This window comes from Streptomyces sp. KL109B (genome assembly GCF_030766935.1).
Taxonomy (GTDB): domain Bacteria; phylum Actinomycetota; class Actinomycetes; order Streptomycetales; family Streptomycetaceae; genus Streptomyces.
In genome coordinates this window covers 1-111,309 of the sequence record NZ_JASERL010000018.1, presented here as the reverse complement: position 1 = coordinate 111,309, position 111,309 = coordinate 1, and the positions used below count along the sequence as shown (strand labels likewise).

Genomic DNA, 111,309 nt, shown 5'->3' with positions numbered 1-111,309 from the left:
GCACTCGATGAAGACCTTCGGAACCTTGGAAAGGTTGAGTCCTCCCAGGTCACTGCGGGTATCGAGGCCCGTTCCACCGCCGATGTAGTTCGACGGGGGCTGGCCCGTGGACCGCAGGTACAGGCCCGCGACGTGCTCCCCGAGGTCCCGCGAGGACTTCACGATCGACGTGGTGTCGGCGGCGCCCGCGCGCACGGATGCGGGAAGGATCACATGGAAGCCCCGGTTGCCCTCGCCCGACCCGTCGGCGTGGACGGAGACGACGGCGTCGGCCTTCGCCTTGTTGCCGATCTCGGCGCGCTCGTCGACGCACGGCCCCCAGGCGCGGTCGCCGTTCTGCGTCAATTGCACGGTGGCGCCCTGCTTTTCGAGGATCGTCCGCATGCGGCGCGCCACGTCCAGCGTGAACCGGGCCTCGGTGTAGCCCGCGTTCGTCGACGTACCGGTGGTGTCGCACTCCTTGCTGCCGTTGCCGACGTTCACGGAGCGGTTGATCTCGGTGGCGTGCTGGAAGTTGCCCGGGTTGTGGCCGGGGTCGATGACGACGACCTTGCCCTTGAGGGGTCCCGAGGCGGGGGCGGGGTTGGCGGGCGCCTTGCTGGACGGCGACTTGGGCGTGGACTTGGAGGGGGACGCCTTGTGCGGCGACTTGGACGACGACGTGGCGGGCGCCGGGCTCGACGCCTTCGCGTCCTGCGTCGGGGAGCCGCTCGCCGACTGCCCGTGCGCGGGCAGCGCCGTCGGCGGCTTGCTGTCTCCCGGCGCGCTCACCACCTGGTACACCAGCCATCCCGCCAGCGCCGTCGGCACCAGCGCGGCGAGGGCGACGAGCACGGGACGCCCGCCGAGGCGGCGCCGCGGCGCCTCGCCCCGGTCGTCCCAGCCGTCGGGATCGAAGCCATCGGGTTGCGGACCTACGTACGACACGTTGCTGACCCTAACCGTGCGCTCAGATCCCCGCGCCGGTTCGCCGCAGGACGCGCAGGGAGTCGCACTCAGAGACCTCGGTGAACGCGCCGGACGCGAGTGCCCGCTGGTACACGCGGTACGGCGCCTGCCCCGTCCACTCGTCGTGCTTCACCGGGAACACGTCGTGAATGAGCAGGTAGCCGCCGTCCGCGACGTGCGGCGCCCACCCCTCGTAGTCCGCGTTCGCGTGCTCGTCCGTGTGCCCGCCGTCGATGAAGACGAGCCCGAGCGGCCCGCCCCAGGCCTTGGCGACCTTCGGCGACTTGCCGACGAGCGCGACGACATGGTCCTCAAGGCCCGCCGCGTGCAGCGTGCGCCGGAAGGTGGGGAGCGTGTCCATGATCCCGAGGGCGGGGTCCACGGTCTCCGGGTCGTGGAAGTCCCAGCCGGGCTGCTGCTCCTCGCTGCCGCGGTGGTGGTCGACGGTGAGCGCCGTGACCCCGGCGGAGCGCGCGGCGTCGGCGAGGAGAATGGTGGAGCGGCCGCAGTACGTGCCGACTTCCAGGAGCGGCAGGCCGAGCGCCGCCGCCTCGACGGCGGCGGCGTACAGCGCGAGCCCTTCGCCCAGGGGCATGAACCCCTTGGCGTTCTCGAAGGCGGCGAGGACGTCGGCGGCGGGACGGGCGCTTGTGATGCTCATGCCGCCCATGCTGCCGTACGCGGCTGAGCGCCTGCTCAGCACCCTGCCCTCAGCAGTCCTGCCCTCACCATCCCTGCCCCCAGCATCCCTGCCCCCAGCATCCCTGCTCTCAGCAGCCCTGCCACAGCCGCGTCATGACCCGCACCCCGAACCGCAGCCCCTCCAGCGGCACCCGCTCGTCGACGCCGTGGAAGAGGCGCCCGTAGTCGAGGTCGGCCGGGAGCTTGAGGCCCTTCCCGGAGGGGCCGGAGGATCGCCTTGACGTGCTGCGGAAGGCGGCGCGACTCCTTGAGCAGCGCCTGACGCATCCGCCGCAGCGGACGCGGCGGGGACGTTCCTCGACCGCGACCAACTGACCTGTATTCACGCCCACTTGAACGGAGCCACCCGCACCATGAACCTTCTGCTGCTCTCCAACTCCACCCAGCACGGCCAGGGTTACCTGGAGCACGCCCTCGACACGGTCACCGGATTCCTCCCGCCGAACGCCCGCCTCGCGTTCGTGCCGTACGCGCTGGCCGACCACGACGCGTACACGGCGCGGGTGCGGGGTGCGCTTGAGGGGGCGGGGGTGGAGGTGCGTGGCGTGCACGAGGGCGACGATCCGCTGTCCCAACTGGCCGCCGCGGACGCGGTGTTCATCGGCGGCGGCAACTCCTTCCGGCTGCTGAGCGCGCTGTACCGGACGGGGCTGCGGGAGGCCGTGACGAAGGCGGTCCGGGGCGGCCTCCCGTACATGGGCGCCAGCGCGGGCACCAACATGGCCGCGCCCACCCTCCGTACGACCAACGACATGCCGATCGTGCAGCCGCCGTCCTTCGAGGCGCTCGGCCTGGTCCCGTTCCAGATCAACCCGCACTACCTGGACCCGGACCCGTCCTCCACCCACAAGGGCGAAACCCGCGAGCAGCGCCTCACGGAGTTCCTTGAGGAGAACGACGTACCGGTGCTCGGCCTGCGGGAGGGCTCGTGGCTGCGGGTCGCGGGGGCGCGTGCCGCTGTGGAGGGTGGGCGGGCGGCGCGGCTGTTCCGGCGGGGTGCCGAGCCGCAGGAGCTGGAGGTGGGTTCGGATGTGTCGGAACTTCTGGGCGCGGAGGCGCAGTTCGACATCGGCGGCTGACGCACTGTGACTCGTTACCGCAGCCATTTTGCGGTTCAGGGGCACAGTCCCACTATCCGAGGGGCGGCAGCGCCAGCCACTCCTGCCACGTGATGTCGCGGCCCAGGTACCGGGGTTGCGTGAACGGCCAGTCGGCGCCGATCCACTCCGGGACGAGCGCGTCGAGCGCACGCTCATCGGCTCCGCCGGACAGGTCGTCCACGACCCACCACGCGATGTCGGCGTCCGAGCCGGTGCGCTCCGGCGGGTCGATGTAGACGCAGCCCAGCAGCTTTGTCTCGGCCTCGTTCAACAGGGCGTAGTTGAAGGACTCGTGGGCCGCGATCTCCTTCTCGTGGCGCAGGAGGTCGGCGCGGTCCGCCTCGTACGTCATGGTCTCGGCGGGCCAGCCCCACGCCGGGCCGAAGATCTCCCAGAGGCGTTCGCGGGAGCCCATCACGGCGGGGTAGTCGATCGCGGTGTCCGCTTCCCGGATGGGCCTCAGGTGGAGGGCGGTTCCGGGTACGGGTACGTGGGTCGGGTGGGCGTAGTCGTGCGGCAGCCAGCTCATGGGCCGCGACATTAGCGGCGCGGCGCCGCCACCGCCTCTACAAATTCGCGGAACGCGCGTGGGGTGACCTGGAGGTGCCCGAGCGCCGGGTCCTTGGAGTCACGGATGGCGATGGTGCCGGTGGGGGTGCGGGTGGCGACTTCGAGGCAGTCGCCCCCCGTGTTGCCGCTGTAACTGGACTTACGCCACTGGGCGTTGGCCAATTCCCGGGTGCTGCCCATAACGGTCCTCCAGTACGCGTTCGATCAGTGCCGCCGAATCCTCCACGGAGAGCGCGGTGGCCTGCAAGCTAGCGTAGCGAAGGGTTGCTTCCCGAATGGTTTCCGGGTTGGCGGTCATGTGGCCCGAGCCCAAGTCCTCGGTGTAGACGAGGTCCGGGTCGTCGTCGAAGCGGAGCAGGTTGAACGAACCAGCCAGGCTTGCGTGTTCGCCCACCTCGAATGGAAGCACCTGAAGCTGGACCCACCGTTCACGCTGGACGTCCAACAGATGGTGCAGTTGCGTTCGCATCACCGCCCTCCCGCCCACCGGGCGGTGCAGCACAGCCTCGTCGAGGATCACCAGGCCCAGCGGCGGCTGCTCGCGCCGCAGGATGCGTTGGCGCTCCATCCGCGCTGCGAGCAACTCGTCCAACTTGGCCGGCCGACCCGTGGCCAAAACGGCCCGCGCGTACTCCTCCGTCTGCAAAAGCCCGTAGACGACCTGGCACTGAAACGTAGAGATGTACGTCGCCCGCGCCTCCATCTCCGCGTACGCCTGGAACCAGTGCGGCAACTGGCTGCGCAGCACCAACCCCACCAGCCCGGAAAAGAACCCGTCCGTGCCCAGCGCCGCGTCCACCCGCTCGCTGAAATCGCGGGTCGGAACCTTCTTCGCGCACTCGACTTGGCCGATGAGTGAACCCGTACAGAAGATGCAGCCGCCGAGCTGGCCCAGTCTCAGGCCCGCTTCCTCCCGTCGGCGACGCAGCTCGAACCCGTAGTAGTCGAGCGGAGAGGCGCTCGGGTCAAGGTCACGGCGGATGTTCGGCACGGGCGGTCACCCCAGATGTGCAACGCCTCGCGGCGTTTCGATCGCGACGTAGCCGAGAGTAATCGAATCGCTCCACGCTGGTGACATGAATCACGTAACTGACGCCTCGGAGCCGGGACTTGCCGAGTCCTACGGCTTCGGGCTCACCGTGGGTGAGCACAGCGCGCGGCACCTGCGCCGCATCCTGCGGATCCACCTCACCGTGTGGGAGCTGCCGGAGCTCGCCGACGACGCCGAACTCGCGCTGACGGAGCTGATCGCCAACGTCGTCCGCCACGTGCCGGGACGGCGCTGCACGGTGCGGATGATGCGGACGGCGGCCGACGGGGTGCGCGTCGAAGTCTCCGACGCGCACCCCGTGCCGCCCGTACCGCAGACGCCGCACGCGGGCGAACTCGCCGAGTCCGGCCGGGGCTTGGCCATAGTGGCCGCCCTGGTCACCCGGTGGGGCGTCGTACCGCACGACGCGCCCCGTACCGGGAAGACCGTCTGGTTCGAGTGCGTACGCGACTGAACCAGAGCTACCGCACCGACTCGGCCATCGCCTCCAACGCCAGATCCACCTGAACCGCACGGTTCTCGCCGTGGTGCGTCGCGGCGAGGGCGCGCGGCGCGTGGCCGGAGGCCGTCGTCGCGAGGACGTACGAGCCGCCCGTCGGGACGGTCAGGGCGTACTGGCCCGCCCCGTCCGTGAGGGCGGCGCCCGCCTGGCGGCCCCGGCGGTCGATCAGCGTCACCTTGGCGCGAGCCACCGGCGCACCCGCCGGGTCGAGGACGCGACCGTGGAACTGCGGGGACTGGGCGGCCAGAACCGTCTCCGCGCGCTCCAGCACCGCGTCCTCCTCGCTGCTCGCGCGCAGCTGCACCGTCGGCTTGCTGCGGCCCGGCAGGCCGACCGCCAGCAGGACGCCGACCGCGACGGCCGCCGTGGCGATGAGGAAGGAGACGCGGAAGCCGTGCATCGTCGGGATGGCGACGCCGCCGACGTTGTTCGCCGTGTTGGCCAGGACCATGCCGATGACCGCCGAGGACACCGACGTACCGATGGAGCGCATCAGGGTGTTGAGGCCGGTGGCCGCGCCCGTTTCGGAGGGGTCGACCGCGCCGATGATCAGGGCGGGGAGGGAGGAGTAGGCGAGGCCGATGCCCGCGCCTACGAGGACCGAGATGATGATGGTCTGCCAGGGGGCGCTCATCAGGCCGAGGCCCGCGCCGTAGCCGATCGCGATGATGAGCAGGCCAAGCAACAGCGTGAGCTTCGGGCCGAACTTGGCCGACAGGCGGGCGTACACCGGCGCCGTCAGCATCATCGTCAGGCCGAGCGGCGCCACGCACAGGCCCGCGACGACCATGGACTGGCCGAGGCCGTAGCCCGTCGCCTTCGGGAGCTGGAGGAGCTGGGGGAGGACCAGGGAGATCGCGTAGAAGGCGACACCCACCATGATCGAGGCGAGGTTCGTGAGCAGCACCGTGCGCCGGACCGTGGTGCGCAGGTCGACCAGCGGGGCCTTCATGCGCAGTTCCATCAGGCCCCAGGCGACGAGGACGACGAGCGCCGCGCCGAACATGCCGAGCGTCTTGCCGCTGCCCCAGCCCCAGTCGCTGCCCTTGGTGATGGGCAGGAGGAAGAGGATGAGGCCCGCGGTGAGGCCGATGGCGCCCGCGATGTCGAACGTGCCCTTGGCCCGCAGCGGGCTCTCCGGGACGAAGATCAGCGTGAGGGCCATGCCGATGACGCCGAGGCCCGCCGCGCCGAAGAACAGCGCGTGCCAGTCGGCGTTCTGGGCGACCAGGGCCGCGGCGGGCAGCGCGAGTCCGCCGCCGACGCCGATGGAGGAGGACATCAGGGCCATCGCCGAGCCGAGCTTCTCGCGCGGCAGCATGTCCCGCATCAGGCCGATGCCGAGCGGGATGGCGCCCATGGCGAAGCCCTGGAGCGCGCGGCCGACGATCATCACGAGGAGGTTGTCGGTGAAGCCGCAGATCAGCGAGCCGATGACCATGATGGCGAGGCTGGTGAGCAGCATGCGGCGCTTGCCCGCCAGGTCGCCGAGGCGGCCCATGATGGGGGTCGAGACGGCGCCCGCGAGGAGGGTCGCGGTCATGACCCAGGTGGCGTTCGAGGGCGCGGTGTTCAGCAGCTCGGGCAGGTCCTTGATCACCGGCACGAGCAGCGTCTGCATGACCGCCACGGTGATGCCGGCGAAGGCGAGGACGGGGACGACGCCGCCTGTCGGGCGGGCTTGAGTCGTCGGCTGGGACATGAAGGCAGGCCTCCGGAAGGCGGTCTAGTTCGGTCCGGTCCATTTCGGTCCGGTCTACTTCGGTCCGGTCCACGTACTGAGACGTGGCTCTTGCGACGGCGAACGCGCGCCGCCGGGGTCGGGGCGCGCGTTGTGCGGTCGTTGTGCGGTCTGTCTACGGGCAGGTTGTGTGTATGTCGAACCGGTTTGCTGGGGCGACTATTCCGACGGTCGTCGTACGAGGGTGATTCTTTACTTCTTCATTACGTCACCGGCCCCGCGTCCCCGTCGTCGACTCCCGCGCCCCCTGGGTGGTTGTTTCTGACTCGGTGTCAGATTTTCTCTTCCCGTCTACTGGAACGTGTTCTACCGTGCGCCGCATGGGGATCGCCATCACGCAGGAACAGCGGGAACTCGCGGACGCCGTGCGCGGTTGGATCGCGCGCGCCGTACCGCCCGACGAGGTGCGCAAGCTGCTCGACGCCCCGGCCGCCGCCGGTCACCGCCCCGGGTATTGGGACGGCGTCGCCGCGCAGGGGCTGCTCGGGGTGCACCTCCCCGAGTCGTACGGAGGTGGGGGCGGGACCCTCCTCGACCTCGCCGTCGTCGTGGAGGAGGCCGGGCGGGCGGCGCTGCCCGGGCCGTTCGTCGGCAGCGTGCTCGCGGCCGAGGTGTTGCGCCGCGCCGGACAGCGGGAGCTGGTGCGCGGGCTCGCCGAAGGGGAGCGGATCGGCGCCGTCGCGTTCGGGACCGGCGGGCTCAGCGCCGTCGCGGGGCCCGACGGGCTCGTGCTCGACGGCGCCGCGCCACCCGTCCTCACCGGAGCCGACGCCGATCTGCTGGTGCTCGCGGCGGAGAGCGCGGACGGCGTGGTGTGGTTCGCCGTCGACGCCGGGACGCCGGGGATCACCGTGCGCGTGCACGAGAGCGGCGATCCGACCCGGCCCACCGCAGAGGTCACGGCCGCAGGTGCCGTCGTGCCCGCCGACCGCGTGCTCGCCGTGGACGGCACCCTCGTGCGGGATCTGGCGGGGGTGCTGCTCGCCGCCGACGCCTGCGGGAATGCCGCGTGGGCGCTGCACGCCGCCGCCGAACACGCCAAGGTGCGCGAGCAGTTCGGGCGGCCCATCGGACAGTTCCAGGGCATCAAGCACCTGTGCGCGGACATGCTGGTGCGGGTCGAGCAGGCGGCGGCGCTGGTGTGGGACGCGGCGCGGGCGCTGGACGAGGACACCGCGGAGGATGTGCGCGGGCTCGTCGCCGGGCTCGCCGCGGGGGCCGCGCTGGACGCCGCGTACTCCTGCGCCAAGGACTGCGTCCAGGTCCTCGGCGGCATCGGCTTCACCTGGGAACACGACGCCCACCTGTACTTGCGGCGGGCTGTTGTCGCCCGGCAGCTCCTCGGTGCCGGTGACGCCCATCGGCTGCGTGCCGTGCGGCTCGCGGAGGGCGGGGTGCGGCGCGAGCTGCGGTTCGCGCTGCCCGCCGAGGCGGACGGGTACCGGGAGGCGGCCCGGAAGGTCATCGAGGGGGCGCGGGGGCTCGATCCGAAGGCCGCGCGGCGGGTGCTCGCGCCGACCGGGTACGCGGCGCCGCACCTGCCGGAGCCGTACGGGCTCGGCGCCGGACCAGTCCAACAGCTCGCGGTGCAGGAGGAGTTGAAGAAGGCCGGGGTGAAGGTCAGCGACCTCGGCATCGCCACCTGGGTGGCCCCCTCCCTCATCTCGTACGGCACCCAGGAGCAGCGCGACCGCTACCTCCCGGCCACCCTGCGCGGCGAGACACTGTGGTGCCAGCTGTTCTCGGAGCCGGGCGCCGGATCCGACCTCGCCAGCTTGCGTACGCGCGCGGAGCGGATGCCCGACGGGCGGTGGCGGATCAACGGGCAGAAGGTGTGGACGAGCGCCGCGCAATGGGCCGACCACGGGATTCTGCTCGCCCGCACCAACCCCGACGCCCCCAAGCACAAGGGGCTCACCTACTTCGTCGTCGACATGAAGAACACCGACGGCATCGACATCCGGCCGCTGCGCGAGATCACCGGGGACTCGCTGTTCAACGAGGTCTACTTCGATGATGTGGTGCTGCCCGCCGACGCCGTCGTCGGCGAGGTCGACGACGGCTGGCGGGTCGCCCGGCACACGCTCGGCAACGAACGCGTCCACATGGCCGACCAGTTGACCTTCGACACAGGGCTAGAGGCGCTGCTCGCGCGGGCCGGTGACCTGGACGGGGCGTACCGGGCGCGGATCGGGGCCCTCGCCGCCGAGGCGCACGCGCTGGGCTGCATCGGGCTGCGTACGACGACGCAGCAGGTCGCGGGCGTGGAGCCGGGCGCCGGGGCCTCGGTGCGGAAGCTGGTGCAGACACCGCATCAGCAGAAGGTCGCGGAGCTGGCCCTTGAGCTCCTCGGTCCGGCGGGTGCGCTGCGGGAGGGCCCGGGGGAGCGGGCCCTCCACGGTTTCCTGATGTCCCGCTGTCTGACGATCGCGGGCGGGACGACTCAGGTGCAGCTCAACGTCGTTGCCGAGCGGATTCTGGGTCTGCCGCGTGACTGACCGCGTCGGTCTCGTCGGCCTGCGGTTCCGGTGCCGGGGCGGCGTTCTTGCCGGGCACCGTCTTCACGAACTTCAGGCCCACCACGCACAGGATGATCCCGGCGAGGAAGACGATCTTCAGCGGCTTCGCCTGCTCGTCGCCGGTCACCATCGCGTACGTGACGGTGAGCGCGGCTCCGATACCGATCCACACCGCGTAGGCGACGCTGATCGGGATCTTCTTCATCGCGTAGGCGAGGCCCGACATCGAGATGACCAGGCCGATGAAGAAGACGATCGTCGGCCCCGTCTCCGAGAAGTTCTTGGAGTGCCCGAGCGCGGTGGCCCACACGGCCTCGAAGACGCCACTGAGGAGGAGAACAGCCCATGCCATGGTCAGCTCACCGCCTTCAGGCCCACGACGCAGCCGACCAGGCCGACGAGCAGCAGGCTCTTCGCGGGTGTGGCCTTCTCCTGGCCGCGCGCGATGGCGTAGACGGCGGTCAGTACGGCGCCGATGCCCACCCACACCGCGTACGAGGTGCCGGTCGGCAGCTCGTGCATGGCGTGGGCGAGGCCGGCCATGGAACCGGTCAGGGCGACGATGAAGATCACGGTGGGGACGGGGCGCTTCAGGCCGTGGGACGCGCCGAGCGCCGTGGCCCACACCGCCTCAAGGACTCCGGAGAGGATCAGGACAACCCAAGGCACGACGGACTCACCTTCCAAAGGCAGTCTTGTCGCTGAGCGGGTACTGCTCCCTCGTCCGCGGGCCCTTGATGAGGACCTGACTTTTGTATAGCAACTTTCGCGCAGATGGGCAAACAGCAGGTAAAGGGGCCGGTGGAGCCCGGAGAGGCGGCAGATGTGAAGGCGCACAAGGCGCACAAGGCGTACATAGTCGGCGTCGGCATGACCAAGTTCGAGAAGCCGGAGTCACGTGACTGGCAGTACTGGGACATGGTGAAGGAGGCGGGCACCGCGGCCCTCGCGGACGCCGGGGTCGCCTACGCGGACGTCCAGCAGGTCCCCGTCGGCTACTGCTTCCAGGCGTCGACGGCGGGCCAACGGGCCACGTACGAACTGGGGTTGACGGGCGTGCCCGTCTACAACGTCAACAACAACTGCGCGACCGGCTCGACCGCGCTGATGATGGCCCGGCAGTTCGTCGAGGGCGGGGCGAGCGACTGTGTGCTCGCGCTGGGCTTCGAGAAGATGCAGCGGGGCGCGCTCGGCGGGGGAGCGGACGCGGGCTCCGACTTCAAGACCTCCCCGGTCGCCCGGCACTACGGCGTCATGGCGGCCCGGCACGGCTTCGAGATGTCGCCGCCCACCGCGCAGATCTTCGGCGACGCGGCCCGCGAGCACATGGAGCAGTACGGCACGACCGAGGCGCAGCTCGCGGCGGTGGGCGCGAAGAACCACGGCCACTCGGTCAACAACCCGTACGCCCAGTTCCAGGACCCGTACACGGTCGACGAGATCCTCGCCGCCAAGACCATCCACATGCCGCTCACCAAGCTGCAGTGCTCGCCGACCTCGGACGGCGCGGCGGCGGCGGTCGTCGTCTCCGAACGCTTCGTGGAGGAACGGGGGTTGGGGGACAAGGCGATCGAGATCGCGGCCCAGTCCATGACCACGGACACGGAGGAGTCCTTCGCGTCCGGCTCGTGCATCGATGTGGTCGGGCAGCCGATGTCGCGGGAGGCGGGGCGGCAGGTCTTCGACGCCGCCGGGATCGGCATCGAGGGCGTGGACGTCGTCGAGCTGCACGACTGCTTCTCCATCAACGAACTCCTCACGTACGAGGCGCTCGGCATGTGCGGCGCGGGCGAGTCCGGCAAGCTCGTCGAGTCGGGCGCGACGACGTACGGCGGGAAGTGGGTCGTGAACCCGTCCGGCGGCCTGATCTCCAAGGGGCACCCGCTTGGCGCCACCGGCATCGCCCAAGTCGCCGAGCTGACCTGGCAGTTGAGGGGCGAGGCGGGGGCGCGGCAGGTGCCGGACGCGCGGGTCGGGCTCGCGCACAACATCGGGCTCGGGGGTGCGGCGGTGGTGACGATGTTGCGGCGGGGGTGAGGTTCGGGGGTCCGGGGGGCCTGGTCCTAGGTCCACGGACGTGCGGCGAAATCCGGATGTACGGGGTGCCGGGCGGCTGAGACCATGACACCCATGTCCCAGACTCCCCCTGCCGCCGACTCCGCCTCCGCGTCGGTCGAGGCATCCGACGACGCGATACGTTCCCGTGGCCGCGCGGCCGCCACCCCGCCCGCCTGGCTGGTGGTGGCCGTGGCCTGCGCCGGGCAGTTCCTCGTCGTCCTCGACGTGTCCGTGGTGAACGTGGCGCTGCCGTCGATGCGCACCGACCTCGGGCTCAGCGCGAGCGGTCTGCAGTGGGTGGTGAACGCGTACTCCATCGCCTTCGCCGGCTTCATGCTGCTCGGCGGCCGGGCCGGCGACCTCTTCGGCCGCAAGCGGATGTTCCTGGTCGGCCTCGGCCTCTTCACCCTCGCCTCGCTCGCGGGCGGGCTCGCGCAGGAGGGCTGGCAGCTGCTGGCGGCGCGGGCGGTGCAGGGACTGGGAGCGGCCGTCCTCGCCCCCTCCACCCTGACGATCCTCACGTCCGCCGTGCCCGAGGGGGCGGCGCGGGCGCGGGCCATCGCGACGTGGACCGCGGTGGGCGCGGGCGGCGGCGCGGCGGGCGGGCTCGTCGGCGGCGTCCTCACGGAGGGCCTGAACTGGCGCTGGGTGCTCCTCATCAACGTTCCGCTGGGCGCGGTCGTCCTCGCGGCGGCGGCGCGCTGGATCCGGGAGTCCCGTGCGGGCGGCGAGCGGCGGCTCGACCTGCCCGGCGCGGTGCTCGTGACGGCGGGCACGGCCGTCCTCGCGTACGGCATCGTGCAGACGGAGGCGCGGGGCTGGGGCGCGGCGGCGACGCTGGTGCCGCTGGCGGTCGGGGTGCTGCTGGTCGTGGCGTTCCTGGCGGTGGAGGCGCGTACGAGGCTACCGTTGATGCCGCTGGGACTGTTCAAGGTGCGGTCGGTGGCGGTGGCGAACGCGGCGATGTTCGTGTGCGGCATGGGCTCCTTCGCCATGTGGTTCTTCATGACGCTGTACGCCCAGAACGTGCTCGGCTACACGCCCGTCGAGGCCGGCCTCGCGCTGATCCCCAGCTCGCTCGCGGTGGTCTTCGGCTCGAAGTTCGCGCCGCGGCTGATGCCGAGGTACGGGGCGCGGAACGTGGCGGCGGTCGGGGTGCTGGTGACGGCTGCCGGGTTCCTGTGGCAGTCGACCATGACCGCGGACGGGGCGTACGTCACGACGATCATGTTGCCCGGGATCGTGATGATGGCGGGGGCCGGGTGTGCGATGACGCCGTTGGCGTCGCTGGCGACGTCGGGGGCGGCGCCGGGTGACGCGGGGCTCGTCTCCGGGTTGGTCAACACGTCCCGCACGCTGGGTGGTTCGCTGGGCCTCGCGATCCTCTCGACCGTCGCCACGAGCCGCTCCGCGGGGGGCGTGGATCCTGTTTCGCTGACCCGGGGGTATGCGGGGGCGTTCCTTGTGGGGGCGGGGATTTTGGTGGTGGCGGCGGTGGTGGTGCTGGTCGGTATGCGGAGGGTAGGCGCCGCCGCCGAGTAGCTTCCGCGGCACCGCGGTTCCGGCCTCGGGGCTCCGCCCCGGACCCCGCTGCTCAATCGCCGCAGGGGCTTGATCCACCCAGCCTCGCCGGCGTTTGAGGCGCGGGGTCCGGGGCGGAGCCCCGGGGGCGTAACGCCGTTACAGCCAGCCCCGTTCGGAGGCGACGCGCAACGCCTCCGTCCGGTTCCGCACCCCCGTTTTGCCGATGGCCGACGACAAGTAATTGCGTACGGTCGACTCCGAGAGGTGGAGCCGCCCGGCGATGTCGGAGACGGTCGCCCCGTCCGCCGCCGCCCGGAGGGCATCCGCCTCGCGCCCGGTGAGCGGACTCGGCCCCGCCGAAAGCGCTGCCGCCGCGAGCGCCGGGTCGACCACCGTCTCGCCCCGCAGCACCTTCCGGATCGACTCGGCGAGTTCCTCGACCGGCCCGTCCTTGACCAGGAACCCCGCCGCCCCCGCCTCCATCGCCCGCCGCAGATACCCGGGCCGCCCGAACGTGGTGAGGATCAGGACCCGGCAGTCCGGGACCTGATCGCGGAGCTCGGCCGCCGCGTCGAGCCCGCTGAGCCTCGGCAGCTCGATGTCGAGGAGCGCCACGTCGGGCCGGTGCGTGAGCGCCGCGTCGACGATGGTGTCGCCGGTCGCGACCTGGGCGACCACCTCAAGGTCGGATTCGAGGCCCAGCAGCAGCGCGAGCGCACCCCGCATCATGCCCTGGTCCTCCGCGAGCAGTACGCGGACGCTCTTGGCGGGGCGGTGGTCCTGCGGCATCTCGGTCACGGGGCAGAGATTACGGGGGCCGGGGCCTCGTCCGCCGTAGGCAGTTCCGCGCGGACCTCGAAGCCACCCTCCGGTCCCTCGCCCGCCACCAGCGAGCCACCCGCCGCCGCGAGCCGTTCGGTCAGGCCCTTGAGGCCGGTGCCGCCGACGCCGGGCGCGGGGCCCGCGCCGTCGTCCGTGATCCGGAGGCGGACCCGGTCCGCCGTGCCGTCGACGGCGATCGTGCAGGCGGTCGCCGCGCTGTGCCGGATCGTGTTCGTCACGGCCTCCCGTACGACCCACCCGAGCAGTGCCTCCGTCCGCGCCGACAGAGGCGGGCCCGACTGTCGTACGACGGGCTCCATGGCGGCAGCCGTGAGCGCCGAACGCGCCCGGTCCAGCTCCGTGGCGAGGCTGCCCTCGCGGTACCCGGTCACGGCCTCGCGGATCTCGGTGAGCGCCTGCCTGCCCACCGCCTCGATGTCACCGACCTGTTCGAGGGCCGCGTCGACATCCCGCCGCGCCAGCCGCCGCGCCGCCTCCGACTTCACCACGATCACCGACAGCGTGTGGCCGAGCAGATCGTGCAGGTCGCGGGAGAACCGCAGGCGTTCCTCGGCCACCGCGTTGCGCGCCAACTCCTCGCGGGCCGAACGCAGTTCACGTACCGTCTCGGTGAGCGACAGGATCGCCGCCGTCACCATCGTGGACAGGAACGTGCCGTAGCCGACGCTCGCCGCCGCCTCGCCGTCCTTCAGTCCCGTCAGCACCCCGCCGAGCACCGCGAGCCCGATGGCGATCTTCGCCAGGTGCGGTCCGCGCAGCACCGCCCCCGTCGCGAGTCCGAGCAGCGGGAAGAACGCCACCCAGCTGCCCCCGTAGACACCGGCCAGGCCGCAGGTCACCGCGGCCATCGCGAGCAGCGCGAGCCGGGTGGACAGCGCGGTGCGGGTGACCGGCACGAAGGCGCGGAACACCACATAGACGTAGAGGGAGTTGAAGGTCAGCAGGCCGATGCCGCCGATCCAGGGGTTCGGGGTCTCGCCCTGGACGAGGTTCGAGAACGCGCCGAGGCCGAGCAGCAGCCACGGCAGCAGCGTGTACCCGCTCACCCGCGCCCCGCCGATGCCGACGGTCGGCCAGTCGGAGCCGCCCGCACCGTCGCACGCCCGGAGGGCGGCCTTCGTCTTCGATGTCATGCCGGAAGCGTACGAAGGGGTGCCCGAGCGCGGGCAGATCCGCATGTCCCCGGATGACCAGTACAAATGTCACAGGGGTCGATCGAGCCCATCTGACGTTGCGTCAGAAAACTGGGTCGTGGCCCTTCCCAAGCCATCCCCGCTTGGCTATACATGGGGATCGCCGGAGGAATGGAACAGGTTCTAGAACCAGTCCGTGTACTTCCACGTACTGGTTCGTCTCCGGCCCGTGACGACCTCGGTGCGGCCGACGGTGCGGACGGTCGCACCGAGGTCTTGACCAGCATCCAGCATGAGGAGCGTTTGCCGCCTATGCCCATCGATGCCGCGAAGGCCGTAGCCGCCGAGCCGAGGTCCGCCGAGATCACGTGGGGCCACAAGGACGTCCAGCTCTACCACTTGGGGCTCGGCGCGGGGCTGCCCGCCACCGACCCCGACGAGCTGCGCTACACCCTGGAGTCGAAGCTGCACGTCCTGCCGAGCTTCGCGACCGTCGCGGGCGCCGGGATGGCCGTGGCCGGCGGGCTGTCCGCGCCGGGCATCGACGTGAACCTCGCGCACGTGCTGCACGGCGGCCAGACCATCGAGCTGCACCGGCCCATCCCGGTCGAGGGCAAGGCCACGTCCACCACCCGCGTCGCCGCCGTCTACGACAAGACGAAGGCCGCCGTGCTCGTGCTGAGGAGCGAAGTCGCGGACGCCGAGGGCCCGTTGTGGACCAGTGACTCGCAGATCTTCGTGCGGGGGGAGGGTGGGTTCGGGGGCGACCGCGGCCCCTCCGAGCGTCTCGACGTCCCCGACCGCGAGCCCGACCGCACCGTCGAGCGGCCCGTCCGCGAGGATCAGGCCCTCCTCTACCGCCTCTCCGGCGACTGGAACCCGCTGCACGCCGACCCGGAGTTCGCCAAGCTGGCCGGCTTCGACAAGCCGATCCTGCACGGCCTGTGCTCGTACGGGATGACGCTCAAGGCCGTCGCGGACACCGTCCTCGGCGGCGACGTCTCCCGCATCACCCGCTACCGCACCCGCTTCGCCGGGATCGTCTTCCCCGGCGAGACGCTGCGCGTACGCATGTGGGAGCAGCCGGGCCGGGTGCAGGTGACGGTCACGGCCGTGGAGCGCGAGGACGCGCAGGTGCTCGCGGACACCGTCGTCGAGCACAACTGACCCACGTACACGGCAGATTGAAGCGAAGGAGCCGCACGCCATGCGAGCAGCCGTACTGCACGAGATAGGCCAGGACAAACTCGAGGTACTGGACGACGTCGAGGCGGTCGGCTTCGGTCCGGGCAAGGTGCGGGTCCGGCTGCGGGCCACCGGCCTGTGCCACTCCGACGTCTCCGCGATGAACGGCGTGCTGCCGCAGCCCGCCCCGTTCATCCCCGGGCACGAGGGCGCGGGCGAGGTCGTCGAGGTCGGGGACGGCGTCACGAACCTCGCTCCCGGTCAGCGAGTCCTGATGTGTTGGCTGCCCGCTTGCGGCACCTGTCCCGCCTGCAAGCGCGGCCAGACCGAGCTCTGCCTCGCCGGATTCATGAACGCCGGCACCCCCAACTTCAAGCGCCCCGGCGGCGACGTCTTCGGCTTCGCCGGAACCGGCACCTTCACCGAAGAGGTCGTCGTCAACGCGGCCTGCGCCGTGCCGATCCCCGACGACGTGCCCTTCGACATCGCCGCGCTCATCGGCTGCGGCGTCACCACCGGGCTCGGCGCCGCCATCAACACCGCGGACGTCGCGGCGGGTTCGTCGGTCGCCGTCATCGGCTGCGGCGGCGTCGGCATCTCCGCGATCCAGGGCGCGCGGCTCAAGGGCGCGGCGGAGATCGTCGCCGTCGACCCGGTCGAGTCGCGGCGCGAGTCCGCCCTCAAGTTCGGTGCCACGAAGGCGATTTCCCCGGACGAGCTGGCCGACGCCAAGCAGAACATCACCGCGGGCGAGGGCTTCGACTACGTCTTCGAGGTCGTCGGCAAGTCCGCCACCGCGCGGACGGCGTACGAGACGACGCGGCGCGGCGGCACGATGTGCGTCGTCGGCGCGGGCGCCATGGACGACTTCCTCCAGCTCAACATGTTCGAGCTGTTCTTCGACGAGAAGAAGATCCTGCCGTCGATGTACGGGGGCGGGGATGTCCTGCAGTCCTACGAGCGGGCGATCGCGCTCTGGCGGGCGGGGCGGATCGACCTGGAGTCGCTGATCACGCACCGGGTGCCGCTCGCGGAGATCAACGAGGCGCTGGACCAGATGCGTACGGGCGTCGCGCTGCGGACCTGCATTGAGCTGTAAGCGCTGCAACGGCGTTGCGGCCCCGGGGCGCTGCCCCGGACCCCGCTGCTCAATCGCCGCAGGGGCTTGAGTCACCGAAAGGGAACCGAATCGTATGTCAACGCCGCTCAACGGCCTCACGGCCATCGTCACCGGCGCCGGGCGCGGCCTGGGCCGCGCCGAGGCGCTCGAACTCGCCCGCCTCGGCGCCAACGTCGTCGTCAACGACTTCGGCCAACCGGGCCGCGACGGCTCGGGCGAGGCCACCACAGGCCCCGCGCAGCAGGTCGTCGCCGAGATCGAGGCCGCCGGCGGAACCGCCACCGCGCACACCGGCGACGTCGCCGACCACCAACAGGCCCAGGAACTCGTCCAGTTGGCGATCGACACGTACGGCAAGCTGGACATCCTCGTCAACAACGCCGGGATCCTGCGCGACCGCATGATCTTCTCGATGACCGAGGACGAGTGGGACTCGGTCATCCACGTCCACCTCAAGGGCCACTACAACACCAGCCACTTCGCGGCCCGCCACTGGCGCGAGGCGTCGAAGGCGGCCGGTGGCCCGGTGTACGGGCGGATCATCAACACCTCGTCGGAGGCGTTCCTCGCGGGCTCGGCCGGGCAGCCCAACTACGCGGCCGCGAAGGGCGGAATCGTCGGGCTGACCACGTCCACGGCGCTCGCGCTCGCCAAGTACGGGGTGACCGCGAACGTCATCTGCCCGCGCGCCCGCACCCGTATGACGGAGGACGTCTTCGCCGGGTTCGCCGAGCCGGAGGAGGGGCTCGACCCGCTCGCGCCCGAGCACGTCGCCCCGCTCGTCGGCTACCTCGCCGCGCCCGCCGCGTCGAACGTCAACGGCCAACTGATCGTCGTGCACGGCGGCATGGTCGCCGTCGTCGACCGGCCGAGGGTGCAGGCGAAGTTCGACACGGCGAAGGAGGCGTTCACGTACGACGAGTTGGACGCGCTGCTCACGCCGCACTACAAAGACCGGCCCCCGAACGAGACGTTCGCGGCGTCGGAGGTGCTGGGCCTCAAGCACGGCTGACTCCATCGCGCGTACGACTGAGGGGCCCGGCGACTTCCGCCGGGCCCCTCAGTCGAACGTTTCCTCACGTCAAGTGTCGAGCGTGCGCGCTACGCCTCGTCGGCGCGCGCCCCACGGTGCCGCCCACGCGGCTTCGACTCCTGGTCGCCGCCCGTCATGGGCGGCGTGGACACCTCGCCGCGGTGCCGACCGGAGCCGGCCCGCACATGGTGCGCCGCCTCCGTGTCGACCTCGACATCCGTGCCGTTGCCTTCCGCCATCGGAACATTCACCCCGTAAACACGTACAAGATCCTTCAGTTACAGCCGGGCGAGTCTAACGGTCCGTGCCACGGCCACCGAGAGGCGCCTGCGCCAGCGGAACGGGGCGTGTCGCGGCGGGCTCCGGCGGCTCGGGTTCCCTCGGCTCGCGCTCCCGTGCGCGCGGCTCGGGAGCGGTCAGGGCCGCGAGGCCGCACGGCACGTCCTCGGTGACACAGGGCAGCGACAACACCCCGTCCCGCGAGAAGAATCCGCTGCCGTCCAGCCACCCGTCCGGCGCCGCGACCTGATGCAGCCTGCCCTCCATGGGCCGCCACAGGCCGAGCCACGGAGAGCCGCCCTCGGCGCCCGCCACGCGCAGCGCCACCGCGCAGTTCTCCGGCATCAGCGACTGGCCCGGCTGGATCGCGAAGGGCGTCACCTCGCAGTCCGCGAGCCGCAGCGACTCCGGGAAGCGGATCGGCAGCGTACTGCCCAACACGCCCCAGCCGAGCCGGGGTTCACCCGGCGTCGGGGCGTCCGAGCGGAGCAGGATGAGGCCGCTGTCGAGGTCGGCGAGGAGCAGCCGGTCCTCGCTGTCGTCCCCGATCTGGAGGAGTGGGGAGACCTCGCCGCCCCGGTCCAGATCCACCACGACCGCCTTCACGGGGCCGCCGCCGGGGGGCTCGCGGTCGAGCGCGAGGAGGCGGGACTCGCGGTCCAGCCACACCCCGCCCGAGCAGTGCCCCGGCACCTCGGCGAGCAGCTCGGGACCGGGGGCGCCGCCCACCACCTGCCACACGGCCGTCGACTCCGCGCCGGGCGCCAGCGCGTACGCGTACCGGCCGTCGGGAGCGGGCGGCAGGAGCGTGAGGGTCTCGCACTCCACGGTGCCGAGCGGCACCTCGCCGGTGTCCGGGCCCGTCGGGTACAGCAGCGAGAACAGGTGCCGCCCCGCCGTGCCGCGCTGGATCAGCACCCGGCCGTCGGTCAGCGGCAGCACCGCAGTGCCGGGCTCCTCCGGCTGGTTGCCGGGCAGCGGCACCGCGTACGGCTCCGGTCCGTGCAGGGTCCAGCGCTCGGGGAACCACGAGCCTTCGGCGGCGCCGTCGCGCGCCAGCCGCGCCGCGTACGACGCGTCCGCCGTGAGCACACATCCGGTGTGCGGGGGTCGTGGCCGCGCATCCGTCGTGGGTTCGGTGGCCAGGGCCGTCATGGGGATCAGTCACCTCCGCTTGTCCGGGCCGACGCTAGTTTTCGCACGTACCTCCGTGGCACCTGGCGCCCGCCGTTTCACACGAAAGGTGGGCCGTGCCCTGAATTGGCTGTGAACGGTGGGTCACGTGTGTTTACCTCCTCCCTCCGTGCGGAACGGGCCGGGCTTGGGGGTGCGGCGGGCAGCGCAGGTAACCTGTCTGCGTGCCCCGTCTGTCTGAAGTCACCGCCGCCCTCGAAGCCCTCTGGCCCCCGGCCCTCGCCGAGGGATGGGACGCGGTCGGCACGGTCGCCGGCGACCCGGACGCCGAGGTCGGCCGGGTGCTCTTCGCGGTCGACCCGGTCCAGGAGATCGTCGACGAGGCGGTGAAGCTCGGCGCGGACCTGCTGGTCACCCACCACCCGCTCTACCTGCGCGGTACGACGACGGTGGCGGCCTCCACCTTCAAGGGCCGCGTCGTCCACACGCTGATCAAGAACGACATCGCGCTGCACGTCGCGCACACCAACGCCGACAAGGCCGACCCCGGCGTCTCCGACGCGCTCGCGGGCGCCCTCGGCGTCCGGGTCGTACGCCCCCTGGTCCCGGACCCCACCGACCCGGCGGGCCGTCGCGGCCTCGGCCGGGTCTGCGAGCTTGAGCACCCGGTGACGCTGCGCGAGCTCGCGGGCCGCGCCGCCGACCGGCTGCCCGCCACCGCGCAGGGGATCCGCGTCGCGGGCGACCTCGACGCGACGGTGCGGACGGTCGCGGTCAGCGGCGGCTCCGGCGACAGCCTCTTCGACGACGTACGCGCCGCCGGTGTCGACGCCTTCCTCACCGCGGACCTGCGCCACCACCCGGTGAGCGAGGCCCGCGAAGCTGTTTCCGTTTCCCCTGTGCCTCTCGCGCTGCTCGACGCGGCGCACTGGGCCACCGAGTGGCCCTGGTGCGAGCTGGCCGCAGCCCAGCTCGACGAGATCTCCGACCGCGAGGGCTGGGACCTGCGGGTCCATGTCTCGAAGACGGTCACCGATCCCTGGACCGCCCACGCGGCGTCCAACACCCAGTCTGTTTCTACTTTTGGAGCCCCCAACTGAACGCCGCGCCCGCCGACCAGATCCGTCTTCTCGACGTCCAGGACCTGGACACCCGACTCCAGCAGCTCGCGCACAAGAAGAAGTCGCTGCCCGAGCACGCCGAGATCGACACGCTCACCAAGGACCTCACGCAGCTGCGCGACCTGCACGTCGCCGCGACGACCGAGGAGAGCGACTGCGCCCGCGAGCAGACCAAGGCCGAGCAGGACGTCGACCAGGTCCGCCAGCGCGCCGCCCGCGACCAGAAGCGCCTCGACTCCGGCGCGGTCACGTCCCCCAAGGACCTGGAGAACCTCCAGCGCGAGATCGCCTCGCTCGCCAAGCGGCAGGGTGACCTGGAGGACGTCGTCCTTGAGGTCATGGAGCGCCGCGAGTCCGCGCAGGAGCGCGCCGGTGAGCTGGCCGAGCGCCTGTCGTCGGTGCAGGCCAAGGTCGACGACGCGACGTCGCGCCGCGACGGGGCGGCTGCCGCCATCGACGCGGACGTGGCCTCGGTCACGAAGGAGCGCGAGGTCGTCGCGGGCTCCGTCCCGGCCGACCTGCTGAAGCTCTACGACAAGCTCCGCGAGCAGCAGGGCGGCGTCGGCGCGGCGAAGCTGTTCCAGCGCCGCTGCGAGGGCTGCCGCCTGGAGCTGAACATCACGGAGCTGAACGAGGTCCGCGCGGCCGCGGCCGACACCGTGGTGCGCTGCGAGAACTGCCGCCGAATCCTGGTCCGCACGTCCGAGTCGGGCCTGTAGCCACCGGCGCCCGCAAGGCCGGTCCGGCAAAATCAGCCCCTCCGGCGCTTGAGGAGCGGGGTCCGGGGCAGAGCCCCGCAACCGCAACGCCGGCGCGGCCCGCCGGAACGGCCCGGAAAGGAGAGCCGTGGCACCGCCAGACCTCGGATCCCCCTCGACGTTCGTGCTGCTCCGGCACGGCGAGACCGCCCTCACCCCCGAGAAGCGATTCTCGGGCAGCGGGGGCGCCGACCCCGAGCTGTCCGAGGCGGGCCGGGGGCAGGCCGCTGCCGCCGCCGCGGCGCTGTCCGCACACGGCGACATCGACGTGATCGTGACCTCACCACTCACCCGCTGCCGCGAAACCGCCGAAACCGTCGCCGCCCGCCTAGGCCTCGGCATCGAGGTCGACGAAGGGCTGCGCGAGACGCACTTCGGGGCGTGGGAAGGGCTCACGTTCAAGGAGGTCGGGGCGCGGTACCCGGACGACCTCAAGGCGTGGCTCGGCTCGTCCGACGCCGCACCCACCGGCGGCGGCGAGAGCTTCGCCGAGGTCGCCGAGCGGGTCGCCGAGACCCGCGACCGGCTGACCGCCGCCCACCGGGGGCGCACCGCGCTACTGGTCAGCCACGTGACACCGATCAAGACACTCGTACGGCTCGCGCTCGGCGCCCCGGCCGAGGCGATGTTCCGGATGGAACTCGCGGCGGCGTCCCTGACCACGGTCGCGTACTACGCGGACGGAAACGCGAGCGTGCGCTGCCTCAACGAGACAGCGCACCTGCTCCGTACGTAGCTCAGCTTCTCCGTACGCGGCTCAGCGCAGCGAAGCCGCCTCGCGGGCCAGGGCCTCGACCCGGTCCCAGTCCTTCGCCGCGATCGCGTCCGCCGGAAGCATCCAACTGCCGCCCACGCAGCCGACGTTCTTCAGCGCCAGGTAGCCGGGCGCGTTCGACGGCGAGACGCCGCCCGTCGGGCAGAAGCGGGCCTGCGGCAGCGGGCTCGCGAGCGCCTTCAGGTACGCGGCGCCGCCCGCGGCCTCCGCCGGGAAGAACTTCATCTCGCGCACGCCGCGCTCGATGAGCGCCACGACCTCGGACGTCGTCGAGACGCCCGGCAGGAACGGCACGCCCGACTCCTTCATCGCGTCGAGCAGCGCGTCCGTCCAGCCGGGGCTGACCAGGAAACGGGCCCCGGCCGCGACCGAGTCGGCGACGTTCGCGGGGGAGATGACCGTGCCCGCGCCGACGACGGCGTCCGGCACCTCGGCGGCTATCGCCCGGATCGCGTCGAGCGCGGCGGGCGTCCGCAGCGTCACCTCGATCGCGGGCAGGCCGCCCGCGACGAGCGCCCGCGCGAGCGGCACCGCGTCGGCGACGTCCTCCACGACGACGACGGGGACGACGGGAGCGAGATCCAGTACGGAGGCGGAGGAGGCCGAGGCGGCGGCAGTGGAGGTCATGGGGACATCCTGCCCCGCGTGCAGCAGCATGCGCAAAGGGCGTTGCGCATGCTGCAATACGATCTCGTGCGGGAGGTCAGTGGACCTCGTCCACCAGCACGTCCAGGCTCCACGCCTGCCCCGCCTTCTTCGGCTCCTCGACCTCCACGACGTACCCGAGCTCCCGCAGTACGTCGATCAGTTCGGCGGGTCCGGCGGGCGCCGCGCCCGCCATCAGCAGCGACCGTACGATCCGGCCCTTCGTCGCCTTGTTGAAGTGGGAGACGACCTTGCGGGTCGGCGCGTGCAGCACCCGGACCGTCGCCGTCCGCTCCGCGACCGTGCCGTCGGAGGGCTTCGGCTTCCAGGCGCTCGCGTACGCCGCCGAGCGCAGGTCGAGGACGAGCCCGTCCCCGGCCGCCGCCGGCATCACCTCGGCCATGGGCTTTCGCCAGTACGCGCCCAGCGCCCCGAGCCCCGGCAGCTTCACGCCCATCGAGCAGCGGTAGGAGGGGATCCGGTCCGCGATGCCGACCGCGCCCCACAGCCCGGAGAAGACGAGCAGCGAGCGCGCCGCCCGCTTCTTGGCGGCGGCGTCCAGCGAGCCCAGGTCCAGGGCGTCGTACAGGACACCCGTATAGATCTCACCGGCCGGACGCGCACCCGCCGTACGCAGCTCCGCGTTCTTGGCGACCTCGCCCCGCAGCCCTTCACTGAGCCCGAGCACCTCGCGCGCCTTCTCCTCGTCGGCGGCGCACAGCTCCACCAACTCGTCGAGCACGGCTGCCCGCGCCTCGGCGAGCCCCTGCAGCGCGAGCCCCTCCGGCTTCAGCGGAGCCCCGCGTCCGGAAGCGGCCTTACCCTCCGACGGCGGCAACAGCACAAGCACGGGGCACTCCTCAAACACGTACGGAAACACATACGGGAACACAGGTCGATCGGCGCCCCAGCCTACGGCGTGCCGACCCCGCCGCCCGCGCCTACGCTCGTGCCATGCCCCGCCGCCACCTCCGAGTGACCGGCGCGGCACGGGAGCCGCTCGGCGCCGTGCTGCGCGAACTGCGGACGACACTGGACGTGCCCGAGGAGTTCCCGGCCGACGTCCTCGCGGAAGCCGAACGCGTCGCCGCCGAACCGCCGCGGCTTCCCGACCGGGACGAGACGGCGGTCCCCTTCTTCACCATCGACCCGCCCACGTCGACCGACCTCGACCAGGCCATGCACCTGTCCCGGCGCCCCGGCGGCGGCTACCGCGTGCGGTACGCGATCGCCGACGTCGCCGCGTACGTCACCCCAGGCGGCGCCCTCGACGCCGAGGCGCACCGCCGCGTCACCACCCTCTACTTCCCCGACGAGAAGGTGCCGCTGCACCCGCCGGTGCTCAGCGAGGGCGCGGCCAGCCTGCTGCCCGACCAGACCTGCCCGGCCGTCCTGTGGACCATCGACCTGGACGCCGACGGGCGCGCCGAGCGGACCGACGTCGTCCGCGCCCTCGTCCGCAGCCGCGCCAAACTCGACTACGAGGGCGTACAGAAGGCCATCGACGCCGGAACCGCCGAGGAGTCGGTCGCGCTCCTCAAGGACATCGGAACGCTGCGCACGCAGCTGGAGGTCGAACGCGGCGGCATCTCGCTCGACGTGCCCGAGCAGGAGATCGTCGCGAGCGACACCGCGTACGAACTCGGCTACCGCGCCCCGCTGCCCGCCGACTCCTGGAACGCCCAGATCTCCCTGCTCACCGGCATGGCCGCCGCCGACCTGATGCTCGCCTCCGGCACCGGCATCCTGCGCACGCTCCCCACCGCTCCCGACGGCGCGGTCGGCCGCCTGCGCCGCACCGCGAAGGCCCTGCACATCGAGTGGCCGCACCACGTCCCGTACTCCGACCTCGTGCGCTCCCTCGACCCCCGCATCCCGCACCACGCGGCGTTCCTCCAGGAGTGCACGACGCTGCTGCGCGGCGCCGGCTACACCGCCTTCAGCGGCGGCGAACCCCCGGCCCTCGCCACGCACGCCGCCGTCGCCGCGCCGTACACGCACTGCACGGCCCCGCTGCGCCGCCTCGTCGACCGCTACGCGTCCGAGCTGTGCCTCGCCGCCCGCGCCGAACAGGCCCCGCCCGGCTGGGTGTTGGAGAAGCTGGACGTGCTGCCGAAGGAGATGGCGGACGGCACCCGGCGCGCCAACACCGTGGAGCGCGAGTGCGTCGACATCGTCGAGGCGGCGCTGCTCAGGCACCGGGTCGGCGAGCTCTTCGAGGCGGTGGTGGTGGACGTGAAGGAACGCGAACCGGCCGTCGGCACCGTGCAGTTGACCGAGCCCGCCGTCGTCGCCCGGATCGAGGGCGGCGCGTCCGCGCTGCCGTTGGGGGAGCGGCTGCGGGTCCGGCTCACCCGGGCCGACCCGGGCTCGGCGAAGGTGCTGTTCGCGCCCGCGTGAGGTGCAGCGCGCGGACGAGCGCGTCCGGATCCTCCGCGTGCAACCGCACCAGGTGAATGTCCTTCGGGCGCCCGAGGAAGGTGAAGTGCCGTACGGGAGCCGTGAGTTCGACGGTGATGCTGGTCTGGGACCCGATGTCGAGATTCAGCTCGCCCTCGCACGGCGTGTGCGTGTACCTGTTCTCGCGGCGCACCGCCGCGATCCGCTCCAGCGGTATCCGTACGTCGATGTGGGCGGCGCGGCGTACCCGCAGGGCGTCGTCGGTGACCACGTGCGGCCGGGTCACGGACGCGGCGTGCAGGCCGAGCACCATCAACACCGTGTAGACGTCGAGGAACAGGACGATGTGATGCAGCGTCGGCCAGTGGCGCAGCAGCGCCCACATCCCGAAGGACTCGACGACGCACACGAACGCGAACGAATACATCATCACGGCCTGCCCGCGTGCGTACGCGAAGGCCTCGGCCCCCGCCGGAACCCCGTGCCGCCGCCGCGCCACCCACCGCAACAGGCTCACGAACACCCGCGCCTCGTGCCCGGCGACCCGGCGCACCCAGGCGGTCACGGCGCACCGCCCTCGGCGGCCATCCGCATCGCGAGGCGGACGGCCTCGGCCTGGGCGGGGGAGAAGTCGGCGAGGAAGGTCTCCAGCAGGGTGTTCCCGTCCGCGAGCGCCTCACCGGTCGGCAGGTCGGGCGGTACGCACGCGGCCAGCGCCCGCGCCGCCCCGGCCACCCGCGGGTCGTCCGCCGGGGCGTCGGCGAGCGCGTCGAGCAGCGCGTACACCTCGCGGGCGGCCGCGAGGGTCTCAGGACCTGCGAGGGCGGGAAGCAGCGTCGACATCAGCCGCTCGCGGTCCTCGGGCGGCGCGGCCGTGTCGATGAGGGCGAGCACCTCACGGTCCTTCACGGCCATCGGCGAGTCGAACATCTCGTCCCCCAACTCACCGAAGAATTCGGCCAGTTCCGGAGACAACGGCCCGTCCGCGGGCAGCCGCCCCCGCTCGGCCTCGCCCAACAGCGCCCGCAGCCGCACCCGCCGCTCATGAAGGGCGGCCTCCTGCCGCGCCAGATCCGCGTCCAACTCGGCGAGCACCTCCACGAGCTCCCGCCCCGCGTCGTCCGCCAGCACGTCCCGCACCTCCGGCAGCCCGAGCCCCAACTCGGTCAGCCGCCGGACCCGGGCCAGCTCGACGGCGTGCCGCAGCCCGTACTCCCGGTACCCGTTGCTCAGCCGCTCGGGCTCCGGCAGCAGCCCCAGCTGGTGGTAGTGCCTGATGGCACGCGTGGTGACCCCGACGATCCGGGCCAGCTCTCCGATCCGCATGACCTCAGTAGAAACGTTGACGCTACGGAAGGGTCAAGCCGGGCCGTGCCACCCTTCGGCAGACGGCCGAGCCTTCGGGAGACGGCCGGGTCCGTCCGAACCGGCAGGTAGGATGGCCGCACGGCAGACGAGCCGGGCGGGCGGCCGCGTGGGATCCCTTCGGGGGTCTCCCGAGGAACGTCCGGGCTCCACAGGGCAAGGTGGTGGCTAACGGCCACCCGGGGTGACCCGCGGGACAGTGCCACAGAAAACAGACCGCCCGGCGCTCAGGCGCCGGGTAAGGGTGAAACGGTGGTGTAAGAGACCACCAGCGCCTGAGGCGACTCAGGCGGCTAGGTAAACCCCACCTGGAGCAAGGTCAAGAGGGACCGCCTCTTCGGAGACGGTCCTGCGCGGACGATCGAGGGCTGCCCGCCCGATGTTCGCGGGTAGACCGCACGAGGCCGGTGGCAACGCCGGCCCTAGATGGATGGCCGTCGCCCCGGTGTCCGCGAGGACACCGGGGAACAGAACCCGGCGTACAGCCCGACTCGTCTGCCCCTCTCCTCCGGTCTCCTTCGTTCAGAGTGCCGCGCCGTTCGTCGAGCGGAGCTGCTGACGGCGGTGGGCGCGCTTTTCCTGGCGGCGCTGCTTGCGCTTCTTCGGGTGCTCCTCGTCGTCCCCGTCGTCCGTGGGCTCATCGGCCTCGGTGGCGGCGGCCGTGCGTTCGGCGGGCTCCTCGCGTACCAGGGAGTCGTCGAGGAGGTCCTCGGGCGGGGCCGTGAGGGTGGCCGTCCAGTCGGCGGACTCGCGGGTCGTGCCGTTCACGGCGGGGCTCAGGCGGATGCGCAGGTCGTCGAGGGCCGCCGCGGGGACGCGGTAGGCGTAGGTCGCGGTGCGGGTGCGGCGGCGGCGCACCTCGGTGTTCAGGCCGGTGAGGATCTCCTGGTCGGCGTCGTACGAGCGGACCGCGCGAGCCTCGCCCGCCCACACCTGGACGCGGGCCGTGAGGTGCATCCGCGCCGCCGCCTTCGCGCGGCGCAGCGCGTCGGAGCGCTCCTTGGTGTGCTGCTCGACGGCCCGCGTGTGCGCGGCCTCGCTGGCGTTGCCCCTGCGCGGGGCGCGGCGCGGGTGCTCGGCGTGGTGCGCGCGCATGGCGCGGCGGACGCCCGGGGCCCTGTTCTTCACGCGGACCGTGAAGCGGACGTAGGCGTCGCCTTCCTCGTGGTCCCGGTCCAGGTAGGTGGGCGCGAAGGTCTCCAGGTCCTCGATGGTCATTTCGAGGCCGCTGTCGAAGGCGGTCCACTCGCCGACGCCCAGCTCTGTGGCGTCCTCGTCGGGTATGCCGGTGTCGGTCTCGGTGGTGTCGGGGTCGGTCGAGGGCATGTGGGGGTGCCTTTCGAGAGGGGATGGGTTATGTCCAGTATGCGAGTAATGGGCGTGTAAGCGGAGGGCGGGGAAAATTGGGTCTTCATTTAGCTGTCGCCTACAGCTAACGTCGGTGCGCATGAGTGAGCAGGGCGTCACGGGGGCCGCGAAAGCCCCCGCACCGGACGAAGCGATCGATCCCGTACAGCGGCTTGACCGGCTGCCCGTGGGGCCGTGGCACCGCCGACTGACCGCGATCGTCGGCGTAGGGGCCTTCTTCGACCTCTACGAGGTGTTCCTCGGCGGCGTGCTCGCCGCCGCGCTCGCCGAGTCCTGGCAGCTGTCCGGCACCGAGAAGTCGTGGCTGATCGCCTCCGGGTTCCTCGGCATGTTCGTCGGCGCCAATGTGCTGTCCGTGCTCGCCGACCGGTTCGGGCGGCGGAAGATGTTCCTGGTCAACCTGGGGCTCTACTCGCTGTTCTCGCTGGGCTGCGCCTTCGCCCAGGACGCCACCCAGCTCTCCGTGCTCCGCTTCCTCGCCGGGCTCGGACTCGGCGCCGAACTGGTCCTCGTCGACACGTACTTGGCCGAATTCCTGCCGCGCAAGGTGCGCGGCCGCTACATCGCCTGGGCCTACACCCTCGGCTTCGTCGGCGTGCCCGTCGCCGCGCTGCTCGGCGCGCGGCTCGTCGCCGAGCGGGAGCTGTTCGGGGTCGACGGATGGCGCTGGCTGCTCGTCGCGGGCGCGCTCGGCGCCGCGTTCATCCAACTCCTGCGAACCCGCCTCCCGGAGTCCCCGAGGTGGCTGGCCGCGAGGGGGAGGCAGGAAGAGGCCGAGGCAGTGGTGCGCGACATCGAGCACCGCCAAGCCTCGCCGGCGGTTGAGGCGCGGGGTCCGGGGCAGAGCCCCGAGACGTCAACCCCGGCACGGCCCGCCGAAGCGGCGGACGCCGGGAAGGTGCCGCTCGGGCGGATGTTCAAGGCCCCGTACGCCCGCCGCACCGTCATGTGGTGGATCTTCCAGGTGCTCCAGACCGTCGGCTACTACGGCTTCGGATCCCTCGCCCCCGTCGTCCTCCAGGCCAAGGGCCACACCGTCACCGAGTCCCTCTCGTACGCGGCCCTCAGCTACCTCGGCTACCCGGTCGGCTCGGCGCTCTCCGTGCCGCTGATCGACCGGATCGAGCGGCGCACGCTGATCATCCTGTCGGCGCTCGGCATCGCCGTGTGCGGCCTCGTCTTCGGGTTCGCCGACGCGTCCTGGCTGATCGTCGGCGCGGGCTTCCTGCTCACCGTGTGCAGCAACGTCTTCTCGAACGCGTTCCACGTCTACCAGACGGAGATCTTCCCCACCGGCATGCGCTCCAGCGCCATCGGCATCGCGTACTCGCTGTCCCGGCTGACCTCGGTCGTGCTGCCGTTCGTCGCGATCGACGTGCTCGAAGACCTGGGCGCGGACGCCGTGTTCATCGGCTCCGGCGTGCTGATGGTCGTGCTGTGCCTGAACGTACGGATCCTCGGGCCGCGCACGACGGGGCGGAGCCTGGAGTCGATCTAGGCACCCCCGGCGCGCCCCCGTCCCCGTAACGTCAGATCAGCGGCGGCCGGCCGAGCCGGGTCATCCGCCACACCGTCCGCCAGCGCATCGGGCGGCGCTCCCCGGCCGAGCGGCGCAGGCCCTCCTTGAAGCCGCCCGCCCAGGCGCGCAGGCCGCCGAGCGACCGCGTACGCAGCAGGGTGATGCCGGTCCACACCGCCAGGTACAGCGGGATCAGGGGGAGGGGGAGGCGGCGGCGGGCCAGCCACACCCGGTTGCGGGCGGTCATCCGGTAGTAGACGGCGTGCCGGGCCGGGGAGGTCTTCGGGTGCTGGAGCAGGAGGGACGGCTCGTAGAGGACCTTCCAGCCGGCGTCGAGCGCGCGCCATGCGAGGTCGGTCTCCTCGTGCGTGAAGAAGAAGTCGGCGGGCCAGTCGCCGGTCTCTTCGAGCATCTTCATCGAGAAGCCGTGGGCGCCGCCGAGGAACGCGGTCACGAGGCCGCGCTTCATCGGGTCCTTCGCGCGCAGCCGCGGCACGTGGCGGCGCTGCGTCTCGCCGGTCTCGTCGGCGATGCGGAAGCCGACGACGCCGAGCTTCGGGTCGGCGGCGTACAGGTTCTGGATCGTGGAGAACACGTCGGCGTCGACGAGCAGCCCGTCGTCGTCCAGCTCCACGGCCACGTCCACGTCGCCGAACTCGCGGAGGCGGGCGAGGGCGACGTTGCGGCCGCCGGGGCAGCCGAGGTTGTCGTCCAGCTCGACCGTCGTGACCTCGAAGGGGTAGCCGGAGTAGGCGGGCAGCGGAGTGCCGTTGCCGATCATGACCACGCGGGTCGGCACCGCGTCCTGCTTGGCCACCGATTCCAGGAGGGCCTCCACGTCCTTGGGGCGGTTGCCCATCGTGACGATGGCCACACCCAGGCGCGGGAGTTCGGTGCTTCGGTGCCTGTCAGTCATGGCGGCGATGGTAGCCGTTCACCTTGTGCGGCCTACCCGTGCGGGGTTGGGTGGACGGCTCCGTCGGCCTACGTCTCGGGGCTCTGCCCCGGACCCCGCTGCTCAATCGCCGCAGGGGCTTGGATGGTTACGCCTCGTCGTCCTTGCGTTTGTTGCGGGATGCCACGATCGCGAGGGCCGCCGCGCCCGCCCCCACCAGCGCCGCCGGCACCATCCAGTGGCGGTCGAGGCGGTGGCCGAGGGCGTGGTCGAGGGAGTAGCGGCCCGCGCCGGTCACCGCGAGGCCCGCCGAGACGAAGCCGAGGAACGCCGGGTACTCGTAGCCGCCGCCCTGCGCGAAGAAGCCGTTGGGGGCGTGCACGGCGGCCGCGCCCGCCATTGTTCCGGCGGCGGCCGCCCCGCCCACCGGAGTCGCGAGCCCGAGCGCGAGCAGCGCCCCGCCGCCCGCCTCGCCGAGCCCGGCGGCGATGGCGCTGGCCTTCGGCGGGTGGTAGCCCATGGCCTCCATACCGGCGGCGGTGCCGGACACCCCGCCGCCGCCGAACCAGCCGAGCAGCTTCTGCGCGCCGTGCGCGGCGAGGATCCCGCCGGTGCCGACGCGCAGCGCGAGCAGCCCCAGGTCGAGGCGTCCGGGGCAGGACGTGCGAGACGACGTAGACGTACGAAAACGTGAGCAGGTCATGACTTCACCGTCCGGTACTCGTCCGGCCCGCACGCGGTGCGCAGGCCCGTTCGAGTGACACTAGTGCAGTGGATCAAGTCCGCGCGCGGGGAGGGCCGGAGCCGTGGATCAGCCCCGCCCGATGTACGGCATGTTCGTCGCGAGGACCGTCGCGAACTGCACGTTCGCCTCCAGCGGCAGCTCCGCCATGTGCCGCACCGTGCGGCCCACGTCCGCGACGTCCATCACCGGCTCCGCCGCCAGCTCGCCGTTCGCCTGCGGGATGCCGCGCTGCATGACCTCGGTCATGTCGGTCGCCGCGTTGCCGATGTCGATCTGGCCGCAGGCGATCCGGTAGGGGCGGCCGTCCAGGGAGAGGGACTTGGTCAGGCCGGTCATGGCGTGCTTCGTCGTCGTGTACGCGATGGAGCGCGGGCGCGGCGCGTGCGCGGAGATGGAGCCGTTGTTGATGATGCGGCCGCCCTGCGGGTCCTGCTCCTTCATGTGCCGGAACGCCGCCTGGGCGCACAGGAACGCCCCGTTGAGGTTGATGTCGACGACCTGCCGCCACGCGTCGTAATCGAGGTCCTCGATGCCCACGCCGCCGGGGCCGAACGTGCCCGCGTTGTTGAAGAGCAGGTCGAGGCGGCCGAACCGGTCGGCCGTCGTCTCGAAGAGGGCCGTGACGTCCTCGGGGCGCGACACGTCCGCGCGCACCACGAGCGCGGCGGCGGCCTCCGGGGCGAGCGCCGCCGTCGCCTCAAGGGTCTCGGTGCGGCGGCCCGCGAGCGCCACCCGCCAGCCCGCGCCGAGGAGTTCGAGTGCGACGGCCCGGCCGATGCCGGAACCGGCGCCGGTGACGACGGCGGTGCGGGACGTGGCGTCCGTTTGCGAAGCGTTCATGAGGCCGCAGCGTACGGGTCGGGTGGCCATACGGAGATCATCGCTCCGCCATGTGGCTGTTGTGTACGCGACGACAGTGCGTCGTCCCGGGCCACTGCAATAACGCTTCATGCCTCACATACCGCAGCACTCCGCCGAACTCCGAGCCGTCGCCCAGCACTTGGGCCGCAGAAGATTCCTCACCGTGACCGGCGCCGCCGCCGCGCTCGCCTTCGCGACCAACCTGCCGACCGCGGGCGCCGCGGCCGCCGCCGAGCTCGACGCCCGGAAGATCACCAGCGACCCGTTCACGCTCGGCGTCGCCTCCGGTGACCCGCTGCCCGACTCCGTCCTGCTGTGGACGCGGCTCGCCCCGTCCCCGTACGAGACCGGCAGCGGTCTGCCCGCCGCCCGCGTCGACGTGCAGTGGGAGCTGGCGAGCGACGAGCGGTTCCGGCGTGTCGTCCGGCGCGGCACCACCACCGCGCACCCCGAGTACAACCACTCCGTGCACGTCGAGGTCGACAAGCTCGCCGCCGGGCGCGTGTACTACTACCGCTTCCGGGTGGGGAGTTGGGTGAGCGAGACGGGCCGTACCCGCACGGCGCCCGCCACCCACGCGCAGGCGGAAGCCCTCACCCTCGCCGCCGTGTCCTGCCAGGCGTACCACGACGGCTACTACACCGCGTACCAGCACCTCGCCGAGGACGACGTCGACGTCGTCTTCCACCTCGGGGACTATCTGTACGAGTACGCCGTCACGGCCGTCGGTGGCGCCCGCAACTACACCGACCGCGTCCTGCCCGGCGTCTTCAACCGGGAGACCATGACGCTGGACGACTACCGGCTGCGCTACGCCCTCTACAAGTCCGACGAGAACCTGCGCGCCGCGCACGCCGCGCACCCCTTCGTCGTCACCTGGGACGACCACGAGACCGAGAACAACTACGCGGGCGACACCGACGAGAACGGCGACCCGCCCGAGGAGTTCCTGCTGCGCCGCGCCGCCGCGTACCGCGCGTACTGGGAGAACCAGCCGCTGCGCCGCCCGCAGGTGCCGAGCGGCCCCGACATGAAGCTCTACCGGCGGCTGCACTGGGGCAGGCTCGCCCAGTTCGACATCCTCGACACCCGCCAGTACCGCACCGACCAGGCCAACGGCGACGGCTGGAAGACGCCGACGCCCGAGTCAGAGGCCGCCTCGCAGACGCTGCCCGGCTTCACGCAGGAGCGCTGGCTCACCGACGGCTGGCGGGACTCGCGGGCGCTGTGGAATGTCGTCCCGCAGCAGGTCACCTTCTCCCGCCGCAACAGTCCCACCGTCGGCAACACCACGCTGTCCATGGACTCCTGGGACGGCTACCCGGCCTCCCGCGAGCGGATCCTGAAGGGCGCCGACGCCGCCCGCGTCGAGAACCTGATGGTCCTCACCGGCGACGTCCACGTCTCGTACGCCATGGACATCAAGCGGGACGCCGACGACCAGGACTCGCGCACCGTCGGCACCGAGATCGTGACGACCTCGATCACCAGCGGCAAGGACGGCGCCGCCAAGCCGTCCAACTGGGCCGGATACCTCGCCCGCAACCCGCACATGAAGCACTACAACGGTCAACGCGGCTACGTGACCGTGGAGTTGGGGCAGGAAGCGGCCCGCGCCGACTTCAAGACGGTGCCCGCCGTGACCACGCCGGGCGCCGCCCTCAGCACGGCCGCGTCCTTCGTGACGGCCGTCGGGGAGCCGGGCCTCAAGCCCGCGTAACTCCGGTCACTACTCGCCGGGATAGCGGACGCCGACCCGTTCCCTGACGGTGTCGAGCGTCCGCATCACGGCGAGCGAACCCTCAAGGGGCACCAGCGGCGACTCCGTGTCGCCCGCCCGGATCCGCCGCATCACCTCGATCGCCTCGTGCCGCATCGAGTCGTGCGGACCGTCCTCGGGCGCCGTCACGAACTCCTCCGGGTCCCGGCCGTCCCGGTGCAGCACGAACCGCTCCGGGGCGAAGAAACCGGCCGGTACGTCGATCCGCCCGGCGGAGCCGGTGACCGAAGCGGTCACCCCCGTACCGGCGTTGATCGCGCAGTGCAGCAGCGCGCGGGCGCCGCCCTCCCACGAGAGCACCATCCCGGTCTGGAGGTCGACGCCCTCCTCCGAGAGCTGCGCCGACGCCAGCACACCGGACGGCTCCCCGAGCAGCAGCTGCGCGAACGACACCGGATACACCCCGAGGTCCAGCAGCGCGCCGCCGCCCTGCGCCGGATCCCGCAGCCGGTGCGCGGGCGGGAAGGGACCGGCAAGACCGAAGTCGGCCTGCACAGTGCGCACTTCACCGATCGCCCCGTCGTCGATCAGCGCCCTCATGCGCCGCACCAGCGGATGGCAGTACATCCACATGGCCTCCATCAGGAACAGGCCCCGCGAGCGCGCCAGCGTCACAAGCTCCGCCGCCTCCCGCGCGTTCAGCGCGAACGCCTTCTCGCACAGCACCGGGCGGCCCGCCTCCAGGCAGAGCCCGGCCGCCTCCCGGTGCGCGGCGTGCGGCGTCGCGACGTACACGACGTCCACGTCCTCGTCCGCCGCGAGCGCGGCCCAGTCGCCGTACGCCCGCTCGATCCCGAAGCGCTCCGCGAACGCCTTCGCCGAGGTCTCCCGGCGCGAGGCCACCGCCACCACCTCGGCGTCCGGCAGATCGAGCAGATCCGCCGTGAACGACGCGGCGATCCCGCCCGTCGCGAGAATTCCCCAGCGCACCCGCTCCACCACCGTGCCCCACCCATTCCTGATGTTGTTCCCGGTCACTCCGCCGAGCTGAGAGCATAGGGAATCGCACAGACGGCCGGGAGAGACGAAAGGGAACGAGGGGCAGCGGGATGAAGGACAGCGGATGTTCCACCGGGAACACCACGGGGGAGAGCGCGACCGGTGAGGACGTGACCGCCAGGGACGCGGCCCGCCGCGGAGCCCCAACTCCCGTACCCAAGGCGGCGGTCGGCGCCGGAGCCGGACTCCTCGTCACCTTCATCCTCGGCGGGCTCACCGCCGTACCGCCGCTGTCCATGGACATGTACCTCCCGGCGCTCCCGGAGGTCACCGGCTCCCTGCACTCCTCGGCGGCCACCGCCCAGCTCACCCTCACCGCGTGCCTGACCGGCATGGCGCTCGGGCAGCTCGTGGTCGGCCCGATGAGCGACAAGTGGGGCCGCCGCAGGCCGCTGATCGTCGGCCTGCTGATCTACATCGTCGCCACCGCGATCTGCGCCTTCGCGCCGAACGCCGCCCTCCTCATCGCCTTCCGGCTGCTCCAGGGCCTCGCGGGCTCGGCGGGCATCGTGATCGCGCGGGCGGTGGTCCGCGACCTGTACGACGGGGTCGCGATGGCCCGCTTCTTCTCGTCCCTGATGCTGATCTCCGGCATCGCCCCGATCGTCGCGCCGCTCATCGGCGGCCAGGTCCTGCGGTTCACCGACTGGCGCGGCGTCTTCGTCGTGCTCACCTTCATCGGCATCGCGCTCACCGCCGTCGTGTGGAAGTTCCTGCCGGAGACCCTCGCGCCCGAGCGGCGGCACGGCGGCGGCACGGTCGCCGCGCTGCGCACCATGCGCGGGCTCCTCGCCGACCGCGTCTTCCTCGGCTACACGCTCGTCGGCGGCTTCGCGTTCGCCGCGCTCTTCGCGTACGTGAGCGCCAGCCCCTTCGTCATCCAGGAGATCTACGGGGCGTCCCCGCAGACGTTCAGCCTCCTCTTCGGCCTCAACTCGATCGGCCTGATCGCGGTCGGCCAGCTCAACGGCAAGATCCTCGTCGGCCGCGTCAACCTCGACAAGGTGCTCGGCATCGGCCTCACCCTCGTCGTCCTCGCCGCCGGCTTCCTGCTCCTCGCCGCGACCGGTGTCTTCGGGAGCCCCGAGGAGCTCGGCCTCGCGCCCATCGCCACCGGCCTCTTCATCCTCATGGCGTCGATGGCCCTCACCACGCCCAACACCAACGCCCTCGCCCTCATGCGCACCCCGCACGCGGCGGGATCCGCCTCCGCGCTGCTCGGCACGGCCTCGTTCCTGATCGGCGCCATCGCATCCCCGCTCGTCGGCATCGCGGGCGAGCACACGGCCGTGCCGATGGCGCTCGTCCAGCTCGCCAGCGGACTCGTCGCGGCCCTCGCGTTCGTGACCCTGTGCCGCCCCTGGCGGCAGCGCAGGAGCAGCGAGGCGGCGGGGGAGGTGACCACACGCTGAACGCGCCAAGACTGCGCCACGGCACCCCCGAGCGGGCGGGCCTCGACGCCCGGCAGCTCGCCGGACTCGTCTCCGACGTGCGCCGGCTGCCCGAAGGGCCGACGCCCTGGTGCGCAGGGGCCGTGCTGCTCGCGGGCCGCGGCCCGGTGATCGCGGCGGAGGCGGCCTGCGGCTGGGCGGTGCGCTACGCGGCGTACGACGAGACGCAGGACACGGGCGTCGAGCTGCCGCCGGTCGCCCGCGTCCCCATGACGGCCAACACCCCCTTCGACCTCGCCTCCCTCACCAAACTCTGCACCTCGATCGCCGCCGTGCAGCAGATCGAGCGCGGCAGACTCGGCATCGACGCGAAGGTCGGCGCGTACGTTCCCGAGCTCACGGCCGCCGCCCGGCACGGCATCACGATCCGCGAACTCCTCACCCACACCTCGGGCCTGCGCCCCGAACTCCCGCTGTACGACGCCAAGGACGCGGCCTCCCGCACGGACCTGCTGCGCGCGGAGGAACCCTCCTCCCCGCCGGGCCAGTACCTCTACTCCGACCTGAACATGCTGCTCCTCCAGCAGGTCCTGGAACGCGTCACCGGCCGCCCCCTCGACGTCCTGGTCCGCGAGGGCATCACCCGCCCCCTCGGCATGACCGCCACGTCCTACGGGCCGCGCCCCGACGCCGCCGCCACCGAGGACCAGCGCCGCCCCTGGGGCAAGGCCGACCGGGGCATGCTGCGCGGCGAGGTGCACGACGAGAACGCGTGGGCGCTCGGCGGCGTGGCCGGGCACGCGGGCCTGTTCTCCACGGCGTACGACCTGGCGGTGCTCTGCCGGGCGCTGCTGAGCGGCGGCTCGTACGGCACGGCCCGCATCCTCGGCCCCGACTTCGTCGACCTGATGCTGGCGGCGCCGGGCCTCGGCTTCCGCGTCGACCAGCCGTGGTTCATGGGCGAGCTGGCGGGACGCGGCGCGGCGGGCCACACCGGGTTCACGGGGACGTCGCTGGTGATCGACCCGGCGACGGACACGTTCCTGGTGCTGCTCGCCAACACCGTGCACCCGCGGCGCCGGGGCCCCGACAACGCGCCGCGCGTGGCGGCGGGGACGCGGCTGGCGCGAGCCGTGATCTGAGCCCTCCGTAGAATCGTGGGGTGAACGCCCCGCTCCAGTCGCCCTCCGACACCCTCCGCTCCGCCCTCGCCGCACTCGTCGACGGCCTCCCGCCCACACAGGCGGCCAAGGCCGTCGACCGGCTGATCGCGAACTACCGGGGCACCACCCCGACCGACGCCCCGATCCTGCGCGAGCGGGCGGACGTCGTGGCGTACGCGGCGTACCGGATGCCGGCCACGTTCGCGGCGGTGCGCTCCTCGCTCGCCGCGCTCGACGACGCCGGCGTCCCGGAACCCGCCGGTCACCTGGACATCGGCGGAGGCACCGGCGCGGCGGTGTGGGCGGCGCGGGACGTGTGGGCGGGGGAGCGCCCCACCACGGTCCTCGACTGGTCGCAGCCCGCGCTCGACCTCGGGCGTGAACTGGCCGCCGCCGAACCGGAGTTGAAGCGTTCCGTACGCTGGGAGCGCGGCCGCGTCGGGGTGGCGGACGCCCCGGCCGCCGACCTCGTCACCGTCTCCTACGTCCTGAAGGAACTGACCGAGGCCGACCGTGCGACCGTCGTCGACGCCGCCGCGGAGGCCGCCGCCGCCACGGGCTCCGTGGTGATCATCGAACCCGGCACCCCGGACGGCTACGCCCGCGTCATCGAGGCCCGCGAACGCCTGATCGCGGCGGGCTTCCGGGTGGCCGCGCCCTGCCCGCACAGCGCGGCGTGCCCCATCGTGCCCGGCACGGACTGGTGCCACTTCTCGGCGCGGGTCGCCCGCTCGTCCCTGCACCGCCAGGTCAAGGGCGGCTCCCTGGCGTACGAGGACGAGAAGTTCTCCTACGTCGCGGCGAGTCGCTCCGCGGTGGATCCGGCGTCGGCCCGGGTCGTCCGCAAGCCTCAGCTCCGCAAGGGGCAGGTGTTGCTCGACCTCTGCGAGGCGGAGGGCCGTCTCCGCCGGGCCACGGTGACCAAGCGGCACGGTGCGGCGTACCGGGATGCCCGCAAGGTGGATTGGGGCGATGGGTGGCCCCACGGTGCCGGTAAATCAAGCCCCGCCGGCGATTGAGGAGCGGAGTCCGGGGCAGCGCCCCGAGGCACCAGCCCCGGGAGCCGTCTGCTCAATCGCCGCAGGGGCTTGGATTGCGGGAGCCGCCTGCTCAATCGCCGCAGGGGCTTACTGGGCCGCAGGGGCTTGATTTACCGGAGCTCAAGGGTGCAGCACTTCACGCTCCCGCCCCCCTTCAACAACTCGCCCAAATCCATCCCCACCGGCACGAACCCCCGCCCCCGCAACACCCCGAACAACCCCACCGCCCCCTGCGGCAACACCACATTCCGCCCGTCCGACACCGCGTTCAGGCCGAAGGCCACCGCATCCGCCTCGGAGGCGATCAACGCGTCGGGAAAGAGCTTCCGCAGCGCCGCCCGGCTCCCCGCCGAGAACGCCCCCGGGTAATACATGACGGCGTCGGCCTCGTCGTCGAGCACCGCCAGCGCCGTGTCCAGGTGGTAGAAGCGCGGGTCGACCAGATCGAGCCCGATCACCGGCCGCCCGAACCACTCCTGCGCCTCCCCGTGCGACAACGGCGAGGCCCTGAAGCCGCGCCCCGCGAGCACGTAGGACGCGGTGACGGCGAAGTCGCCCTCGCCCTCGTTGACGTGCACCGGCTCGTGCACTTCGGCGTAACCGTGCGCCCGGAACCACTCCAGGTGCGCGGCCGCCTCCCCCTCCCGCTCCGGGTGCGCGAACCTGGCGCCGAGCACCCGCCCGTCCACCACGGTCGCGCCGTTCGCCGCGAACACCATGTCCGGCAGTCCGGGGCGCGGGTCGAGCAGTTCGACGGTGTGGCCGAGCGCGCGGTAGCGGCCGACCAGGTCCTCCCACTGGGCGAGGGCGAGCGGGACGTCGACGGGTTTCGTCGGATCCATCCACGGGTTGATCGAGTACGTGACCTTGAAGTGCGTTGGTGGGCACATCAGGTACCGCCTGGGCCTTGAACTGGGCCTGGAACTGGGCAATGAGGGCTCCTCACGACCGCGTAGGTTGTTCGCTTGCGCCCATGGTGCGGTCAGGGTGGCCGTGGCGGCTGTGAACCGATCGGGTGGTTCGCGGAGCGGACGGTCGAGACGCGGCGTCTCGCCCCGCTGCTACATTCGACGCATGCCTGACTCCACCCGCCGCAGCGAACGTTCCCGCCGCGCGATCTACGACGCCGCCCTCGACCTCGTAGGAGAGATCGGATACCCGCGCACGACCATCGAGGGCATCGCCGCGCGGGCCGGTGTCGGCAAGCAGACGATCTACCGATGGTGGGGCTCGAAGGCCGAGGTCCTGATGGAGGCATTCATCGACCTCAACGAGCAGAACCAGGAAGCCGCCGCCGAGCACCACCCCGACGTCCCCCTCAACCCGGCCTCCCTCCCCGACAGCGGCGACCTGGAGGCCGACCTCAAGCTGGTGCTCCGCGCCACCGTCGATGAGCTGAACGACCCCCGCTTCGACGCCCCCGCCCGCGCGCTCGCCGCCGAGGGCGTCGCCAACCGGGAGTTCGCCCAGGAATTCGTCGGAAAGCTCCTCATGCCCGGACTCGACCTGTACGCGGCCCGGCTGCGCGACGCCCAGGGCGCGGGCGACGTCCGCGCCGACGTCGACCCCCTGATCGCCCGCGACCTGTTCTCCGGACCGCTCGCCCAGCGCTGGCTCCAGGAGACGGGCCCGCTCACCCACACGTACGCGGACCGGCTCGTCGAGTACGTCCTGTACGGCATCAGCGCCCGCCCGCGCGGCTAGAACCGCGGCTGGAACCCCGGCGAAAGCCCCCTCACGTACCCCGGATGTGGACTGTGGCCCCCCGGGGCGCAGGATGGTGGGACACTTTTGGTCCAAGGTTCATCTGGACTCGGCACGACGGCGATGGTGAGGGGATTGATGGGCGCGGAGCAGGGCCGCCGATTCGGCGGACAGCCTGAGCGGAAAACCGGGGGATTCGGCCTGGTCTCACGGTGGCTGAGGGCCGCGCGCGGCCCGAAGGACACCGGCACCACCGACGCGGACCGCGAGGGCCTGCTGCTCGCCGCCGCTGCCGCCGGCTTCCCGCTCGCCCCGGCCGCCTACCCCTCCGACTACCGGTGTTCCTGCAACCGCGTCGGCTGTCCGACCCCCGGCAGGCACCCCGTCTCCTTCGCCTGGCAGACGCAGTCCACGACGGACCGCGCGCAGATCGAGCGCTGGGCGAGACATCAGCCGCAGGCCAACTTCATCACCGCGACAGGCATGGTCCACGACGTCCTCGACGTTCCGGCGGAGGCCGGGCACGAGGCGCTGGAGCGGCTCCTCGCCGCCGGGATCGAGGTCGGCCCCGTCGCCGAGTCCGGCGGCGACCGGATGCTCTTCTTCACCGCGACGCGGGGGACGCCGGACCAGGAGGACGAGTGGTGGCCCTGCGAACTGGACTGCCATCCCGAGACCATGGACGAGCACCCCGGCATGCGGTGGCACTGCCGTGGGTCGTACGTGCTGGTGCCGCCGGCCAGGTTGCCGGGTGAGCGGTCGGTGTTCTGGGTGCGGGGTCCGGAGCATCCGCTCCCGGACCCGCTGACGCTGCTGGAGTCGCTGACGGACGCGTGTGCCCGCTACGTGGGCGCGGAGGAACCGGACTTCACATCCGCCTGGCCCTGATCAAGCCCCGCCGGCGTTTGAGGCGCGGGGCCCGGGGCAGAGCCCCGCAACCGCAACGACGGACGCCGTCACTTGCCCTCGGCCGACGTGATCCCCTCGACCCGCGACACCACGTTCACCTTCCCCGACGCCTTCGGCGGATCGACCGCCGCCTGCCCGGAAACGTACCCGTACGTCGCGGACTGCTTCGCCTCGCCGGTCATCAGCGCCTTCACGTCGGCCCCGATCGCGGGCAGGTTGCTCCCCGGGGAAGCGGTCAGCTTCTCGTAGCGGCGGGTGGAGAAGAAGACGAGGGCGCCGCCGTTCTGGGTGCGCAGCGCGACCGGCGCGTAGGCCCCGGAGGTCAGCGGCTCGTCGATGAACTGGATGGCGAGGCCGGGCCGCGAGGCCACCTTGTCGCGGGTCTCGCGCCAGCGCGTGGTGTGCGGACCCGGGGCGAACGCGTCGCCGCCGCTCTTGAGGTACTTGGTGTACTGCTCGCCCATGTCCTTCGGCCGCTGCGCGAGACCGGACGCGTCCGGGTCCACGGCCTCGCCCCAACCGTCCTTGTCCGTCTTGAACTTGGGGACCGTGCCGTCGCGCAGCAGCGACAGGTACGAGACCGCCCACGGCGCGTTCTCGGCGCTGCGCGAGAACACCATGACCCAGCGGTAGCCGTTGACCCGGTTGTTGTCCGAGTTCGTCACGAACCAGCGCGGCCAGCCCGCCTTCTTCGGCACGGTGATCTGCGTGTCGGTGAGCTTCAGCGGCGAGTGCTTCGGGTTGCCGCCCGGATTGAGCGCGCGGCCCGCCTTCAGCTTCGCCGCGTCGATCGCGCCGAGCGCCCCGCTGACGTGCTTGGCGTCGGCGTCGCTGTCGTACGTCTCGTCCGCCTTGTTGTAGGCGTCCACGAACGTGTCGACGGCGCGTGCCGCCTGCGCCTTCGTGGTCGTCGGGACGATCTCCAGCTCCCCGTGCACGGTCACACAGCCGCTCGCGGTGAGGGACAGTACGACCGCGGCCGCCGTCGCCGCGACGGGTCGGACGATCCTGTTCCTGGCCTCGCTCATGACGTTCGATTCACCTTCCGCTCCCCGGCCCCTTGCAGCCCCTTGCACGGGCCCGAACCCTACCGGGAAGAGGAGGCGCGCACTGCCGCGACCCTGCGGGAAAACAGTGCCGGAGGTGCGAAGAACAGGGCGAGGGTCGGGACAAGGTAGACGAACCAGACGGCGACCTGGAGGACGGTCGGGTCTGGCTGGAAGTTGAAGACGCCCTTGAGGAGCGTGCCGAGCCAGCCGTCGGGGGAGATCGTGGAACTGATGTCGAAGGCCAGGTCGTTCAGGCCGCCGATGAAGCCGGCCTCCTGGAGATCGTGGAAGCCGTACGCGAGGACGCCCGCCGCGACGACGACCAGCATGCCGCCGGTCCACGTGAAGAACTTCGCCAGGTTGATGCGGAGCGCGCCCCGGTAGAACAGCCAGCCGAGGACGACCGCAGTGGCGAGCCCGAGCAGCGCGCCGATCACCGGGTCCGTCGTGCCGTTGCTGGTGGCGTGCACCGCGGTCCACACGAACAGCGAGGTCTCCAGGCCCTCCCGGCCCACCGCCAGGAACGCGGTCACGACCAGCGCCACCGTGCCCATCCGCAGCGCGCTGTCCAGCTTGCCGTGCAGCTCCGCCTTCAAGTGCCGGGCGGTGCGCCGCATCCAGAACACCATCCACGTCACCAGGCCCACCGCCACGATCGACAGCGAACCGCCGAGCGCCTCCTGCGCCTGGAACGTCAGCTCCTGCGAGCCGAACTCAAGGCCCGCGCCGAAGCCGAGCGACAGGAGGATCGCGACCCCGACCCCGGCCCACACCGGCTTCAGCGCGTCGCGCCGCTCCGTCTTCACCAGATACGCGACGAGAATGCAGACGACGAGGCTGGCTTCGAGCCCTTCACGCAGCCCGATCAAATAGTTCGCGAACACGACCTGTCACGCCTCCTTCTGCTCGAAGAGGCCGCGGCCCCACCAGTCACTGCCGTCCCGCACCCCGGGCGGCACCGCGAACACCGCCGAACCGACGTGCTGGATGTACTCGCCCAGCGCGTCGGTCGCGAGGCTGCGCTGCACCGGGATGAACCCCTCGCGAACGTCCTTCTGGTACGCGAGGAAGAACAGGCCCGCGTCAAGGCGGCCGAGCCCGTCCGTGCCGTCGGTGAACGAATAACCGCGGCGCAGCAACGTAGCGCCGTGGTTGGAGTCCGGGTGCGCGAGCCGCACGTGCGCGGTCGGCTTCATCGCCTTCAGGAACGGCTCGTCGCGCTCCTTCGCCTTGCCGACGGGCGCGCCCTCGCCCTTGTCCCGGCCGAACACGTCCTCCTGCTCCTGAAGCGACGTACGGTCCCAGGTCTCGATGTTCATCCGGATCCGGCGGGCGACGAGATACGAGCCGCCCTTCATCCACCCGGCACCCGGGGCGTCCACCCACACGTGCTTGTCGAGGCGGCCGGTCTCGGTGCCCGCGATATTGCGGGTGCCGTCCTTGAAGCCCATGAGGTTACGAGGGGTCTGCGCGTCCGGCGTCGTCGACGACGTCTTGCCGAAGCCGAGCTGCGACCAGCGGATGGCGACCTTGCCCATGCCGATGCGGGCGAGGTTGCGGATGGCGTGCACGGCGACCTGCGGGTCGTCGGCGCAGGCCTGGACGCACAAGTCGCCGCCGCTGCGCGTCTTTTCGAGGTTCTCGCCGGGGAACTTCGGCAGGTCGACGAGGGCCTCGGGCCGCTTGCCCTCGATCCCGAGGGCCTTGCCGTGCTTCTCGAAGAGGGAGGGCCCGAAGCCGATCGTCAGCGTGAGCCGCGAGGGCTTGAGGCCGAGCGCCTCGCCGGTGTCGTCCGGCGGCGCCTCGACGAGCCCGCCGTACGCGCCCTCGCCGACGGCGTGCCCCTCGGTCATCCGCGCGGCGGCCTTCGTCCAGTCCTTCAGCAGTTGCACGAACTCGGCCCGGTCGTCCGTCTTCACGTCGAACGCCGCGAAGTGCAGCCGGTCCTGCACCGCCGTGGCGATCCCGGCCTGGTGCGCCCCGTGGAAGGGCACCGCGCCGCCGGTCTCCCCGGCGGGCCGCATGGTCGTATCGCCGTCCTCGCCGCCGGTCAGGGCGACGGCGCCGCCCGCCGCCACGGCACCGAGCGCGAGCCCGGCACCGCCGACGGTGAGCAGCGAACGACGGGAAGGGGAGGGGGAGTTGGTGACGTCTTCCGGTTCCGTCATGGCGGGCCTCCCGAACTACTTGACGACGGCCGCGGCCAGCTTCGAGAGCGGTTCCGCGAGCGCGTTGACGGCGTCGGACAGCTCCTTCTGCTCGGCCTTGCCGACCTTGTCGTAGGAGGTGAACTCGTAACCGCTCTTGTCCTCGCGGTACTTGTCGAGCAGCTCGTCCAGCGCGGCGAACTGCTTGTCGAGCTCCTTGGTGAGCGCGGCGTCGTTCTCCGCGGCGACCGGCTTGAGCAGCGCGTACGCCTTCTCGGCGCCCTCGACGTTGGCCTTGAAGTCGACGAGGTCGGTGTGCGAGTAGCGCTCCTCCTCGCCGGTGACCTTGCCGGTGGCGACCTCGTCGAGGAGTTCCTTGGCGCCGTTGGCCATGGAGGTGGGCGTGATCTCGGCCTTGCCGACGCGCCGCTGCCAGTCCGCGAGGTCCTTGTCCAACCGGTCGGCGAGCCCCTTCTCCTCCTTCCCGACCTTCTTGTCCTTCCACAGCGCCTTCTCCAGGCGGTGCCAGCCGGTCCACTTCTGGCCCTCTTCGAGGCCGTCGGCCCGCACGTCGACCTTCGGGTCGATGTCACCGAAGGACTCGGCGACCGGCTCGGTGCGCTCCCATCCGATACGGGAGGGGGCGTACGCCTTCTTGGCGGCGTCGAGGTCGCCGTCGCGCACGGCGTCCGTGAACGTCCTGACCTTCGGCAGCGTCTCGTCGGCCTGCGCCTGCGCGTACCCGCGGTAGGCGGCGACGGCCTTGTCCAGGCGCGGGTCGCGCTTCGCGGCCGCGGCCTTGCCGCCGGTGACCTTGACGTCCTGGCGGTGGCCCTTGCCCTTCATGCCGGGGATGCAGGCGATGCGGTAGTCGCCGCTCTTCACCTCGGCGGTGAGGCTGTGCTTGGTGCCGGGGCCGATGTTCTCGCGCTCGGAGACGATCCGGTCGTCCGGGAAGAGGATCTCCACCTCGGTGACCCGGGACCCCTTGTTCTCGACCGCCAACTCCACGTGTCCCGCCGGGAATCGGGTCTTGGAGACCTTGCAGCTGCTGTCGTCGGCGACCACCTTGACCGCACCTGAACCGGCGCTCTTGGCGTCGCTTTTCTCGGTGCAGCCCGTGACGGCGGTCAGGGCGGCCACCGCGGCGACAGCGGTGGACAGGGTGAGTCGGGCGGCTCGCATGCGGGCTCCAGGCACAGGTTCAACTAAGGCGGGCCTAACTTATATGAGGCTTACCTCAGTACCGCCCATGAAGAAGTCAGGGACCGGTCAAGGGCTGGTCAAGCGACGGAGTGCGCGTGGTTGACTTCCGGCATGAACGACTACGACGTGGTGCGCGTCTTCTGCGACCCCGCCGGCCGGCAGGGCAACGCGCTCGGCGTCGTCCGCGACGGCTCGCGCGTGCCGGACCAGGACGAACGACAGGCCCTCGCCACCGAGCTGGGCTTCAGCGAGACCGTCTTCGTCGACGACCCCGAGCGCGGCGCCATCGACATCTACACGCCGACCGCGCGGCTGCCCTTCGCCGGGCACCCGTGCGTGGGTGCGGCCTGGCTGCTCGACGTACCGGAACTCGTCGTGCCCGCGGGCGTCGTCGGGGCGCGCCAGGACGGCGAGTTCAGCTGGATCGAGGCGCGGGCGGAGTGGGCGCCGGGCCGCACGCTCCGGCAGTACGAGTCCGCGGCCGCGGTGGACGCGTTGCCGGTTCCTCCGGAGGGGGAGTGGGTCTACGCGTGGGCGTGGGAGGACGAGTCGGCGGGCCGCGTCCGCGCACGCGGCTTCCCCGGCCGCGGCGACGGCATCGTGGAGGACGAGGCGACAGGTGCGGCGGCGCTGACGCTGACCGCCCACCTCGACCGCGCCCTCAACATCCGCCAGGGCGCCGGCTCCCAAATCCTCACGGCCCCCCAACCGGACGGCCTGATCGAGGTCGGCGGCCGCGTACGCCTCACGGGCTGACCCCCGGGGCTCCGCCCCGGACCCCGCTGCTCAAACGCCGCAGGGGCTTGATTTACGGAACTCCTCGTCCAGGCCGCGGAACACCTCCGTGTTCAAGGCGAAGGCCCGCTTGCACTCGGCCACCACCCGCTGCCGCTCCGACTCGTCCACGGCGATGGTGTCCAGCAGCCCGCGGTAGTGCCGCTTGAACGCCGCGGGGTTGGGGACCCCCTCGAAAACGTAGAACCGCACCCCGTCCCCCTTGCGCGCGACCCCCCACGTCCTCTCCGCCTTGTCGCGAATGATCTGCCCACCCGACAGATCGCCGAGGTACCGCGTGTAGTGGTGCGCCACATACCCGCCCGGCCACGACGCCGCACACTCCTGGACCCGCGCCACGTACGCCGCCGTCTCCGGCAACGCGGACACCGTCTCCCGCCACCCCGCACCCCGCAGATGCGCGAGATCACGCTCCAACTCGGGCACGCGCAAAAGCTCCGGCCGCAGGAACGGCCCAGCCACCGGATCCTCAGCGAGCCGCCGCACGCCCGCACCGTCCTCAAGCGCCCGGTACACGAACCACAACTGCTCCGTGTACCGCGCGTACGCGTCCACCCCGAGACGCCCACCCAGCAGATCCGCCATGAACGTCGAGGTCTCCGCCTCCGTGTGCTGCTCGTGCGAGGCGGTACGGATCAGCGTGGAGAACGGGGTGTCCATCGGGCGTGCCTCCAGGTTTCCGACAAGCTGTCGGTAAAAGCGTACCCAGCGCCCCGATCAAGGGAACGTAAACCGAAAAAACCGAGGCCGAAGCGGGGAGGGACTACGGCAGCGTAAGAATCTCCGTGCCACTCTCCGTGACCACGAGCGTGTGCTCGAACTGCGCCGTCCGCTTGCGGTCCTTGGTGACGACGGTCCAGCCGTCCTCCCACATGTCGTACTCGTACGTACCGAGCGTGAGCATCGGCTCGATCGTGAACGTCATGCCGGTCTTGATCACCGTCGTCGCGTGCGGGGAGTCGTAGTGCGGGATGATCAGGCCGCTGTGGAAGGACGAGTTGATGCCGTGCCCGGTGAAGTCGCGCACGACGCCGTATCCGAAGCGCTTGGCGTACGACTCGATGACCCGGCCGATGATGTTGATCTGCCGCCCCGGCTTGACGGCCTTGATGGCGCGGTTGAGCGACTCACGGGTCCGCTCGACGAGCAGCCTCGACTCGTCGTCGACGTCTCCCACGAGATACGTGGCGTTGTTGTCCCCGTGCACGCCGCCGATGTACGCCGTCACATCGAGATTGATGATGTCGCCGTCGCGCAGCACCGTGGAGTCCGGGATTCCGTGACAGATGACCTCATTGACGCTCGTGCAGAGCGACTTCTGGAAGCCGCGGTAGCCGAGCGTGGACGGGTACGCGCCGTGGTCGCACATGTACTCGTGCGCGATGCGGTCCAGCTCGTCGGTGGTGACGCCCGGCGCGATCGCCTTCGCCGCCTCCTCCATCGCCCGCGCCGCGATCCCCCCGGCGACCCGCATCGCCTCGATGGTCTCCGGGGTCTGCACCTCGGGGCCCTTGTACGGGGTCGGCGCGGGCTTGCCGACGTACTCGGGGCGCCGGATGTTCCCGGGCACGGAGCGGATGGGGGAGATCTCCCCCGGAACGAGCAGGGTGGGCGACGCTTGCGACTGGCCAGACATGCCAGCGAGTGTAACGAGCGTGCGTGGGGGAGCATGGCGGAGAGGAGAGGAGCCGCCGTGGCGCTGTTCAAGAAGCGGACCGTAGGAAAGCCGGGCGAGTGGTACTACTGCCTGGAACACAAGAAGGTCGAAGAGGGCCCCGAGTGCCCCAACAAGGACCGTTTCGGCCCCTACGCCTCCCGCGAGGAGGCCCAGCACGCAATGGAAACGGCCCGCGAACGCAACCTGGAATGGGACACCGACCCCAAGTGGGGCCCCTCAAGCCCCTCCGGCGATTGAGGAGCGGGGTCCGGGGCAGAGCCCCGCGCGGGTAGCCGAAACCATCACCACCGAGCCGGCGGCGGCGCGGTCAAATGATCCGCAAGCCGCGACAACCGATCCCGCACCCCCCGCCGCCCCCGCGGAGCGGCCCCCGCATTCTCACCCGCCGCCGCACTCACCAAATGCTGCACCGTATCCAGATCAAGATCGGTGTCCCCAGGCACGCTCAACCCGTCGTGCGCCATCGCGCGCAACTCCCCACCGCCCTCCAACGCCAACACCGTCGCCCCCGCCCGCCGCGCGTCATGCACCCGCTCCAACAACGGCGCCCCCGCCTCGTCCGGCGCCACCACCAGCAACGTCTCACCCCGCCGCGCCGCCTCAAGGCGCCCGAGCCCGACGGCCAGGTGCGCCGGATCGTCGGGACGCGCCGCGTGCCGCACCAGCGTGGGCGCCAGCTCCGGCGTGCCGGACCACGCCGCCTCGTCGACCAGGTGGGCCGCCAGATGCCACGGCTCGTAGCTCGGCGTGCCCACGAGCAGCAGCCCACCCCCGTGCGCCGCCACCGACGACCGCAGTGCCCCGGCGAAACGACGCGTGGCGGCGGGCCACTCGGTCCCGGCGAGCACCTCGCGCAACAGTGCCACTCGTACGGCGTCCATGGGGCGCATGGTGCCTCAAGTGCCGTGCCGGTTCCCCTCGTTCACGGGAACACCGCCCGAACGAGATGAGGCGCGCGGGCAGCAGGCAACCGGAAGTTCACGAGAAGTTATCCGCGGCGGGCACCATGACGGCATGACGGCCATGCCCGCGACCTCCATCCCGTTCCGCGCCGGCGACTCCGGCTACGCCAGCTTCCGCATCCCCGCCGTCGTACGCGCAGCCGACGGCACCCTGCTCGCGTTCTGCGAGGGGCGGCGCGGTTCCAGCGAGGACTTCGGCGACATCGACATCGTGCTGCGCCGCTCCGCCGACGGCGGCCGCACCTGGGGCCCGCTCCAGGTCGCCGTCGCCAACGGGCGCGACCTCGCCGGTAATCCGGCCCCCGTCGTCCTCGCCTCGGGCCGCGTCCTGCTCGTCCACATCCGCAACGCCGCCGCCGCGACCGAGGACGCCATCCGGCGCGGCCGGGTCTCCGCCGCCGACGGACGCCGCGTGTGGATCACGCACAGCGACGACCACGGCGCCACCTGGGGCCCCTCCCGGGAGATCACCGCCACGACGAAGAAGCCGGGCTGGCGCTGGTACGCGACCACGCCCGGCCACGCCGTCCTGACCCGCGAGGGCCGGATCGTCGTCCCCGCCAACCACTCCCTGCCGCCGACCGGCACGGACACCGGCACCGAAGGCACGTACAACGGCGGCCACTGCCTGCTCAGCGACGACGACGGCGCGACCTGGCGGATCGGCTACGTCGACGACGGCACGACCGCCCCCGACAACTACATCAACGCGAACGAGACGACCTGCGCCCAACTCCCCGACGGTCGCCTCTACTTCAACACCCGCAACGACTCCCCGGCCCCCGGCGCCCGCGCCGACGCCCACTCGACCGACGGCGGCGAACACCTCGCCCAGCCCTTCCGCCCACAGGCCGGCCTCACCGGACCCGTCGTCGAGGGCAGCCTGCTGCACCTCGGAGAGCCCGACGTGCTGCTCTACTCGGGCCCCGCCGACCCCGGATTCCGCGCCCTGATGACGGTCCGCCGCAGCCTCGACGGCGGCGTGACCTGGCAGGACGCCCACACCGTCGACGGCAGGCCCGCCGCCTACTCCGACCTCGTACGCGCCGACGCCGACACCGTCGGCCTGCTCTACGAGACCGGGGACTTCACCGCGTACGGGACGATCACGTTCCGGCGGATCCCGGTAGCGGCTCTCACCAGCCCGTACGCCTGAGTAGGGTCGGCCGCATGACCTCTACCGAAAGCAGCCAGACCAGCAGCCAGGGCGGGCAGAGCGGCCAGAGCGGCCAGAAGGCGCCGGCCAAGGACCCCTGGGACCTGCCCGATGTCTCCGGTCTCGTCGTCGGCGTCCTCGGCGGAACCGGGCCGCAGGGCAAGGGCCTCGCCTACCGCCTCGCCCGCGCGGGCCAGAAGGTGATCCTCGGCTCCCGCGCCGCCGAGCGCGCGCGGACCGCCGCCGACGAACTCAACGCACAGGGCCTGGCCATCGAGGGCGCCGACAACGCCGAGTGCGCCCGCCGCAGCGACATCGTGATCGTCGCCGTGCCCTGGGACGGCCACGGCGCCACCCTCGAAGCCCTCCGCGAGGAGCTGCGCGGCAAGCTCGTCGTCGACTGCGTCAACCCGCTCGGCTTCGACAAGAAGGGCGCGTACGCCCTGAAGCCGGAGGAGGGCAGCGCCGCCGAACAGGCCGCCGCCCTGCTCCCGGACTCGCGGGTCGCGGCCGCCTTCCACCACCTGTCGGCCGTGCTGCTCTCCGACCCGGAGGTCGACGAGATCGACACCGACGTCATGGTCCTCGGCGAGGAGCGCGCCGACGTGGAGATTGTGCAGGCGCTCGCCGGACGCATCGCCGGCATGCGCGGTATCTTCTCGGGCCGGCTGCGCAACGCCCATCAGGTCGAGTCCCTCGTCGCCAACCTCATCTCCGTGAACCGCCGCTACAAGGCACACGCGGGGCTGCGCGTCACGGACGTATGACGGACGTATAGCCGCGTTCCGGCCGCGCCGGGGCATGGGGGACACTGGACGGCGAACACCGCCGCCTGTGTACGTGTACGTGTCCGTATTGGAGTCGACCCCCATGCCCCGCATCGCACTGTTCGCCCTCGTCGTCTGCCTCCTCGCGGTCGCGGCCGCCGTGGTCTCCTTCACTCAGGGCAGCTTCCTCGGGATCGTGTGGGTGCTGATCGCGGGCATCACGTCGAACATGACGTGGTTCTACGTACGCAAGGCGAAGGCGGAGAAGCAGGCGGCGCCTACTGCGTGAACACCGGGATCTCCGGGGTGCCCTGCCAGAAGCGGTAGAACTGCTGCCCCCAGTACGTGTCCCACTCGTGGACGCCGAGCGCGCCGAGCACCGCGTCGATCGCGTCGAAGAACCACTGGTTGACTCCCGGCAGCCACAGCACCGCGAACACGGCGAGGAGCCCGAACGGCGCGAACGGCTCCACCTGCCGCCTGATCTTGTACGAGAGCCAGGGCTCGATGACGCCGTACCCGTCCAGGCCCGGCACCGGCAGGAAGTTCAGGATCGCCGCCGACACCTGGAGCAGGGCGAGGAACGCGAGCGCGTAACGGAAGGTGTCCGGCACGCCGTCCAGCACGTCCAGCCAGAACGGCGCCGTGCAGACGACCGCGAACAGGACGTTCGTCAGCGGGCCCGCCGCCGAGATCAGGCTGTGCCGCCAGCGGCCCTTGATCCGCCCCCGCTCGATGAAGACGGCGCCGCCGGGCAGGCCGATCCCGCCCATGATCACGAATATGACCGGCAGCACGATGCTGAGCAGCGCGTGCGTGTACTTCAGCGGGTTCAGGGTCAGATAGCCCTTCGCCCCGATCGAGATGTCGCCGCTGTGCAGCGCCGTGCGCGCGTGCGCGTACTCGTGCAGACACAGCGACACGACCCAGGCGCCCGTCACGAACAGGAACACGGCGAAGCCCGGCTGGGACGCGAAGTCCGTCCACACCGCCCAGCCGGCCACCGCCGTGATCGCGGCGATGCCGAGGAAGACGGGGCTGATCCGGTTGTCGCCGCGGCGTGCGGTTGCGGTGGTCATGGGGTGGAGGCTCCCGGGCTGGGTGGTCGGTCGGACGGGGGAGGGGTGGTTGGTCCACCGAACGTACTCGCTGTTGCGCTGTCTGTGGGAAACGTGTCGCCGTACGGCGGGAGTTCCGGTCCAGGTGGGGGCGTGGAGAATGGGGCCGTGCGCTACCGCATCCTCGGCACCACGCAGGCAATCCGCGACGACGGCACGGCCGTCCCGGTCGGCGGGGCGCGGCTGCGTGCCCTGCTCACGGTGCTCGCGCTGCGGGCCGGGCGGGTGGTGCCCGCGGGGATCCTGGTCGACGAGGTGTGGGGCGAGGAGCCGCCGGCGGACGCGGTGGGGGCGTTGCAGGCGCTGGTCGGGCGGTTGCGCAGGGCCCTGGGCGCGGCGGCGATCTCCTCGGCCGAGGGTGGGTACCGGCTGGCCGCCTCCGCCGATGACGTCGATCTGTTCCGGTTCGAGCGGCTGACCGGGGACGGGGTGCGGGCGTTCGCGGACGGGGACGCGGCGAAGGCGCTCGACGTGCTCGACGAGGCGCTCGCGTTGTGGCGGGGGCCGGTGCTGGCGGATCTTCCGGACCGGGTGGGGGAGGTCGCGCGGTGGGACGCGCGGCACCTCGATGCGCGGCGTGCTCGCGGCGCCGCGTATGTGGCGCTCGGGCGGGCGGGGGAGGTGCTTCCCGAGTTGGCCGCGCTGTGTGAGGCGCATCCCTTGGACGAGCCGCTTCAGGTGTTGCGGTTGAGGGCGTTGCGCTCCGCGGGGCGGGGGGCGGAGGCGTTGGAGGCGTATGAGGAGGTTCGGCGGGGGTTGGCGGATGCGCTTGGGGTGGATCCGGGGGTGGAACTCCGTTCGGTGCACGAGGAGTTGTTGACGCCGACCGCTCCTACGCCACGGGGCTCCGCCCCGGACCCCGCGCCTCAAGCGCCGGCGGGGCTTGATGTGCCCACCCGTCCGCACACCTCTCGGGGCTCCGCCCCGGACCCCGCTGCTCAATCGCCGCAGGGGCTTGATGTGGCTCACCCTGTGGTCCCGGGGAATCTTCGGGCGCGGCTCACCTCTTTCGTGGGGCGCGACGACGACCTGAACGCCATCCGCGCCGAGCTGACCCACGTACGACTGGTGACACTCCTCGGGCCCGGCGGCGCCGGCAAGACGCGGCTGTCGCAGGAGGCCGCGGAGGGGGTCGGAGGGGTGCCGGACGGGGTGTGGCTCGCGGAGTTGGCGCCGGTGAGCGACCCGGCGGCCGTGCCGGAGGCGGTCGTGAGCGCGCTCGGGGCGCGGGAGACGGTGCTGCGCGGCGCCGGCGCGGAAGAGCTCCGCGTCGCCGGTGACCGGCAGGGCGACGACCCGCTCGTGCGGCTCGTGGAGCACTGCGAGGGGCGGAGGTTGGTGCTCGTTCTCGACAATTGCGAGCATGTTGTGGACGCTGCTGCCGCGCTGGCCGAGGACCTGCTCGCCCGCTGTCCCGGCGTCACCATCCTCGCCACGAGCCGCGAACCCCTCGGCGTACCAGGGGAGTTGCTGTATCCCGTGGAGCCGCTCCCGGAGCCGTACGCGCTGCGGCTGTTCGGGGAGCGGGGCGCTGCCGTGCGGCCCGGGTTCACCACGGACCAGGATCCGGAGGCCGTCGGCGAGATCTGCCGCCGCCTCGACGGACTGCCGCTCGCCATCGAACTCGCCGCCGCCCGGCTGCGGATGCTCACGCCCCGCCAGATCGCGGACCGCCTCGACGACCGGTTCCGGCTGCTCACCTCCGGCGCCCGCACCGCCCTGCCCCGCCAGCAGACGCTGCGCGCGGTCGTCGACTGGTCCTGGGACCTGCTCGACGAGCCCGAGCGCGCCACCCTCGCCCGGCTCTCCGTGTTCAGCGGCGGCTGCGACCTCCCGGCGGCGGAGGCCGTCTGCGGGCCGGACGCGCTCGACACCCTCGCCTCTCTCGTCGACAAGTCGCTCGTCGTCGCCGCCCCGGAGGGCGAGGAGGGCAGCGGCGGCATGCGCTGCCGGCTTCTCGAAACCGTTTCCGAGTACGCGGGCGACCGCCTCGACGAGTCCGGCGACCGCGCCGCCGCCGAGCGCGCCCACCTCACGTACTACCGCGAACTCGCCCGCACCACCGACCCGTTGCTCCGCGGCAGCGGTCAGCGCGCGGCCCTCGCCCGCATCGAGCGGGACTACGAGAACCTGCGCACGGCGCTGCGGCACGCCGTCGCCGCCCGCGACGAACAGGAGGCGTTCTGCCTCGTCCTCTCCCTGTCCTGGTTCTGGCAGATGCGCGACCTGCGCCTCGACGCCCGCACGTGGACGGGGGAGGCGGCGGCGCTCGGCCCGGACCCGTTCGACGGGCCCGGCAGCCCGGCCCCGCCCCTGCACCAGAGCTGCACCGACACCCCGCCCCCGCTGACCGGCGAGCTGTTCGAGGAGGCGCGCCGCCAGGTCCATCTGTGCCGGCTCGGCTACATGGACATGGAGATGGACCAATGGCAGACCGAGCGGGGGCAGGCGCGCCTCCGCTCCGTCATCGACACCTACCGCCCCGACCTCCCGCAGGCCTGCCGCCCGCCCGGCAACATCTGGTACTTCGCCGTCCTGATGACCGGCGACATGGACCGGCTGCAACGGCTCGCCGACCTGTCCGCCCGCACCTGCCGCGAGCTCGGCTACGACTGGGAGCTGGCCCTCGTACTCCAGATGCGGGCCAATGTCTTCGCCAACCGCACCGAGTGGGCGGAGTCCGGACTCGCGGACGCCGACGAGTCGTTGGCCCTGTTCAGCCGGCTCGGCGACGAGTGGGGGACCGCGGAGGCGCTGTCCGCGCGCGGCGAGGCGTACGAGAAGCTCGGCCGGTTCGAGGACGCCGCAGAGGACTACACGCGCGCCCGCGAGGTCGCCGTCAGCATGGGTGCCCACTCGCAGTCGGCGATCCTCCAGGTCCGGCTCGGGCAGGCGAGGATCGAGCAGGGGGCGGCCGAGGAGGGTGAGGCGCTGCTGTGGGACTCCCTGGAGGACGGGCGCAGGCACACCAACGAGTCCCGGCCCGCCGCCCGCCTCTTCCTCGTCTCGCACCTCGCCACGACCGGCCGCACCACCGAGGCGCGCGAGCAACTGGTGCTGTTGCGCGGGGAGTTCAAGGCGGCGCAGATCGGGTTCTTCCACGGCATGACCATCGGCATGGAGGCGATGATCGACGTCGTCGACGACCGCACCGAGGACGCCGTCCGGCTGGTGCGGGAGTGCCTGGAGATCGCGCGGGACCCGCTGTCCGCGCTCGTCATGCCGCAGCTCGTGTCGATCCACCTGTGCACCGCCGCGCGCGCCGTCGCCCAGCGCGGCGGGGCGGGCGACGCCGTGGCCGCCGCGCGGCTGCTCGGCGCCGCCGACGCGGCGACCCCCGAGGGCCACAAGCCGGCCCTCCTGGAACGTACGTGGCGGGCGGGCGGCGAGGTGGACGTGCGCGCGCTGCTCGACGGGGCGGCGTACGCGCGGGCATACACAGAGGGCGGTGGCCTCTCCTTGGAGGAGGCCACCGCCCTGCTGGACGACTGACGCGAACCGGCGGATCCGTGGGCGGCCCGGTCAGCTCTGCTTGGTGAACTTGCGGATCGCGACCGGCGCCATGATGGCGGTGATCAGCAGCGACCAGGCGACCGTCACCCACACGTCGTGGGCGGCCGGACCGCCGACCATCAGGCCGCGGCAGGCGTCCGCGAGCGTCGACATCGGGTTCCAGTCCGTGAAGGCCTGCAGCCAGCCCGGCATCGACTGCGTCGGCGCGAAGATCGACGAACCGAACTGCAGCGGCATCATCACCAGGAAGCCCATGGCCTGCACGGCCTGCGCCGTCTTCATCGTGACGCCGAGCGTCAGGAAGATCCACATGACGGAGGAGCCGAACAGCGCGGTCAGGCCGACCGAGGCGAGCAGACCTCCCCAGTTGGTGATGTCGAAGCCGACAAGCAGCGCGACGATCATCAGGATCGTGATGGCGACGAGCAGCCGCAGCAGTTCGACGGAGACCTTGGCCATGAGGACCGAACCGCGCCCGATGGGCAGCGTGCGGAAGCGGTCCATGATGCCCTTGTGGAAGTCCTCGTTGAAGCCGGTTCCCACGCCCTGCGCGATGTTCATGCTCATCATCGCGATCATGCCGGGGATCACGTACTGGACGTACGCGTCCTGGCCGCCGCCCATCGAGGCGCCGATGGAGCCGCCGAAGACGTACACGAACAGGAGCGTGAAGATGATCGGCATGAGCACCGCGTCCATCATCGACTCCGGGTCGTTGCGGATCCACAGCAGATTGCGGCGGACCAGCGCGCCCGTGTGCCGCAGATGGCCGCGCAGGCCGATCTTGGGGTCGGCCTCGACGGTGATCGTGGGGGCCGCGGTGGGGGAGAGGGTGGTGGCACTCATACGGCGGCCTCCTCGAACTCGGGCCGTGCGTCCTCCGGGGCGGAGGCCTTCTGGCCGGTGATGGACAGGAACACCTCGTCCAGGCTGGGCAGTTCGGAGCCGATCGAGGCGATCGTGATGCCGCGCGCGGTGACCGCGCCGACCACGGCGGTGAGCTGCTCGTCGCTGAGCACGGGGACCAGGACGGCCCCGGACTCGGTGTCCACGGTGGTGGTGGCGAGGCCCGTGAGCCCCATGTCGTCTATCGCGTGCGCCAGCGGGCGCAGCTCCAGCGGGTCGGCCGGGCGGATCCGCAGGGTGCGGCCGCCGACCTTCGCCTTCAGGTCCTCGATGCCGCCGGCGGCGATGACCTGGCCGCGGTCGATGACGGTGAGCTCGGAGGCCAGCTGCTCGGCCTCCTCCATGTACTGGGTGGTGAGGAGGACGGTGACGCCGTCCCGCACCATGCTCTGGACCTCCGCCCACACCTCGTTACGCGTACGGGGGTCGAGGCCGGTCGTCGGCTCGTCCAGGTAGAGGACGTGCGGGCGGCCGATCATCGACGCCGCGAGGTCGAGGCGGCGGCGCATGCCGCCGGAGTACGTCTTCGCGGGGCGGGAGGCGGCGTCGGTGAGGCTGAACCGCTCCAGGAGCCCGTCGGCGCGGGCCTTCGCCTCCTTGCGGGAGAGGTCGAGGAGCCTGCCGATCATGTACAGGTTCTCGCGGCCGGAGATCTTCTCGTCGACCGAGGCGTACTGGCCGGTGAGGCCGATCACGCGGCGGAGCTGGCGGGGCTGGTGCACGGCGTCGTAGCCGGCGACGATCGCCGTGCCGGAGTCCGGGGTGATCAGGGTGGACAGGCAGCGCACGAGGGTGGTCTTGCCGGCGCCGTTCGGGCCGAGCACGCCCATCACGGTGCCCTCGTGCACGTCCAGGTCCACGCCGTCCAGGGCTTTGGTCGCGCCGTAGTGCTTGACCAGTCCCCGCACGGACACGGCGACCGGGCGGTTGCCGTGCCCGCCGTTGTCGGGAGTCTTGTCGATTCGCGTCATGCCTACGAAGGTGCCATCCGGCACCGACAATCCACCGACAGCCGCCCTACAGGGGGCGGGGGCCGCCGACAGCGGGCCGACATCGCCTACGTCGCGGGGCTCTGCCCCGGACCCCGCTGCTCAATCGCCGCAGGGGCTTGATAGACCAAGCTCCTGCGGCGATCGAAAGGTGCGCACATCAAGCCCCGCCGGCGATTGAGGCGCGGGGTCCGGGGCGGAGCCCCGCGACGTGGGGGCGGCACGGCTCAGCGGACGGAGTGTTCCTCCTGGGGGAACGTTCCGCCGACGACGTCCTCCGCGAACGCCTGCGCCGCCTCCGACATGACCGACCTCAACTCCGCGTACTTCTTCACGAAGCGCGGCATCTTCCCGCCGGTCAGGCCCAGCGCGTCCGTCCAGACCAGGACCTGCGCGTCCGTCTCGGGCCCCGCCCCGATCCCCACCGTGGGGATGTGCAGCGCACGCGTGACCTCGGCCGCCAGCTCCGCCGGGACCAGTTCCAGGACGACCGCGAACGCGCCCGAGTCCTGCACCGCCTTCGCGTCCCGCAGCAACTGCTGGGCCGCCTCCTCGCCGCGCCCCTGCACCCGGTACCCCTGCGTGTGCACCGACTGCGGGGTCAGGCCGATGTGGGCCATGACGGGGATGCCGGCGTCGACGAGCAGCTTGATCTGCGCGTGCGAGCGCTCGCCGCCCTCCAGCTTCACCGCCCCGACCCCGGCCTCCTTCACCAGCCGCATCGCGGAGCGCAACGCCTGCGTCGGGCCCTCCTGGTAGGACCCGAAGGGGAGGTCGGCGACGATCAGGGCGCGGGACGTGCCGCGTACGACCGCGGCCGACAGCATCACCATCTGGTCGAGGGTGACCGGCACCGTCGTGTCGTATCCGAGGTGGCAGTTGCCCGCCGAGTCGCCGACCAGCATCACGGGGATGCCGGCCTCGTCGAAGACCGACGCCGTCATCGCGTCGTACGCCGTGAGCATGGGCCACTTCTCGCCCCGGTCCTTCGCGAGACCGATGTCCCGGACCGAGACCCGCCGCGTCCCCTTGCCCCCGTACAGCGCGGTGGGCCGGGATTCCTTCTGGGCAGCCGAAAGCTCTGTCTGTTGCGTCATCGCAACGGCTCCATTCATGTCGTCTCGAGGCGCCCTGACGGCGTCCCCGGATCGGTTCCATGGTGGCACCGCGTGCCGCACCCGCGCCAGGCCCCCTACGGATCCCGTGCCCCATCCACGTAAAGCCTCGGCAAGGCTTCGTATTCGATTTTCAATACGAGACGGTTCCGTATCGAAATGGGTCTAGGGTCGGCCGTATGACGACCACTCCTGCCGTCCCACAGGACCCTCGGCTCGACCGGATCCACCGCCGCCGATGGGTGATCCTCGGCGTGCTCATGCTGAGCCTGCTGATCGTCGTCCTCGACAACTCGATCCTGAACGTCGCGATCAAGACGATCTCCACCCCCGAACCCGTCGGGCTCGGCGCCTCGCAGAGCGAGCTCGAGTGGGCCATCAACGCGTACACGCTCGTCTTCGCGGGCCTGCTGTTCACGGCCGGGCTGCTCGGCGACCGGATCGGACGCAAGAAGGTACTGATCGGCGGGCTCGTCGTCTTCGGCATCGGCTCCGCCCTCGCCGCCGAGTCCGGTACGCCGGCCCAACTCGTCGCGTTCCGCGCGGTGATGGGCCTCGGCGCCGCCTTCGTCATGCCGGCCACGCTCGCCGTCCTGATGAACGTCTTCGAGCGCGACGAACAGCCGAAGGCCATCGGCATCTGGGCCGGCGGCGTCGGGCTCGCCATCGCCATCGGGCCGATCACCGGCGGGCTGCTCCTCGACCACTTCTGGTGGGGCTCGGTCTTCCTCGTCAACGTGCCGATCGTGATCATCGCCGTCGTGCTGATGCTCGCGCTCGTGCCGGACTCCAAGGACCCGAAGCCGGGACGGATCGACCTCGTCGGCGTCGCGCTGTCCATCGTCGGCCTCGTCCTGCTCGTCTACGGGATCATCAAGGGCGGCGACGAGGGCGACTTCACCGGCGCCAAGGTGCTGTCCACGATCGCCGCGGGCCTCGCCGTGCTCGTCGCCTTCGTGCTGTACGAGAAGCGCAGCGACCACCCGTCGTTCGACATGAACTACTTCAAGGACAAGGTGTTCTCGGCCGCCATGGCCGGCATCGCGCTCGTCTTCTTCGCGATGATGGGCGTCACGTTCTTCGCGTCGTTCTACATCCAGAGCGTGCGCGGCTACTCGCCGTTGCAGACCGGCGCGTTCCTGCTGCCGCTCGCCGCCGCCCAGTTGATCTTCGCGCCGCGGGCCCGGCTCGTCGTCGCGAGGCTGGGGGTGCGGGTCACCACGACCGGGGGTCTGGTGCTGCTCGCGGCCATGCTCGCCGCGTTCACGCTCCTCGACCAGGACACCCCGATCTGGATCATGGAGGTCATCTTCTTCTTCATGGGTACGGGGATGGCCCACGTCATGACGCCGACCAGCGTCGTCATCATGCAGTCGCTGCCGCGCGAGAAGGCGGGCTCGGCCTCCGCGCTCAGCAATACGTTCCGGCAGGTCGGCGGCGCGCTCGGGATCGCCGTGCTCGGCTCGGTGCTGGCCACCGCGTACAAGAACGGGATCGAGGACCAGCTCCTGCCGCTGCCCGCCGGGCTGCGGGACGCCGCGGGCGCGTCCATCGAGGCCACGCTCGGCGTCGCCGAGAAGCTCGGGCCGCGGGGCGAGGCGCTGGTGGCGGCGGCCAACGACTCCTTCGTGCACGCCATGCACATCACCGCGCTGTGCGGCGCGGGCGTCGCCGTGCTCAGCGCCGTCCTGACCGGGCTCTTCCTGCCGCGCAAGCCCAAGGATCCGCCCGCCGAGCAGAGCGGTGAACAGTCGGAGAAGGTCGGCGCGGGGCACTGAGCCGCCACTGAGCTGCGGGTTGAGACAATGCGCCGGGCCGGTCGTGAGTGGTGAAGGGCGGAGAGCGGTGGGCGTGGGCGAGGAACGGGGCGGTGCTCCCGTGCGGGGGCGACCCCGCAGTGAGGCCGTCGAGCAGGCGATCATCGAGGGCGTCATCCAGCTGCTCGAACAAGGTGTGCCGCTCACCGCGCTGTCCATCGAGCGCATCGCGCGTACGGCGGGTGTCGGCAAGGCCACGATCTACCGGCGGTGGAGCGGCAAGGAGGAGCTCTTCGTCGACGTCGTCGCCTCCATCGAGGAGCCGGATCCCGCGGATCTGCCGGGCACCTCGATGCGGGACGATCTCGTACGGCTGCTTGAGCACATGCGCAGGCGGGGGCTCAGCATGCGGACGTCGGCGCTGCTGCACAACGTCCTCGCCCAGATGAAGACGCTGCCGAGGCTCTGGGACGCGTACCAGGAAGTCGTCGTGGAGCCGCGGCGGCGGGTGACGCACGAGGTGGTGCGGCGTGGGGTCGCGGAGGGGGAGTTGCCGGCGGGGACGGATGTCGAGTTCGCGGCGGATCTGCTGACCGGGCCGATGTTGTTGCGGACCGTGATGCGGTCCGACGCTCCGCTGGCCGGGGATCTCGCCGAGCGCATCGTCGACACGGTCCTGGCGGGGTTGCGGGCCGCACCTTAAGCCCCTGCGGCGATTGAGCAGGCGGCTCCGTGGTTGCGGACTCGGGGCTCTGCCCCGGACCCCGCTGCTCAATCGCCGCAGGGGCTTAATTTGCCCACTCGCCGCCGAGGCGTGATTTGGTCGCCCGGCGTCGGGGCTTAAATCGTGCGGGTTTCGTCACAAGGCGGGGTTCCGGGGCGGTCACCCGGAACTCAAGGCGCCGCCGCACACGTCCCCCAGACCGTAGAGGAACGGAAAGCCGCTGCTCATCGCCTACTGTTTCGGGCGAGGGCAGCGGGCACGGCAGCAGTGAGGCGACGAGGGCATGGCGCAGGCGTACAACGGCGGCGACGGCAGCGGAACCGGGTCCACCGGACTGCGCGACCCCGGTTACTGGCGGCGCGGCATCGTCCTCGCGGTGCTCGCGATCCTGCTCGCGCTGGTCATGGTGCTGCACGCGCAGATCCCCAACACGATCGGCAACCTCGGCTCGCTGACCGAGACCTTCCTGCCGTGGCTGGGCGTCTTCATCCCGGTGCTGCTCGTCCTGGGCTTCGTACGGAAGTCGGCGACCGCGGTGATCGCGGTGCTGGCCCCGGCGATCGTCTGGTTCAACCTGTTCGGCGGGCTGCTCACCGACAAGACGGGCGACGGCGGCGAGCTGACCGTCGTCACGCACAACGTGAACGCCGAGAACGCCGACCCGGCCGGCACCGCGAAGGACCTCGCCGCGTCCGGCGCCCAGGTCATCGCCCTGGAGGAGGTCACGGGCCAGTCGCTGCCGACGTACCGGGACACGCTCGCGGACGCCTACCCGTACCACACGGTGCAGGGCACCGTCGGGCTGTGGAGCAAGTACCCGCTCTCGGACACCAGGGCCGTCGACATCAAGCTGGGCTGGAAGCGGGCGCTGCGCGCGACCGTCGCGACGCCCGAGGGCAAGGTCGCGGTGTACGCCGCGCACCTGCCGTCGGTGCGGGTGAAGCTCGACTCCGGGTTCACCGCGAGCCAGCGCGACGAGAGCGCGGACGCGCTCGGTGAGGCGATCGCCGACGAGCCGATCGACAAGGTCGTCCTCCTCGGCGACCTGAACGGCACGATGAACGACCGCGCCCTGAACGGCGTGACCTCGCAGATGCGCTCCACGCAGGGCGCCGCGGGTTCCGGTTTCGGGTTCAGCTGGCCGGCCGCGTTCCCGATGGCCCGCATCGACCAGATCATGGTCAAGGGCGTGGAACCGGTCTCCTCGTGGACGCTGCCGAAGACCGGGAGCGACCATCTGCCGATCGCGGCCCGCGTCGACCTCTGACGTTCGACCTCCGGCGTTCGACCTACGACGTTCATCGCGTGTCATACGGCTTTAACCTCATGGAATAGCGGACGCGGGAGCCTTTGTTCCGTACGTAAACTTACGTACTTACGCCGCCGTTACCGCTACCCGAAAGATGCTCCATGCCCCTCGCCCTGCTCGCGCTCGCCGTGGGCGCCTTCGGCATCGGCACGACCGAGTTCGTCATCATGGGCCTGCTGCCCAACGTCGCCGACGACCTCCACATATCGATCCCGACCGCCGGACACCTCGTCTCCGCGTACGCGCTCGGCGTCGTCATCGGCGCCCCGCTGCTCGCCGCGGTCACCGCGCGCATGCCGCGCCGCCGGGTGCTCATCGGCCTGATGGCCCTGTTCGTCGTCGGCAACGCGGTCTCGGCCGCGGCCCCCGACTACCACTCGCTCATGCTCGCCCGCTTCGTCAGCGGGCTGCCGCACGGGGCGTTCTTCGGCGTCGGCGCGGTCGTCGCGACCTCGCTCGTGGCCCCCGAGCGCAAGGCCCGCTCGGTGTCGATGATGTTCCTCGGCCTGACCATCGCCAACGTCGTCGGCGTGCCCGCCGCGACCGCGATGGGCCAGCAACTGGGCTGGCGCGCCACGTTCCTCGCGGTCAGCGCGATCGGGCTCGTCGCCATCGCGGCGCTGCTGGCCCTCGTCCCCGCGGACCACGGCCACGGCGAGACGGCCACCGGCCTGCGCGGCGAACTGCGGGCCCTGAAGTCGCTGCCCGTCTGGCTCGCGCTCGGTACGACGGTCGCCGGGTTCGGCGCGCTCTTCGCCGCGTACAGCTACATCACGCCGATGCTCACCGACGCGGCGGGCTACGCGGACGCCTCCGTGACCCTGCTCCTCGCGCTCTTCGGCCTCGGCGCCACCATCGGCAACCTCATGGGCGGCCGCCTCGCGGACCACTCCCTGCGCGGCACCCTCTTCGGTGGCCTGACCTCGCTCGTCGTGGTCCTGGCGGTCTTCCCGCTCCTGATGCGTACGGAGGTGAGCGCGGCGCTCGCCGTCTTCCTCCTCGGCATGGCGGCGTTCACGACCGGCTCCCCGCTCCAGCTCATCGTGATGGAGAAGGCCTCCGCGGCCCCCTCCCTCGCCTCCTCCGCCAACCAGGCCGCCTTCAACCTGGCCAACGCCGGCGGCGCCTGGATCGGCGGCCTCGCGCTCGCCGCGGGCTTCGGTGTGACGTCCCCGGCGGTCGCGGGCGCGGCGCTCGCGCTGCTCGGGCTCGGCGTCGCGGCGGTGGCGTACGCGGTGGACCGCGGCCGGGGTACGGCGGGGCCGGGACGCCTCGTGGCCTCGCACATTCCGGAGGCCGAGGAGGCTTCCGTACGTCACTGAGGGCGCGGCGGCGCCTCGTCGGCGCCGCCGCGGTCAGCGGTCGGCGGGGAGCGGTCAGCGGCGGTAGCCGAGCACCGTCATCATCCCCGCCTCCGAGTGGTACACGTTGTGGCAGTGGACCATCCACAGCCCCGGGTTGTCCGCGTCGAAGTCGGCCGTGAGCGTGCCGTTCGGCAGGACGATCGCCGTGTCCTTGCGGGGGCCGCCCGCCACGTTCGCCACGGAGAAGGTGTGGCCGTGCAGATGCACCGGGTGCCACATCGTCGTCGAGTTGGCGAAGACGAGGCGGACCCGCTCGCCCGCCCGCACCGGGTACCGCTCGTCCGGGTCGTACGGCTTCTTGTTGAAGGCCCAGTCGTACTTGGCCATTCCGCCGGTCAGTTGGAGCCTGATCGTCCGGTCCGGCTTACGGGACGACAGCGCCACCGAGTCGTCAGCCCGCAGCTTGTCCGCCGTGAGCAGCCGGCCGTTCAGCTCCTTGGGGCGGACCGAGGCACCCGGCGTCGCACCCGAACCCGTACGCAGCACCGCCATCCCCGACGCCTTCTTGCCCTCCGCGAGCGCCGTCAGCGGGAACACCCCGTCGCCCGCCGTCACCAGCACGTCGTACCGCTCGCCCATCCCGAGCAGCAACGCCTCCGTCTTCGCGTGCCGCACCGGGAAACCGTCCGTGTGCGTCACCGTCATCTCGTGGCCGCCGAGCGCGACGCGGAACGCCGTGTCGCCGCCCGCGTTGATGAACCGGATCCGGACGCGGTCGCCGGGGCGGGCCTTGAGGGACGAAGGGGCTGCGGGCGTACGGCCGTTGACCAGGTAGTACGGGTACTTCACGTCGCCCGCGTCGCCGCCGAGCAGATCGCTCCTGGCGCCCATCATCATCCGGGAGGGGCCACCGGGGGACTCGTCGGAGCGCATCGACATGCCCTCCATCCCCGGCATGTCGTGCCCGGAGTGACCGCCCCCGCCGGAGCCGCCCGAGCCACCGGAACCGCCGCCGTGGTCCATGCCCCCGTGGTCCATCCCCTTCCGCAGCTCCTTCAGCACCGCGTCAGGCGTCGAACCGTCCACCCCGTCGACCCAGTCGTCGAGGACGACCACCCACTCCTTGTCGTAGGAGAGCGGCTCCTTCGGGTCCTCCACGATCAGCGGCGCGTACAGGCCGCGGTCCTGCTGGGTGCCCGAGTGCGGGTGGAACCAGTACGTGCCGGGGTGCGCCACCTTGAAGCGGTACGTGAAGTCGGCGCCCGGCGCGATCGGCTTCTGGGTCAGGCCCGGTACGCCGTCCATGTCGTTGCGCAGCGCGAGGCCGTGCCAGTGCATGGACGTGGGTTCGGGGAGGTGATTGGCGAGGGTGAGGTCGAGGGTGTCGCCCGCCGTCACCCGGACCTCCTTGCCGGGCAGGTCGCCGCCGTACGACCAGGACTTGACGGTGCGGTCGCCCAGGTCGAGCCGGGTCGCGGCGGCCGTGAGGCGGACCTCGCGGGTCCGGCCGCCGGAGCCGCGCTTCTTCTCGGCGGCGGCGACCTCCTGGCCCGCCGGGTCGACGTAGCCGCCGGGCGCGGCTCCGGATCCGCCGTGTCCGCCGTGTCCGGCCGAACCGGAAGGCGAGCCGGAGGAGCAGGCGGCCAGGGTTCCCGTCCCGGCCACGGCGATCGCCGCGCCGAGCACGGTGCGGCGGGTGGTGGTGCGCGGAGTCTCCTTGCGCATGCGTGGGTACCTCGCTGTCGATGAGGGTGAAGTGGATTCAGGCGCGCGAAAGCGGGCGCAGGCCTAAATGCGCAGCACCGACAGTTGGGAGAGCAGTCTTCGTGGCGGGGGCGGGTTCGGCCGCTGGTCGAAGGAGAGGCCCCGGGCGCGCGGGCCCGGCGCGACCGCCGCGAGCAGCGGTCGCAGCACCACCGCCGTCAGCAGAACAAGCAGCGTGAACGAGCCGAGCACGGCCAGGCACACGTTCAGCGGGTCCATGCCGCCGTGGCCGGGGGAGTCGGAGTGGTGTTCGCGCGTGGCGGCGGGGGCGGCTTCGTGCGCGGCGGAGTGCGTCGCCGTCACGGTCGTCGGCGCGCCCGTGGACGGCTCGTGCCCCGAGGAATGCCCCGTCGGATGCCCCAACGTATGCATGCAGACGATCCCGAAGAGCAGCGCCGCGAACAGCAGCAGCCGCTGCCACCGCCCCGTGCCGCGCCGCGTCGTCACCATGCCCCGCACCTTACCCCCACCCCGTATCCCGCGAGGTGCGGCCTCCGCGTCCTGACCGGATCATGACTCCATGACAACTCCGGACGATCCCGGGCAGAACGTTCACGCCGTGCAGCATGCCGCGCAGGACGACGACGGCAATCGCCGTCAGTTCATCTCCTGGGTCACCCTCGGCCTGATGACCACGGCCTCCGTCGCCAGCCTGCGGCCCTCGCCGTCCATGGCGATCTACGGACTCGCCGCGATCTTCCTCTACCTGCTGCCCGCCGTCGTCTTCCTCCTCCCCACCGCGCTCGTCGGCGCCGAACTGGCCTCCGGCTGGACGGGCGGCATCTACCGCTGGGTGAGCGAGGCGCTCGGCAAGCCGCTCGGGTTCATCGCCGTGTGGTGCCAGTTCGCGATGACCATCGCGTACTACCCGAGCCTGCTCGCCTACGTGGCGTCCACCTTCGCGTACGTCATCCACCCGAGCCTCGCCGAGAACGGCCTGTACGTCGCGATCTGCATCGTCGTCCTGTACTGGGCCGGTGTGTACGTGAGTTCGCGCGGCACGAAGACCATCGCCGGGCTGTCCTCCCTCGGGCTCATCATCGGCACGCTCATCCCGGGCGTCGTGCTCGTCGTGCTCGGGCTCGTCTTCCTCGGGCAGGGCAATCCGTCGGCCGCGCCGATGGACGGGAGTCACTGGCTGCCGCCGTGGACGGGCCTCGCGAGCCTCGTCCTCATCGTCAACAACTTCCTGTCCTACGCGGGCATGGAGATGAACGGCGTGCACGTGTCCTCGCTGCGCAGCCCGCGCGCCGAGTACCCGCGCTCGGTCTTCCTCGCGACCGGCCTCGTACTCCTCATCTTCATCCTCCCGGCCCTCGCGATCAGCTGGGTCATGCCCGCGAAGGAGCTGAGCCTGACCGCCGGGCTCATGCAGGCGTTCCAGGCGTTCTTCGACCACTTCGGGGTCGGCTGGATGACGAAGATCGTCGGCGTGATGCTGGTGTGCGCGGCGCTCGGCGGCATGCTGACGTGGCTGGCCGGGCCCGCGAAGGGACTTGTGCTGCTGTCGCGGCAGGAGGGGTATCTGCCGCCGTTCCTGCAGAAGTTCAACAAGTACGGCGTGCCGCAGAACGTGATGGTCGCGCAGGGCGTGCTGACGACGCTCATCGGGGTGCTGTACGCGTTCAGCCACGACGTGTCGAGCCAGTACTGGATGTTCTCCGTCATCACGATCCAGATCTATCTGGTCGCGTATCTGCTGATGTTCGTGGCCGTCGTGCGGCTGCGGCGTACGCAGCCGGACGCGCCGCGCGGCTTCGTCGTCCCGGCCGTCAGCGCCGTCGCGGGCGTCGGCTTCGTGGCCTCGCTGCTGGCGCTCGTGATCGGCTTCGTGCCGCCGGACCAGTACGACACCGGGCCGCTGTGGCGCTATCTGCTGATCGTCGGCGGCGGGCTGCTCGTGCTCGGCATCGCGGCGCCCGTCGCGTTCCTCAAGTTCCGCAAGCCGAGCTGGATCCACCCCGAGTACCGGTAGCCGGTAGCCGGGGCGTCCGCGGGTCAGCGGCGGTACGAGTTCACGTAACCCGGAGCCGGCGAGCCGACCCCCGTCACGTCGTCGTAGCCCCTGACGGCCTTCAGGGAGGCGTCCTTGCCGAGGCTGCGCACCGACGTGAGCAGGCCCTCCGAGGAGTCGTAGCTGTTGGCGTAGTCGACGCGGACCACCGCGTGGTCCTCGCCGCCCGGCCGGTCGACGACGTCGTGGTACTTCGCCGAGCCGTACCGGTCGTAGATCGCCGGGTTCGCGAAGCCGAGCGCCTTGCCGCCGCCCGTCTGCTGCGCAAGCGCCTGCACGCCCGCGATCACCGGCGCGGCGAGCGAGGTGCCGCCGATGCGGTACTCGTCGTAGCCCTGCGAGCCGTCGGGCATGGTCTGCGTCTGGCCGACCAGGAAGCCGGTGTTCGGGTCGGCGATCGCGGCGATGTCCGGGACGACGCGGTTCGTGCCGCCGTTGGCGCCCGCCAGCGCGTCAGGGACGACGCCCTTCTGGTAGTCCGGCTGCGCGACCGTCCTGCTGGTGCCGCCGCCCGCGCCCGAGGTGTACGCGCCGGGGAAGTCGGTCCAACTCTTGCCGTCCGCCGCGAGGTTGGACTTCAGGGTGCCCCAGCCGGTCTCCCACTGGTACGTGTCGCCCTTGCCGACGGCGAGGGACGTACCGCCGACGGCCGTCACCCACGCCGAGTTGGCGGGCGTGTCGACCTGCTTCGTACCCGTCGACGCGACGTTGTCGCCGTTGTCGCCGGACGAGAAGTAGAAGCCGATGCCCTCGACGGCGCCCAGCTGGAACACCTGGTCGTAGGCGGCGGCCAGTTCGGGCGTCTGGTTGGCCTCGATGTCGCCCCAGGAGTTGGAGACGATGTCGGCCAGGTGGTTGTCGACGACCTTGCCGAGCGAGTCGAGCAGATCGTCGTCGTAGCAGGAGGCCCCGCCCACGTACGTGATGTCGGCGGCGGGCGCCATCGCGTGCACGGCCTCGACGTCGAGGGTCTCCTCGCCGTACCAGCCCGCCGCGTCGCACTCCTTGATCCTCGAGTACTTCTTCGGCAGCACCTGCTTCAACTGCCCGGTGCTGTACGGCGCGTCACCGTGCTTCTGCGCGTACGTCGCCGCGTCCTTGGCGATGGTCGGCGAGGCGTACGCGTCGGTGATCGCGACCTTGACCCCCTTGCCGGTCGCCTTCCCGGCGCCGTACGCGGCCCGCAGCTGCTTGCCGGTGTAGCCCTTCGGGGCGTACGGGGCCTTGCCGCCGTACGCGTCCGGGAGCGTCGTCGCGGTGTTCGAGCCGTAGTACGTGGAGAACGGTCCGGCGTTGCGGAACACGGCGCTCGGCGGCGGCAGTTGGGTCTTCTTCGTCGCCTTGTGCGGGGCGCTGTCCAGGCCGGTCACCGTGAGCACGGCGCCGTCGAGGGAGGCCGGGACGGAGGCGGTGCCGGACGGGGCGCGGTAGGTGTGGCCGCCCTTGGTGTAGTCGTGCAACTGGGTGCCGAAGGCCTTCTCGGCGGCGGCCACGTCGCCCGACACGGACAGATAGCGCGCGGTGGAGCCGGTCACGGTCAGGCCGGAGGACTTCAGCCAGGCCGTGACCTGGGCTATCTGCTCCTTCGTCGCGCCGAAGCGCTGGTGCGCCTCCTTGGCGCTCAGGTATTGCTTGTACTGCTCGGACGACGGATCGGACACGGCCTTCGCGTACTGGGCGAGGCCCTTGGCGTCCCGGCCCGCGAGGTAGACGCGCGCGGTGACCTTGCCGCCGTCCGCCGTGTCGCCCTTGTCGGCGGCGCCGGTTGCCCACAGCGGCCTGGTGCCGGAGAGGGTGTCGCGGGCGCTGGACTGGGCGTGCGCCGGGGCGGCGAGGGCGAGGGCGCCGGCGAGCAGCGGCAGGGTCGCCGCGAGGCTCAGGCCGGCACGGGTGCGGCGTGCGCCGCGATGGGATCTCATGTTGTAACCCCCCTGGATAGAGGTGCTGGAGATGCGGCGGTACGCATGTAGCGCACACGCAGCGAGAGCCCACTCTTGCCAACAACCGTTCACGCGGGGGAAATGGGTCGATCAAGAAGCCGTCAAGTCGGCTCAACTACGGTCAGGATCACCCGATTTGATCGCTCGGAGGGTCAGCTGACGGTCGCGCCGCGCTTCTTCAACATCCCCGTCATCAGCTCGATCTCGGACTCCTGCGACGCCACCATGCCGCGCGCGAGGCGCCGTTCGGCCGGTTCCGCGCACTGCCGCACACACCCCTCGGCCATGTGCACCCCGCCCTTGTGGTGCGCGATCATCAGCCGCAGATACCGCACCTCGGCGCCCCGCCCACTGTCCGAACGCAGGCGCTCCAGCTGCGCGTTGGTCGCCATCCCCGGCATCAGCGCGCCGTCCTCACCAGGCGGCGCGTCACCCATCCCCATCCACGCCATCGGCGGCTTCGCCGACACCTTCGGCAGCTCCCACAGGTCGAGCCAGCCGAGCAGCATGCCGCGCTGGTTGGCCTGGGTCTGCGCGATGTCGTACGCGAGGCGGCGCACCTCTTCGTCCTTCGTACGGTCGCGCACGATGAAGGACATCTCGACGGCCTGCTGGTGGTGCACCGACATGTCGCGCGCGAAACCGGCGTCCGCGGACTCGGCGCCAGGCACCTTCAGAGCGGGCTCGTCTCCGCCGGAGCCCGCGCACCCGGTGACGGCGCCGCCCGCGAGCAGCACCGCCATCAGCCGACCGGCGGTACGCCGCCTCACCCGCTCAGGCCACCCGTACAGGGGGCGCCCGGCTCGGGGGTCTGCTTGCCCTGCACGTACGTGGCGAAGAAGGAGTCGACGGCGGGGTCCTTCGCACTCTTCACGGTCCGCTGGTGCCCCCAGGCGCTGAGCATGATCGGATCCTTCTGCCCGGCCAGCGGGCTCATCAGCGAGTACGGCGTCTTCTTCACCTTGGCGGCCAGCGCCTTCACGTCCTTCTCGGCGGCCTTGTCGGTGTACGTCACCCAGACCGCGCCGTGCTCCAGGGCGTGCACCGCGTTCTCGTTCGGCAGGTCCTTGTCGTACACGTCGCCGTTGCAGTTCATCCAGACCTGGTTGTGGTTGCCGCCCACCGGGGGCGTCATCGCGTAGGCGACCTTCGAGGCGACGTGGTCGCGGCCGAGCTTCTCGCTCCAGGTGCCGACGCCGTTCTTGGCGTACTTGAAGTGGCCGGTGGCGGAGGGCTTGGCATCCGCCTTGTCGGAACCACCGGACCCACCGGCCCCGTCGTCCTTGGTCACCAGCCACACACCGCCGCCGACGAGGGCGGCCACGACGACCGCGCTCACCGCGACGACCGTGATCCGGCCCCGCCGCTCACGGGCCTGCTCGGCGCGGCGCATCTCTTGTATGCGGTCCCGGCGCGAGCTGCCGCTGGACCTGTTCCGGTCGGATCCCATGGCCGCTGATCGTAGTGCGGGAAACAGGGCTTTGGGAGGCGATCGCGCAGGCCTGGCCATGGCAGGCACTATGGCCCTGAGGGGGTCAACGGGCACTATGAACACAACACCGGCCGATCAAGGACGATCAAGGTCGGCAACGCGTCGGAAACGGGCGTGTGGTGGGATGTGACCACGTCCCCTGTTGAGTCATGGGTCGGCGTGGGCGCAGTAGGCCTGACCAGCAAGGATGGGTGGAAGCGAGAGATGGACAAGCAGCAGGAATTCGTGCTCCGCACCCTGGAGGAGCGCGACATCCGGTTCGTACGTCTGTGGTTCACGGACGTACTGGGCTTCCTGAAGTCGGTGGCGGTGGCCCCGGCCGAGCTGGAGCAGGCCTTCGACGAGGGCATCGGCTTCGACGGCTCCGCGATCGAGGGCTTCGCCCGCGTATACGAGTCCGACATGATCGCCAAGCCGGACCCGGGCACCTTCCAGGTCCTGCCGTGGCGCGCGGAGGCCCCCGGCACGGCGCGGATGTTCTGCGACATCCTGATGCCGGACGGCTCCCCGTCGTTCGCCGACCCCAGGTATGTGTTGAAGCGGGCGCTCGCCAAGACCTCCGACCTCGGCTTCACCTTCTACACCCACCCCGAGATCGAGTTCTTCCTCCTGAAGGAGAAGCCGCTCGACGGGTCGAAGCCGGTGCCGGCCGACAACTCCGGCTACTTCGACCACACCCCGCAGAACGTGGGCATGGACTTCCGCCGCCAGGCGATCACGATGCTCGAATCGATGGGCATCTCCGTCGAGTTCAGCCACCACGAGGGCGCTCCCGGCCAGCAGGAGATCGACCTCCGCTACGCGGACGCGCTCTCCACGGCGGACAACATCATGACGTTCCGCCTGGTCATGAAGCAGGTGGCGCTGGAGCAGGGGGTCAACGCGACCTTCATGCCGAAGCCCTTCTCGGAACACCCCGGCTCGGGCATGCACACGCACCTCTCCCTCTTCGAGGGCGACCGGAACGCGTTCTACGAGTCGGGCGCCGAGTACCAGCTCTCCAAGGTCGGCCGCTCCTTCATCGCGGGCCTGCTCCGGCACGCGGCGGAGATCTCGGCGGTGACGAATCAGTGGGTGAACTCCTACAAGCGCATCTGGGGCGGCTCCGAGCGCACGGCAGGCGCCGGCGGCGAGGCCCCGTCCTACATCTGCTGGGGCCACAACAACCGCTCGGCCCTCATCCGCGTCCCGATGTACAAGCCCGGCAAGACCGGCTCGGCCCGCGTCGAGGTCCGCTCCATCGACTCCGGCGCCAACCCGTACCTCACCTACGCCGTCCTCCTCGCGGCCGGCCTCAAGGGCATCGAAGAGGGCTACGAACTCCCCCCGGGCGCCGACGACGACGTCTGGGCCCTCTCCGACGCCGAACGCCGCGCCATGGGCATCGAACCCCTGCCCCAGAACCTCGGCGAGGCCATCGCGCTTATGGAGCGTTCGGAACTGGTCGCCGAGACGCTCGGCGAGCACGTCTACGACTTCTTCCTCCGGAACAAGAAGCAGGAGTGGGAGGAGTACCGCAGCGAGGTCACGGCGTTCGAGCTGCGGAAGAATCTGCCGGTGCTGTAGGCACAAGGCAGAGGGTTTTTCGCTCGCTTCGCCGAGAGGGCCCACGGTCGCCGACCGTGGGCCCTCTCGGCTGTCTGGCTACGGCTGGGCCGTGCGCCGGGCGCAGGTGATCCGGGAGAACAGCCGGTGTTCGACCTTGTTCCGTTCACTTGTCGCTGGCGTGAAGTGGCAGACCGTGATCGGTAGGCCCATCTCGCGGGCGAGGGTGGCACACCATCGGCGGATCGAGTCCACCGCGAAGGCGGCGGTGTTGCGGTCGGTGCCGACGTTGACCCAGCCGCCGTCCTCGCCGAGGTCGTAGATCCCGTACGGGGTAATCATGTCGGCGTCGGCCGGGCGGCGTGATCGTCGATCTGGACCGGGACACTCTTGGGCCCCCAGGCACGGGCGGCGCGCTGGTAATTTCCGATCGCTTCCTTCTTCTTCGCGTCGACGCTGATCACCGGCTCGCCGTCGGCGAGGAAGCGTTCGGCGGTGGCCTGGATGTGTCGGAACTGCACGTCCCGGTCGGTCCTGGACCGGTCCCCAGTGGATGACGTGTATGCCGTTCCCGGGCCACATGTCGATCAGTTACCGCCCCACAGCAAACGCTCGGGAACCCACCGCCCGCAGGACACGGTCCCGGCGAGTGCTGGCCCGACGAACGCCTGCGCAGATCGGCAGCTCCGAGTGACTGACTTCGCGCGATGAGCACCAGATCGCACAGGTCCCGGAATCGCGTGCTCGGCCGGCCCTGGTGCCGCTCGACGATGGCGCAGACCTTGTCGGCGACGCTGTCGGCGAGCGGATAGAGCCGGTAGTCGGGGCGGACGAGCCCCGGGATGTCCAGCGCGACGATCGGCTCGGACATCTCGGGAACTCCCGTGACCTGGACGCCTGTTACGAGGTCGACGTGGAACTTCTCGTACACCCTGCGTCCCAGGAGCGCCTGGACGGGGACCCTGACCCCTTCGACTCCTTGGACCAGGCTCCGCGGCTCCGAGAGCTCGAAGGTGAAGTGGTCGCCGAGGTCACGGCTCGTCGCCCTGCGAAGACCGGTGAGCGCGCCGGTCAGGCTCTCCGCCTCGACGGCGAGATCGATGTCGGCGGAGTGCCGCGCCTGTTCCAGGCGGGCCAGCATGGAGATGCCGCCCTTGAGGATCCATCGATGCCTGTCCTCCTCCACGAAGCAGCGGGCAAGCAATCGATCGTAGGCGAACTGCCGCCGGAGCTGCGCGTGGCTGAACGCACTGCTCCCCGCAAGCTTCTTGAAGCGGGTGGTCAGGGCGGTCTCGAAGGCCCTGGGTGTTTGGTAGGGGAAGCGGGTCTCGTGGGTCATGGCTGCCTCCTGGCGGTACGGCGATGGAGTGCCGGGTGGCCCGTGGCCGATTCCACAAGACCGTCGACGAGTGCGACCCCGTCTCCGGCCGGCATCCCGTACGCGGCAGCGGCCGGGGCCGCCGCGCGGATGAGTTCGGCCCGCTTCGCGAGCCGTCGGTCCAGCAGATCGGCCATGACCTGCCCGATGTGCACGCCGTCGTAGCGGGCTTCGAGCAGATCGCGTGCCAGCCGCCCGGGCCGTGTGACCGGTAGCTGATCGAGCCAGTCGACCTCCTCGTCCGTCACCGCAGCACGGTGCAGCCGCAGGTCCTGGCGACGCGTCCGTCTGCGGTACGGCACGGTGAACTCATAGGCATCCGGTTCGAAGTCGCCCACTCCATAGAGCTGTGCCGCGCTGGTGTGAGACACCACTCCCTCGGCGACCACACGCTCTTCAACGGCCTTCGACGGAGCGAGCTGCAGCCAGGCGACCCGCAGGTCGAGCAGGGGGACCGCTGGAGCGCCGGAGATCCGGTACACACCGAATCCGATGGCTTCGAGGGCGCCGTCGGCCACCAGGCGGTGCAGCTCCCAGCGCCGCACTCCAAGGTGTGCCGTCTGACTCGTCGTGACCAGACCCCACTGATATTGGGACAGCTCCGAAAGCCGTCCGAGCGCCTCGCTTCTCATGGCGCAACTGTTGCAGATAAGCAACTCTCGTGCCGCGATGGCGTGCCGTGTCACCCCATCGGATGGCGGCCCGAGGGGTAGCTAGCCCTGAATCCAGCCGGGTTGCTGATGCGCCCGCCTACGTCTACCGCACCTCACCCACGTACGAGACGAAGGCGCTCCATCCCTCCGCGCCGAAGGCCAGTCGCGCGCCCAGCGCGTTCTTCGAGTCGCGTACGTGCGCGGTGCGGGGCGTTGTGGCGACCTCGACGCACTCGGGCCCTTCGTTGCTGCTGTAGCTGCTCTTGAACCACTCAAGTCCGGCGGCGCCGTCGGCGGGGGGCCTGATCGTCATGTCTCTCCCAGCACTTTTTCGATGAACGCCAGCGACTCCCGTGGCGTGAGAGCCTGCGCGCGGATGATCCCATACTGGGTTTCCAGACGGCGGAGTTCGTTCCGCTCGGTGATCAAGCGGCTGAGGTGCTGCGCCTCGATGTGCCCCGCCTTGGGGCCGCCGAGCGGATCGATCAGCAGGAAAGAGCCGCCGAGTCCGGCGTGGTCCTCGCGACTTGTCGGCATCACCTGGATCTGCACGTTCCTCAACTGCCCGATCTCCAGCAGGCGTTCGAGCTGCCCGCGCAGGACCATCCTGCCACCGAGCGGACGTTGCAGGGTCACCTGCTCCTGAACGAAGTTGAAGTTGGGGGCGGGGTGCCGCTCCAGGATCTTCTGGCGGGCCAGCCGCGCCGCAACGTACTGCTCGATGAGGTCTTCCTCCAGTGCGGGCTGACGCATCTCGTACAGGGCGCGGATGTAGTCCGGGGTCTGGAGCAGCCCGTGGATCTGGTGACAGGCATACGCGCTCAGCTCCGCTGCGGTCGCTTCCACCTTGGCCAAATCCCGGACCTTCCGCGGGTAGCGGGCCCGTTCCATGTCCTCCTTGAACTCCGCCAACATCCCCTGCGCGCCCAGAACTTGATCGGCACGCTCCAGCAGCACCGCCTTCGGGATCCGGCGCCCCCGCTCCACCGCCGACACCTGATGCTCGGTGTAGCCGATGGCGGTGCCCAGCTCGGCCTGCGTCATCCCGGCCCGCTCGCGCCATCGCCGAACCTGACGCCCCACGAGCTCCAGAACCTCGGAGACCCCCTCGTCCCAGTCCTGCCTCGCCTCCTCCTCGGCCCCCTGATCCCGCTCCGTCTCCGCCTCCGTACCCGCCATGCCGCCCACCTCCCGTTGCACCGCCGACAGTTACGTTCCGTGTCGGTGTCGTCGCGGTTCACGGTACGCGGGTCACGCCCGACAGGCCGTACAACTCGTGCCGACCACCCGACAGTTGCGTTCCGTATCGGCGGCGAAGCTGTTCGCGGTGCTGGGTGGTCATCACGCTGAGTGGTGTGAACCAGCGAACCGCTCACCCGTCCCCGGCCCCGTCGGCCATTCCTGCCCGCCACTTCAACGTGCGCCTCACTTCCACCCCGCGTGGCGCCCGCCTCGCCCGGCGCCTTGCCGGTCAGCAACTCGCGGACTGGGGAGTCGAGTTCGGGAGTGATGCCGCCGAACGGGCCGCCCTCGTCGTCGCCGAACTGGCGGCGAACGCCATCACGCACGGCCATACCCGCGGCCGTGACTTCCGCCTGGCGCTGCGCCTGGACCCGGCCGACGACGACGCGCACCGCATCCGTATCGAGGTCACCGACACCCGCCCCGACCGGCTGCCACCCCAGCCTGCCGCCATGCCCGACGTGACCGCGGCAGCGGCAGTGGTAGCGGGGCGGGGTCTAGTGATCGTCCACAGCCTCGCCACGGCCTGGGGCGTCCAATTGCCGGACGACGGTCTCACCAAGACCGTCTGGGCGGAACTGCGGGCCGATCAGGCGGGCCGGAGCGGTTGACGTGGTCGACTCGGGCGTGGGTGGCGTCTGGCTCCGGCGGGCACGGCGAACGGGCCGGGGCAGGACCCGGCCCGTCCTCGGTCTGCCCCAGCGCTACAACGTGTCCCGCAGCGGCTCCGTCGCGCGCTTGCGGTACTCCTGGATCGCCCAGCCGTTGCCGTCCGGGTCGGTGAAGTGCATGAAGGTGCCGCCGTCGTCCGGGGCGTACTGGATGGGTTCGGATACGTCCAGGCCGCGTGAGCGCAGCTCCTCGTGGGCCGCCTTGATGTCGGTGACGCACAGTTGCAGGCCGTGGTACGTACCGGGCGTGCCGGTGCCCGTCGGGCTCGGGATGCCCACGGCGAGGGCGATCGAGCAGCCGGACCCCGGGGGCGTGAGCTGCACGACGCGGGCGCCCGGCAGCACCTCGCGGTCGACGTCGCAGCGGAAGCCGACCTTGTCCACGTAGAACGCCTTGGCCCGGTCGATGTCGGAGACCGGGACGGCGATCACTTCCAGGGTCATCTCCATGGCCTGTCCTCTCAGTCCTCTCACGGGTGTCAGGGATGTCACGGGTGCCGGGCGGTTACTCGAACCGCCAGCGGGTCTGGGTGAACCGTTCGCCCTTGCCGAAGCCGAAGACCGTGTGCGGCGCGACCGCGAAGACCAGGGAAGGTCCCTCCTGGCCCTGGAACGCCCCGTCGGCACGGACCTCGAAGTGCCATGCCGGACCGTACTTCTCCTCCCATGCCTTGGCGAGGGAACGCAGCCGTTCCGTTTCCGTGACCCGCACCGCCCGCCCCTCGACCACCACGTCGAACCCCGCGGCCCAGGCGTTCGTGCCGGTCGTGAGGACGACGTTCGGGTTCTCGGCGAGGTTCAGCGACTTGCGTTCCCGGTCGCCGGAGGTGAAGTGCAGGGCGCCGTCCTGCCAGATGCCGAGGAGCGGGGTGACGTGCGGGCGGCCGTCGGGGCGGACGGAGGAGAGCCAGAAGAGTTCGGCTCCGGCCAGCAGCCGTTCGGCCGCCGCCCAGGGGGTGGGTTCGGCGCCGGGGGAGCTGTACCGGGGGTCGATCGAGGCGACCGGGGTGGCATGCGGGGTGGCATGCGGGGTGGCATGCGGAGTGTCGTGCGGGGTGTCGTGCGGCATCGTGGGTGGTCCTTTCCCCGTGCGGACTTCGCGCACGGGCTTCGCGTACGGATCTCGCGTACGGACCTCCCGTACGGATTTCGCGTACGGATCTCTCGTACGTAGATGGGGACCTGCCGCGCCGTCGCAACTCATCGGTGCCGCCCTCGGCGCAGTAGGCTCAAGGCCACCGTTGATCGAACAGGAGGCCGGGGCGATGATGTCGGTGCCGCAGGAAGGCGGACGGTGGACGGGTGGGCGCAGGAGCAGCACCTTCACGCGGCTGCTGCGTCTCGGGTTCACCGACCCGTCCGCGGCCGAGCGGCTGCTCGACGCCCCCGGGCTGTCGGCCGTGCGCGCCGACCCGCTGCTCCTGGACGCGCTCGGCGCCGCCGCCGACCCGGATCTGGCGCTGCTCGGGCTCGTACGTCTCGTGGAGGCGCAGGACGACGAGGCGGGGCGGCGGGAGCTCCTCGACACGCTCGTCGCCGCCAAGCCGCTGCGCGACCGGCTGCTCGGCGTGCTCGGGGCGTCGGAGGCGCTGGCCGACCACCTCGCCCGGCACGCGCAGGACTGGCGGGCCCTGGTCACGTACGAGCCGAGCGATCTGCACCCGGGCGTTGAGGAGTTCGAGCGGGGGCTCGCCGACGCCACCGACGAGGTGTCGCTGCGCGTCGCCTACCGGCGCTGTCTGCTGTCCATCGCCGCCCGCGACGTGTGCGGCACCACCGACATCACGGAGACCGCCGCCGAACTCGCCGACCTGGCGACGGCGACGCTCCGCGCGGCCCTCGCCATCGCCCGCACCGCCGCGCCCGCCGACGCCGCGCTGTGCCGGATCGCCGTGATCGCGATGGGCAAGTGCGGTGGCCACGAGCTGAATTACGTGTCCGACGTCGACGTCATCTTCGTCGCGGAGGCCGCCGACGGGAGCGGCGACGAGCAGAAGGCGCTGCAGGCCGCCACCCGGCTCGCCTCGCACCTGATGCGGATCTGCTCCGACACGACGGTCGAGGGGACCATTTGGCCCGTCGACGCCAACCTGCGCCCCGAAGGGCGCAACGGCCCGCTCGTCCGCACTCTCTCCTCGCACCTCGCCTACTACCAGCGCTGGGCCAAGACCTGGGAGTTCCAGGCGCTGCTGAAGGCCAGGCCCGTCGCCGGTGACCTCGAACTCGGCGAGGAGTACGTCGAGGCCGTGTCGCCGATGGTGTGGCAGGTGTCCGAGCGGGAGAACTTCGTGCCCGACGTGCAGAAGATGCGCAAGCGGGTCGTGGCGAACATCCCGGCGGGGGAGAAGGACCGCGAGCTGAAGCTGGGGCCCGGCGGTCTGCGTGACGTCGAATTCGCCGTCCAGCTACTGCAGTTGGTGCATGGGCGGTCGGACGCGGCGCTGCGCAGCGGGACGACCCTCGACGCGCTCGCCGCCCTCGCCGACGGCGGGTACGTGGGCCGGGTCGACGCCGTGCAGCTCGACGACGCCTACCGCTTCCTGCGCACCCTCGAACACCGCATCCAGCTCTACAAGTTGCGCCGCACCCACCTCGTCCCGGAGGACGATGCCGACCTGCGCCGCATCGGCCGCTCGATGGGCATGCGCACCGAACCCATCACCGATCTCAAGCGTGCCTGGAAGCGGCACACCTCCGTCGTCCGCCGCCTGCACGAGAAGTTGTTCTACCGGCCGCTGCTCGATGCCGTCGCCCAACTCGCGCCCGGCGAGACGAGGTTGCGCGCGGACGCCGCCCGCGAACGCCTCGTCGCGCTCGGCTACGCCGACCCGAGCGCCGCGATGCGCCACCTGGAGGCGTTGGCGTCCGGGGTCTCCCGCAAGGCGGCCATCCAGCGGACGCTGTTGCCGGTGCTGCTCGGCTGGTTCGCGGACTCGGCGGACCCGGACGCGGGGCTGCTCAACTTCCGTAAGGTTTCCGATGCGTTGGGCAAGACGCCCTGGTATCTGCGGTTGCTGCGCGACGAGGGCGCGGCGGCCGAGAACCTCGCCCGCATCCTCTCCGCCGGACGCCTCGCCCCCGACCTCCTCATGCGCGCCCCCGAAGCGGTGGCGCTGCTCGGCGACGTACGGGGCCTGGAGCCGCGCGGGCACGGGCAGTTGGCGCAGGAGACGCTCGCGGCGGTGCGGCGCGCGGACGACGGCGAGCAGGCGGTCACCTCGGCGCGCGCGGTGCGCCGGCGAGAGCTGCTGCGCACGGCGGCCGCCGACATCATCGCCTCGTACGGCACCGAGGACACGCCCGCCGTCGCCGACCAGGGCGCGCTCGTGGACCAAGTGGGCGCCGCCGTATCGGACTTGACGGCCGCGACCCTCGACGGGACGCTGCGCGCCGTCGTCCGTGACGGCTGGGGCGATACGCTTCCCACCCGTTTCGCCGTCATCGGCATGGGCCGCTTCGGCGGGCACGAGCTGAGCTACGGCTCCGACGCCGACGTGCTGTTCGTGCACCAGCCCCGCGAGGGCGTCAGCGATCACGAGGCGGCGCAGGCCGCGAACAAGGTCGTCTCGGAAATGCGCCGCCTGCTGGCGCTCCCGAGCTCCGACCCGCCACTCCTGATCGACGCGGACCTGCGCCCGGAGGGCAAGTCCGGCCCTCTCGTACGCACCCTCAAGTCCTACGAGGCGTACTACCGGCGCTGGTCGCTGGTGTGGGAGTCGCAGGCGCTGCTCCGGGCCGAACCGGTCGCAGGGGACGAGGAGTTGGGCCGCTCCTTCATCGAACTCGTCGACCCGCTCCGCTATCCCGCCGAAGGGCTGGGCGACGACGCCGTCCTGGAGATCCGCCGCCTCAAGGCACGTATGGAGTCGGAGCGGTTGCCGCGCGGCGCCGACCCCACGCTGCACGCGAAGCTGGGGCGTGGTGGGTTGTCGGACGTCGAATGGACGGTGCAGCTGCTTCAGCTGCGGCACGGGTGGGTGGAACCGGGGCTGCGCACGACCCGTACCCGGGAGGCGCTGGCCGCGGCGTGTGCCGCCGAGCTGATCTCCGCGGAGGACGCGGCGACGCTCGACGAGGCGTGGGTGCTGGCCTCGCGGGTGCGCAACGCCGTGATGCTGGTCCGGGGCAGGCCCGGCGACACGTTTCCCTCGGACGGGCGTGAACTCGGCGCCGTGGGCCGCTACTTGGGGTACGACCCCGGCCACGTCGGCGACATGCTCGACGACTACCGCCGCATCACGCGCCGCGCGCGGGCGGTGGTGGAGGAGCGGTTCTACGACGGGTGACGCCGCTGGCCGCGCGGGGGCGTAGGTAACTCAAGCCTCTGCGGCGATTGAGCAGCGGGGCGCGGGGCAGAGCCCCGATCTTTTCAAGCCCCGCCGGCGTTTGAGGCGCGGGGTCCGGGGCGGAGCCCCGGGGCGTGGGGGACGGGGGCCGCTACCGCACCTTGGCCGAGGTCGTCGCCGACAGCCACGGCAGACCCGAAGGGCCACGGTGGGCCAGCGCCACCGCCGCGTCCACCCGCTCGTCGCCGGAGACGTACCCCCGCCGCAGCGCGGCGAACGGGTGGGCGGCATCCCCCGGAGCCGCCCCCTTCACACCCGCCGCGTCCTTGAGTGCCGTCGCCATGAACCCGTCCCTCCGTCGTCCGTACTCGGACTTACGACGGTCCTCCGGCACGCGCCCCAACGGCAGATGCCATCGGTCGCGAACGCACGGGACGAACGTCCCACGGCCCTACGCGGCGCTTACTCCTCCAGCACGCTTACTCCTCCAGCACGCTTACGCCTCCAGCAGCACCCGACACCGCTCCACGAACCCACTGAGCGCTAACTCGAACGCCGCATCCGTACGGCGCCCCTCGGCCCCCGCCGCCAACGCCCGCTCAAGCAGCGGCGCCTGCCCCTCCTGCGCCGGCTCCCACATCGTGTCCGGCGCCGCCACGTCCAACGCCGACCCCAGCACCATGTTGTCCAAGGCGATGATCACCGGCATCACGTCCGGCAACGCGAACCCCGCCTCCAGCAACAGCGCCACCCCCAACTCGTACTGCGCGATCACCCTCGGCGCCCGCACCGGATGCGTCGTAAGGAGCGGAATCGCCTTGGGATGCGCGGCGAACGCCGCACGGTAGGAGCGGGCCCACCCGGCGAGCGCCTCGTCCCACGGCAGCCCCGAGGCCAGCGGCGCCTCGTCGATCGCGGAGCAGATCCGCTCGCGCAGCAGCTCCACGATGCCGTCGCGGCCGTCCACATGGTGGTACAGCGAACCCGCCTGCACGCCCAGCCTGCGCGCCACCTGCGGGACGCTGAACTCCCCGTTCGCGTCCACGATCGCCAGCGCCGCCGTCGCGATCCGCTCCCGGTCAAGGAGAGGTGTGCGCGGCCGCCCCATCCGGATCCCTCCTCAAAATCGGGTCTTCCCGTGAGCCCAACGGGAGGTTACATTGCGAAAAACCAAAAGCCTTTAGATTTACGCCCGTCCGCAGTGCGGGCCTGCCGCCAGAAGGGCTTCCCTACGCATGTCCGTACGCACGTCCGTGACCTCTCCGAAGACCGAAGCCGGCGCCGACCCCGGCGCCCCACCGGACGCGCCACCCAGCCTTCGCACCGGCACCCTCGGCACGTCCGACATCGCGTTCTTCGTCGTCTCCGCCGCCGCCCCGCTCACCGTCATGGCGGGCGTCGCGCCCATCGCCATCTCCCTCGGCGGCGTCGGAGCGCCCGCCGGATACCTGCTCGCCGGCATCACCCTCGCCGTCTTCGCCATCGGCTTCACCACGATGAGCCGCCACGTCACCGGCGGCGGCGCCTTCTACTCGTACATCGCGCAGGGCCTCGGCCGTCCGGCCGGGATCGGGGCGGCGCTGCTCGCGATGGTCGGCTACAACGGCATGGAGATCGGCGTCTACGGACTCCTCGGCTCCGCCACCCAGGACACCGTGCACTCCCTGTTCGGCGCGGACGTCCCCTGGCTCCCGGTCTCCCTCGTCGGCCTCGCCGTCATCTGGTACGGCGGCTTCCGCTCGATCGACTTCGGCGCGAAGCTCCTCGGCGTACTGCTGGTCGCGGAGACCGGCATCCTCGTCCTCCTCGCGGGCGGCGTCCTCCTCAAGGGCGGCGCGCACGGCCTTTCCGCCGCCTCCTTCGCGCCCGGCAACGTCCTCGTACCGGGTACGGCGGCCGTCCTGGCCTTCGCCTTCGCCGCGTTCACCGGGTTCGAGTCGACCGTCATCTACCGGCGCGAGGCCCGCGATCCGGACCGTACGGTGCCGCGTGCGACGTACATCGCGGTCGCGTTCCTCGGCCTCTTCTACGCCTTCACCGTCTGGATCGCGATCCAGTCCTTCGGCGACGCACACGTCGTCAAGGCGGCGGGTGACGACCCGGCGAACCTCTTCTTCACCGCCATCACCACGTTCGTCGGGGGCTGGGCGGCCGACCTGATGCACGTCTTCATCGTCACCAGCGTCATCGCCTCCCTCCTCGCCTTCCACAACGCCATCAACCGGTACGCACTCGCTCTCGCCGACGAGGGCGTGCTGCCGCGCGCGGTCGCCCGTATCCACCCCAAGCACCGTTCGCCGTACGTCGCCGGGCTCGCGCAAACCGTCCTCGGGGCGGTCGTCGTACTCGGCTTCTGGGCGGCAGGGGCGGACCCGTACGACCAGCTCCTCCTCTGGGTCAACACCCCCGGAATGCTGGGCCTGATGGCCCTCCAACTCCTCGCGGCGCTCGCGGTCCCCTTCTTCTTCCGCCGCATCACGCACCAGGAGGGTGTCCTCCGGACGATGGTGGCCCCCATTGCGGCAACCCTCCTCCTCGCTGTGGCCATCACCCTGGTCGCCACGCACATCGACCTCTTCACGGGCGCGTCCCCCTTGGTCAACTGGATCCTCCTGGCGGTGGCCCCCGCCGTCTTCATCCTCGGCCTCGCCTTGGCCCTCCGCCTCCGCCGCACGCGCCCCACGACCTACGCAACGTTCGGCCAGTAACTCCCCCCACGCTTGGGGCTCCGCCCCAAACCCCGCTGCTCAATCGCCGCAGGGGCTCGATTCCCCCACCCAGCCACAACCAACGCCCCTCTCAGGGGCGCGGGGAACTGCGCAAAAGAACCCAGCCACACGCCCAGCCGCAGCCGCCCACCGGAAACGGAGTCGTCCGCACCATGGCATCCGCCGACCTCCTCCTCACCCACACCCACATCCGCACCCTCGACCCGCCCCGGCCGGAGGCCACCGCCCTGGCCGTGGCCGGAGGCCGCATCGTCGCCGTGGGTGACACCCACGACCTCGTACGCGACTGGCTCGGCCCCACCACGGAACACCTGAACCTCGAAGGCGCCCACGTGGTCCCCGGCTTCGTCGACTCGCACAGTCACCCCGTGTGGGGCCTGGAAATGGCGACCGGCGTCGACCTCACCGGCGTACAGGACCTGGCCGCACTCCGCTCCGCCCTGCGCACAGCAGCACGGCTCGACGGCGGCTGGGTCGTCGGCTGGGGGCTCGACCACAACGCCTTCGAGGGCCGCCCCATCCACCGCGAGCTGATCGAGGACGTCCTCGACGGCGCCCCCGCCTTCCTGCGCCTCTACGACGGCCACTCCGCCCTCGTCAGCGGCGCCGCCCTCGCCGCCGCGCGGATCACAGGACCGCGCTCCTTCGCCCAGCGCTCCGAGATCGTCTGCGACGGCGAGGGGCGGCCCACCGGGCACCTCGTCGAGCACGCCGCCATGGATCTCGTGTACGAGGTCGCGCCCCGGGCCTCGTACGAGGCACGCCGTGCCGGGCTCGTCGAGCTGCTGAGCGCGATGGCCGCCACCGGGCTGACCGGCGCGCACGTCATGGACGGCGCCGACCTCGATCTGCTCGCCGCCGTTGAACAGGAGGCAGACCTCCCGCTCCGGCTCACGATCTCGCCCTGGTGCATGCCCGGCGTGGACCGCGCCGGGCTCGACGAACTCGTCGAGCTGCAGAAGCGCGGCGGGCGCCGCTGGCAGGTCGGCGGCGTCAAGTTCTTCATGGACGGCACCGTCGAGGGCGGCACCGCCTGGCTTGAGCACGCCGACTGCCACGGGCAGGGCACCGACGCGTTCTGGCCGGACCCGGCCGCGTACAGCGAAGCCGTACGTCACCTGCACGCCGCCGGAGTGCGCACCGCGACGCACGCCATCGGCGACGCCGCCGTGCGGCACGCACTCGACACCATTGAGGCGCTCGGCGGGAGCGGCAGGAACGCACACCGCGTCGAGCACATCGAGTCCGTGCCCGACGACACGATTCCGCGGTTCGCCGCGCTCGGCGTCACCGCCTCGATGCAGCCGCCCCACACCGCGTACACGAAGGGCGACCACAGCGACGAGTGGTCCAAGCGGCTCGGCGAGCAGCGCGCCGCCCGCGCCTGGCGCACCCGGGACCTGCGGGACGCGGGCGCCACCCTCGCCCTCGGCTCCGACTGGCCGATCGCCCACTACGACGCCCGGAAGGTGCTCGCGACGGCGCGGGTGCCGGAGGGCGCGGCCGGGCCGGGGCAGGGGCTCACCGGACTCGAGGCGCTGGAGGGCGTCACCTCGCACGCGGCGATCGCCGCGGGTCAGGCCGCGGAGGCCGGGCGGATCGCGGTCGGCCTGCGCGCGGACCTCACCGTGCTCGGCCTCGACCCGGTCACCGCCCCCGCCGACGAACTCGCCGAGGCCCCCGTCGTCCTCACCGTCACCGACGGTCGGATCACGCACCGCAGCGCGTGACGCAGGGCGGGGCGGCACCCAAAGGCGCCGCCCCTCACACCTTCGCCGGCAGCAACGGCGGCGTCACCAGGCGCGGCAGCGCATACGGCAGCGCCCCGTACCAGGCCCGCGCCACCGCGAAGCCGAACGCCAGGCACGCCATGCCGCCCACGGCGTCCAGCCAGAAGTGGTTCGCCGTCGCCACGATGACCAGCAGGGTCAGCGCCGGGTAGAGCAGGCCGAGGACCCGCACCCACGGCACCGAGGCGAGCGCGAAGATCGTCATGCCGCACCACAGCGACCAGCCGATGTGCATCGACGGCATCGCCGCGTACTGGTTCGACATGTTCTTGAGGTTGCCGGAGGCCATCGAGCCCCAGGTGTGGTGGACGGCCACGGTGTCGACGAAGCCGCCGCCGGTCATCAGGCGCGGCGGCGCCAGCGGATAGAAGTAGTAGCCGACGAGGGCGACCGCCGTCGTCGCGAACAGCGCGAGACGGGTCGCCGCATAGCGCCCGGGATGGCGGCGGAACAGCCACACCAGCACGCCCAACGTGATGACGAAGTGCAGTGTCGCGTAGTAGTAGTTCATGCCTACGATGAGCCAACTCACCGAATTCGCGGCATGGTTGATGGTCTGCTCGACGGCGATCCCCAGGCTGTGTTCCGCCCGCCAGATCCAGTCGGCATTGCGCAGCGCCTGTTCCTTCTGCTCCGGGACCGCGTTGCGGATCAGCGAGTACGTGTAGTAACTCACGGCGATCAGCAGGATCTCGAACCAGAGTCGCGGACGCCGCGGCGCCCGAAGGCGACGCCCCGCGCGGTCTTCCGCGATGCGGTCTTCCGCGATGGGTGATGATGTGGGCCCTTTTCGGCCTTCACGTGTCGTCACGGTCGTTTCACCCATAGGCACAGAGTCTGCCAGATTACGACCCCCCGACCGATCATCCCTTGGGCGGGTCACGCACGCACCCGCTACGCCCTACGGACGAGGTCGTACCCCTACGGACACCCCTGAGGACGCCGCTGCCGCCGCGGCCGTGGACCCGCGCACCACCAGCTCCGGCATGAACACGAATTCGCTGGGCGGCGCGGGCGTGCCGCCCACCTCTTCGAGCAGCGTGTGCACCGCCGCCTGGCCCATCGCGTGCACCGGCTTGCGGATCGTGGTCAGCGGCGGATCGGTGAACGCGATCAGCGGAGAGTCGTCGAAACCGACCACCGACACGTCCTTCGGCACGTCGAGGCCGCGCTCGCGCACCGCCCTGACCGCGCCGAGCGCCATCATGTCGCTCGCGCACACCACGGCCGTGCAGCCCCGGTCGAGCAGCGCCGCCGTCGCCGCCTGCCCGCCCTCCAGGGTGTAGAGGGAGTGCTGGACGAGGTCGTGCTCGACGTCGTCGGCCGGCAGGTCGAGCCGCTCCGCCATCGTGCGCACGAACCCCTCGATCTTCCGCTGTACGGGCACGAAGCGGCGCGGCCCGACGGCCAGCCCGATCCGGGTGTGGCCGAGCGAGGTGAGGTGGGTGACCGCGAGGCGGGCCGCCGCCCGGTCGTCCGGCGAGATGAAGGGGGCCGCGACGCCGGGCGCGTACCCGTCGACGAGGACGAAGGGGACGCCCTGGCCGCGAAGGCGTTCGTAGCGCTGGGTGTCGGCGGTGGTGTCGGCGTGCAGCCCCGAGACGTAGATGATGCCGCTGACGTCGCGGTCGACGAGCATTTCGGTGAGCTCGTCCTCCGTGGAGCCGCCGGGGGTCTGGGTGGCCAGGACCGGCGTGTACCCCTGCCGGGTCAGGGCCTGCACCACGACCTGGGCGAGCGCCGGGAAGATCGGGTTCTCGAGTTCCGGGGTGATCAGGCCGACCAGGCCCGCGCTGCGCTGCTTGAGGCGCACCGGGCGCTCGTAGCCGAGCACGTCGAGTGCGGCGAGGACGGACTGACGGGTGGCCGCGGCGACGCCCGCCTTTCCGTTGAGCACGCGGCTGACGGTCGCTTCGCTGACCCCCGCTTGGCTTGCGATGTCGGCAAGGCGTGCGGTCACGGGACGCGACCTTACCCGTCACCCGCCGCGTTGCCCACCGAAGCCGCACGGCCCGACGGACGGGAAGTGCCGGGCGGGAAATGCCAGGCGGGTAAGCCAGGTTGGGGCGGCGCCACCCGGATCGGTGAACCGTACGAAGGCCGGGCCGCCGCCCGGGGATCCGGCGGTAGCTTGGTCCGGTGCGAGCCGCGGGGGCCGCACCGCGCCGCCTCTTGAGGGGCCTTCTCGTGAACTCCATGGTTCAGGGACCAGGGACGCCAGGGACCGACACCGGATGCACGGTCCTTGTGGTCGACGACAGCGCCGCCAACAGGTATGCCCTCGGCGCCGTCCTGAGCCGCGCGGGCCATGTCGTCGTCCCCGTCGGCTCGGCCGGCGAGGCGCTCATCGAACTCGACGTGCGGCTGCGCACGGGTGCGCTGCCCGATGTGGCGCTCGTGGACGTCGGGCTGCCCGACCTCAGCGGGTTCGAGCTGTGCCGCAGGGTCAAGGCGCTGCCCTCGCTCGCCGGGATCCCCATCGTGCACTTCTCCGCCCGGCCCTCCGGGCCCGAGGAGCGCTGCCGGGCCCTCGACGCGGGCGGCGAGGCGTATCTGACGGTGCCCGCCGAGCCGGAGGAGATCCGCGCCGTGGTGCGAGCCGCGCTCCGCGGGGTGCGTGAACTCACCGATACGCAGGCCCAGTTCGACCATTTGACGCTGCTGTCCCAGACCGTCGTCGACGTACAGGGCGCCCGCAGCCTCGCCGAGCTCGCCAGGACGGCGTCCGCCGCGACGGCCCGGCTCACCGGGAGCGACGCCGCCGTCTTCGTCCTCGGCGACCGCGGCGCGGTGCACACGGGCCTGTCCAGGAACGGCTCGCGGTTCGTCGCGCCGGACGCCGAGGCGCGCGAGCGGGCCACCGACCTTGTGCGGCAGGTCAGTTGCGGGCCCGGCGGGGTGCGCAGCACGGTGCAGCCGGCGGCCGCGTGGCCGCACGCGTACTTCGGGCCCGGCGGCGCCCGGCTCACCCTCGCCCGCACCCGCGACGGACGGCTCGCCGTGTGCCTCGCCACGCCCGGCTTCCCCGATCCGGACGGCCGGCTCGGCCCGCTCGTCGCGCAGCTCGCGCGGGCCATCGCGCTCGCCGCGGAACCCCTCGTCCTGTACGAGCAGGAACGTCATGTCGCTCATACGCTGCAACGGAACTTCCTGCCCGCCGAGTTGCCCGCGTTCCCCGGTGTCGACATCGACTTCCGGTACGAGCCCGCCTCCCAGGAGGCCGAGATGGGCGGCGACTTCTACGCGGCGCTGCCCACGCCCGAGGGGGTGCTCGTCGGCGTCGGGGACGTGGTGGGGCACTCGCTGGACGCGGCCACCGTGATGGTCGAGCTGCGGCACGCGCTGCGCGCCTACTGCCTGGAGGACCCGCGCCCCGCCCACCTCGTGGCCCGCCTCGACCGGCTGCTCCAGCACTACCACCCGCAGCTCACCGCGACGCTGTGCCTGGCCCTCGTCGACCCGGCCACCGGGCGTACGAGGGTGGCCAACGCGGGGCACATTCCGCCGCTGATCGTGCCGGTGGACGGCGAGGTCCGGTACGCGGATGCGGTGGGGCCGCTGCTCGGGATCGGGCTGCCGCACCCCGAGCCCACCGTCTTCGACCTCGAACCCGGGGCGCGGCTCCTCATGGTCACGGACGGGCTCGTGGAGACCCGGGGGGTGGACCTGTCGGTGTCGATGGAGGAGTTGCGGCACGCGGCGGCGGTCGCGCCGGAGGAGCCAGGCGAGCTGTGCGACGCGCTGCTGACGCGGTTCGGGCGGGGGCGGGCGGACGACATCGCGTTGCTGGCGTTGCGGCGGGGCGCTCCGCGCTGAGACCGGGTGTCCGGTGGGCGGGACGTGATTGTGCGGTGGGGCGCCGCCGGGCGAAGGTGACTGTTGCTAGGCCACACCACGTCACACCATTACGGGAGCGCCCCATGCCGCAGATCACCGTCGACCACTCCGCGGACCTCGACGACCGTCTCGACCGGGACGGGCTGGCGGCGGCGGTGCATCAGGCGGCCGTCGAGACGGTGGCGGCGCGTCTCGCTGCCTGCAAGACCCGGTTCCGGCGGGTTGACGCGACGGTCGTCGGTGACGGTCCGGCGTCGCTCGTCCACGTGGAGATCGCGCTGCTGGCCGGGCGTACGGAGGAGGCGAAGTCCGCCCTCACGGAGGCGGTCCTCGCCGCCCTCCCGGCCCACATCAAGAACCCGTCGGCCGTCCACCTCTCCACCGAGGTCCGCGACCTGACCCCGTCCTACCGCTCGGCCATCTCCTCCTGACACCCCACCGCCCCTACGCCCCGGGGCTCCGCCCCGGCCCCCGCTGCTCAATCGCCGCAGGGGCTTGATGGGTCCGCCGCGCCGCCCCTACGCCTCGGGGCTCCGCCCCGGTCCCCGCTGCTCAATCGCCGCAGGGGCTTGATGGGTTCGCCGCGCCGTCCCTGCGCCTCGGGGCTTGATGGGTTCGCCTCGCCCATCTCCCACCACCCGCCCCCTCCGGGGGCGTCGGCCCGACGGGGGGCCGCAACCGCCTTGGGCAATCTGCCGCCTTGGGCGGCAGGGTGGGCAAGGCGGCCCCCGGTGCGGGCTGCGCAGACGGAGAGGGGCGCCCCGGCGCAGCGGGGCCCGCTTACGCCCCCGGTGCAGCGGGGCCCGCTTACGCCCCCGGCGCAGCGGGGCCGCTTACGCCGCCGGCGCAAGCGCGGACAGGCGGGTCAGCAGGGTCGCGAAGGGGCCGTCGGCCGGCTCGTCCGTGAGGATGTCGCGGAGGAGGGCCGCCATCTCCGGGTCGTAGGCCGCGCTCACCGCCGCGAGCGCAGCGAAGTCGTGGACGAGTTGGAGTTGGAGTTCCGCCCGCGGGATACGGCGTCCGTCGAGCCAGATCAGGGCCGTGGATTCGGCGAGGGAGATCCAGGACCGGACGACGAGTTCGAGGCGGGCGGAGGGCGCCGCGACCCGCAGGTGCGCGAGGATCTGGACGTAGGCCGCCTGCCGGACGGAGTCGATGAGCGCGTTCGTCGTCGACGAGCCCACCGCCGGGCCGCCACGCATCAGCGCCGAGAAACCGGGACCGTGCTCGTCCACGAAGTCGAAGAAGCGGCCCATGACGCGCAGCAGGCGCGCGCCGAGCGGGCCCTCCTGCGGCTCCTCGAAGCGCTCCGCCAGATCCTGCGCCGCCCGCTTCAACGCCGCCTCGTACAGGCTGAGTTTGCCGGGGAAGTAGTGGTAGACGAGCGGGCGCGAGATGCCTGCCGCCGCCGCTATCTCGTCGATGGAGACGTCGTCGGGGGAGCGGTTGCTGAACAGTTCGAGGGCGACCCCGATCAACTGCCGCCGCCGCTCCTCGACTCCCAACCTGCGCCGCACCCCGGTAGTCATGCCGAACACTCTACCGAGCGGATCCGGCCTGCCAACCGGCCCCCGTCCACCACCCCGTACGACTCCGCCGGAGCCCGCCGAAGCCCGCCTACAGGTCGAGGACGAGACGCTCGCTCCGCGCCCGCGAGACGCAGATCAGCATCGAGTCCGCGCGCTCCGCATCCGTGAGCAACTCGTCGCGGTGCTCTATCTCCCCTTCCACGACGCGCTGTTGGCACGTTCCGCAGAAACCCTGTTCGCAGGAGTACGGGATGTCCGGCACCTCGGCCCGCACCGCCGCGAGCACTGTGGAGCCCGCCGGCACCGCCACCACCTTGCCGCTGCGCCGCAACTCCACCTCGAACGGACCGTTCCCGTCGGCCGAAACGCGTGGCGTGAACCGTTCGGTGTGGAGGGTGCAGTGGTCGGGGAGGGCTGTCTCCACGGCCGACATCAGGCCCTCGGGGCCGCAGCAGTACACCGCCGTGCCGGGTGCGGTGTCCGCGAGTGCGGCCGCCAGGTCGGGGCGGCCGTCCTCGTCCTCCGCCGCGACCGTGATCCGCCCCGGGGCCGCCGCCCCGCCCAGCTTCGTCACGTCCTCCAGGAACGGCATCGAGGCCCGCGTCCGGCCCCCGTACAGCAGCTTCCACTCAGTGCCACGCGCCTCGGCCTCCCGCAGCATCGGCAGGATCGGCGTGATGCCGATGCCGCCCGCCACGAACACGTACGAAGGCGCCCCCGCGTCGAGCGGGAAGCGGTTGCGCGGGCCGCGCACCTCGACCTCCATGCCCTCCCGCAGCTGCTCGTGCACCTCGCGCGACCCGCCGCGCCCACCCTCGCCCTCCGGGATGAGCCGGGTGGCGACGGTGTACGAGGACGTGTCCTCGGGGTCCCCGCACAGCGAGTACTGCCGTACGAGGCCGGAGGGCAGGACGAGGTCGAGGTGGGCGCCCGGCTGCCAGGCCGGCAGGGGCAACCCCGCGCTCTCCAGGCGGAGTTGGACCACTCCGTCCGCCACCTTCTCGTACCGCGCCACGCGCAGCCGCAGCGCCCGCGCCCGCGGCCGTCCCGACGTCGGCTCCTCCAGCGCGGGCATCGGCCACAGCGGCGAGCGCCGCACCCGGCGCCGCAGCGCGCGCCGCACGACGAACCCGGCGCCCGCGACGAGCACGGCCTTGCGCAACGTACGGCTCGTACGGCTGCTCGTACGGGCGGTCATCGGGCGCCTCCCTCGTGGCGTGCCGAGCGTGCCGATTCGCGCGCCTCGGCCGCCACCGCGGCGGGGGAGGAGGCGAGATACGCGACGGCCTGCGCCGTGTCGCCCTCCTGGTCGGGGTGGTAACTCCGGCTCAGATAGCGGGGTATGGAGCGCGCCATCGCCCCGGGCGTCGGCAGTACGCCCCGCTTTCCGCTCCGGTAGAACTCCTTGAAGCTCGCTCTGCCGTCGATCAGCGTCGGGTCGTTCTCCATGAAGAACCGCGCGCCGCGCTGCCAGAGGAAGACGAGTGCCGTGAAGGCCGTGGCCCAGGTGCGCACCCGGCGCCGGTAGCCGCCGTCGAGGTGCTCGAACAACTCGAAGGCCACCGCCCGGTGTTCGACCTCCTCCGCGCCGTGCCAGCGCAACAGGTCCAGCATCGTCGGGTCGGCGCCGCGCCGGTCAAGCTCCTCCGCGTTGAGCACCCAGTTGCCGAGGAACGCCGTGTAGTGCTCGATCGCCGCGATCAGCGCGACCCGCTCCATCAGCCACCACTGCCGCGCCTTGCCGGGCGGCAGCGTCCGGTCGCCCAGCAACTTCTCGAAGAACCAGTCGAGTTGGGCCGTGTACGGCGTCGGGTCGAGGCCCTGCTCGCGCAGGTGCGGCAGCACCTCGTCGTGCGCCTGCGAGTGCATGGCCTCCTGGCCGATGAACCCGATGACGTCCTCGCGCAGCCGCTCGTCCGTGATGTACGGCAGCACCTGCTTGTAGACGTGCACGAACCAGCGTTCCCCCGCCGGGAGCAGGAGGTGCAGCACGTTGATGGTGTGCGTGGTGAACGGGTCGTCCGGCAGCCAGTGCAGCGGAGTCCGATCCCAGGCGAACGAGACCTGGCGTGCCTTCAACGGGACGCGCTTATTAGACATGGCGTCAATGTACTGACGGGTAGCGTCGCTGGACACCCCTCGTACGCCACTTTCCCCAATCAAGCCCCTGCGGCGATTGAGCAGCGGGGTCCGGGGCAGCGCCCCGCGACGTCGGCTAACGCAGGGCCGGCACCTCGCTGCCCCGAGCCCCCGTCCCGCTGAGCGACACCTCGCCACCCCGCGCGAGCGGAACCGCCACCACGTTCCCGTTCACCCTCCGCCCGCTCACCGCGACGGAGTCGACCCCCTCGCTGCCCGCGGCGACCAGGTACCAGGCCCCCGCCCGCGACTTCCACCGCACACCCGCCAGCACCTGCGGATCCCGCTCCCCGCACGCCGCCGACGCCTGCGACTTCGCCGCGACGACCGCGGCCCGCGCACCCGGCGCCCGGAACAGAGCCAGGGTCCGAGGCCCGCCGCCCCGCCACGTCTCGGCCCGCGTGCACACCCATTCGGCCGTCCCGTTCCCCTGCGGCAGCGGCTGCTTCGCGTACTTCCAGGAGTTGACGGAGCGCACCCCGTGCGAGCGGGCCGCCGCCAGCGAGCAGGCGGTCGTCGCCCAGTCCCCGGGCCGCGCCTCGTGGGGCGCGGCGGGGCTGCCGGAGGTGAGGTGCGCGGGGACGAGTTCGCCGAGGTCGGTGGAGAGTCGGGTGCCGGTCGAGTCGGTGAGGGCGAGCGCGTTCCACGACGTACAGGAGGAGGCCAGCGCCGGGCTCGGGAACGGGGCCGTCACGCCGTCCTTCGTGCGCGACAGGGCCCGCGCCCCGGCGGACGGTTTCAGCAGGTCGCGGGTGGCGGCCTTGGACACCCAAGGCGCGGTCAGATAGCGGACGTTGCCGTCGGAGCGGTCCATGACCACGGCGCCGGCCTGCGCGCCCGTCGCCCCGTCGGCGCGCGCGAAGTCGAGCGCGGCGCCGCTCGTGCCGTTCTTCGGCTCGGCGTAGCGCACGACGCGCAAGCCGTCGTAGAGCAGCACGACGCGGGCCTGGTCGAGCTCGCCCGCGTACAGGAGTTGGGGTGGTCCCGGCGGGGCGCCCGCGGGGGTGCCGGGGGTCGCCGACACCTTCACGGAGGAACCGGGCCGTGCCCACACGGCGAGCGCCCTGCGCAGCAGTCCCTTGTCACCGGTGAGCGAGCCGCGCGCGGGCCACACCGAGAAGTCGGTGCGGGAGGACGTCTTCCACGTACTCGGCGCCACCTTCGTCAACTTGGCCGGATTCAGGGCCGCTTGACTCGCCGGGTTCTTCGCGTACGGCGGCGCCGCCGCGCCGTCCGGGGCCCAGCCGTCGCCCGGGAGCCCGAGCAGCGCCCCGCACACGAGGGTCGCCGCGACCGCCGCGATGCCCGCCTTCAGGTGCTGGCGGCGGCGCATCAGGTCGGTGGGCCGCGCGTGCAGTGAACACGGGTCGAACTCGGGGGACTCCAGGAGCGCCGCCCCGGCCCCGGGCTCCTCGGCCGCCGCCATCTCGCGCGCCTGCGCGAGGGCAGCGTCCGCGTCCTCCTCCGGGCAGCGCGCCTCGACGAGGACCGCGTGGACGGCGGCGTCGTCGAGGCGCTCCAGGCCGCGCAGCACGTACGCGGCGCGCGCCGGGCCGCTCAGCGCGGAGAGCCGCTGGTCCAGGGCGAGTTCATCGGCGCCGCCCGACTTCGGGAACAGCCGCAGGCCCCACACCTGCGGCAGCAGCGGCGGCAGTTGCGCCCGCTTGGGCCAGGCCGCGCGCCGCAGCGGAAGCCCCGCCTCCAGGGCGCTGCGCAGCACCTTCAGGCGTACGTAGGCGTAGCCCGGGTCGCCGGTGCGGCTCACGTCGCCGCGCTGGGCGGGGATCGGGGCGGGCGCGTCCGCCGTGCGGCCGCGGGGGAGCGCCCGCTGGGTGACCGAGTGGGCGGTCAGCACGCGGCGGTTGCGGCCGAGGCCCGGCGGCAGCACGAGGTAGGCAAGACGGACCAGGCGTGGATAGTGCTCGACCAGGGCCGCTTCGGCCTGCTCGACGTCGATGACGGCGGCTTCGGCACCGCCTGGGGACGGGGACGTGGGTTGCTGCACCTTTGACTGCACGTTCAGCAGAACGAGCGAATCGTGGGATGGTCACCCCATGAGGGCCTTCGCGTAGTTCGCCATCGAGCGCTGATAGCGGGGCAGGTGCGGGGCCAACGCGCCGAGGACCAGGGAGAGTCCCTCGCGGTCCCGGCCGAGGCTCGACAGGCACAGGGCGAGACAGGCGCGCACCGCGTCGTCCAACTCGTCGCCGGGAGCCGTCAATTCCGGTTCGAGGAGCGCGACGCCCTCCTCCGGGCGCCCGATGTTCCGTAGTGAGCTGGCCAGTTGAATTCTCGTGCGGCGGGCCCGGTAGCCGCTCAGGCCGAGCCGCAGCGCCTCCTGGTAGAGCGGGACCGCCCGGTCGGAGTGGCCGGTCGAGTCGAAGGCGCAGGCCCGCTCGAAGGGGGCGACCGGGCTGTCGGCGGGCAGTTCGGCGGCGAGGGAGTCGATCAGCGCGCGGAACTCGCCCGCCGCCGACTCGCCTTCGTAGTCGTCGATCGTCGCCCAGGCGGCCGCGATCCGTGCTTCCCAGTCGGGGTTCTCGGTGCTCACCGGGGCACTGTCACACAGCAGTGCCCCGGTGTCACCAGAATTCCCGCGGCCGGCTCAGCCCAGCTTCCACCCGCTGAACCCGACCGTCCCGCGCGCCCCGTTCCCGCCGTTCGTGGCGCTCATGAACATGCCCACGTCCTGCGCGGAGGCGAGCCGGGGTGACGGCACCGTGGCCACGGTCCGCCACGTCGCGCCGTCGTCCGTCGAGCACTCCCCGGTGTACGAGTCGCCCGCCCGGGTCAGCCGCAGCAGCACCGGCGCCTTGATCCCGGTGATCCGCTTGTACGTGTCGAGGGTGCCGTCGCCCGTGCTGTCGTAGGAGAGGACGACGCCGTTGGCGGGCGTGACCGACAGGTTCGCGAAGCCCAGCGCGGTCGAGCTGCCGATGGAGTTGCTGACCATGATTCCGGCGCGCGCCCACGGGCCCGTCACGGCCTGCGTGTCCACGCGGACGGTCGCCGACAGGCCGTCCCGGAACGCGTTCGCGCGGTAGAGCGACCCGAACTCCGTCGTGCCCTTCCACAGGTCGGCGCCGCCGCCGTCGATCGCGTACCGGTCCTCCAACTGCCCGAAGATTGCCGCGTTGTTGCTGTACGTACGCCAGAGCGCGTCGTCCAGCGGACCCGCCTCGAACAGCGTGCCCTTGTGGACGTACCGCACCCGCTCCTCACCGGCCGGGCCGTACTGGACGTCGATCGTGTACGGCAGCGGGCGCAGCGGTTCGTCGAGCGGGGTGCCCGGCGCGCTCGCCCGCCACGCCACCGTTCCCTCGCCCGCCGCCGGCACACCGTCGAGGTGGGTCGCGCCCTCGGGCTCGGCTTCGATGCCCTTGAGGTCGAAGTCGACGCGGCCGGTCGCGCGCAGCCCGTTGACGTTGCGGAACGTGGCCGCTACGCGCGCGTGCCCGCCTGGCGGGAAGGCGGGCGGTTCGGCGGCGACCTTCACCGAGCCCTGGTACGGGGCGCGGGCGAGGACGTCGCGCACCCGCGCCGCCGTCCGGTACGGGTCCCCGTACGGGCGCAGCGGATAGTCCTTGCGCTCCCGCGTCCACGGTTCCTCGAACGCGAACCAGTCGACCTTCGCCGGGTCCCGGCCCGCGGCCAGCGCGTCGGACAGTTCGTCGAGCCACTTCTGCCAGCGCGGGACGTAGAAGTCGGCCATCAGGCCGTTCCATTCGCGGTTCGCGTACTCGTGGAGGTTGCCGGGGTCGGAGGTCGCCCGGTCGCCCCACACCGTGATGAGCGTCTTCGCGCAGCGCTCGAACTCGGCGCGCTCGGTGTCGTTCGTCGCCAGGTTCCGCGCGTCCTGCACCCAAGGGCCGAGCAGGAACGCGGAGTTGGTGCCGGTGACGTCGTCCGAGAGCCGCATCAGGTTCAGCCACAGCGTCGACAGCGTCGTGAACGTGGCCCGGTCCTTGTCCGCGTACGCCGCCTTGAGCTGTGGCAGGAGCTGGCGGCTGCGGTGCGCGAGGGCCTGCCGCGTCACGTCCACGAGGTCGTACTTGTACGCCGCGCTGCGTCTCAGGTCGCCTGCCACGCGCAGCAGTCCGGTGAGCGCGGCGTCGAAGCGGGCCGGGTCGTAGGCGAGGGCGCGCGGCGCGTAGTAGGCGGCGCGGTCGGCCGACAGGTCGGGGCGGGCCGCGAACAGCGAATCGTGCGGGTCGGAGCGCTCGGTCGCCTTGTGCTGGTACGCCGTCTCGTGCAGCGCCTGCCAGGCGGCGCGGGCCCCCTTGTCGCGGCGCCCGTAGCGGAAGTCGGCATACGAGGCGAACCACGCCTCCCGGTCCAACGTCCCGTCCATCCACGCCAGTTCGGACCACAGCTCGAAGGCCGCGGGGTCCCGGTCGGTGGACTCCGGGAGGTACGCCGTACCGGAGAGCGCGCTGTTCGCCTTGTCGCGCCACGCGAAGAACTTCTGCTGCCAGATGTGCGCGCGGGCCCCGATCGTCGTACGCCCGCCGAAGTTGGGGATGGTGCCGAACGCGTACGGGGTGCCTGCCCAGTCCTTCTCGCGGTCGGTGACGGACGTGAACCGGTCGGAGACGCCGTCCACGATCAGCATCTTCTTCTTGTCGATCGCGTCGATCAGCTCGGGCAGCGGGTTCGCCTCCCAGCCGAGGATCACCCAGGTGGCGCCGGGGCGGTTCTTCTGGAGCGCCTTCTCCACGCCGCGCGCGGCGTCCGGAACCGGCACGTCGCCGGCGGTGCCGCCCTCGTGCAGCAGGTCCATCTTGAACGCGTCGATCTCGCCGAACAGGTCCCGCTGGTGGCGGTAGAACGAGGCGGCGACGTCGGCGAAGGCGCCGGTGCGCGGGTCGAGCCAGTCGGGGCGCTCGAAGCCGTGCCACACGCCCTGCGGGACGACGTGCGCGTCGCCGCCGTTGCGCTCCACGAAGCCCTTCGGCACGTGCCCGTAGTAGCCCGGCATGACCGGCTTCATGCCGAGCTCCCGCAGCCGGTCGGCGATGCGTCTGCCCAACTCGGCGCGTCTCGCGAGCAGTTCGGGGGAGAGCGGGCCGCCGTACGAGTGGAGGTTCTGCAGCAGCCACCACGCCTGGTGGGACGGGGCGGGCAGCCAGGCCCGCGCCTCCTCGTCGCTGTATTTGAAGTCCTTGAGGACGCGGTGGTAGACGGCCTCCATGCCCGCGATGACCATGACCTCGTTGCAGCCGTGCAGCGCGAGGATGTCGATCTCGCGCTCCCAGTACGACCAGTCGGCGAACGGCGCCGTATAGCCGTCGTTGGTGTCGTTCAGCGCGAAACGGTGGGGGAGCGCGGTGGCGCGCTCCAGCGTCTTCGAGGGGGCGGGGAGGCGTTCCGGCAGGTCCAGCTGGGAGCCGTTCCAGGCGATGAGGGCGCCGCACTCGTACTTCAGATACCAGTGGACCCCGGCGAGCAGCGTCGCCGGGGTCGTCCCGTACACCGTGATGCGGCCGGTCGTCCCGGTCACCCGGAAACGGTCCTCCGTGCCGTCCGCCTCCACCAGTCTGAGCCGGATCTGCTCCGCGTGGTGCGGCAGTTGACGGTTGAGTGCCGCACGGGCCGCGGCCGTATCAAGAGCAGTCGGCGCGCTCGCGGCCGTGGCCGGCGGGGCCGCCTGAGCGGCGGGAGCGCCGACCCCCAGGGCCGTGCCGAGGCCGACGGCGGCCGTCGTGCCGAGAACAGTGCGTCGCGATGGTGCGGACATACGTGTACCCCCCTTGCGTCGCGGTTGGTGCGGCGCACGGTAGCAACGGAACGTACGGGACAGGAGAGCGCAATGAGGCAAATGCTGGTGAAGACGGTTGTTCTGCTCGTGGCCGGGGCCGCGACCGTGGCCGGATGCGGCTCGGGCGGCTCCGCCGGGGGCCCGGAGGACGACGCGCCGAAGATCCCCCGTACGGCCTCCGGAAGCCTGGAACACCTCGCGAAGGAGGCGGGCTGCCGCCCCGACATCCAGACCGACGCAGCCGACCTCCGGCAGGCCAACTGCGGTACGGGGAAGGGGCGTTACGTCCTCGCCACCTTCACCACCGACAAGGGCCAGGCCGAGTGGTTCGACCAGGCCAACGACTACGGCGGCGTCTACCTCGTCGGCCCGAAGTGGATCGCGGTCGGCGGCGCCGACCGGCTCACGGAGCTGCGCGGCCGGCTCGGCGGGACCCTGGAGAGGCCGGCCTCGTCGCACCACTAGGGGAGCAGTGGTGGTGGGGGACACGAGGACGGCGCGCTCTCCCGGCACGGGGGTCGCCGCTGAGCCGGCCGCGCAGCGGCCGGGAAGGGGCGATCGCTCAGTCGCAGCGGTCGCCCTTGTTGATGCAGTCCACGACCTTCCGCATGGTCCGGTCGTCGAAGACGTTGATGAAGTCGTCATGATCCGTGATCGGCTTGTGCAGCTGCTCGGGGAAGCCGTCGACCGCGAACGGGTTCTGCACCTGGCCGTTCTCGACCGTCGGAGCCTGCACGTCGTACACCAGGCGCATCTTCAGCTGCGGGATGGCCTTGAAGTTCTGCGGGCAGTTGCCGGCCTGGTCGGCGAATGCCACATGTGTGCGATGGTTGGCGCTGTCAATGTTCTGCCCGTCCCAGCAACTCTGGAACGCGAAACTGCGCACGACCTTGGAACCTTCGGGGCACAGCGGGTACTTGTCCGTCAATTGACGGTCCTCGAAGCCGGTGCAGCTCCAGTGCGCGTTGGCGTTCGCGGTGCCGTTGGTGAAGGCCTTGGCGTCGCCGGTGATGACGCGCAGGAACTTCGGCATCGCGACGACCTTGCCCAGCGGGTTCCCGGCGAACTTGATGCTCGCCTTCTCGGCCCGGAGGATCTTTCCTACGTTCCCCTCCTTGCCGCCGCCGTCCTTGTCGGCGTCGAAGTCCGACGAGCCGTCCTGGACGCGCAGCACCGGCCAGTAGTACGTCGACTTGTCGCCCTGGTTCTGGCAGCTGGTGTCGGCGTTCGCCAGGTCGTCGTTGCTGGAGAAGGCGTCGTTGTCCTGGTTGCCGACGTAGTCGTGCAGGTGGTGCGCGCCGTTGCTGACTCCGGGCGCGACGATGAGGTTGTCGGTGTTGAACTTCTTGTTGTCGTTCACGCCGCAGCGGGTGGTGAAGGTGCCGGTGGAGGCGTCCGCGCCGCGCCGCGGCTTCTGGACGTTGGGCTGGACCTTGGTGATGTCGGCGAAGTCGTCGGCGACGGGGCCGTTTCCGGCCTGACCGCCGTTTCCGGCCTGACCGTCGTCACCCGGCTGTTGCGGTGGCTGCGTCTGCTGACCGCCGTTGTCCTCCGGCGGCTTGGCGGTGCACTGGGCCATGCCGCTCATACCGTCGGGGGCCTGCCCGCCGCGGCGCTCCATGTCCTGGCGGATGCGGTCGAGGACGGTGGCCCGGTCCTTCTCCAGCGGATCCATGATGCTGTTGCGCACGAACCGCGGATCCTTCGCGGCCGCGTCCCGCGACGAGGCGAGCCGCTGGTAGGCCTGGGTGATCTGGCTGTCCAGCGTGGCGAGTTCGCCGTCGACCTGTTCGCGCGCGCCGTCCGGCACGTCGTCGAGCCGCGTACCGACGTCCGGGCAGTCGATGGTGGCCACTTGCCGCGCCTGCTGAGCCGGCTGTTGTGACGACGGCTGCTGTGTCTGTTGTTGCGCCCCGCTGCCCGCGTCCTGTCCGCCGGCGGAGTCCTCGTGGGCCGACGCGTACACGTTGACCGCGACCAGCCCACCTCCACCCAGGAGGAGTGCGGCCGACGCGATGGTCATGCGCGTCGCCAGCGATGAGCGCCGTTTCCGTGAGGTGCGTCCCATGGGGCTACGTACGCAACGGGGGCCGATCGCGTTCAATCGGCCCCCGGGAAACGCGAATCGTCAGACCTGGCCGGCCTTCTCCAGCGCGGCGCAGCAGGTGTCGACGAGCAGCCGGGTCACGACGTACGGGTCGACGTTGGCGTTCGGGCGGCGGTCCTCGATGTAGCCCTTGCGGTCCCGCTCGACCTGCCACGGGATGCGGACCGATGCGCCGCGGTCCGAGACGCCGTACTTGTACTCGTCCCACGGGGCGGTCTCGTGCAGACCGGTGAGGCGGTCGTCGATGCCGGCGCCGTAGTTCTTCACGTGGTCGAGCGGCTTCGAGCCCTCGCCGAGCGACTCGCACGCGGTGATGATCGCGTCGTAGCCCTCGCGCATCGCCTTCGTGGAGAAGTTGGTGTGCGCGCCCGCGCCGTTCCAGTCGCCCTTGACCGGCTTCGGGTCGAGGGTCGCGGAGACGTTGAAGTCCTCGGCGGTTCGGTACAGCAGCCAGCGGGCGATCCACAGCTGGTCGGAGACCTCCAGCGGGCCCACCGGGCCGACCTGGAACTCCCACTGTCCCGGCATGACCTCGGCGTTGATGCCGGAGATCGCGAGACCGGCCTTCAGGCAGTTCTCCAGGTGCGCCTCGACGATGTCACGGCCGTGGATCTCGTCCGTGCCGACGCCGCAGTAGTAGCCGCCCTGCGCGGCGGGGAAGCCGCCGACCGGGAAGCCGAGCGGGCGGTCGCCCTCGAAGAACGTGTACTCCTGCTCGATGCCGAAGATCGACTCCTGGGAGCCGTACCGCTCCGCGACCTCGGCGAGCGCGGCACGCGTGTTGGAGGCGTGCGGCGTCATGTCGATGTTCAGGACCTCGCACATGACGAGGATGTCGTCGCCGCCACGGATCGGGTCCGGGTACTGGGCGACCGGCTTCAGCACGAGGTCGGAGGCGTGCCCCTCGGCCTGGTTGGTGGAGGACCCGTCGAAGCCCCAGAGGGGAAGCGTGTCCACACCCTGCGGGGCGCCCGCCATCACCTTCGTCTTGGAACGGAGCTTGGCCGTCGGCTGGGTGCCGTCGGTCCATATGTACTCGGCCTTGAAGGTCACGGGGGCCACATCCTCATTCACGGTTCACGCGGGTGTCGAACTGCCGGGAACCTTGTCACCAGGGCATTTCTCGACCGTTGCTCGTATGTGAACCCCGTGTTACCTGAACGGTCAGCCGCGCCCCATCGCGTCCCGCACCGCTTCCTCGCTGCGCCCCACGACCGCCGTGCCGTCCTCGGCCGTGATGATCGGGCGCTGGATCAGCTTCGGGTGGGCGGAGAGCGCCTCGATCCACCGCTCCCGGCCGTCCGCGTCGCGCGCCCAGTCCTTCAGGCCGAGCTCCTTCGCGTCGGCCTCCTGGGTGCGGGTGATGTCCCACGGTTCGAGCCCGAGCCGGTCGAGCACGGCGCGGATCTCGTCGGGGGTCGGTACGTCCTCCAGGTAACGGCGCACCGTGTAGTCGGCGCCCTCCGCGTCGAGCAGCGAGAGCGCGCTGCGGCACTTCGAACAGGCCGGGTTGATCCAGATCTCCATGGGGTCAACGGTACGCCAGTCAAGCCGTGCGGTGACCCCTCAAGTCCGTTCTGGCCAGCGGCTTTTGTCAGTGGTCGGCAGTAGAATAGAAGCAGTGTTCGAGGGCTACGGGGGCCCTTGGACGTCCGCGACAGGAGGATGCCTGTGCCCGCTGCCGCCGCTCCGATGCTGCTCGACCTGCCGTATACGCCACTCGCGAAGAGGCCACTGCCCGCGGGCCGGCCCCGCGACTGGTACATCACCCACAACCGCCGCCTGAAGGCCATGCGCCTGGCGATAGCCCTGCTCGACTCCGGCGTCTACCTCCCCAACCAGGCCCACAACCGCAAGATCCGCGCCACGGCCGAACTGGTCGGCATCCACCCACCGTCCGACACGACGTGCCACATGGTCCGCGCCCTGATGCGCTACAGCCGCTGACCACATCGAGCCCCGCCGGCGATCGAGGCGCGGGGTCCGGGGCAGCGCCCCGCGACCCCGCGGGACCGGTCACCTGTCTGGCGCCCTTGGCATGCGGCCCGCCACGCCCCACCGTTGACTGGAGCGACCTGCAGTGGCGGTCGAGCGGAGGTGTCGGGCGATGGCGAACGTACGACGAGGTGCGCGAGGCGTACGAGCGGTGGGCGCGGCCCTGTGCGCGGCGGCCCTGACCGTGGCCGCGGCCGGCTGCTCCGACGACGGCGACAGCCCCTCCGGCGCCGCGTCGAAGGCCGCGTCCGCCGCCTCGTCGGCCGCGTCGAAGGCCTCGGACGTGGTGGCGTCGGCGACCGCGGAGGCGCAGAAGAAGTTCGACGACTTCAAGGACGGCGTCGACGCCAAGGGCGACGTGAAGCTCGGCGACGTGGACAACGACGGCAAGCGCGCCACGGTCCCCGTCACCGTCGGCAACAGCACCACGGACACCAAGTCGTACATCGTCGAGGTCGACTTCAAGAACGGCGACGGCAAGCTCGTCGACACCGTCGTCCTGAACGTGAACGACGTGCCGGGCGACGCCACCAAGGACGCCACCGCCCGCAGCACCCACTCCCTCGACGGCGACGTCACCGCCGACGTCTCCCGCGCCCTGCGGCATTGACCGACCCGGCGCCCCGCGCCCACGCTCGCGCCCCGCGTGTGACGCTCACGCATGACGTCATGGCCGTATCCACCGGGAACCGCATAAGCTCGACACCGTGCCGTCCCGACGAAGCGCCGACCGGACCGACGACCAGTTCAGCGTCGTCGCCGTCGCCGCGTCCGCGGGTGGCGTCCACGCCCTGGCCACGCTCCTGAGCGGACTCGACGTCGACCTGCCCGTGCCGGTCCTCGTCGTCCAGCACCTGGACCCGCGCCACCGCACCGTCCTCGCCGAGATCCTCGGCCGCCGCACCACCCTCACCGTCAAACTCGCCGAACAGGACGAACGGGCGCTCCCCGGCACCGTCTACATCGCCCCGCCCGACCGCCACCTCCTCGTCGGCCAGGACGGCGTCCTCACGCTCTCGCGCAGCGAACTCGTCCACTTCCTGCGCCCCTCCGCCGACCTGCTCTTCGAGTCCGTCGCCGGGGCGTACGGCGCGGGAGCGATCGCCGTCGTCCTGGCGGGCACGGGAAACGACGGAGCCATGGGTGTCGACGCCGTGAAGTCCCAGGGCGGTACCGTGATCGCCCAGGATCCCGAGACCGCGGAGTTCCGGGGCATGCCGGATGCCGCGGCGGGTACGGGGACAGTGGACTTCGTACTGCCCCTGGAGGAGATCTCCACGGTCCTCCGTGGACTTGTCGACACCAAGCAGTAAGTAGGGGAACCGATGGCCGAGGCGCGGCGTGACGTAGAGACCGACGAGGAGCTGGAGGAACTGCTCCGCTTCCTCAGGGACGCCCGCGGATTCGACTTCACCGGCTACAAGCGCTCCTCGCTCGGCCGCCGCATCCGCAAGCGCATGGCCGACATCGGCATCGACTCGTACGCCGAGTACCGCGACCAACTGGAGACGAACGCCGATGAATTCGGCGCCCTCTTCAACACCATCCTCATCAACGTCACCTCCATCTTCCGCGACACGGACGCCTGGACGTACCTCCAGCGCGAGGTGATCCCGGAAATCCTCGCGGAGCACGACTCCGAGGACGAGATCCGGGTGTGGAGCGCGGGCTGCTCCAGCGGCGAGGAGGCGTACTCGCTGGCCATCATGTTCGCCGAGGCCCTCGGCATCGAGGAGACCATCTCCCGCGTCAAGGTCTACGGCACCGACGTCGACGACGAGGCACTGCGCGACGCCCGCTCCGGCCTCTACACCGCCAAGTCCCTGGAACCGCTCACCGCGGAGCTGCGCGACAAGTACTTCGAGCAGAACGGCTCGCAGTTCAGCTTCCGCGCCGACCTGCGCCGCCGCGTCATCTTCGGCCGCCACGACATCACCCGCGACGCCCCCATCTCCCGCCTCGACCTGCTGGTCTGCCGCAACACCCTGATGTATTTCAACGTGGAGGCGCAGACCCAGATCATCGACCGGTACCACTTCGCGCTGCGCGAGGGCGGCTTCCTCTTCCTCGGCAAGGCCGAGATGCTGCTCAACGACGCGGACCGGTTCGACGTCGTCAGCATGCGCCAGCGCATCTTCCGCCGCCGGCCGGGCAACGCGTCGGCGACCTACCAGCCGACCCCGGTCAAGCTGCGCACCACCCCGGGCGGGGAGTTGCAGAGCCTGGCCCGCAACCGCCAGCTGCGCGATCTGATCCTGGACGCCACGGCCGGCGCCGCCCTCGCCGTGGACGCCGAGGGCAGCGTGATCCTCATCAACAACCACGCGCGCGTCCAGTTCGGCCTCACCGTCAACGACGTGGGACGCCCCTTCCAGGACCTGGAGATCTCCTACCGGCCCGTGGAGCTGCGCTCCCTGATCGACCAGGCCACGCACGAGCGCCGCACCCTGCGGGTCAACGGGGCGGAGCGCAGGGTCGGCGACGACGTCCAGTACTTCGACATCGTCGTGCAACCGCTCGTCGGCGCCGACAGCGCGCCCGCCGCCACGAACATCACCTTCACCGACGTCACGGTGTCGACCCAGCTCAAGGCCGAGGTCAAGCGCGTACGGGAAGACCTGGAGACCGCCTACGAGGAACTCCAGTCCACGAACGAGGAGTTGGAGACCACGAACGAGGAACTCCAGTCCTCGATCGAGGAGTTGGAGACGACCAACGAAGAGCTCCAGTCCACGAACGAGGAGTTGGAGACGACCAACGAGGAACTCCAGTCCGGCAACGAGGAACTGGAGACCATGAACGACGAGATGCGCATCCGCAGCGACGAACTCGACGAGACCCGCGCGTTCCTGGAGGGCGTCCTCACCTCCATCGCGGCCGGCGTCGTCGTCCTCGACAAGGACCTGAAGGTCAAGAGCTGGAACCGCGGCACCACCGACCTGTGGGGGCTGCGCCAGGACGAAGTGCTCGACCACGCCTTCTTCGAGCTCGACTTCGGCCTGCCCACCCAGGCGCTGCGGCAGGCCGTGGACAACTGCCTCAAGACCCGCACGCGCGGCGCCCCGGTGGTGCTCGCCGCCGTCAACCGCCTCGGCCGCAGCATCAATTGCACCGTGCACTGCAGCCCGTTCGACGGTCACCGCGGCGGCGTCGTGCTACTGATGGAAGAAGGCAGGACCAACGACGCGGCCTGACCCCGTGGGCGTAATGTGGAGGGCATGAGCCTCGGCGGCAGTTCGGCGGAAGGAGCCGAAGCTGTCTGGCAGCGGGCGGCCCGCGCGCGGGAGCGCGTCGACCGCGAGCTGGCCCTTGTGCGCAAGTACGAGGTGCTCGCCCAGCGCACCGGGAGTGCCGTGTACTTCCGCATCGGGCACATCCACCGGACGAGCGCGTCGCGCCACGAGGTGACCGCACGGCTCCTGGAGTCCTACGCCCGTCGCTCGGCGGAGTGGGCGGACACGGGAGGGCGGCCGCCGCTGTTCATGACCGGGGTCGCGGAGGCGTGCGGATCGGGCAGCGCCGCCGTCACCCTCGTCGACTCCGAGCGGAACCAGATCGCGTCCGCCGCCTCCGACGGGCCCTCGTGCGCCGCCCAGGAACTGGAGTACGTGCTCGGCGAGGGCCCCGCGCGCGACGCCGTACGGGAGAGCCGCACGGTCGTCGCGGGAGGCAGCGGCCTGACGCGGCGCTGGCCCGGCTACGGTCCGGCCGTCGTAGGGCTCGGAATCGGCCAGCTCGTCGCCGTTCCCCTGGAGACCGGCGACGGATGCATCGGCGCGCTGGCCGCCTTCGGAGTGGGCGGGGACACCAGGTCGGCCGCGACCGTCGTCCAGGTCGCCGACTCCCTGACCCGCAATGTTTTCCTCGGCGTGGACGCGGTACCCGGCTTGTTCGGAGGAATCGACTACCGTGCCGAGGTCCACCAGGCAGCGGGCATGGTGGCAGTGCAACTCGGCTGCCGCATACCGGACGCGCTGGAACTGGTCAAAGTACGCGCCTTCGTGGACAGTCGCCCCCTGGGCGACGTCGCCCGGGATATCGTCCATGGACGACTCCAACTCGGCTGAGAGGTCTGCACCGTGACACTGCGGGAGCAGGAAGTCGCCGCGGTATTCGCTCAGTTGACGGGCGGAGCCGCGCGTGACCCGTTGGACACCCCATCCCTGCTGGCCACCCTCGCCGAAGGGGGCAGGAGGCTGTTCCACGCGCGCGGCGCGAAGGTGGGATACGTTCCCGGCGGCCGCTCGCCCGTCCTCACCGGCGGCACCGACGCCGCGCTCGGCGCGCTCGCCGCCGACGCCGCCCGCTGGGGCGAGGGCGCCGGCTACGACGCCCGTACGACGGGCTGCGCCCTCGTGGACGTCGATGTGACCGCGCGCTCCGCGCAACTGCGGTGGCCGCGCTGGTCCGCGCGCGCCAGGGCCCTCGGCTTCGGCCGGGCCACCGCGCTGCCGCTGCACGGCAGGGACGGCGAGATCGGCTCGCTGGTCCTGTTCACCGCCGCGGACAAACCGCTGGACGAGGGGGACCTCGCGCTGGTCCAGGGGTTCGCCGAGGTGGCGGGACACACCCTCGCCCTGCAACGCGAACTGAGCGAAAGCCGGGTCCTCACGGGCCAGTTGGAGCACGCGCTGTCCAGCCGCGTCGTCGTCGAACAGGCCAAGGGCATCCTCGCCGCGCGCCACGGCCTGTCCCTCGACGAAGCGTTCTCCGGTCTGCGCAGCTACGCACGTTCCCACCGCCGCAAGCTCGCGGACGTGGCCCGCGAGGTCACCGAGGGGCGAACGGAACTCCTCGCCCGCTGACACACGAGAACGGCCGCCCCGGTCGGTGTTCGTACCCGGGACGGCCGCGATACTGCTGACGCTCGTACCTGTTACGCGGAGGCGGCCTGCGCCTTCGCCTGCCCCTCCTGCAACATCTCGCGCAGCGCTTCCTCGTCGTCGCCGCTCAGCGACGTCTGCACCAGCTGGCCGCCGTACGTGGCGATCTCCGGTACGACCTTGTCGCGGGCGGCCTGCTTGACGAGCACGAACAGCGCGGCGGCACCCGGCCGCAGGTTCTGGCTGAGCTCCTTCATGAAGTTGTCGTTGATCCCGGTGTCCGTGACGGCCCCACCGGCGGCCCCGGAAGCGGCACCCACGGCGGCGCCGAGGAACGGCACCAGGAACAGCATCCCGATGACCGTGCCCCACAGCGCACCACCGGTGGCGCCCATCGCGGTGTGGTTCACGGCCTGGTGCAGCTTGATCTTCCCGTCGGACTCCCGCCGCTCGACGACGACGATGTCCTCCAGCTCGACCAGGTGCTCCTTCGACATCTGCAGGAGCCGCTCGCGGACCTGGTTGGCGGTCGCGAGGTCGTTATAGGCGACGACGAACAAATTGCTCATGACGGCACTCCTCCGAGGCTTGTCAGCGTGTGCGGCTTGCCCGAGTTTAGGACGATTGCCCGTTTCTTGCCCGCCGAGCCTCACGCGCCCCTGACACACCCGCACCCGGACCAGCGCGCGTCCACCACACGGAGCGCGAACGCCGCTTCAAGCGGGCCCGCGGTACGTCTACGATCAGCCGCCATGGACTGGCTGGAGAGAGTCGCGAAGCTGAGGCAGTGGACCAGGAGCGGGACCCGCGCCCCGCACAAGCCGCTGCTGCTTCTGTACGCCCTAGGGCCCTTCTGACGGATCTTGCCGGAGTCGCGGGCCCTGGCACGCACATCTGCGGCGTTGTCGTCGGTTGCCGACGCTCCGCGTCGACGCCCTCCTCCGCCTTGCAGCTGCACGCCCCAGACCCCGCTCGCGGAGCCGAATGACGCGGCCTCCCGCATCCAGCCTGATCCGTCAGAAGGGCCCTCGGCCGGTTCCAGGAGGACGCCGACGCCGGCCTGCGCTACACCGCGGTCGAGCGGGACCTGCAACGCCTGCTCGCCGAATACGGCCCGCCCCACAAGACGACGCCCGCCTATCCGTTCCACCACCTGGTCAGCGACGGCGTATGGGAACTGCATACCGACCACGGGCCCGGCAGCCCCGGAAGCGGCGTACGCACCCTCCGGGAGACGGGCGCCACCGGACAGCTCGCCCCGGCCCTACGAGCGGCGCTGCGACGCGACCCCCAACTGATCGGCAACATGGCGCGCCTACTGCTCGACTCGCACTTCCCTCCCTCCCTGCACGGCGACCTGTGCGAAGCCGTCGGCCTGGAACTGGAATCGGCGGATGCCACGCAGCTCGTACCGACGGGCAGACGACGGAGCCGAAGAATGCGGGAACTGGTACTGACCGCCTACGAGTACCGGTGCGCCTTCTGCGGATACGACGGCAGGATCGGCGTGGTGCCCGTCGGTCTTGAGGCAGCTCACGTGCGCTGGTGGGCGTTCGGCGGCCCCGACGACATCGACAACGGGCTGTGCCTCTGCTCGCTGCACCACAAACTCTTCGACAAGGGCGTCCTCGGCGTAGGAGAGGACCAACGCATCCTGGTCTCCCAGCACTTCGTCGGCCACAGCTCCGCTGCCCGCGCACACGTGACAGCACTCGCCGGCCGCCCCCTCGTAGGCCCACAGCCCGCCGCACCCCCGGTCGCCGCGTCCCACCGCACCTGGCACACCCACCAGGTCTTCCACGGCGAACCGCGCGCCACCCCGGCTACCTGACCGCCTCCGCCGACGGGTCCCTGGGACCGCACCCCGATCGCCACCCACAGAAAGGGCCGTCGGCCGTGTCTTCCAGGAGCGGAAGAACACGGCCGACGGCCCACAGGCGACCCAGGGGAGCGGGAACCCGCTCTGACCTGCGCCGTTCTTAGATGTCGAAGTACAGCTCGAACTCGTGCGGGTGCGGGCGCAGCTGGATCGGGGCGATCTCGTTCGTGCGCTTGTAGTCGATCCACGTCTCGATCAGGTCGGACGTGAAGACGCCGCCCGCCTGGAGGTACTCGTTGTCCGCCTCGAGGGCGTCGAGGACCGCGGGGAGGGAGGTCGGGACCTGCTGGACGTTGGCGTGCTCCTCGGGAGCCAGCTCGTAGAGGTCCTTGTCGATCGGCTCGGCCGGCTCGATCTTGTTCTTGACGCCGTCGAGGCCCGCCATGAGGAGCGCCGAGAAGGCGAGGTACGGGTTCGAGGACGGGTCCGGCGCGCGGAACTCGACGCGCTTGGCCTTCGGGTTCGAGCCCGTGATCGGGATACGCATGGCCGCGGAGCGGTTGCGCTGCGAGTAGACCATGTTGACCGGGGCCTCGAAGCCGGGGACCAGGCGGTGGTACGAGTTCACCGTCGGGTTGGTGAAGGCGAGCAGCGACGGGGCGTGCTTGAGGATGCCGCCGATGTAGTAGCGGGCGGTGTCCGAGAGGCCCGCGTAGCCCTGCTCGTCGTAGAAGAGGGGCTCGCCACCGTTCCAGAGGGACTGGTGGACGTGCATGCCGGAGCCGTTGTCGCCGAAGATCGGCTTCGGCATGAAGGTCGCCGTCTTGTTGTTGCGCCACGCGACGTTCTTCACGATGTACTTGAAGAGCATCAGGTCGTCGGCGGCGGCGAGGAGGGTGTTGAACTTGTAGTTGATTTCCGCCTGGCCGGCCGTGCCGACCTCGTGGTGCTGGCGCTCGACCTTGAGGCCGGCCTTGTCCAGCTCGAGGGAGATCTCGGCGCGCAGGTCGGCGAAGTGGTCGACCGGCGGGGCCGGGAAGTAACCGCCCTTGTAGCGGACCTTGTAGCCGCGGTTGTTCTCGACGGCGCCGGTGTTCCAGGCGCCCGCCTCGGAGTCGATCTCGTAGACCGAGCGGTTCGCGGAGGTCTCGAAGCGCACCGAGTCGAAGACGTAGAACTCGGCCTCGGGGCCGAAGAACGCGGTGTCGGCGATGCCGGTGGAGGCGAGGTACGCCTCGGCCTTCTTCGCCACGTTGCGCGGGTCGCGGGAGTACTGCTCGCCCGTGATCGGGTCGTGGATGAAGAAGTTGACGTTCAGGGTCTTGTCGCGGCGGAAGGGGTCCACGCGGGCCGTCGACAGATCCGCGCGCAGCGCCATGTCGGACTCGTGGATCGCCTGGAAGCCGCGGATCGACGAGCCGTCGAAGGCGAGCTCCTCCGCCGGGTCGAACGCCTCCGCCGGCACCGTGAAGTGCTGCATCACACCCGGCAGGTCGCAGAAGCGGACGTCTACGAACTTGACGTCCTCGTCCGCGAGGAATTTCTTGGCGTCATCGGCGTTCTGGAACATCCAACTCCTCCTACTCCCACACCCTGGGGAGGGGCGGGGTTGCAGCTCTTGGCAGCTTGAGCGCGCGGCCAGTGCGGTGGTACACGCTGAGGCCCGACGATATGCAGGCGTGATTTCTCAAGCATGACCCATTTGTTTCGCCCAAGTTAACCGGAGCGGGGGTCAAGGCGGTGTCAGGCGCGGGGCGCAGTACCGTGGACGCGTGGACAACAGGGAAGCAATGGGATCGTGGCTGTCCGGGCCTCGAGAGGCCATGGAACAGGCGGGTGCCGACTTCGGCTACCGCGGACAGCAGCTCGGTCTGCCGGAGCACGGACCCGGCTCCATCGCGCGCCCCGGCCGCCGTATCGGGGCCATCGTCGTCGACTGGGCGCTGTGCATGCTGATCGCATACGGCCTGGTCACGCACGGCTACAACCAGGCGACGGGGAACTGGGCGCTGCTGATTTTCTTCGTGCTGAGCGTGCTCACGGTGGGGACGATCGGCTGCACGCCGGGCAAGCGGCTCTTCGGTCTGCGGGTCGTCGCCGAGGGGGGTGGCCGGATCGGGCTCGGGCGGGTTCTGGCCCGCTCCGTGCTGCTGTGCGTGGCGATCCCGGCCCTCATCTGGGACCGCGACGGCCGCGGCCTGCACGACCGGGTGGCGAAGTCGATCGAGGTTCGCATCTGACAGGCGTACAGGACACGCGTACAGGACACGCGTACAAGACGGGCGTACAAAGACGAGTGGCGGGCCCGCACCCCCGCAACGTCCCTCGCGCCACCCGCTCTTAGCGGGAGAGAGAGCGCCTGGCCCCCCGCCCCCGCTCCCTCCGCCCTCTATACCCTCGTCCGCCGCGCGCCTGCGCACAGC

104 protein-coding genes, 1 other RNA gene, 3 pseudogenes and 1 riboswitch (1 of these 109 only partly in view) are annotated in these 111,309 nt (G+C 71.3%); of the genes and pseudogenes, 48 read left to right on the top strand and 60 right to left on the bottom strand.

All coding sequences use genetic code 11. The features are described from left to right. Nucleotides 1-927, bottom strand: the 5' portion of a protein-coding gene (locus RBJ65_RS40205) for an N-acetylmuramoyl-L-alanine amidase (protein WP_372341346.1). 108 nt of this gene lie to the left of the window's left edge; only the first 927 of its 1,035 coding nucleotides appear in the window; it begins with the start codon at nt 925-927; the stop codon falls past the left edge of the window. 22 nt (nt 928-949) lie between these two features. Then, nucleotides 950-1,618, bottom strand: a complete 669-nt coding sequence (locus tag RBJ65_RS40200) for a class I SAM-dependent methyltransferase (protein WP_372341351.1) — start codon at nt 1,616-1,618, stop codon at nt 950-952. 224 nt (nt 1,619-1,842) lie between these two features. Here RBJ65_RS40200 and RBJ65_RS40195 point away from each other — a divergent pair. Both RBJ65_RS40195 and pepE read left to right on the top strand, forming a co-directional pair. Further along, nucleotides 1,843-1,965: pseudogene (locus RBJ65_RS40195) on the top strand (IclR family transcriptional regulator); the annotation flags it as partial. Nucleotides 1,966-2,003: 38 nt separating this feature from the next. After that, nucleotides 2,004-2,729, top strand: a complete 726-nt coding sequence (gene pepE, locus RBJ65_RS40190; protein WP_306320855.1) for a dipeptidase PepE — start codon at nt 2,004-2,006, stop codon at nt 2,727-2,729. Between the two features lie 52 nt (nt 2,730-2,781). On the opposite strand, the gene RBJ65_RS40185 is transcribed toward pepE, so the two are convergent. The 3 genes from RBJ65_RS40185 to RBJ65_RS40175 are packed head-to-tail and all read right to left on the bottom strand — an operon-like array spanning nt 2,782 to nt 4,311. After that, nucleotides 2,782-3,279 carry an N-acetyltransferase gene (locus RBJ65_RS40185; RefSeq protein WP_306320856.1) on the bottom strand — a complete coding sequence of 166 codons (498 nt, stop codon included), beginning with the start codon at nt 3,277-3,279 and terminating at the stop codon, nt 2,782-2,784. 11 nt (nt 3,280-3,290) lie between these two features. Continuing rightward, entirely contained in the window at nt 3,291-3,500 is a 210-nt protein-coding gene (locus RBJ65_RS40180) for a DUF397 domain-containing protein (protein WP_306320857.1), read from the bottom strand. Beyond that, a complete protein-coding gene (locus RBJ65_RS40175; protein WP_306320858.1) occupies nt 3,460-4,311 on the bottom strand; it encodes a helix-turn-helix transcriptional regulator in 852 nt (283 codons plus the stop codon). Before RBJ65_RS40175 ends, RBJ65_RS40180 begins: the two co-directional genes overlap by 41 nt. Before the next feature lie 85 nt (nt 4,312-4,396). Here RBJ65_RS40175 and RBJ65_RS40170 point away from each other — a divergent pair, with 85 nt between their 5' ends. Then, complete coding sequence (locus RBJ65_RS40170) at nt 4,397-4,825, top strand: ATP-binding protein (RefSeq protein WP_306320859.1); 429 nt, start codon at nt 4,397-4,399, stop codon at nt 4,823-4,825. A 7-nt stretch (nt 4,826-4,832) separates the two neighbouring features. Here the strand turns inward: RBJ65_RS40170 and RBJ65_RS40165 are convergent, their stop codons facing one another. Continuing rightward, nucleotides 4,833-6,575: an MFS transporter gene (locus RBJ65_RS40165; RefSeq protein ID WP_306320860.1), complete on the bottom strand. Its 1,743-nt coding sequence runs from the start codon at nt 6,573-6,575 to the stop codon at nt 4,833-4,835. Between the two features lie 359 nt (nt 6,576-6,934). Between RBJ65_RS40165 and RBJ65_RS40160 the strand changes: the two genes are divergently transcribed. Next, entirely contained in the window at nt 6,935-9,112 is a 2,178-nt protein-coding gene (locus RBJ65_RS40160; RefSeq protein ID WP_306320861.1) for an acyl-CoA dehydrogenase, read from the top strand. On the opposite strand, the gene RBJ65_RS40155 is transcribed toward RBJ65_RS40160, so the two are convergent. Next, nucleotides 9,069-9,485, bottom strand: a complete 417-nt coding sequence (locus tag RBJ65_RS40155; RefSeq protein ID WP_306320862.1) for a multidrug efflux SMR transporter — start codon at nt 9,483-9,485, stop codon at nt 9,069-9,071. The two genes, RBJ65_RS40160 and RBJ65_RS40155, sit on opposite strands and share 44 nt — an antisense overlap. A 2-nt stretch (nt 9,486-9,487) precedes the next feature. Continuing rightward, on the bottom strand, nt 9,488-9,802 hold the full coding sequence (locus RBJ65_RS40150) for a multidrug efflux SMR transporter (protein ID WP_306320863.1): 315 nt from the start codon (nt 9,800-9,802) through the stop codon (nt 9,488-9,490). Between the two features lie 15 nt (nt 9,803-9,817). Then, nucleotides 9,818-9,883: riboswitch (guanidine-III (ykkC-III) riboswitch) on the bottom strand. A 24-nt stretch (nt 9,884-9,907) separates the two neighbouring features. Here RBJ65_RS40150 and RBJ65_RS40145 point away from each other — a divergent pair. Beyond that, nucleotides 9,908-11,170 (top strand): lipid-transfer protein, encoded by a 1,263-nt coding sequence (locus RBJ65_RS40145; RefSeq protein WP_306320864.1) that lies wholly within the window; start codon nt 9,908-9,910, stop codon nt 11,168-11,170. A 93-nt stretch (nt 11,171-11,263) separates the two neighbouring features. Then, complete coding sequence (locus RBJ65_RS40140) at nt 11,264-12,733, top strand: DHA2 family efflux MFS transporter permease subunit (RefSeq protein WP_306320865.1); 1,470 nt, start codon at nt 11,264-11,266, stop codon at nt 12,731-12,733. Between the two features lie 138 nt (nt 12,734-12,871). On the opposite strand, the gene RBJ65_RS40135 is transcribed toward RBJ65_RS40140, so the two are convergent. Continuing rightward, a complete protein-coding gene (locus RBJ65_RS40135) occupies nt 12,872-13,504 on the bottom strand; it encodes a response regulator transcription factor (RefSeq protein WP_306320913.1) in 633 nt (210 codons plus the stop codon). Between the two features lie 5 nt (nt 13,505-13,509). Next, nucleotides 13,510-14,691, bottom strand: coding sequence for a sensor histidine kinase (locus RBJ65_RS40130; RefSeq protein WP_306320866.1), 1,182 nt, complete (start codon nt 14,689-14,691; stop codon nt 13,510-13,512). A 312-nt stretch (nt 14,692-15,003) separates the two neighbouring features. Between RBJ65_RS40130 and RBJ65_RS40125 the strand changes: the two genes are divergently transcribed. From RBJ65_RS40125 to RBJ65_RS40115, 3 genes are all read left to right on the top strand, one after another. Further along, nucleotides 15,004-15,858: a MaoC/PaaZ C-terminal domain-containing protein gene (locus RBJ65_RS40125; RefSeq protein WP_306320867.1), complete on the top strand. Its 855-nt coding sequence runs from the start codon at nt 15,004-15,006 to the stop codon at nt 15,856-15,858. Between the two features lie 40 nt (nt 15,859-15,898). Continuing rightward, complete coding sequence (locus RBJ65_RS40120; RefSeq protein WP_306320868.1) at nt 15,899-16,975, top strand: Zn-dependent alcohol dehydrogenase; 1,077 nt, start codon at nt 15,899-15,901, stop codon at nt 16,973-16,975. A gap of 94 nt (nt 16,976-17,069) precedes the next feature. Beyond that, nucleotides 17,070-18,008, top strand: a complete 939-nt coding sequence (locus RBJ65_RS40115; protein ID WP_306320869.1) for a 3-oxoacyl-ACP reductase — start codon at nt 17,070-17,072, stop codon at nt 18,006-18,008. 89 nt (nt 18,009-18,097) lie between these two features. Here RBJ65_RS40115 and RBJ65_RS40110 read toward each other — a convergent pair whose 3' ends face one another. Beyond that, nucleotides 18,098-18,268 (bottom strand): hypothetical protein, encoded by a 171-nt coding sequence (locus RBJ65_RS40110; RefSeq protein WP_306320870.1) that lies wholly within the window; start codon nt 18,266-18,268, stop codon nt 18,098-18,100. 55 nt (nt 18,269-18,323) lie between these two features. Next, complete coding sequence (locus RBJ65_RS40105) at nt 18,324-19,463, bottom strand: hypothetical protein (RefSeq protein WP_306320871.1); 1,140 nt, start codon at nt 19,461-19,463, stop codon at nt 18,324-18,326. Nucleotides 19,464-19,666: 203 nt separating this feature from the next. On the opposite strand from RBJ65_RS40105, the gene RBJ65_RS40100 reads away from it, so the two are divergent. The 3 genes from RBJ65_RS40100 (at nt 19,667) to RBJ65_RS40090 (ending at nt 22,057) form a co-directional block, all read left to right on the top strand. Next, entirely contained in the window at nt 19,667-20,542 is an 876-nt protein-coding gene (locus tag RBJ65_RS40100) for a Nif3-like dinuclear metal center hexameric protein (protein ID WP_306320872.1), read from the top strand. Continuing rightward, nucleotides 20,539-21,282 (top strand): zinc ribbon domain-containing protein, encoded by a 744-nt coding sequence (locus RBJ65_RS40095; RefSeq protein ID WP_306320914.1) that lies wholly within the window; start codon nt 20,539-20,541, stop codon nt 21,280-21,282. The genes RBJ65_RS40100 and RBJ65_RS40095 overlap by 4 nt, the downstream gene beginning before the upstream one ends. A 127-nt stretch (nt 21,283-21,409) precedes the next feature. Beyond that, complete coding sequence (locus RBJ65_RS40090) at nt 21,410-22,057, top strand: histidine phosphatase family protein (protein WP_372341347.1); 648 nt, start codon at nt 21,410-21,412, stop codon at nt 22,055-22,057. A gap of 21 nt (nt 22,058-22,078) precedes the next feature. On the opposite strand, the gene eda is transcribed toward RBJ65_RS40090, so the two are convergent. Next, complete coding sequence (gene eda / locus RBJ65_RS40085) at nt 22,079-22,723, bottom strand: bifunctional 4-hydroxy-2-oxoglutarate aldolase/2-dehydro-3-deoxy-phosphogluconate aldolase (RefSeq protein WP_306320873.1); 645 nt, start codon at nt 22,721-22,723, stop codon at nt 22,079-22,081. 76 nt (nt 22,724-22,799) lie between these two features. Continuing rightward, on the bottom strand, nt 22,800-23,591 hold the full coding sequence (yaaA, locus tag RBJ65_RS40080) for a peroxide stress protein YaaA (RefSeq protein WP_306320874.1): 792 nt from the start codon (nt 23,589-23,591) through the stop codon (nt 22,800-22,802). A gap of 104 nt (nt 23,592-23,695) precedes the next feature. Between yaaA and RBJ65_RS40075 the strand changes: the two genes are divergently transcribed. After that, nucleotides 23,696-25,141: an RNB domain-containing ribonuclease gene (locus RBJ65_RS40075; RefSeq protein ID WP_306320875.1), complete on the top strand. Its 1,446-nt coding sequence runs from the start codon at nt 23,696-23,698 to the stop codon at nt 25,139-25,141. On the opposite strand, the gene RBJ65_RS40070 is transcribed toward RBJ65_RS40075, so the two are convergent. After that, nucleotides 25,092-25,706, bottom strand: a complete 615-nt coding sequence (locus RBJ65_RS40070; protein WP_306320876.1) for a hypothetical protein — start codon at nt 25,704-25,706, stop codon at nt 25,092-25,094. The genes RBJ65_RS40075 and RBJ65_RS40070 overlap by 50 nt on opposite strands. Then, nucleotides 25,703-26,467, bottom strand: coding sequence for a MerR family transcriptional regulator (locus tag RBJ65_RS40065; RefSeq protein WP_306320877.1), 765 nt, complete (start codon nt 26,465-26,467; stop codon nt 25,703-25,705). Before RBJ65_RS40065 ends, RBJ65_RS40070 begins: the two co-directional genes overlap by 4 nt. Before the next feature lie 128 nt (nt 26,468-26,595). On the opposite strand from RBJ65_RS40065, the gene rnpB reads away from it, so the two are divergent. Further along, nucleotides 26,596-27,004, top strand: an RNA gene (gene rnpB, locus RBJ65_RS40060) — RNase P RNA component class A. Between the two features lie 24 nt (nt 27,005-27,028). Here rnpB and RBJ65_RS40055 read toward each other — a convergent pair. Beyond that, nucleotides 27,029-27,832: a hypothetical protein gene (locus tag RBJ65_RS40055; RefSeq protein WP_306320878.1), complete on the bottom strand. Its 804-nt coding sequence runs from the start codon at nt 27,830-27,832 to the stop codon at nt 27,029-27,031. Between the two features lie 121 nt (nt 27,833-27,953). On the opposite strand from RBJ65_RS40055, the gene RBJ65_RS40050 reads away from it, so the two are divergent. Then, the gene (locus tag RBJ65_RS40050) at nt 27,954-29,372 is read left to right on the top strand and encodes an MFS transporter (protein ID WP_306320879.1); all 1,419 of its coding nucleotides are present in this window, start codon (nt 27,954-27,956) and stop codon (nt 29,370-29,372) included. A 31-nt stretch (nt 29,373-29,403) separates the two neighbouring features. Here RBJ65_RS40050 and RBJ65_RS40045 read toward each other — a convergent pair whose 3' ends face one another. From RBJ65_RS40045 to RBJ65_RS40035, 3 genes are all read right to left on the bottom strand, one after another. Next, complete coding sequence (locus RBJ65_RS40045; protein ID WP_306320880.1) at nt 29,404-30,309, bottom strand: glycosyltransferase family 2 protein; 906 nt, start codon at nt 30,307-30,309, stop codon at nt 29,404-29,406. 127 nt (nt 30,310-30,436) lie between these two features. Then, nucleotides 30,437-30,991, bottom strand: coding sequence for a DoxX family protein (locus RBJ65_RS40040; protein ID WP_306320881.1), 555 nt, complete (start codon nt 30,989-30,991; stop codon nt 30,437-30,439). Nucleotides 30,992-31,099: 108 nt separating this feature from the next. Continuing rightward, nucleotides 31,100-31,873 (bottom strand): SDR family oxidoreductase, encoded by a 774-nt coding sequence (locus RBJ65_RS40035; RefSeq protein ID WP_306320882.1) that lies wholly within the window; start codon nt 31,871-31,873, stop codon nt 31,100-31,102. 109 nt (nt 31,874-31,982) lie between these two features. Between RBJ65_RS40035 and RBJ65_RS40030 the strand changes: the two genes are divergently transcribed. Further along, the gene (locus tag RBJ65_RS40030; RefSeq protein ID WP_306320883.1) at nt 31,983-33,614 is read left to right on the top strand and encodes an alkaline phosphatase; all 1,632 of its coding nucleotides are present in this window, start codon (nt 31,983-31,985) and stop codon (nt 33,612-33,614) included. Between the two features lie 9 nt (nt 33,615-33,623). Here RBJ65_RS40030 and RBJ65_RS40025 read toward each other — a convergent pair whose 3' ends face one another. Continuing rightward, a complete protein-coding gene (locus RBJ65_RS40025; protein WP_306320884.1) occupies nt 33,624-34,652 on the bottom strand; it encodes a Gfo/Idh/MocA family protein in 1,029 nt (342 codons plus the stop codon). A 71-nt stretch (nt 34,653-34,723) separates the two neighbouring features. On the opposite strand from RBJ65_RS40025, the gene RBJ65_RS40020 reads away from it, so the two are divergent. The 3 genes from RBJ65_RS40020 to RBJ65_RS40010 are packed head-to-tail and all read left to right on the top strand — an operon-like array spanning nt 34,724 to nt 38,246. Continuing rightward, nucleotides 34,724-36,085 carry a multidrug effflux MFS transporter gene (locus tag RBJ65_RS40020; RefSeq protein WP_306320885.1) on the top strand — a complete coding sequence of 454 codons (1,362 nt, stop codon included), beginning with the start codon at nt 34,724-34,726 and terminating at the stop codon, nt 36,083-36,085. After that, a complete protein-coding gene (locus RBJ65_RS40015) occupies nt 36,025-37,206 on the top strand; it encodes a serine hydrolase (protein WP_306320886.1) in 1,182 nt (393 codons plus the stop codon). The genes RBJ65_RS40020 and RBJ65_RS40015 overlap by 61 nt, the downstream gene beginning before the upstream one ends. Nucleotides 37,207-37,226: 20 nt before the next feature. After that, entirely contained in the window at nt 37,227-38,246 is a 1,020-nt protein-coding gene (locus tag RBJ65_RS40010; RefSeq protein WP_306320887.1) for a small ribosomal subunit Rsm22 family protein, read from the top strand. Between the two features lie 131 nt (nt 38,247-38,377). Here the strand turns inward: RBJ65_RS40010 and ddaH are convergent, their stop codons facing one another. Then, nucleotides 38,378-39,199 (bottom strand): dimethylargininase, encoded by an 822-nt coding sequence (gene ddaH, locus RBJ65_RS40005; RefSeq protein WP_372341348.1) that lies wholly within the window; start codon nt 39,197-39,199, stop codon nt 38,378-38,380. A 142-nt stretch (nt 39,200-39,341) separates the two neighbouring features. On the opposite strand from ddaH, the gene RBJ65_RS40000 reads away from it, so the two are divergent. Both RBJ65_RS40000 and RBJ65_RS39995 read left to right on the top strand, forming a co-directional pair. Next, the gene (locus RBJ65_RS40000) at nt 39,342-39,971 is read left to right on the top strand and encodes a TetR/AcrR family transcriptional regulator (protein WP_306320889.1); all 630 of its coding nucleotides are present in this window, start codon (nt 39,342-39,344) and stop codon (nt 39,969-39,971) included. A gap of 138 nt (nt 39,972-40,109) precedes the next feature. Beyond that, complete coding sequence (locus RBJ65_RS39995; protein ID WP_306320890.1) at nt 40,110-40,859, top strand: bifunctional DNA primase/polymerase; 750 nt, start codon at nt 40,110-40,112, stop codon at nt 40,857-40,859. Between the two features lie 68 nt (nt 40,860-40,927). Here the strand turns inward: RBJ65_RS39995 and RBJ65_RS39990 are convergent, their stop codons facing one another. Genes RBJ65_RS39990 through efeO form a run of 4 tightly spaced genes read right to left on the bottom strand, consistent with a single transcriptional unit; the run spans nt 40,928 to nt 45,261 of the window. Next, nucleotides 40,928-41,908: a hypothetical protein gene (locus RBJ65_RS39990; protein WP_306320891.1), complete on the bottom strand. Its 981-nt coding sequence runs from the start codon at nt 41,906-41,908 to the stop codon at nt 40,928-40,930. A gap of 59 nt (nt 41,909-41,967) precedes the next feature. Continuing rightward, a complete protein-coding gene (gene efeU, locus RBJ65_RS39985; RefSeq protein WP_306320892.1) occupies nt 41,968-42,813 on the bottom strand; it encodes an iron uptake transporter permease EfeU in 846 nt (281 codons plus the stop codon). 6 nt (nt 42,814-42,819) lie between these two features. After that, nucleotides 42,820-44,097: an iron uptake transporter deferrochelatase/peroxidase subunit gene (efeB, locus tag RBJ65_RS39980; protein ID WP_306320893.1), complete on the bottom strand. Its 1,278-nt coding sequence runs from the start codon at nt 44,095-44,097 to the stop codon at nt 42,820-42,822. 15 nt (nt 44,098-44,112) lie between these two features. Beyond that, the gene (efeO, locus tag RBJ65_RS39975) at nt 44,113-45,261 is read right to left on the bottom strand and encodes an iron uptake system protein EfeO (RefSeq protein WP_306320894.1); all 1,149 of its coding nucleotides are present in this window, start codon (nt 45,259-45,261) and stop codon (nt 44,113-44,115) included. A 132-nt stretch (nt 45,262-45,393) separates the two neighbouring features. Between efeO and RBJ65_RS39970 the strand changes: the two genes are divergently transcribed. Continuing rightward, nucleotides 45,394-46,038: a PhzF family phenazine biosynthesis protein gene (locus tag RBJ65_RS39970; protein ID WP_306320895.1), complete on the top strand. Its 645-nt coding sequence runs from the start codon at nt 45,394-45,396 to the stop codon at nt 46,036-46,038. Between the two features lie 30 nt (nt 46,039-46,068). On the opposite strand, the gene RBJ65_RS39965 is transcribed toward RBJ65_RS39970, so the two are convergent. After that, nucleotides 46,069-46,737 carry a heme oxygenase (biliverdin-producing) gene (locus RBJ65_RS39965; RefSeq protein ID WP_306320896.1) on the bottom strand — a complete coding sequence of 223 codons (669 nt, stop codon included), beginning with the start codon at nt 46,735-46,737 and terminating at the stop codon, nt 46,069-46,071. Between the two features lie 103 nt (nt 46,738-46,840). Continuing rightward, nucleotides 46,841-47,713 (bottom strand): type I methionyl aminopeptidase, encoded by an 873-nt coding sequence (gene map, locus RBJ65_RS39960; protein ID WP_306320897.1) that lies wholly within the window; start codon nt 47,711-47,713, stop codon nt 46,841-46,843. 57 nt (nt 47,714-47,770) lie between these two features. Between map and RBJ65_RS39955 the strand changes: the two genes are divergently transcribed. Then, nucleotides 47,771-47,992, top strand: a complete 222-nt coding sequence (locus tag RBJ65_RS39955; protein ID WP_306320898.1) for a hypothetical protein — start codon at nt 47,771-47,773, stop codon at nt 47,990-47,992. A 44-nt stretch (nt 47,993-48,036) separates the two neighbouring features. On the opposite strand, the gene RBJ65_RS39950 is transcribed toward RBJ65_RS39955, so the two are convergent. Next, nucleotides 48,037-48,636: a hypothetical protein gene (locus RBJ65_RS39950; protein WP_306320899.1), complete on the bottom strand. Its 600-nt coding sequence runs from the start codon at nt 48,634-48,636 to the stop codon at nt 48,037-48,039. 142 nt (nt 48,637-48,778) lie between these two features. On the opposite strand from RBJ65_RS39950, the gene RBJ65_RS39945 reads away from it, so the two are divergent. The 3 genes from RBJ65_RS39945 (at nt 48,779) to RBJ65_RS39935 (ending at nt 50,929) form a co-directional block, all read left to right on the top strand. Then, entirely contained in the window at nt 48,779-49,873 is a 1,095-nt protein-coding gene (locus RBJ65_RS39945) for an exo-alpha-sialidase (RefSeq protein WP_306320915.1), read from the top strand. 14 nt (nt 49,874-49,887) lie between these two features. Continuing rightward, on the top strand, nt 49,888-50,640 hold the full coding sequence (gene npdG, locus RBJ65_RS39940) for an NADPH-dependent F420 reductase (RefSeq protein WP_306320900.1): 753 nt from the start codon (nt 49,888-49,890) through the stop codon (nt 50,638-50,640). 103 nt (nt 50,641-50,743) lie between these two features. After that, on the top strand, nt 50,744-50,929 hold the full coding sequence (locus tag RBJ65_RS39935) for a hypothetical protein (protein ID WP_372341349.1): 186 nt from the start codon (nt 50,744-50,746) through the stop codon (nt 50,927-50,929). Here RBJ65_RS39935 and RBJ65_RS39930 read toward each other — a convergent pair. After that, entirely contained in the window at nt 50,919-51,719 is an 801-nt protein-coding gene (locus RBJ65_RS39930) for a site-2 protease family protein (protein ID WP_306320902.1), read from the bottom strand. The two genes, RBJ65_RS39935 and RBJ65_RS39930, sit on opposite strands and share 11 nt — an antisense overlap. A 132-nt stretch (nt 51,720-51,851) precedes the next feature. Here RBJ65_RS39930 and RBJ65_RS39925 point away from each other — a divergent pair, with 132 nt between their 5' ends. Next, nucleotides 51,852-55,250, top strand: coding sequence for a BTAD domain-containing putative transcriptional regulator (locus RBJ65_RS39925; RefSeq protein WP_306332204.1), 3,399 nt, complete (start codon nt 51,852-51,854; stop codon nt 55,248-55,250). A 30-nt stretch (nt 55,251-55,280) separates the two neighbouring features. Here the strand turns inward: RBJ65_RS39925 and RBJ65_RS39920 are convergent, their stop codons facing one another. From RBJ65_RS39920 to panB, 3 genes are all read right to left on the bottom strand, one after another. Then, nucleotides 55,281-56,117 (bottom strand): ABC transporter permease, encoded by an 837-nt coding sequence (locus RBJ65_RS39920; protein WP_306323466.1) that lies wholly within the window; start codon nt 56,115-56,117, stop codon nt 55,281-55,283. Next, entirely contained in the window at nt 56,114-57,148 is a 1,035-nt protein-coding gene (locus tag RBJ65_RS39915) for an ATP-binding cassette domain-containing protein (RefSeq protein ID WP_306323467.1), read from the bottom strand. Before RBJ65_RS39915 ends, RBJ65_RS39920 begins: the two co-directional genes overlap by 4 nt. Before the next feature lie 245 nt (nt 57,149-57,393). Beyond that, complete coding sequence (gene panB / locus RBJ65_RS39910; RefSeq protein WP_306323468.1) at nt 57,394-58,263, bottom strand: 3-methyl-2-oxobutanoate hydroxymethyltransferase; 870 nt, start codon at nt 58,261-58,263, stop codon at nt 57,394-57,396. 197 nt (nt 58,264-58,460) lie between these two features. Between panB and RBJ65_RS39905 the strand changes: the two genes are divergently transcribed. The 4 genes from RBJ65_RS39905 to RBJ65_RS39890 all read left to right on the top strand — a co-directional run bounded on the left by RBJ65_RS39905 (nt 58,461) and on the right by RBJ65_RS39890 (nt 63,393). Further along, nucleotides 58,461-60,059 carry a DHA2 family efflux MFS transporter permease subunit gene (locus RBJ65_RS39905; protein WP_306323469.1) on the top strand — a complete coding sequence of 533 codons (1,599 nt, stop codon included), beginning with the start codon at nt 58,461-58,463 and terminating at the stop codon, nt 60,057-60,059. Nucleotides 60,060-60,102: 43 nt separating this feature from the next. After that, on the top strand, nt 60,103-60,741 hold the full coding sequence (locus tag RBJ65_RS39900; RefSeq protein ID WP_372341449.1) for a TetR/AcrR family transcriptional regulator: 639 nt from the start codon (nt 60,103-60,105) through the stop codon (nt 60,739-60,741). Between the two features lie 304 nt (nt 60,742-61,045). Then, complete coding sequence (locus RBJ65_RS39895; RefSeq protein WP_306323471.1) at nt 61,046-62,029, top strand: endonuclease/exonuclease/phosphatase family protein; 984 nt, start codon at nt 61,046-61,048, stop codon at nt 62,027-62,029. A gap of 143 nt (nt 62,030-62,172) precedes the next feature. Next, nucleotides 62,173-63,393 carry an MFS transporter gene (locus RBJ65_RS39890; RefSeq protein WP_306323472.1) on the top strand — a complete coding sequence of 407 codons (1,221 nt, stop codon included), beginning with the start codon at nt 62,173-62,175 and terminating at the stop codon, nt 63,391-63,393. 54 nt (nt 63,394-63,447) lie between these two features. On the opposite strand, the gene RBJ65_RS39885 is transcribed toward RBJ65_RS39890, so the two are convergent. Then, the gene (locus tag RBJ65_RS39885) at nt 63,448-65,100 is read right to left on the bottom strand and encodes a multicopper oxidase family protein (RefSeq protein ID WP_306323473.1); all 1,653 of its coding nucleotides are present in this window, start codon (nt 65,098-65,100) and stop codon (nt 63,448-63,450) included. A 63-nt stretch (nt 65,101-65,163) separates the two neighbouring features. Continuing rightward, nucleotides 65,164-65,589, bottom strand: coding sequence for a DUF6153 family protein (locus RBJ65_RS39880; protein WP_306323474.1), 426 nt, complete (start codon nt 65,587-65,589; stop codon nt 65,164-65,166). Nucleotides 65,590-65,659: 70 nt separating this feature from the next. Between RBJ65_RS39880 and RBJ65_RS39875 the strand changes: the two genes are divergently transcribed. Next, nucleotides 65,660-67,114 carry an APC family permease gene (locus tag RBJ65_RS39875; RefSeq protein WP_306323475.1) on the top strand — a complete coding sequence of 485 codons (1,455 nt, stop codon included), beginning with the start codon at nt 65,660-65,662 and terminating at the stop codon, nt 67,112-67,114. Nucleotides 67,115-67,137: 23 nt separating this feature from the next. On the opposite strand, the gene RBJ65_RS39870 is transcribed toward RBJ65_RS39875, so the two are convergent. The 3 genes from RBJ65_RS39870 to RBJ65_RS39860 form a co-directional block, all read right to left on the bottom strand. Beyond that, nucleotides 67,138-69,072: a protease pro-enzyme activation domain-containing protein gene (locus RBJ65_RS39870; protein ID WP_306323476.1), complete on the bottom strand. Its 1,935-nt coding sequence runs from the start codon at nt 69,070-69,072 to the stop codon at nt 67,138-67,140. 173 nt (nt 69,073-69,245) lie between these two features. Next, complete coding sequence (locus RBJ65_RS39865; RefSeq protein ID WP_306323537.1) at nt 69,246-69,836, bottom strand: DUF305 domain-containing protein; 591 nt, start codon at nt 69,834-69,836, stop codon at nt 69,246-69,248. Between the two features lie 23 nt (nt 69,837-69,859). Beyond that, nucleotides 69,860-70,543 carry a DUF3105 domain-containing protein gene (locus RBJ65_RS39860; protein ID WP_306323477.1) on the bottom strand — a complete coding sequence of 228 codons (684 nt, stop codon included), beginning with the start codon at nt 70,541-70,543 and terminating at the stop codon, nt 69,860-69,862. A 246-nt stretch (nt 70,544-70,789) separates the two neighbouring features. Between RBJ65_RS39860 and RBJ65_RS39855 the strand changes: the two genes are divergently transcribed. After that, the gene (locus tag RBJ65_RS39855; RefSeq protein WP_306323478.1) at nt 70,790-72,151 is read left to right on the top strand and encodes a glutamine synthetase family protein; all 1,362 of its coding nucleotides are present in this window, start codon (nt 70,790-70,792) and stop codon (nt 72,149-72,151) included. Nucleotides 72,152-72,256: 105 nt separating this feature from the next. Here the strand turns inward: RBJ65_RS39855 and RBJ65_RS39850 are convergent. The 5 genes and pseudogenes from RBJ65_RS39850 to RBJ65_RS39830 all read right to left on the bottom strand — a co-directional run. Further along, nucleotides 72,257-72,660, bottom strand: a pseudogene (locus RBJ65_RS39850) (ISAzo13 family transposase); the annotation flags it as partial. Then, nucleotides 72,591-73,469, bottom strand: a complete 879-nt coding sequence (locus tag RBJ65_RS39845) for a nucleotidyl transferase AbiEii/AbiGii toxin family protein (protein ID WP_306323479.1) — start codon at nt 73,467-73,469, stop codon at nt 72,591-72,593. The gene RBJ65_RS39845 and the pseudogene RBJ65_RS39850, both read right to left, overlap by 70 nt. Then, on the bottom strand, nt 73,466-74,140 hold the full coding sequence (locus RBJ65_RS39840; protein ID WP_306323480.1) for a hypothetical protein: 675 nt from the start codon (nt 74,138-74,140) through the stop codon (nt 73,466-73,468). Before RBJ65_RS39840 ends, RBJ65_RS39845 begins: the two co-directional genes overlap by 4 nt. A 124-nt stretch (nt 74,141-74,264) precedes the next feature. Beyond that, complete coding sequence (locus RBJ65_RS39835; RefSeq protein WP_306323481.1) at nt 74,265-74,474, bottom strand: DUF397 domain-containing protein; 210 nt, start codon at nt 74,472-74,474, stop codon at nt 74,265-74,267. After that, a complete protein-coding gene (locus tag RBJ65_RS39830) occupies nt 74,471-75,340 on the bottom strand; it encodes a helix-turn-helix transcriptional regulator (protein WP_306323483.1) in 870 nt (289 codons plus the stop codon). Before RBJ65_RS39830 ends, RBJ65_RS39835 begins: the two co-directional genes overlap by 4 nt. Before the next feature lie 176 nt (nt 75,341-75,516). On the opposite strand from RBJ65_RS39830, the gene RBJ65_RS39825 reads away from it, so the two are divergent. Then, nucleotides 75,517-76,014, top strand: a complete 498-nt coding sequence (locus RBJ65_RS39825; RefSeq protein WP_306323485.1) for an ATP-binding protein — start codon at nt 75,517-75,519, stop codon at nt 76,012-76,014. Between the two features lie 93 nt (nt 76,015-76,107). Here the strand turns inward: RBJ65_RS39825 and RBJ65_RS39820 are convergent, their stop codons facing one another. After that, entirely contained in the window at nt 76,108-76,524 is a 417-nt protein-coding gene (locus tag RBJ65_RS39820) for a VOC family protein (RefSeq protein WP_306323486.1), read from the bottom strand. A 55-nt stretch (nt 76,525-76,579) separates the two neighbouring features. Beyond that, nucleotides 76,580-77,143, bottom strand: coding sequence for a pyridoxamine 5'-phosphate oxidase family protein (locus tag RBJ65_RS39815; protein WP_306323487.1), 564 nt, complete (start codon nt 77,141-77,143; stop codon nt 76,580-76,582). A 199-nt stretch (nt 77,144-77,342) separates the two neighbouring features. Between RBJ65_RS39815 and RBJ65_RS39810 the strand changes: the two genes are divergently transcribed. Further along, nucleotides 77,343-80,360, top strand: a complete 3,018-nt coding sequence (locus RBJ65_RS39810) for a bifunctional [glutamine synthetase] adenylyltransferase/[glutamine synthetase]-adenylyl-L-tyrosine phosphorylase (protein ID WP_306323538.1) — start codon at nt 77,343-77,345, stop codon at nt 80,358-80,360. A gap of 151 nt (nt 80,361-80,511) precedes the next feature. Here the strand turns inward: RBJ65_RS39810 and RBJ65_RS39805 are convergent, their stop codons facing one another. Both RBJ65_RS39805 and RBJ65_RS39800 read right to left on the bottom strand, forming a co-directional pair. Further along, on the bottom strand, nt 80,512-80,703 hold the full coding sequence (locus tag RBJ65_RS39805) for a hypothetical protein (protein WP_306323488.1): 192 nt from the start codon (nt 80,701-80,703) through the stop codon (nt 80,512-80,514). A gap of 153 nt (nt 80,704-80,856) precedes the next feature. Further along, complete coding sequence (locus RBJ65_RS39800; RefSeq protein WP_306323489.1) at nt 80,857-81,468, bottom strand: TetR/AcrR family transcriptional regulator; 612 nt, start codon at nt 81,466-81,468, stop codon at nt 80,857-80,859. 127 nt (nt 81,469-81,595) lie between these two features. Here RBJ65_RS39800 and RBJ65_RS39795 point away from each other — a divergent pair, with 127 nt between their 5' ends. Both RBJ65_RS39795 and RBJ65_RS39790 read left to right on the top strand, forming a co-directional pair. Continuing rightward, nucleotides 81,596-83,068, top strand: a complete 1,473-nt coding sequence (locus RBJ65_RS39795) for an APC family permease (RefSeq protein WP_306323490.1) — start codon at nt 81,596-81,598, stop codon at nt 83,066-83,068. Nucleotides 83,069-83,241: 173 nt separating this feature from the next. Then, a complete protein-coding gene (locus tag RBJ65_RS39790) occupies nt 83,242-84,819 on the top strand; it encodes an amidohydrolase (RefSeq protein WP_306323491.1) in 1,578 nt (525 codons plus the stop codon). 34 nt (nt 84,820-84,853) lie between these two features. Here the strand turns inward: RBJ65_RS39790 and RBJ65_RS39785 are convergent, their stop codons facing one another. Together RBJ65_RS39785 and RBJ65_RS39780 are read right to left on the bottom strand one after the other, a co-directional pair. Further along, complete coding sequence (locus RBJ65_RS39785) at nt 84,854-85,705, bottom strand: phosphatase PAP2 family protein (protein ID WP_306323492.1); 852 nt, start codon at nt 85,703-85,705, stop codon at nt 84,854-84,856. Nucleotides 85,706-85,780: 75 nt separating this feature from the next. Further along, nucleotides 85,781-86,839 (bottom strand): LacI family DNA-binding transcriptional regulator, encoded by a 1,059-nt coding sequence (locus RBJ65_RS39780; protein WP_306323493.1) that lies wholly within the window; start codon nt 86,837-86,839, stop codon nt 85,781-85,783. A gap of 236 nt (nt 86,840-87,075) precedes the next feature. Here RBJ65_RS39780 and RBJ65_RS39775 point away from each other — a divergent pair, with 236 nt between their 5' ends. Then, nucleotides 87,076-88,695 (top strand): fused response regulator/phosphatase, encoded by a 1,620-nt coding sequence (locus RBJ65_RS39775; RefSeq protein WP_306323494.1) that lies wholly within the window; start codon nt 87,076-87,078, stop codon nt 88,693-88,695. A 104-nt stretch (nt 88,696-88,799) separates the two neighbouring features. After that, nucleotides 88,800-89,147 carry a 5-carboxymethyl-2-hydroxymuconate Delta-isomerase gene (locus RBJ65_RS39770; RefSeq protein ID WP_306323495.1) on the top strand — a complete coding sequence of 116 codons (348 nt, stop codon included), beginning with the start codon at nt 88,800-88,802 and terminating at the stop codon, nt 89,145-89,147. Between the two features lie 402 nt (nt 89,148-89,549). Here RBJ65_RS39770 and RBJ65_RS39765 read toward each other — a convergent pair whose 3' ends face one another. The 6 genes from RBJ65_RS39765 to RBJ65_RS39740 form a co-directional block, all read right to left on the bottom strand. Then, nucleotides 89,550-90,245: a TetR/AcrR family transcriptional regulator gene (locus RBJ65_RS39765; protein ID WP_306323496.1), complete on the bottom strand. Its 696-nt coding sequence runs from the start codon at nt 90,243-90,245 to the stop codon at nt 89,550-89,552. Nucleotides 90,246-90,333: 88 nt separating this feature from the next. Then, the gene (locus RBJ65_RS39760) at nt 90,334-91,443 is read right to left on the bottom strand and encodes a PDR/VanB family oxidoreductase (protein WP_306323497.1); all 1,110 of its coding nucleotides are present in this window, start codon (nt 91,441-91,443) and stop codon (nt 90,334-90,336) included. Continuing rightward, nucleotides 91,440-92,345, bottom strand: a complete 906-nt coding sequence (locus RBJ65_RS39755) for a metal-dependent hydrolase (RefSeq protein ID WP_306323498.1) — start codon at nt 92,343-92,345, stop codon at nt 91,440-91,442. Before RBJ65_RS39755 ends, RBJ65_RS39760 begins: the two co-directional genes overlap by 4 nt. A 115-nt stretch (nt 92,346-92,460) precedes the next feature. Continuing rightward, complete coding sequence (locus RBJ65_RS39750) at nt 92,461-94,389, bottom strand: hypothetical protein (protein ID WP_306323499.1); 1,929 nt, start codon at nt 94,387-94,389, stop codon at nt 92,461-92,463. A 42-nt stretch (nt 94,390-94,431) separates the two neighbouring features. Continuing rightward, nucleotides 94,432-94,935: a tetratricopeptide repeat protein gene (locus tag RBJ65_RS39745; protein WP_306323500.1), complete on the bottom strand. Its 504-nt coding sequence runs from the start codon at nt 94,933-94,935 to the stop codon at nt 94,432-94,434. A gap of 54 nt (nt 94,936-94,989) precedes the next feature. After that, the gene (locus RBJ65_RS39740; protein WP_306323501.1) at nt 94,990-98,121 is read right to left on the bottom strand and encodes an alpha-N-acetylglucosaminidase; all 3,132 of its coding nucleotides are present in this window, start codon (nt 98,119-98,121) and stop codon (nt 94,990-94,992) included. A 72-nt stretch (nt 98,122-98,193) separates the two neighbouring features. On the opposite strand from RBJ65_RS39740, the gene RBJ65_RS39735 reads away from it, so the two are divergent. Further along, entirely contained in the window at nt 98,194-98,607 is a 414-nt protein-coding gene (locus RBJ65_RS39735; RefSeq protein ID WP_306323502.1) for a hypothetical protein, read from the top strand. Between the two features lie 97 nt (nt 98,608-98,704). Here the strand turns inward: RBJ65_RS39735 and RBJ65_RS39730 are convergent, their stop codons facing one another. From RBJ65_RS39730 to RBJ65_RS39720, 3 genes are all read right to left on the bottom strand, one after another. Beyond that, nucleotides 98,705-100,210, bottom strand: coding sequence for a DUF1996 domain-containing protein (locus RBJ65_RS39730; RefSeq protein ID WP_306323503.1), 1,506 nt, complete (start codon nt 100,208-100,210; stop codon nt 98,705-98,707). Between the two features lie 60 nt (nt 100,211-100,270). Continuing rightward, nucleotides 100,271-101,302, bottom strand: a complete 1,032-nt coding sequence (gene glnII / locus RBJ65_RS39725; RefSeq protein WP_306323504.1) for a glutamine synthetase — start codon at nt 101,300-101,302, stop codon at nt 100,271-100,273. Nucleotides 101,303-101,413: 111 nt separating this feature from the next. Next, on the bottom strand, nt 101,414-101,776 hold the full coding sequence (locus RBJ65_RS39720) for an arsenate reductase family protein (RefSeq protein WP_306323505.1): 363 nt from the start codon (nt 101,774-101,776) through the stop codon (nt 101,414-101,416). A 138-nt stretch (nt 101,777-101,914) separates the two neighbouring features. On the opposite strand from RBJ65_RS39720, the gene RBJ65_RS39715 reads away from it, so the two are divergent. The 6 genes from RBJ65_RS39715 (at nt 101,915) to RBJ65_RS39690 (ending at nt 107,049) form a co-directional block, all read left to right on the top strand. Beyond that, nucleotides 101,915-102,196: a hypothetical protein gene (locus tag RBJ65_RS39715; protein WP_372341450.1), complete on the top strand. Its 282-nt coding sequence runs from the start codon at nt 101,915-101,917 to the stop codon at nt 102,194-102,196. Nucleotides 102,197-102,356: 160 nt separating this feature from the next. Then, entirely contained in the window at nt 102,357-102,854 is a 498-nt protein-coding gene (locus tag RBJ65_RS39710; RefSeq protein ID WP_306323506.1) for a hypothetical protein, read from the top strand. A 97-nt stretch (nt 102,855-102,951) separates the two neighbouring features. After that, entirely contained in the window at nt 102,952-103,557 is a 606-nt protein-coding gene (locus RBJ65_RS39705) for a chemotaxis protein CheB (protein WP_306323507.1), read from the top strand. Between the two features lie 12 nt (nt 103,558-103,569). Further along, the gene (locus RBJ65_RS39700; RefSeq protein ID WP_306323508.1) at nt 103,570-105,438 is read left to right on the top strand and encodes a CheR family methyltransferase; all 1,869 of its coding nucleotides are present in this window, start codon (nt 103,570-103,572) and stop codon (nt 105,436-105,438) included. 24 nt (nt 105,439-105,462) lie between these two features. After that, nucleotides 105,463-106,311, top strand: a complete 849-nt coding sequence (locus RBJ65_RS39695; protein ID WP_306323509.1) for an ANTAR domain-containing protein — start codon at nt 105,463-105,465, stop codon at nt 106,309-106,311. A gap of 12 nt (nt 106,312-106,323) precedes the next feature. Further along, the gene (locus RBJ65_RS39690) at nt 106,324-107,049 is read left to right on the top strand and encodes an ANTAR domain-containing response regulator (RefSeq protein WP_306323510.1); all 726 of its coding nucleotides are present in this window, start codon (nt 106,324-106,326) and stop codon (nt 107,047-107,049) included. Nucleotides 107,050-107,120: 71 nt separating this feature from the next. On the opposite strand, the gene RBJ65_RS39685 is transcribed toward RBJ65_RS39690, so the two are convergent. Further along, nucleotides 107,121-107,636: a DUF1269 domain-containing protein gene (locus tag RBJ65_RS39685; protein ID WP_306323511.1), complete on the bottom strand. Its 516-nt coding sequence runs from the start codon at nt 107,634-107,636 to the stop codon at nt 107,121-107,123. Nucleotides 107,637-108,091: 455 nt separating this feature from the next. Here RBJ65_RS39685 and RBJ65_RS39675 point away from each other — a divergent pair. Continuing rightward, a pseudogene (locus RBJ65_RS39675) lies at nt 108,092-108,898 on the top strand (phosphorothioated DNA-binding restriction endonuclease); the annotation flags it as partial. A gap of 148 nt (nt 108,899-109,046) precedes the next feature. Here RBJ65_RS39675 and glnA read toward each other — a convergent pair. Beyond that, complete coding sequence (glnA, locus tag RBJ65_RS39670) at nt 109,047-110,456, bottom strand: type I glutamate--ammonia ligase (protein WP_306323512.1); 1,410 nt, start codon at nt 110,454-110,456, stop codon at nt 109,047-109,049. A 202-nt stretch (nt 110,457-110,658) separates the two neighbouring features. Between glnA and RBJ65_RS39665 the strand changes: the two genes are divergently transcribed. Further along, nucleotides 110,659-111,126, top strand: a complete 468-nt coding sequence (locus RBJ65_RS39665; RefSeq protein ID WP_306323513.1) for an RDD family protein — start codon at nt 110,659-110,661, stop codon at nt 111,124-111,126. Nucleotides 111,127-111,309 lie beyond the last annotated feature (183 nt).

What these genes read in the sequence shown, in the direction of transcription:
- RBJ65_RS39890 (WP_306323472.1), top strand. Translation starts at nt 62,173, where the DNA reads ATGCCCCTCGCCCTGCTCGCGCTCGCCGTGGGCGCCTTCGGCATCGGC.
- RBJ65_RS40040 (WP_306320881.1), bottom strand. Translation starts at nt 30,991, where the DNA reads ATGACCTGCTCACGTTTTCGTACGTCTACGTCGTCTCGCACGTCCTGC.
- RBJ65_RS40165 (WP_306320860.1), bottom strand. Translation starts at nt 6,575, where the DNA reads ATGTCCCAGCCGACGACTCAAGCCCGCCCGACAGGCGGCGTCGTCCCC.
- RBJ65_RS40185 (WP_306320856.1), bottom strand. Translation starts at nt 3,279, where the DNA reads ATGAGCTGGCTGCCGCACGACTACGCCCACCCGACCCACGTACCCGTA.
- RBJ65_RS39805 (WP_306323488.1), bottom strand. Translation starts at nt 80,703, where the DNA reads ATGGCGACGGCACTCAAGGACGCGGCGGGTGTGAAGGGGGCGGCTCCG.
- RBJ65_RS39760 (WP_306323497.1), bottom strand. Translation starts at nt 91,443, where the DNA reads ATGACCGCCCGTACGAGCAGCCGTACGAGCCGTACGTTGCGCAAGGCC.
- efeO (WP_306320894.1), bottom strand. Translation starts at nt 45,261, where the DNA reads ATGCGAGCCGCCCGACTCACCCTGTCCACCGCTGTCGCCGCGGTGGCC.
- RBJ65_RS40135 (WP_306320913.1), bottom strand. Translation starts at nt 13,504, where the DNA reads ATGCCGCAGGACCACCGCCCCGCCAAGAGCGTCCGCGTACTGCTCGCG.
- RBJ65_RS39795 (WP_306323490.1), top strand. Translation starts at nt 81,596, where the DNA reads ATGTCCGTACGCACGTCCGTGACCTCTCCGAAGACCGAAGCCGGCGCC.
- RBJ65_RS39715 (WP_372341450.1), top strand. Translation starts at nt 101,915, where the DNA reads ATGCCTGTGCCCGCTGCCGCCGCTCCGATGCTGCTCGACCTGCCGTAT.
- RBJ65_RS40160 (WP_306320861.1), top strand. Translation starts at nt 6,935, where the DNA reads ATGGGGATCGCCATCACGCAGGAACAGCGGGAACTCGCGGACGCCGTG.
- RBJ65_RS40115 (WP_306320869.1), top strand. Translation starts at nt 17,070, where the DNA reads ATGTCAACGCCGCTCAACGGCCTCACGGCCATCGTCACCGGCGCCGGG.
- glnA (WP_306323512.1), bottom strand. Translation starts at nt 110,456, where the DNA reads ATGTTCCAGAACGCCGATGACGCCAAGAAATTCCTCGCGGACGAGGAC.
- RBJ65_RS40125 (WP_306320867.1), top strand. Translation starts at nt 15,004, where the DNA reads ATGCCCATCGATGCCGCGAAGGCCGTAGCCGCCGAGCCGAGGTCCGCC.
- RBJ65_RS39785 (WP_306323492.1), bottom strand. Translation starts at nt 85,705, where the DNA reads ATGGGTGAAACGACCGTGACGACACGTGAAGGCCGAAAAGGGCCCACA.
- RBJ65_RS40130 (WP_306320866.1), bottom strand. Translation starts at nt 14,691, where the DNA reads ATGACATCGAAGACGAAGGCCGCCCTCCGGGCGTGCGACGGTGCGGGC.
- npdG (WP_306320900.1), top strand. Translation starts at nt 49,888, where the DNA reads ATGACCTCTACCGAAAGCAGCCAGACCAGCAGCCAGGGCGGGCAGAGC.
- RBJ65_RS39905 (WP_306323469.1), top strand. Translation starts at nt 58,461, where the DNA reads ATGACGACCACTCCTGCCGTCCCACAGGACCCTCGGCTCGACCGGATC.
- RBJ65_RS39735 (WP_306323502.1), top strand. Translation starts at nt 98,194, where the DNA reads ATGAGGCAAATGCTGGTGAAGACGGTTGTTCTGCTCGTGGCCGGGGCC.
- eda (WP_306320873.1), bottom strand. Translation starts at nt 22,723, where the DNA reads ATGACCTCCACTGCCGCCGCCTCGGCCTCCTCCGCCTCCGTACTGGAT.
- RBJ65_RS39720 (WP_306323505.1), bottom strand. Translation starts at nt 101,776, where the DNA reads ATGGAGATCTGGATCAACCCGGCCTGTTCGAAGTGCCGCAGCGCGCTC.
- RBJ65_RS39995 (WP_306320890.1), top strand. Translation starts at nt 40,110, where the DNA reads ATGGGCGCGGAGCAGGGCCGCCGATTCGGCGGACAGCCTGAGCGGAAA.
- RBJ65_RS39885 (WP_306323473.1), bottom strand. Translation starts at nt 65,100, where the DNA reads ATGCGCAAGGAGACTCCGCGCACCACCACCCGCCGCACCGTGCTCGGC.
- RBJ65_RS39700 (WP_306323508.1), top strand. Translation starts at nt 103,570, where the DNA reads ATGGCCGAGGCGCGGCGTGACGTAGAGACCGACGAGGAGCTGGAGGAA.
- RBJ65_RS39855 (WP_306323478.1), top strand. Translation starts at nt 70,790, where the DNA reads ATGGACAAGCAGCAGGAATTCGTGCTCCGCACCCTGGAGGAGCGCGAC.
- RBJ65_RS39710 (WP_306323506.1), top strand. Translation starts at nt 102,357, where the DNA reads ATGGCGAACGTACGACGAGGTGCGCGAGGCGTACGAGCGGTGGGCGCG.
- RBJ65_RS39970 (WP_306320895.1), top strand. Translation starts at nt 45,394, where the DNA reads ATGAACGACTACGACGTGGTGCGCGTCTTCTGCGACCCCGCCGGCCGG.
- RBJ65_RS39895 (WP_306323471.1), top strand. Translation starts at nt 61,046, where the DNA reads ATGGCGCAGGCGTACAACGGCGGCGACGGCAGCGGAACCGGGTCCACC.
- RBJ65_RS39775 (WP_306323494.1), top strand. Translation starts at nt 87,076, where the DNA reads ATGGTTCAGGGACCAGGGACGCCAGGGACCGACACCGGATGCACGGTC.
- RBJ65_RS39870 (WP_306323476.1), bottom strand. Translation starts at nt 69,072, where the DNA reads ATGAGATCCCATCGCGGCGCACGCCGCACCCGTGCCGGCCTGAGCCTC.
- RBJ65_RS39695 (WP_306323509.1), top strand. Translation starts at nt 105,463, where the DNA reads ATGAGCCTCGGCGGCAGTTCGGCGGAAGGAGCCGAAGCTGTCTGGCAG.
- RBJ65_RS39730 (WP_306323503.1), bottom strand. Translation starts at nt 100,210, where the DNA reads ATGGGACGCACCTCACGGAAACGGCGCTCATCGCTGGCGACGCGCATG.
- RBJ65_RS39945 (WP_306320915.1), top strand. Translation starts at nt 48,779, where the DNA reads ATGCCCGCGACCTCCATCCCGTTCCGCGCCGGCGACTCCGGCTACGCC.
- RBJ65_RS40200 (WP_372341351.1), bottom strand. Translation starts at nt 1,618, where the DNA reads ATGGGCGGCATGAGCATCACAAGCGCCCGTCCCGCCGCCGACGTCCTC.
- RBJ65_RS40000 (WP_306320889.1), top strand. Translation starts at nt 39,342, where the DNA reads ATGCCTGACTCCACCCGCCGCAGCGAACGTTCCCGCCGCGCGATCTAC.
- RBJ65_RS40045 (WP_306320880.1), bottom strand. Translation starts at nt 30,309, where the DNA reads ATGACTGACAGGCACCGAAGCACCGAACTCCCGCGCCTGGGTGTGGCC.
- RBJ65_RS39915 (WP_306323467.1), bottom strand. Translation starts at nt 57,148, where the DNA reads ATGACGCGAATCGACAAGACTCCCGACAACGGCGGGCACGGCAACCGC.
- RBJ65_RS39990 (WP_306320891.1), bottom strand. Translation starts at nt 41,908, where the DNA reads ATGAGCGAGGCCAGGAACAGGATCGTCCGACCCGTCGCGGCGACGGCG.
- RBJ65_RS39865 (WP_306323537.1), bottom strand. Translation starts at nt 69,836, where the DNA reads ATGGCGGTGCTGCTCGCGGGCGGCGCCGTCACCGGGTGCGCGGGCTCC.
- RBJ65_RS39950 (WP_306320899.1), bottom strand. Translation starts at nt 48,636, where the DNA reads ATGGACGCCGTACGAGTGGCACTGTTGCGCGAGGTGCTCGCCGGGACC.
- RBJ65_RS40120 (WP_306320868.1), top strand. Translation starts at nt 15,899, where the DNA reads ATGCGAGCAGCCGTACTGCACGAGATAGGCCAGGACAAACTCGAGGTA.
- RBJ65_RS40140 (WP_306320865.1), top strand. Translation starts at nt 11,264, where the DNA reads ATGTCCCAGACTCCCCCTGCCGCCGACTCCGCCTCCGCGTCGGTCGAG.
- RBJ65_RS39790 (WP_306323491.1), top strand. Translation starts at nt 83,242, where the DNA reads ATGGCATCCGCCGACCTCCTCCTCACCCACACCCACATCCGCACCCTC.
- RBJ65_RS39875 (WP_306323475.1), top strand. Translation starts at nt 65,660, where the DNA reads ATGACAACTCCGGACGATCCCGGGCAGAACGTTCACGCCGTGCAGCAT.
- RBJ65_RS39840 (WP_306323480.1), bottom strand. Translation starts at nt 74,140, where the DNA reads ATGAGAAGCGAGGCGCTCGGACGGCTTTCGGAGCTGTCCCAATATCAG.
- RBJ65_RS39765 (WP_306323496.1), bottom strand. Translation starts at nt 90,245, where the DNA reads ATGACTACCGGGGTGCGGCGCAGGTTGGGAGTCGAGGAGCGGCGGCGG.
- RBJ65_RS40145 (WP_306320864.1), top strand. Translation starts at nt 9,908, where the DNA reads ATGGGCAAACAGCAGGTAAAGGGGCCGGTGGAGCCCGGAGAGGCGGCA.
- RBJ65_RS39810 (WP_306323538.1), top strand. Translation starts at nt 77,343, where the DNA reads ATGTCGGTGCCGCAGGAAGGCGGACGGTGGACGGGTGGGCGCAGGAGC.
- RBJ65_RS40035 (WP_306320882.1), bottom strand. Translation starts at nt 31,873, where the DNA reads ATGAACGCTTCGCAAACGGACGCCACGTCCCGCACCGCCGTCGTCACC.
- RBJ65_RS39830 (WP_306323483.1), bottom strand. Translation starts at nt 75,340, where the DNA reads ATGGCGGGTACGGAGGCGGAGACGGAGCGGGATCAGGGGGCCGAGGAG.
- RBJ65_RS40050 (WP_306320879.1), top strand. Translation starts at nt 27,954, where the DNA reads ATGAGTGAGCAGGGCGTCACGGGGGCCGCGAAAGCCCCCGCACCGGAC.
- RBJ65_RS39935 (WP_372341349.1), top strand. Translation starts at nt 50,744, where the DNA reads ATGCCCCGCATCGCACTGTTCGCCCTCGTCGTCTGCCTCCTCGCGGTC.
- RBJ65_RS40105 (WP_306320871.1), bottom strand. Translation starts at nt 19,463, where the DNA reads ATGACGGCCCTGGCCACCGAACCCACGACGGATGCGCGGCCACGACCC.
- RBJ65_RS39685 (WP_306323511.1), bottom strand. Translation starts at nt 107,636, where the DNA reads ATGAGCAATTTGTTCGTCGTCGCCTATAACGACCTCGCGACCGCCAAC.
- RBJ65_RS39770 (WP_306323495.1), top strand. Translation starts at nt 88,800, where the DNA reads ATGCCGCAGATCACCGTCGACCACTCCGCGGACCTCGACGACCGTCTC.
- RBJ65_RS39845 (WP_306323479.1), bottom strand. Translation starts at nt 73,469, where the DNA reads ATGACCCACGAGACCCGCTTCCCCTACCAAACACCCAGGGCCTTCGAG.
- RBJ65_RS39740 (WP_306323501.1), bottom strand. Translation starts at nt 98,121, where the DNA reads ATGTCCGCACCATCGCGACGCACTGTTCTCGGCACGACGGCCGCCGTC.
- RBJ65_RS39860 (WP_306323477.1), bottom strand. Translation starts at nt 70,543, where the DNA reads ATGGGATCCGACCGGAACAGGTCCAGCGGCAGCTCGCGCCGGGACCGC.
- efeB (WP_306320893.1), bottom strand. Translation starts at nt 44,097, where the DNA reads ATGACGGAACCGGAAGACGTCACCAACTCCCCCTCCCCTTCCCGTCGT.
- RBJ65_RS39835 (WP_306323481.1), bottom strand. Translation starts at nt 74,474, where the DNA reads ATGACGATCAGGCCCCCCGCCGACGGCGCCGCCGGACTTGAGTGGTTC.
- pepE (WP_306320855.1), top strand. Translation starts at nt 2,004, where the DNA reads ATGAACCTTCTGCTGCTCTCCAACTCCACCCAGCACGGCCAGGGTTAC.
- RBJ65_RS39930 (WP_306320902.1), bottom strand. Translation starts at nt 51,719, where the DNA reads ATGACCACCGCAACCGCACGCCGCGGCGACAACCGGATCAGCCCCGTC.
- RBJ65_RS40055 (WP_306320878.1), bottom strand. Translation starts at nt 27,832, where the DNA reads ATGCCCTCGACCGACCCCGACACCACCGAGACCGACACCGGCATACCC.
- RBJ65_RS40180 (WP_306320857.1), bottom strand. Translation starts at nt 3,500, where the DNA reads ATGGGCAGCACCCGGGAATTGGCCAACGCCCAGTGGCGTAAGTCCAGT.
- RBJ65_RS39800 (WP_306323489.1), bottom strand. Translation starts at nt 81,468, where the DNA reads ATGGGGCGGCCGCGCACACCTCTCCTTGACCGGGAGCGGATCGCGACG.
- RBJ65_RS39820 (WP_306323486.1), bottom strand. Translation starts at nt 76,524, where the DNA reads ATGGAGATGACCCTGGAAGTGATCGCCGTCCCGGTCTCCGACATCGAC.
- RBJ65_RS39965 (WP_306320896.1), bottom strand. Translation starts at nt 46,737, where the DNA reads ATGGACACCCCGTTCTCCACGCTGATCCGTACCGCCTCGCACGAGCAG.
- RBJ65_RS39880 (WP_306323474.1), bottom strand. Translation starts at nt 65,589, where the DNA reads ATGGTGACGACGCGGCGCGGCACGGGGCGGTGGCAGCGGCTGCTGCTG.
- RBJ65_RS40030 (WP_306320883.1), top strand. Translation starts at nt 31,983, where the DNA reads ATGCCTCACATACCGCAGCACTCCGCCGAACTCCGAGCCGTCGCCCAG.
- RBJ65_RS40155 (WP_306320862.1), bottom strand. Translation starts at nt 9,485, where the DNA reads ATGGCATGGGCTGTTCTCCTCCTCAGTGGCGTCTTCGAGGCCGTGTGG.
- RBJ65_RS40065 (WP_306320877.1), bottom strand. Translation starts at nt 26,467, where the DNA reads ATGCGGATCGGAGAGCTGGCCCGGATCGTCGGGGTCACCACGCGTGCC.
- RBJ65_RS39815 (WP_306323487.1), bottom strand. Translation starts at nt 77,143, where the DNA reads ATGCCGCACGACACCCCGCACGACACTCCGCATGCCACCCCGCATGCC.
- RBJ65_RS39755 (WP_306323498.1), bottom strand. Translation starts at nt 92,345, where the DNA reads ATGTCTAATAAGCGCGTCCCGTTGAAGGCACGCCAGGTCTCGTTCGCC.
- RBJ65_RS39920 (WP_306323466.1), bottom strand. Translation starts at nt 56,117, where the DNA reads ATGAGTGCCACCACCCTCTCCCCCACCGCGGCCCCCACGATCACCGTC.
- RBJ65_RS40075 (WP_306320875.1), top strand. Translation starts at nt 23,696, where the DNA reads ATGCCCCGCCGCCACCTCCGAGTGACCGGCGCGGCACGGGAGCCGCTC.
- RBJ65_RS40020 (WP_306320885.1), top strand. Translation starts at nt 34,724, where the DNA reads ATGAAGGACAGCGGATGTTCCACCGGGAACACCACGGGGGAGAGCGCG.
- panB (WP_306323468.1), bottom strand. Translation starts at nt 58,263, where the DNA reads ATGACGCAACAGACAGAGCTTTCGGCTGCCCAGAAGGAATCCCGGCCC.
- RBJ65_RS40170 (WP_306320859.1), top strand. Translation starts at nt 4,397, where the DNA reads ATGAATCACGTAACTGACGCCTCGGAGCCGGGACTTGCCGAGTCCTAC.
- map (WP_306320897.1), bottom strand. Translation starts at nt 47,713, where the DNA reads ATGTCTGGCCAGTCGCAAGCGTCGCCCACCCTGCTCGTTCCGGGGGAG.
- RBJ65_RS40110 (WP_306320870.1), bottom strand. Translation starts at nt 18,268, where the DNA reads ATGGCGGAAGGCAACGGCACGGATGTCGAGGTCGACACGGAGGCGGCG.